Raw genomic sequence first — 85,842 nt, 5'->3', positions numbered from 1 at the left:
GAGATCAAGATCAAAAGCAGATCAAGAGCGACTCGCTTCGCATCGTGGTTACCGTGGGCCCTTACCCAGAATGTCCTCGCTGCGCTCAAACCCGCCGCGCAAACGTATCGCTATGACTGCCCGACACCTTGCGGCAATGCACCAGCGCATCGCGAATCATGAAGTTCACCAAGGTCGGAGACACCCCAAGCTCCTTGGCGATGTCTTTTTGCGGCACGCCATGCAAGCGGTACATCTCGAACGCGTAGCGGGTGCGCTGTGGCAACTCCGTCAGGGCGTCGGCGATGTTTTCCAGGGTGTTGAAATTGATGTGCGAGGTTTCCGGTGAAGCGCCGTGAATAACCACATTCAAGCCTTCCTCTTCGGTCCCGGAATATTTGAGCTCCAGAGCCTGCTTGCGGTAGTGATCGATCGCCAGGTTGCGCACGATCTGGAACAGATAACTCAGTTGAGCCTTGAACGATGAGGTGATGGTCGGTGCCGACTGCAGCCGAAAGTAGGCGTCTTGCACCACGTCTTCGGCGCGGGAGCGGCACCCGGTGATGCGAGCCGCGATCTTCACCAGGATCAGCCGATTGTCGACGAATGCCTGGAGAAGGGGTGAATCGCACCTGCCTGTGGATACTGGTTCCGTCATGGAAATCACCTTGTTGCTAATAGGTTAGGGGAGGGCATCCCTGCTGAGGCCTCCTACACATCGGGCAACAAATTATGCTGAATGATAATGATTGTCAAATGAGAAGACGAACTAATCTTATGCCTTGGGCAAAGGTGTGAACCACGTCTCGCTCGCCCCCGGCGACTAATTATTTGCTGGCTCCGTCCGTTCTCATGGGTGACAGGTTCGTTAGTACAACGGCCAAGGATCAGCACCCGCAGGAGGACCAGATGGGTTTTTATCGTGCATTCAGCGTGTTTCAGTTTGGAGTCCTCGCGCGATGAGTACGCCCCTGCGGCTGCGCCTGTTTTGCCTGCCCCATTCAGGCGCCAGCGCCTCGGTCTATGCGCGCTGGCGCCGGGTTCTGCCGGACTGGCTGCAGGTGTGCCCGCTGGAATTGCCGGGGCGCGGCATGCGCATGGACGAGCCGTTGCAGCGCGATATCAAGGCCTTGGCCGCGCAGCTTGCTGAAGAGATCAGCCGTGATCTCGATGGCCCCTATGCCTTGTTCGGCCACAGCCTTGGCGGGCTGTTGGCGTTTGAATTGGCCCACGCTTTAAACGCACGCAATCTGCCTGCGCCGCTGGCGTTGTTCGCGTCCGGCACGGCGGGCCCGGCGCGTCGTGATGTGAGCGAGTACGCCGTCGAAAAGACCGATGCCCAACTCATCGCCCGCCTTCGTGAGTTACAAGGCACCGCCGAGGAAGCCCTGGCCAACCCCGAGTTGATGCAACTGATGTTGCCGATCCTGCGCGCCGATTTCCTGCTGTGCGGCAGTTTCACCTATGGCGAGCGCCAGCCCCTGGCGCTGCCGATCCACGTGTTCGGTGGCAAGCAGGACAGCGTGCGTGCCGACCAGTTGCTCGACTGGCAACTCGACGCCGCCAGTGGGTTTTCCCTGGACATGTTTGACGGCCATCACTTCTTCCTCGTGCAGCAAGAAAGCGCCGTGCTGCGCTGTGTGCGTCGCTATGCCGACGAGCACCTGGCGCGCTGGCGCATTGGCGCGGCGCGGCAGCTCGCCGCCGGCTGAACCCCACCGATTTCCCGAATTTCCCGTAAGCCGATTTCAGGCAGGAACCCCATGATGGACGCCTTCGAACTCCCCCGCACCCTGGTCCAGTCCCTTCAACAGCGTGCTGCGCAGACGCCGGACCAAGTCGCCTTGCGCTTCCTCGCCGAGAGCGCCGAGCACAGTGTGGTGCTCAGTTATCGCGACCTCGACCAACGCGCCCGCACCATCGCCGCCGCCCTGCAAGCCAACGCTGGCCTGGGCGAGCGTGCGGTGTTGCTGTTCCCCAGTGGGCCGGACTATGTGGCGGCGTTCTTTGGTTGCCTGTACGCCGGGGTGATCGCGGTGCCGGCGTATCCGCCGGAATCCACGCGCCGTCATCACCAGGAGCGTCTGCTGTCGATCATCAGTGATGCCGAGCCGCGCCTGCTGTTGACCATTGCCAGCCTCAGCGAGGGCCTGGCGCAGATTGAAAATGCGCCCACGGTGTTGAGCGTCGACACCCTGGAGGCGCAGTTGGCCGACCAGTGGGTCGAGCCCGACCTCAAGGTCGACGACATCGCCTTCCTGCAATACACCTCCGGCTCCACCGCATTGCCCAAAGGCGTGCAAGTCAGCCACGGCAACCTGGTGGCCAACGAAGTGCTGATCCGCCGTGGTTTTGGCATCGACCTCAACCCCGACGACGTGATCGTCAGTTGGTTGCCGCTGTACCACGACATGGGCCTGATCGGCGGCCTGCTGCAACCGATTTTCAGCGGCGTGCCCTGCGTGTTGATGTCGCCGGCCTACTTCCTTGGCCGACCTTTGCGCTGGCTGGAGGCGATCAGCGAATACGGCGGCACCATCAGCGGTGGCCCGGATTTCGCCTACCGCCTGTGCAGCGAACGGGTCAGCGAGTCGGCCCTGGAGCGCCTGGATTTGAGCCGCTGGCGCGTGGCCTATTCGGGTTCCGAACCGATCCGCCTCGACACCCTGGAACGCTTCGCGGAAAAATTTGCGGCCTGTGGTTTCACCCCGAATAATTTCTTCGCCTCCTACGGCCTGGCCGAAGCCACCCTGTTTGTCGCGGGAGGCATCCGTGGCCGTGGCATTCCCGCGATGCGCATGGACGAGCAGGCGCTGGCCGCCAACCGCGCCGAACCGGGGCAGGGCCCTGCGATCATGAGTTGCGGCACCGGCCAGCCGGACCACGCCGTGCTGATCGCCGACCCGCACACCCTCACCGAGCTGCCCGACCAGTGCGTCGGCGAACTCTGGGCCACGGGCCCGAGCATCGCCCACGGCTACTGGCGCAACCCGCAAGCCAGTGCCAAGACCTTTGTCCAGCACGCCGGCCGCACCTGGTTGCGCACCGGCGACCTGGGCTTTATCCGCGACGGCGAGGTGTATATCACCGGGCGCCTGAAAGACCTGCTGATCGTGCGCGGTCATAACCTCTACCCCCAGGACATCGAACAGACCATCGAGCGCGAAGTGGAAGTGGTGCGCAAGGGCCGGGTCGCCGCATTTGCGGTCGATGACCAGGGCGTGGAAGGCATCGGCATTGCCGCAGAAATCAGCCGCAGCGTGCAGAAAATCCTGCCGCCCGAAGCGCTGATCAAGGCGATCCGCCAAGCCGTGGCCGAGGCCTGCCAGCAAGCCCCGAGCGTGGTGGTGCTGCTCAACCCCGGCGCCTTGCCGAAGACCTCCAGCGGCAAAGTGCAGCGTGCGGCCTGTGCGCTTCGGTATGCCGATGGCAGCCTCGACAGCTACGCGCAGTTCCCCGGGCAGCAGGGGCCGGCGAGCGAAGTGGCGCTGGAATCGGACCTGCAACAGCAGATCGCGGCGATCTGGTGCGAGCAACTGCAACTGGCTCATGTGGCGGGCGACGATCACTTTTTCTTGCTGGGCGGCAACTCCATCACCGCGACCCAAGTGGTCGCGCGCCTGCGCGAAAGCCTCGGGCTGGAGCTGAACCTACGCCTGCTGTTCGAAGCGCCGACACTCGCGGCCTTTGCTGCGGCTGTGGCTCACCTGCAACAGGACGGCGGCGTGGCCCAAGGCGCAATACACGCGCTGTCACGTCAAGAAGACCTGCCCCAATCCCTGGCACAGAACCGCCTGTGGATCACCTGGCAATTGGACCCTCACAGCAGCGCCTACACCATTCCCGGCGCCTTGCACCTGCGCGGCGAGCTGGATGAAGACGCGCTGCGTCACAGCTTCCAGCAACTGATCCAGCGTCACGAAGCCCTGCGCACGCGCTTCTACGAGCGCGACGGCCAGGCGTTTCAGCGTGTCGAGGCAACGGCGGATTTCGAACTGCCGATCATCGACCTCAGCGACCTGCCCAACACCGAACGCGAAGCCCGTGCGCAACGGGTCCGCGAAGACCAGGCACGCAGTCCGTTCGACCTGGAAAAAGGCCCGTTGCTGCGGGTTACCCTGGTACGCCTGGGCGATGAAGAGCACCAACTGCTGGTGACTTTGCACCACATCATTGCCGACGGTTGGTCGCTGAATATCCTGATCGATGAGTTCTCGCGCCTGTACGCCGCTGCCGCCCAAGGCCAGTCCCTGGAGCTGCCGCCGCTGGCCTTGCAATACGCCGACTACGGCAGCTGGCAGCGCCAATGGCTGGCCGAAGGCGAGGGCCAGCGACAGCTGACGTACTGGAAAGCGCAGTTGGGTGACGAGCATCCGGCCCTGAACCTGGCCACCGATCATCCGCGTGCCGCCCAGCATCGGCACAGCGCCGCGCGCCATAGCCAGCGCCTGGATGCGCGCCTCAGTGCGGCGATCCGCCAGACCGCCCAGGCCCATGACTCGACGCCGTTCATGCTGCTGCTGGCGACGTTCCAGACCTTGCTCTATCGCTACAGTGGCCAGCGCGATATCCGTATCGGCGTGCCCAATGCCAACCGCCCACGCCATGAAACCCAGGGCCTGATCGGCTTCTTTATCAACACCCTGGTGCTGCGCGCCGAGCTGGACGGGCGCCTGCCGTTCAACCAGCTGTTGGCCGCCACTCGCGAGACCACATTGGCCGCCCAGGCCCATCAGGACCTGCCCTTCGAACAACTGCTGGAAGCCTTCCCCCAGGCCCGCGAACAGGGCCTGTTCCAGGTCATGTTCAACCACCAGCAACGGGACCTCAGTGCCTTGCGCCGCCTGCCGGGCCTGCTGGCCGATGAATTGCCCTGGCACAGCCGCGAAGCCAAGTTCGACCTGCAACTGCACAGCGAAGAAGACCGCAATGGGCGCTTGAGCCTGTCGTTCGACTACGCCGATGAGCTGTTCGAACCTGCGACCATCCAGCGTCTGGCCGAGCAGTTCATCCATCTACTTAAAGCTGTGTGCGCGCAACCACAACACGCCATCGGCGACCTGCCATTGATGCAGGCCGACGAACAGCAACCCTGGAGCGAAGCCCCCTGCGCGCCGGCCCGGCACTGGCTGCCCGAGCTGCTCAGCCAACAGACGTCGGACGCCACCGCACTGGTCTGGCAGGACGGCAGCCTGACCTTCGCCCAACTGCACACCCAGGCCAACCGCCTGGCCCATTACCTGCGCGACAAAGGCGTCGGCCCGGACGTGTGCGTGGCCATCGCCGCCGAGCGTTCGCCGCAATTGCTGATCGGCCTGCTCGCCATCATCAAGGCCGGTGGCGCCTACGTGCCGCTGGACCCGGATTACCCCGCCGAACGCCTGGCCTACATGCTCAAGGACAGCGGCGTGCAACTGCTGCTCACCCAGACCGCCTTGCTCCCCCAACTGCCCAGCGCCGAAGGCGTGTGCGTGATTGCCATGGACAGCCTGCACCTCGACAGCTGGCCGACCCAGGCGCCCGGCTTGCACCTGCACGGCGATAACCTCGCTTACGTGATCTACACCTCCGGTTCCACCGGCCAACCCAAAGGCGTGGGCAACACCCACGGCGCCCTGGCCGAGCGTTTGCAGTGGATGCAGGCCACCTATCAACTGAACGAAACCGATGTGCTGATGCAAAAGGCGCCGATCAGTTTCGACGTGTCGGTGTGGGAATGCTTCTGGCCATTGATTACCGGCTGCCGCCTGGTATTGGCCGGGCCGGGCGAACATCGCGACCCGCACCGTATCGCGCAGCTGGTGCAGGAACATGGGGTGACCACGCTGCACTTCGTGCCGCCGCTTTTGCAGCTGTTTATCGACGAGCCGCTGGTGGCCGAATGCACCAGCCTGCGTCGGCTGTTTTCCGGCGGCGAAGCCTTGCCTGCCGAGTTGCGTAACCGCGTACTGGCGCGCTTGCCAGCGGTGCAATTACACAACCGCTATGGCCCGACCGAAACTGCAATCAACGTCACCCATTGGCAGTGCGCTGCCTCGGATGGCGAGCGCTCGCCGATTGGCCGGCCATTGGGCAATGTGATTTGCCGCGTACTGGACGAGCAGCTCAACCCGCTGCCGGCCGGTGTGCCGGGCGAACTGTGCATCGGCGGTATCGGCCTGGCGCGGGGTTACCTGGGCCGTGCCGGGCTGACGGCCGAACGTTTTGTCGCCGACCCGTTGGGCGCGGCGGGCACTCGGTTGTATCGCACCGGTGACCGTGCGCGCTGGAACGCCGATGGCGTCCTCGAATACCTCGGGCGCCTCGATCAGCAGGTCAAGCTGCGCGGTTTCCGAGTGGAGCCGGAAGAAATCGAAGCGCGCCTGCTGGCCCTCGCAGGCATCGCCCAAGCCGTGGTGCTGGTGCGTGATGCCCAGTTGATCGGCTACTACACCGCTGACACCGAACTGGATGAGCAAACGGTCAAAATCGCCCTGGCCGCCGAGTTGCCGGAGTACATGGTGCCCGCGCTGCTGATGCGCCTGGATGCCATGCCCCTGAGCCCCAGTGGCAAGCTCGACCGGCGCGCCTTGCCGGAGCCGGTATGGCAAACCCGCGAACACGTCGAACCGCACACAGTCTTGCAGCTGCAAATCGCCGCGATCTGGCGCGAGGTGCTGGGCCTGCCACGTATCGGCCTGCGCGATGACTTTTTCGCACTGGGCGGGCACTCGTTGCTGGCCACGCAAATCATCTCTCGCACCCGCCAGGTTTGTGACGTCGAGCTGCCGCTGCGCACCCTGTTCGAAGCCAGCGAGCTGGGCGATTTTGCCGAGCAGGTCGGGCGTATCCAGGCGGCGGGCCAGCGCAATCAACAGACTGCCATCGCCAAAGTCGATCGCAGCCAGCCAGTCCCCTTGTCCTATTCCCAGCAGCGCATGTGGTTCCTCTGGCAGATGGAACCGGACAGCCCGGCCTACAACGTCGGCGGCATGGCGCGCCTGCGCGGGGTACTGGATGTGGGGCGTTTCGAGGCAGCCTTGCAAGCCTTGATCATGCGTCATGAAACCCTGCGCACCACTTTCCCAAGCGTTGACGGTGTGGCCTGTCAGAAGGTCTCGGCGCAGACCACTGTGCGCATGGGCTGGCAGGACTTCTGCGCATTGGATGAGCTGCAGCGCCAGCAGCGTTTGCAGCAACTGGCCGATGTCGAGGCGCACACGCCGTTCAACCTGGAAACCGGGCCGCTGTTGCGCGCCTGCGTGGTCAAGGCTGGCGAGCAAGAGCATTACCTGGTGCTGACCCTGCACCATATCGTCACCGAAGGCTGGGCCATGGACATCTTTGCCCGTGAACTCAGCGCCCTGTATGAAGCCTTTATCGACGAGCGCGACTCGCCGCTGCCCGCGTTGCCGGTGCAGTACCTCGACTACAGCGTGTGGCAACGCCGGTGGATGGAAGCCGGTGAGCGCCAGCGCCAGCTGGACTACTGGACCGCGCAACTGGGCAACGAACACCCGTTGCTGGAACTGCCCGGCGACCGTCCACGCCCACCGGTGCAAAGCCACCGGGGCGAGCTGTACCGCTTTGATTTGAGCGATGAGCTGGCCGCCCGTGTGCGTGCCTTCAACGCGCAACAGGGCCTCACGCTGTTCATGACCATGACCGCGACCCTGGCGGTGTTGCTCTACCGCTACAGCGGCCAGACCGACCTGCGTATCGGCGCGCCCGTGGCCAACCGTATCCGCCCGGAAAGCGAAGGCTTGATTGGCGCGTTCCTCAATACCCAGGTGCTGCGTTGCCAGCTCACTGGGCAGATGCAGGTCAGCGAGTTGTTTGAGCAGGTGCGCCATACCGTGATCGAAGGCCAGTCCCATCAGGACCTGCCGTTCGACCACCTGGTGGAAGCTCTGCAACCACCGCGCAGCGCGGCGTACAACCCGTTGTTCCAGGTGATGTGCAACGTGCAGCGCTGGGAATTCCAGCAAAGCCGCCAACTGGCCGGCATGACCGTGGAGTACCTGGCCAACGATGCGCGGGCGACCAAGTTCGACCTCAACCTGGAAGTCACCGACCTCGACCATCGCCTGGGTTGCTGCCTGACCTACAGCACCGACCTGTTCGACGAGCCGCGCATTGCACGCATGGCCGCGCATTGGTGCAACCTGCTCGAAGCGTTGATCGCCGATCCCGGCCAGCGCCTCAGCGAATTGCCGTTGCTGAGCGCGGATGAGCAACGCGCCTTGCAAGACAGCCTGGGGGTGGAGAAGGGCGCGCATCGCCTCGACCAGTGCATCCATCAGCTGTTCAGCCAGCAGGCCAGCCAGCGGCCGGATGCCCCGGCGCTGACCTTTGCCGGTGTGACCCTCACGTATGCACAACTGGATGAGCGCGCCAACCGCCTGGCCTGGATGCTACGCGAGCGTGGGGTGGGCCCGCAGGTGCGCGTGGGCCTGGCGCTGCCGCGTTCGCTGGAAATGGTCATCGGTTTGCTGGCGATCCTCAAGGCCGGCGGCGCCTACGTGCCGCTGGACCCGGAATACCCGCTGGACCGCTTGCATTACATGATCGAAGACAGTGGCATCGGCCTGCTGCTCAGTGATGCGGCCCTGCTCGAAGCCCTGGGTGAATTGCCGGCGACGGTGGCGTGCTGGTGCCTGGAGGATGACTCGCCGGTGCTGGCCAATTACCCCGCCGAGGCGCTGCCGTTCGTGAGTCTGGCGCAACACCAGGCATACCTCATCTACACCTCGGGCTCTACGGGCAAGCCCAAGGGCGTGGTGGTGTCCCACGGTGAGATCGCCATGCACTGCCAAGCGGTGATCGAGCGCTTTGACATGCGCCCGGATGACTGCGAGCTGCACTTTTATTCGATCAACTTTGACGCTGCCACCGAGCGTTTGCTGGTGCCGCTGCTGTGCGGGGCGCGGGTGGTATTGCGCGCCCAGGGCCAGTGGGATGCCGAAGAAATCTGCGCGCTGATCCGTACCCATCGCATCAATGTGCTCGGTTTTACCCCTAGCTACGGCAGCCAGCTGGCGCAGTGGCTGGCGACCCAGCAACAGACGCTGCCGGTGCGCATGTGCATCACCGGTGGCGAAGCCTTGACCGGCGAACACTTGCACCGCATCCGTGCGGCATTCATGCCCCAGCTATTCTTCAACGCCTACGGCCCCACCGAAACCGTGGTGATGCCCCTGGCCAGCCTGGCGCCCGAGCAGTTGGAGGAGGGGGCCGGCAGTGTGCCGATCGGCAGCATCGTCGGCGAGCGCGTGGCCTACATTCTCGACGCCGACTTGGCGCTGGTGCCCCAAGGCGCCAGCGGTGAGCTGTACATCGGTGGCGCCGGCCTGGCTCAGGGTTATCACCAGCGTCCGGGGATGACGGCGGAGCGCTTTGTCGCGGATCCGTTTGCCATCGAGGGCGGGCGTTTATATCGTACCGGCGACCTGGTGCGCCAACGCGCCGATGGCCTGGTGGAGTACCTGGGGCGCATCGACCATCAGGTGAAGATTCGCGGTTTCCGCATCGAACTGGGCGAAATCGAAACACGCTTGCTCGAACATGAAGCTGTGCGCGAAGCAGTGGTGCTGGCCCTGGATGCGCCGAGCGGCAAACAGCTGGTGGCGTACCTGGTCAGCGATGCCGAGCACGCCGCCTTGCGCGACGCGTTGAAGGCGCACCTCAAGGCGCAACTGCCGGACTACATGGTGCCCGCGCATCTGATCGTACTTCAAAGCATGCCACTCACCGCCAACGGCAAGCTCGACCGCCGCGCCTTGCCGGAGCCGGACCCAGAGGCCAATCGCCAAGCCTACGTGGCCCCTCGCAGTGAGCTGGAACACAGCCTGGCCGCCATCTGGTGCGCGGTGCTGAACGTGGAGCAAGTCGGCCTCGACGATAATTTCTTTGAACTGGGCGGCGACTCGATCCTGTCAATCCAGGTGGTGAGCCGTGCGCGCCAGGCCGGGATTCATTTCAGTCCCCGTGACCTGTTCCAGCACCAGACTGTACAAAGCCTGGCGGCCGTGGCGACCCGCTCGGAGCGCGTCATCGCCGAGCAAGGGCTGCTGACCGGTCCTTCGGGCCTCACGCCGATCCAGCACTGGTTCTTCGACACCGACATCCCGGCTCGCCAGCACTGGAACCAGGCGTTGGTGCTCAAGCCACTGCAACTGCTCGATGCCCATCGCCTGGAGCAAGCGCTGCTGGCCGTGCTGGAACACCACGACGCGCTGCGCTTGAGCTTTACCCCGCGTGGCGCGCAATGGCATGCCGAGCACTTGGGCGTGCCGGAAGGTGGCGTGCTGCTGCAGGCGCAGGTGCGCGACATGCAGGCGTGCACGGCGTTGTTCACCGACACCCAGCGCAGCCTCGACCTGGCACAGGGGCCGCTGTTGCGCGCCTTGCTGGTGGACGGGCCGCAAGGCCAGCAGCGCTTGCTGATCGCCATCCATCACCTGGTGGTGGACGGCGTGTCGTGGCGCGTCCTGCTGGAAGACCTGCAAAACGTTTATCGCCAACTCAGTGAAGGCCAGTCCGTCAGCCTGCCGGCCAAGACCAGCGCGCTGCGCGATTGGGCTGCGCGCTTGCAAGCCTATGCCCACAGTGAGTCCTTGCGCGAAGAGTTGAGCCTGTGGCAAGCGCAATTGGCTGGCCCGGCCGTGGCCTTGCCGGTGCAGCGTCCCCAAGGCGCACGGCGCAATAGCGATGCTGAAACGGTCAGCGTGCGCCTGGATGCCGAGCGCACCCGGCAGTTGCTGCAACAGGCGCCGAGTGCCTATCGCACCCAGGTCAACGACCTGTTGCTGACCGCCCTGGCCCGCGTACTGTGCCGCTGGAGCGGGCAGGCCTCGGCACTGATCCAGCTGGAAGGCCATGGCCGCGAAACCTTGTTCGATGACATCGACCTGACCCGCAGCGTGGGCTGGTTCACCAGTGCCTATCCGTTGCGCCTGACGCCGCAGGCCGAGCAGGGCGACTCGATCAAGGCGATCAAGGAGCAACTGCGTGGTGTGCCCCACAAAGGCTTGGGTTATGGCGTGCTGCGTTACCTGGCCGATGACCTGTGCAAACAGAGCATGGCCGCCTTGCCGAGCGCGCAGATCACCTTCAACTACCTGGGCCAGTTCGACCAGAGTTTCGGCGCTGACGCGTTGTTCCATCCGCTGGAGGAATCCGCCGGTCTGGCCCATGACCCGGATGCGCCGTTGCCCAATGAACTGAGCATCGACAGCCAGGTCTACGGCGGCGAGCTGGTGCTGCGTTGGACGTTCAGCCGTGAGCGTCATGATCAACAGGTGATTCGCGATCTGGCCGAGGCTTACCTGGCCGAATTGCACAGCCTTATCGCCCATTGCCTGCAGGATGATGCCGGCGGCCTCACGCCGTCCGACTTCCCCCTGGCACACCTGACCCAGGTGCAACTGGACGCCTTGCCGGTACCCGCCAGCGCCATCGAAGACGTCTACCCGCTGACCCCGATGCAAGAGGGCCTGCTGCTGCACACCCTGCTGGAGCCGGGCACCGGCCTGTATTACATGCAGGACCGCTACCGCATCAACAGCGCCTTGGACCCGGAGCGTTTTGCCCAGGCCTGGCAAGCGGTGATCGCCCGCCACGAAGCCTTGCGTGCCTCGTTCTGCTGGAACGTCGGCGAAGACATGCTGCAAGTGATCCACAAGCCCGGCAGCACGCCGATTGAGTACCTGGACTGGAGCGCCGACCCGCAGGATGAGCAGGAGCCGCGTCTGCAAGCCTTGCTCAAGGCCGAGCGCGAAGCCGGTTTTGACTTGCTCAACCAGGCGCCTTTCCACTTGCGCCTGATTCGCGTGGGCGAGGCGCGCTACTGGTTCATGATGAGCAACCACCACATCCTGATCGATGCCTGGTGCCGTTCGCTGCTGATGAATGACTTCCTCGATATCTACACAGCCCTGGGCGAAGGCCGCGATGCGCAACTGGCAACGCCGCCGCGCTATCGCGACTACATTGCCTGGCTGCAACGCCAGGACCTCAACGAGGCGCGCCAGTGGTGGCAGCAAAACTTGCAAGGCTTCGAGCGCGCCACGCCGATCCCGAGTGACCGCCCGTTCCTGCGCGAACACGCCGGTGGCAGTGGCGGCATGGTGGTGGGCGACTGCTACACCCGCCTGGATGCCCGCGACGGTGCGCAACTGCGCGAACTGGCCCAGGCGCATCAGCTTACCGTCAACACTTTCGCCCAGGCGGCGTGGGCCCTGGTGCTGCGGCGTTTGAGTGGCGATCGCGACGTGCTGTTCGGTGTCACCGTGGCCGGGCGCCCGGTGGAAATGCCCGAGATGCAACGCACCGTCGGGCTGTTTATCAACAGTATCGCGCTGCGGGTGAAACTGCCCGAGGATGATCAGCCTTGCAGCGTGCGCCAGTGGTTGAGCGCTTTGCTCGACAGTAATATGCAGTTGCGCGAGTACGAGTACCTGCCGCTGGTGACGATCCAGGAACACAGCGAATTGCCCAAGGGCCAGCCGCTGTTCGACAGCCTGTTTGTGTTCGAGAACGCACCGGTGGAAGTCTCGGTGCTGGACCGTGCGCAAAGCCTGAACGCCACCTCGGATTCCGGGCGTACCCACACCAACTTCCCGCTGACTGCCGTGTGCTATCCGGGGGATGACCTCGGTTTGCACCTGTCCTACGACCAGCGTTATTTCGACGAAAGCACCGTGCAAGGCATGCTCGCTGAGTTCAAACGCCTGTTGCTGGCGCTGGTGCAGGGCTTCCATGGCGACATGGCCGAGCTGGCGCTGATCGGCGAGCAGGAGCGTGAGTTCCTGGTGGCGGGCTGTAATCAGAGTGAGCAGGCCTATCCGCTGGAGACGAGCTACATCGAGCTGTTCGAGGCCCAGGTGGCAGAGCATCCGCAGCGTATCGTCGCCAGTTGCCTCGACCAGCAATGGAGCTACGACGAGCTGAACCGCCGCAGTAACGGCCTGGGCCACGCGTTGCTTGTGGCCGGTGTGGGCCTGGACCAACCGGTGGCGTTGCTGGCTGAACGTGGGTTGGACTTGCTCGGCATGATCATCGGCAGCTTCAAGGCCGGTGCCGGTTACCTGCCGCTGGACCCAGGGCTGCCTGGCCCGCGCCTGAGCCGCATCATCGACCTGAGCCGCACACCGTTGCTGGTGTGCACCGAAGCGTGCCGGGAACAGGCCATCGAACTGCTTGAAGGCTTCGACTGCCAGTTGCTGGTGTGGGAGGAAATCCCCGCCCGTGGCGAAAACCCAGGTGTCTACAGCGGCCCGGACAACCTTGCCTACGTGATCTATACCTCGGGTTCCACTGGCTTGCCCAAGGGCGTGATGGTCGAACAGCGTGGCATGCTCAACAACCAGTTGAGCAAGGTGCCGTACCTGAACTTGAGCGATGCCGATGTGATCGCCCAGACCGCGTCGCAAAGCTTCGATATTTCTGTGTGGCAGTTCCTCGCCGCGCCGCTGTTTGGTGCGCGGGTGGACATCGTGCCGCCTGCCATTGCCCATGATCCGCAAGGGCTTCTGGCCCACGTTCAAGCACAGGGCATCACCGTGCTGGAGAGTGTGCCATCGCTGATTCAGGGCATGCTGGCCCAGGAGCGTATCAGCCTCGACGGCCTGCGCTGGATGTTGCCGACCGGGGAGGCCATGCCGCCGGAGTTGGCCCATCAGTGGCTGCTGCGTTACCCGCAGATCGGCTTGGTGAATGCCTACGGCCCGGCGGAATGCTCCGATGATGTGGCGTTCTTTCGCGTCGATCTGGCCTCCACCCGTGGTACTTACCTGCCGATTGGTACGCCGACCGACAACAACCGCTTGTACCTGCTCGATGGCGCCTTGGAGTTGGTGCCCCAAGGCGCGGTCGGTGAGTTGTGCGTCGCCGGCACCGGCGTCGGTCGCGGCTACGTCAGCGATCCGCTGCGCACCGCCCAGGTGTTTGTACCCAACCCCTTTGGCGCGCCTGGCGAGCGGCTCTACCGTACCGGCGACCTGGCACGGCGTCGCAGCGATGGGGTGCTGGAGTATGTCGGGCGTATCGACCACCAGGTGAAGATTCGCGGCTACCGCATCGAACTGGGTGAAATCGAAGCGCGCCTGCATGAACAACCGCAGGTGCGTGATGCGGCGGTGGGTGTGCAAGAGGGGGCTAATGGCAAGCATCTGGTCGGCTATCTGGTGGCCGCCGACGCCACGCTGGACCCGAGCGAACACCTGGAGCGCATCAAGCAACGCCTGCGTACCGAACTGCCCGAATACATGGTGCCGCTGCATTGGCTATGGCTTGAAAGCCTGCCCCTGAATGCCAACGGCAAACTCGACCGCAAGGCCTTGCCGACCCTGGAGATCGGCCAGTTGCACAATCAGGACTATGTGGCGCCGCGCACTGAACTGGAAACCACGTTGGCGGGTATCTGGGCCGAGGTGCTGAAGGTCGAACGGGTCGGGGTGCAGGACAATTTCTTCGAACTGGGCGGGCACTCGCTGCTGGCTACGCAGATCGCTTCGCGGGTGCAAAAAACGTTGCAGCGCGACGTGCCATTGCGGGCGATGTTCGAGTGCAGCACCGTGGCGGAGTTGGCCGCGTATATCGACGGGTTGGCGGGCAATGAGATCAGTGCCGAGAAGGTGGATCGGTTGAGTGATTTGATGGCGGAGTTGGAGGGGCTTTAAGGCTTGAGTGGGCGCTACCCGTTGGTCGGGTAGCGCCTTTTTTTTAGCCAGAACTGTCAATTCTGACAGTAGGCGGGAGAGGAAAAATAGGACTCACTTAAGGGAGTTCCTTGGCCGGGTTGGGCGGGTCGAGGATACCTACCTCTTTTGAACACGGAGTTCTGAAAATGGCCAAGCAAACCTCCACTCCTGAAACCCCCTCAAGTACCGACAATGCGCTAACGTCTTCAATTACGCCACAGCCGCAGGCGTTGGAAGTCGACGCGCCAATCATCTCCAGTGAGCTGTACGGGACGATTACAGCAGAAGCGATGGAGAAGGACTCATACCTGACTGTCGACTCGCGCATGGACAGGTTGGACATCACCGTAAAGTTCAGCATAAAGGAGGCGCCAGAGATCCGCTTGAATGATGTTGTTGACTCAAGCGGGCAGCCGGGTGCCAGGGAAATCCTGATTCCGCAGAAATACTTGACCATGTCCATGGGGTACACACTGATCGTATGGTACGAGGGCACAGTGAGCGGTAAACCAGCCGTTTCACTGACCAAGGAAGTGGGGGTGACTTTTTACTCTGCAGAACAAAGTAAAGCGCTTGCGCCTCGATTAAGAGATGAAAAGATATTCCAAAATACGCCCACCTATGACATGCACGATCACAAAGGCGATGAGAGAGTTGAAATACCTATTCCTCCACTTGCCCAAGTTGGAGATAAAATTTACTGCAGTGTCGTTATTGAGCAATTCAGTGGAAAACCCGTTTTCTATATCGTGGCTTATGGGTATGCATTAACGCTTGAAGATATAGCATCAGGCGAAAAACTTGAATTTCCGATTCCTCGTGGTTGGCTGGCACGTCAAAAGCCACGTTACGAGTCAATTACTTGTCAGGCTGCCTGGATCACCAGTGGCGAGGAGCCCCAACCGCCGGCTGAAGTTGAAAATCCTGATGAAGAGACCCGGCTTCCCAGGAACGCTCTTCAAATCCAACATCGTCGTACCGCTGCTTTCATTGGGGATCAAGGCCTGGAGAATTTGCCGCCGCCCCATTTGCGGCAATCTGCGTTTTTCGACGATAAGTGGTGCCTTAACCCGCAACTCACCAAAAACGGGGGCAATGTGGACGCGCCGGAGCTGGACACGTACGCAGGTGATCAGATCTGCTTCTACGTGAGCGGCCCCGGCTACGGATCGACGTCACTTGGCTGCGTAGAAATTCAAAACGATGGAGAGCAGGCATCGGTCAAGTTGCCACGCTGTGTGATTGCCTGTTTCTTTAACAAGCCGATGGCGCTGAGCTATACCGTTCGATTTCCTAACTTGATGGGGCCTGAACCGCAGTCGCCGGACCGAGTGGTCAATGTGCTGACGCCTAGACTTTCCCCGTCGGAGATTACAGAGGCGACTCACGGTAAGGTTAATCTCAATATTTTCTCTGAGGACGCGACGGCGTTTGTTCAGATAGGGGATTATGCCACCTGCGCCAATTATTGCTGGGCGTGGATCACAGGGAAGTATGAACACGGAAGTGACTACCGGTCCGATATTCTGATCAAGGAGCCTGTTATCGAGGACTGGATGAATAAAGGTATTGAAACAATTATCCCCAGAGATAAGCTGCAAAAAATGGACGATTGCAGTGACTTTGAACTGCATTTTGCCTTTAGCTTCTGCGAAGCCTGTGATCGATCAGACGCTATTGAAGCTCCGGCTGCGAAATTCCATATCATCCAGGAAGACCTGGTGCTGCTCCCACCCACCGTCGACAAGGCGCAAGACAATGAATTGGAGCCGTGGAACGCTCGGGATGGCCTGGAAGTGACTGTCAGTTACCTGCGTATGAATGAACAACATGAGATCGCTCTATGTTGGCAGAGACCCAACGGACTCTACTGGACACTGGAGCCTCAGCGCGGCAGTCGTGAAGGCGATGTCAAGTTTCGCCTGCCTGCTGAAGCAGTGATCGAGAGCATGGGTGAAACGGTGGAAATAACTTACACCGTGATCACCAAATGTAGGGAAGCACAGACTTCAGCGCCGTTGAGTTTGAAGATCAATCTGCCCACGCGTCTGGAAACGCCAAACGTGTTGGAAGCGACACCACCTGGGGTTGATCACGGCATTTTGGACATGCGGGCAATTACCGGCAATGCCAACTCCTTCGAAGATCCAATGTGGTTCTTACGAAAAGGGCAGAAGTGCTGGCTGCGGGCGACAGGGACAGATAGAAATGGTTTTTCTTACACGTTCGATGTCTATGCGAACAGAATCGTCACCGATGGAGAGGCGACTAACGGGGTGGCGGGTCCTATCCAGCATGCCTTGCTGGACAGACTAAAAAACAACAGCACCTTGACCCTTGCTTTCAGCGTGTCCACGCAGGGCAACTTGAAGGAAAACGTGGTGTGCCCATTGCGGGTGCTGACCGTCAAAGCTGTATTGAATGACTTTACTCCGTTTATAGGTGGCAATTGGAACAGCTGGAGGCTCGGTAGTGCAGCCAATGGTGAACTGGTTTACGGGTCACATGCGGGAAAATCTTGCTTAGTCAATTGGACACATCGTCCAGCTGTTTTGGGAGTGCTTCTATATAAAGACTTTACTGGACTTGAGGTTAATCGTAGATACGAATTCAGCATGATCGCGTGCTCGCTCAATGCCACACCGGCACTCCCCAAATTATCACTGCGGACGAATGCGGGAGCTGTTACAAACGTCACTACGTTCTCCAGTACGGCGTGGGCCCCACTCAAGGGCTCGTTCGTCGCCAGCGCAGAGTCAATGCGGTTGGAGATTTTGAATCATGAGGGGGCGGGATACGGCAATGATTATGCGTTTACGGATATCCGAGTGCATGGTTAGCAGCCGCTAAATTCGCTGTTGCTGAAAAAGGCGCCTATCTGGGATAGGCGCTTTTTTAAAGTTTATTTGGGGCCCAGTATCTTAATTAACTTCTCCGGCGACGGAGCCCCTTGCTGCTGCTGCAACCCACCCTTGTCATCCAGATAGAAAATCGCCGGCGTCGCCGACAACTCCAGTTCATCCATCAACTTCATATTCGCATCAAGCTTGGCCTCTACCTCGGCCGGGATCTTTTCCAGCGCCTTGAGCTTGCTGCCCTTGCCGGCCGCTTCGTGGTCTTGCAGGGCTTTTTGCGGGTCTTTGGCGGCGAGTAGGGCGGCGGATTTGCCGGGGCTGTCTTCGCGGATGATGCCGACCATGATGTGGCGCAACTGCACCTTGCCGGCCTTGACCCACGGGCGGGCCTGTTCCCAGAACATGTTGCAGTACGGGCAGTTGGGGTCGCTGAACAGGTAGATGGTGCGCGGGGCGTTTTTGTCGCCGTCCTGGATCCAGCTGCTGTTTTCCATCTTGGCCCAGACTTCCTTGGCCATCGGCGCGTACACCAGTTTTTCCAGGGGCGCGGTGCTCAGGTCATTGCCCTGGGCGTCGTACAGGTTGCCGGCGATGACGTTTTTGCCGTCGGCGGTCAAGTACAGGGCCATGCCACGGTTCTGGTACTGGGCTGCGTAGCCGGTGAGGCCGCTGGGGGCGTCGAATTTGCCGATGATCTTGGCACCTTTGGCTTCGATCTGTTTGATCGGGGCCGGCAGGTCTTCGGCCTGGGCCAGCGCAGCGGCTAGCGTCAACGGCAGCAGGGTCAGCAGGTGGCGGAGGCGAGGCATGTCGGTTTCCTTATCGTGGCGTTGTCGAAGGGTTCCATGGCGCGGGCCAGGCTGGCTTCGGAGAGTTCGCCCAGGTGGCTGTTGATCAGGCGCCCATCGGCTTGGTAGAACAGCGTAGTCGGCAGCGCCATGGAACCCACGGCCTGGCCGAGGCGGCCGCTGGCGTCGAACAGCACGTTGTCCAGGTTCAGACCCTGGGTGGCCAGGTAGGTGCTGACGCTTTGCATGCTTTCGGCCTGGTTGACGAACAGGAAGGTCACGTCGGGGCGCATGCGCTGGGCGTTTTCCAGCACCGGCATTTCGCGTCGGCACGGCGGGCACCAGGTGGCCCACAGGTTGATCACCAGCGGGCCGCCCTGATAATCGGCCAGTTGCACCACTTCGCCATTGGCGTTGCGCAGGGTGATGTCCGGCAGGCGCGTGCCTTTTTCATACAGGCTCAGGGACAGGCTGGTCATGCCCCAGAACAACAGGCCGGTGATTACCCCGGCGCTGAGCGGCTTGCGCAGGGCCGGGCGACGCCAGCCGTACGCCAGCGCGCCGAGGATCAGCGCGATGATCCCAGGCCAGGCGAGAAAGCCGCCGTCACGCAGGTCGACCATCTCCACCCAGTCGTTGCTGTAATAACTCCAGTACATCAGCACAAAGCTGACCCGGGCGGCGAGCAGGCCCAGCAGAAACAGGCTGAACAGCACCGACTCCGGGTTCTCGCCGCCGCGCTTGGCCACGCGCCAGCCCACCAGGGTGGCGAGAATCAGTGCGCTGATCAGCAGGATGTGATTCAGGGCGATGGCGAAGGTGCCGATGGTCAGGGTCAACATCAGCGCGCGTCTCGGGTTTGTGTCCAGCGTTGCAGGAAGGCGGCGGCGTCTACTTCGCCGGTGATGCGTTGGGCGCGGCGTTCTTCACCGTCCGGGCCGATCCACACGAAGCTCGGTGGCCCCGGCACTTTGTAGCGGCCCAGCAGCTCGCGGCTGGCGGCGTTGTCGGCGGTGACGTCCAGGCGTAACAGGCGCACGTCTTTGAGCGCGTCCATCACCTCGGGTTTGCCGAACACCTGTTTTTCCATGATCTTGCACGACACGCACCAGTCGGCGTAGTAGTCCAACAGCACCCACTGGCCCTGGGCCTTGGCGCTGTCGAGTTGGCTTTGCAATACTGCCGGATCGCTGACCGTGGTGAAGGCATCGTGAGCGCTGGGTGCATCGGCGACCCGAGAGCCGCTGTAGACCTTCAACGGTTGCCACAGCTCATCGCTGCCACCGGCCGCACCCACCACCAGCACCGCGCCCCACAGGCCCAGCACCAGGGAACCGGCGCCAAATACCTTGGCCGCCAGGCCGGACTCACGGGCCAGCGCCCAGCCACAGTACGCCATCACCAGCGCCAAGGCGCCCCACAGGCCGATCCACAGGCTGTCGCCGACCACCGGGCGAATCATCAGCACCGCAGTGCCCAGGAACAGGAAGCCGAAGATGCCCTTGAGCACGTTCATCCAGGTGCCCGGCTTGGGCAGGAAGCGATTGCCCACGGTCACCAGCAACAACAGGGGAATGCCGATACCGATGCCCATGGCAAACAGGATCAGGCCACCGTGCAGCGCATTGCCGCTCTGGGCGATGTACAGCAGGGCGCCAGCCAGGGGCGCGGTCATGCACGGCCCCACCAGCAGGCCGGACAACGCGCCGAGCACACCGGCACCCACCAGGCTGCCACCGCTTTGCTGGCGGCTGACGTTATCGAGGCGGTCGCGCAGGAAGGCGGGCAGTTGCAATTCAAAGAAGCCGAACATCGGCAGAGCGAGCAGCACGAACAACGCCGCAAAGCTGCCGAGGATCCACGGCGTTTGCAAAAGTGCGGCAAGGTTGGCGCCGAGCAACGCGGCCATTACCCCCAAGGCGGCATATACCAGCGCCATGCACACCACGTAGCTGCCGGCCAGGGCAAAGCCACGGCGCGGGCTGGCGCCACTGCCCACCACCAGGCCGGCGAGGATCGGCAGCATCGGCAACGAGCAAGGCGCAAACGCCAACAGCAGGCCCAGGCCGAAGAACACCAGCAGGCTCCACCCCAGGCTGCGCTGCTGCAGGCCGCTGGCTAGGCTTTGATCCTGGGCTTGCGCGGTGGCGGCGACGGCCGGGTTGCCGCCCAGGTCCACGGTGATCGACTGCGGTGGATAGCACAGGCCCGCATCGGCGCAGCCCTGCCAGCCGAGCTTGACCTGGCCGGTGGTGCCGGCGGGGATCTTCACTTCCAGGCCCTGGCGATACACTTGCTGCTCGCCAAAGAACTCGTCGCTATGGGCTTCACCCTCGGGCAGCACGGGCTTTTCGGCCAGGCCGTCGAACTTCATGCGCTGCTGGTACAGGTAGTAACCGTCGGCAATCTGCCAAAACAGCTGGGTTTCGCCGCTTTCAAGACGTTCGGAGGTAAAGGCGAAGGCTTTGCCCACCGGGAGGAAGTCGGGTTTGGTTTCGAAGGGGCTGCCCGGCGCTGCCTGGGCGAATCCCGCGAACAACACCAGCAGAAAGGTAAACAGATGCCGCATGGTCAAGCCTTAGTTCGATGCAAGTGAGGCACACAATGTGTGGCGTTGATTAACCGATGATTAACCACCGCTATTCTAGAGCGTAGGGATTATCCGGTGTTGCGAACTTTAGCGGCATAATGCGCGCTTAATCCGTGGCTTTTCTAATCGCGCCATCTTTCATGAAGGGTTAATCATGCACGTACTGGTCTGTGAAGACGACGAACTGATCGCCAGTGGCATCGTAGCCGGCCTGACCGCCCAGGGCTTTACCGTGGAGCGCGTGGCCACGGCCTCGGCTGCGCGGGCGATGCTCAAGGCCGCCGCCTTCGACATCATGGTGCTCGACCTTGGCTTGCCCGACGAAGACGGCCTCAAGCTGCTGCAACAACAGCGCAGCCAGGGGTTGGAGATTCCGGTGCTGATCCTCACCGCGCGCGACTCGGTGACCAACCGCGTCGACGGCCTGCAAGCCGGCGCCGACGATTACCTGCTAAAGCCCTTCGACCTGCGTGAACTCGCTGCTCGCCTGCAAACCCTGCTGCGCCGGGTGGCGGGGCGCAGCGTCAACCTGATCGAACATGGCCGCCTGGCCTATGACCCCAGCAGCCGCGAGACCTTCCTCGGCGGCCAGCCGGTAGATTTGTCCCGGCGTGAACAGGCGTTGTTGCAGGCGCTGTTGCACAACAAGGGGCGCGTACTGTCCAGCGAACAGCTCAAGGACAGCGTCTACGGCTTCAGCGACGAACTGGAAAGCAACGCCCTCAACGTGCATATCCACCACCTGCGGCGCAAGTTGGGCAACGGCATCGTCGAAACCGTTAGAGGGCTGGGCTATCGCCTGGGCACGGCTGACGGGGGAGACAACACGCCGTGATGAGCTTGCGTCTGCGCCTGACGTTCAAGCTGGGCGCCGCTTTTGTGCTGATCTGGGTGCTGGCGGCCGCCTGGATGCTCAACGATTTGCGCAACCAGATGATGTTTTCCCTGGACCAGCGCCTGGTGGCTTCGGCGCGCATGGTGGCCGGGCTCACCGAGCAGATGCCGGGCCTGGCCAGCGTCAGCGGTGGCGCGCATTTGCGCACCGAACAACTGAATGTGCCGGGCGGCATGGCCTGCCAGGTCAGTTCCTTGCGCGGCGAGATCCTGGCGCGTAGCCATACCACGCCGGAGGAAGGGCTGGAGTCGCGCCGCAGCGGTTTTCGCGACCAGATCATCGACGGTGTGGGCTGGCGCAGTTTTACCCTGTCCCGTGGCGACCTGCTGATCACCACCGCCGACCGCCAGGTGGAGCGCGAAGCCCTCAACCTGTCGATCCTGCTGGCGGCGTCGGTGCCGGTCGGCGTGGCGTTGCTGGGCTGCCTGTGCCTGCTGTGGCTGGGCATCGGCCAGAGCCTGGTGCCGCTCAACCGTATGCGTGACGCGCTGATGCGGCGCAGTGTCGACTCCCTCGAACCCTTGCAGATTCACCCGCTGCCCAGTGAACTCAAGCCGTTGCTCGACACCCAGAACCAACTGCTGCAGCGCATTGCCAAGACCATCGAGCGCGAACGTCGCCTGACCGGTGACGCCGCCCATGAACTGCGCAGCCCGTTGACCGCGATCAAGACCCACCTGCAAGTCGCGCGCATGACCGAGGGCGCGGCCCGCGACCAGTCCCTGGCGCACGCCGAGGAGGGCGCCGACCGCTTGCATCGCACCCTGGAGCAACTGTTGTTGCTGGCGCGGGTGGAAGGCAGCCTGTCGTTTGATGATGGCTTGCAATCGAGTGCCGAGGAAGTCGCCCGGTTGGCGATCCAGGATGCCAACGCCGGTGACAATTCCCGTATCGATCTGATCCTGGCGCCGGATCTCTCCCACGCTCCGGTAGAAATGCCCGTGGGCCTGGCCGTCGCGGCCTTGCGTAACCTGCTGGACAACGCCTTGCGCCATACCCCCGCCGAGACTCGCGTGGAACTGCAGGTATTTTCTACCCCGGATAACGTGGTGTTCCGCGTGCGTGACCATGGCCAGCAGATCTCCAGCGAAGACCTGCAATACCTCACCCAACGCTTCTGGCGCAATGGCAGCAGCGAAGGCTGTGGCCTGGGCCTGGCGATTGTCCAGGCGATTGTGCAACGTTGCTCCTGCTCGTTGCATTTTGACAGCCAGCCCGACGGTATGCGGGTCGACCTGGGCATGCCGTTGCGGCGCTGAACTGACTTTTCACGTGGCAAATAATTACCGCCCGCCTGAGGCTCAAGCCTTCAGGATGGCGGTAATTTTTTTGCGCTTGAACGGGCCGAATGAGTCGGCCTGAATTGAAAAGGACCGTTCTTATGTTGGTGATCGACACCAGTTTCCCCGCCAGGGATTTTAACGACCGCCGCGGCGAAACCGTGCAACAGGTGGTTTTGCACTACACCGCTTCGCCCTTTGCTTCCTCGCTACGCACCCTCACTCAAGATGGCGTCAGCGCTCACTATCTGCTGCCCGACCCTGATGAACCCAGCTACCGCGCCGCCGGTTATGAAGAACTGCGGGTGTTTCGCCTGGTGGACGAGGGCCAGCGCGCCTGGCATGCAGGCGTGAGCTATTGGGCAGGGAAGGCCGACCTCAACAGCCGCTCGATGGGCATTGAAATCGTCAACCTGGCGCGGGATGACGCGGGCGTCTTTACCTTTCCTGAATATGCACCAGCGCAGGTTGATGTATTGATTGAATTGCTTCGCGACCTGCTGGAACGTTATCCGCAGGTCGGCCCTACTGACTGGCTCGGGCATTCGGACGTGGCCTACTGGCGCAAGAGCGACCCAGGGCCTCGGCTGCCGTGGCGGGTGCTGCATGAAGCCGGCATCGGGGCCTGGTTTGATGAGTCGACCCGGGCGATGTACCAGCGCCGCTTTTGTCTCGGCTTGCCGCCGGAAGTGGAAGTGGAGCGGGCGTTTCAGCGGTATGGCTACAAGCCCGCGCAGAATCGCCAGGCCTTTGAGCAGCGTACCCGAGCGTTCCAGATGCACTTTCGGCCACTGGATTATTGTGGGTTCCTGGATGCAGAGACTTGCGCGATCTTGTATGCACTGAACGAAAAGTACCGTGGGATTTGATGCCGAGCACTGTTCAAATGTGGGTCCCCCATGTGGGAGGGGGCTTGCCCCCGTGACGGCCTGACAGCCGACGTCGATCTAACTAACGCGCCGCGATCCAACTGTGGGAGCTGGCTTGCCTGCGATGACGGCCTGCCAGCCGACACTGTTATACCGAGTACATATCCATTGCTGCGGTAACGGCCACTTAGGGTTCCGCTCTGACAGCGGGTCGGGTCACTTTTGGAAGGACCGGAATGCCGGCCCAGCCAAAAGTAACCAAAAGGTCCTCGCCCCAAATCACTGGCGGATTACGGCCAGCGTGGTTTAACGGGGCGCCTGAGATCAAAAGCAGATCAAGAGCGGCTCGCTTCGCATCGTGGTTAGCGGTGGCTGCGGCGAACTGCATAGTCGGTAAATATCCGACCAACCTCCTAAATCCCCGTGCACCTGAAGCGTCTCCACAACAGGAAATCCGTGCGCATGCCCTTGGGTCAGACGCCAACGGATCGGCAGTTTGGTCACCATCATCAGCGTATTGAGGGATCCAGAGATGTCAGTCGCTACCAGCCGTATCGAAGACGCCCCGGTGCAGGCCGCGGAAACGCTCTATCAGTTTGACGAAAGCCCGCTGCTGGCCCGTCAGCGCCAGCAGGAATCCAACGCCCGCAGCTACCCACGGCGCATTCCCCTGGCGCTCAAGCGCGCCAAGGGCATTTATGTGGAAGACGTGGAGGGGCGCCGGTTCATCGATTGCCTGGCCGGTGCCGGCACTCTGGCGCTGGGGCATAACCACCCGGTGGTGATCCAGGCCATCCAGCAAGTGTTGAGCGACGAACTGCCCCTGCACACCCTGGACCTGACTACGCCGGTCAAGGATCAATTCGTGCAGGACCTGTTCGGTTTGCTGCCCTCGGAACTGGCGCGGGAAGCCAAAATCCAGTTCTGCGGCCCCACCGGTACCGATGCGGTGGAAGCCGCGTTGAAGCTGGTGCGCACCGCCACCGGGCGCAGCACTGTGCTGTCGTTCCAGGGCGGCTATCACGGCATGAGCCAGGGCGCGCTGAGTCTGATGGGCAGCCTGGGGCCGAAGAAACCCTTGGGCGCATTGCTCGGCAATGGCGTGCAATTCCTGCCCTTCCCGTATGACTACCGTTGCCCGTTCGGCCTGGGTGGCGCTGAGGGTGTGCGGGTCAACCTGCATTACCTGGAAAACCTGCTCAACGATCCGGAAGCCGGCGTGTTGCTGCCAGCGGCGGTAATTGTCGAAGTGGTCCAGGGTGAGGGCGGTGTGATCCCGGCGGACCTCGACTGGCTGCGTGGTCTGCGCCGTATAACCGCGCAAGCGGGGGTGGCGTTGATCGTCGATGAAATCCAGAGTGGTTTTGGGCGTACCGGCAAAATGTTTGCCTTCGAACACGCCGGCATCATCCCGGACGTGGTGGTCATGTCCAAAGCCATTGGCGGCAGCCTGCCGCTGGCGGTGGTGGTGTATCGCGAGTGGCTCGACACCTGGCTGCCGGGTGCCCATGCCGGGACCTTTCGCGGCAATCAAATGGCGATGGCGGCGGGCTCGGCGGTGATGCGCTACCTCAAGGATCACGACCTGGCAGGCCATGCGGCGGCCATGGGCGAGCGCCTGGGCGAACACCTGCGCATCCTGCAGCGCGACTTCCCGCACCTGGGGGATATCCGCGGGCGTGGGCTGATGCTGGGGGTGGAGCTGGTAGACCCGACTGGCACGCCTGACAGTCAGGGCCACCCACCGGTGCATCGCCAGTTGGCACCGCTGGTGCAGCGCGAATGCCTCAAGCGCGGGCTGATCCTGGAACTGGGCGGGCGCCATGGCAGTGTGGTGCGTTTCCTGCCACCGCTGGTGATCACCGCTGGCGAAGTCGACCAGGTGGCCGAGATTTTCGGGCGCGCCTTGGCGGCGGCCGTGGCCAGCGTCTAATTTTCCAGGCCCTTGGTACGTTTCTACAGATATCAGTGCTGCGCGTGGTGCGCAGCCAGCCTTTGAGCGACGGAGAACAGCAATGACCTCAGTATTTGACCGCGACGACATCCTCTTTCAGGTAGTGGTCAACCATGAAGAACAGTATTCGATCTGGCCCGACTACAAGGCCGTGCCAGAAGGCTGGCGCACCGTGGGCAAGAGCGGCATGAAGAAAGAATGCCTGGCCTACATCGAGGAAGTCTGGACTGACATGCGCCCGCTGAGCCTGCGCCAGAAAATGGATGGCGCGGCCCTCGCCAACTGATTCACCCCAATACACTGTAGGAGCGAGCTTGCTCGCGAAGAACGCAAGAACGCCGCGTTTACCCTGAATAAACGCGGCGTTCTGAAGTTTTTCGCGAGCAAGCTCGCTCCTACAGGGGGGTGTGGGTGTAAAGGTAATCCGTCGCCAACGACGCCAGTGTCCTCACGCCCACCACCAATGCCGACTCATCCACAAAGAACCCTGGGTTGTGATTCGGCGCCGCCTTGCTCATGTCCTGGTCCCTTGGGGTCACCCCCAGGAACACAAACAGACCCGGCGCTTCCTTGGCATAGAACGAGAAGTCTTCGGCGCCACCTACCAATGGGCCTTGCACCACATCATCCTGAGCCGCCCAACGCAGGCTCGGCAGCATTTTCTCGGTCAGCGCCGGGTTGTTGATGGTGGGGTCGTACTTCTCGATGATTGTCACTTCGGCCTTGGCGCCACCGCTTTCGGCGATTTTCTCTACGGTTTGACGCACGTCTGCATGCAGCTTCTGACGAATGCCATAGTCGTAGGAGCGAAGGGTGCCGCTCATGTCCACCGACTCGGGGATGATGTTGTAGCGAGTGCCACCGTTGATGGTGCCGATGCTCACCACAGAGGGGAATGACGAAATATCGGTACGGCGGCTGACCACGGTCTGCAGGCCGACAATGGTTTGCGCGCCGACGGTGATCGGGTCGATACCGTCCCAGGGGCGGCCGGCGTGGGTCTGTTTGCCGAGGATTTTGATGCGCAGGTCATCGGAGCTGGCCAAAGTCGGGCCCGGGCGATAGGCGATTTGCCCGGCAGGCACACCGGCCCATACGTGCAGGCCAAACACCGCATCCGGCTTGGGCGCTTTCATTACGCCTTCCTGCACCATCATCTTCGCGCCCCAGGTGTTCTTGCCGTCGGGGATAAAGTCGCTGGGGCCTTCTTCGGCCGGTTGGAAATAAAACACCACGGTGCCGGGCAGGCGCTCGCGCATCCCCGTAAGAATCTTCGCAGTGCTCAGCAGGATAGCGGTATGTGCGTCGTGGCCGCAGGCGTGCATCACGTCGACTTCCTTGCCCAGGTAGGTGCCCTTGGCTTTGGAGGCGAAGGGCAGGTCGGCGACTTCCTTGACCGGCAGCGCATCCATGTCGGCGCGCAGGGCCACGGTCGGGCCGGGCAGCGCACCTTTCAAGATGGCGACGACGCCGGTGCGGGCCACCCCGGTCTTCACCTCAAGGCCGAGTTCGCGCAACTGTTTGGCGACCAACTCGGCGGTGCGGGTTTCGGTATTGCCCAGTTCGGGGTGGGCGTGGATATCGCGGCGGGTTTCCAACAGGCTGGGTTCGAGGATTTTTGCCTGGGCGGCAATTTCCTCCCGGGCACTGTCCTGGCCGCTGCTGGCGGCAACCACGGCATTGCTCGCAACCGCGCCGAGCAACCCCAAAACCCATTGGTGTGTAAGACCGTTCATTCGCATACCAACCTCTCCTTGCTTATTGTTGTGGATCTTTCTCCTGCACGCTGCCGGCGGTCAGCACCTGCACGCTCAAGCGCGGCGTTGCCAGGTCCAGCCCGGCTTCATCCAGGTGCCGTTTGAGCGACAGGTTGAACGCCCGCGACACTTCCCACTGCTTGATCGGCGCGGTCTTGAAACGTGCGCGCAGGATCGCGCTGCCGGACTCGAAACTTTCCACGCCCTGGATCTCCAGCGGCGACCAGATATTGCGGCGTTGCAACGGGTCGTTACGCATGGCGTGGCCGACCTCGCGCATCAGTTTGATCGCGTCGTCGATTTCCATGTTGTAGGGGATCGCCACGCGGAAGATCGCGTAGCCGAACTCCCGGGAGTAGTTCTTGATGCTCTTGATTTCGCTGAACGGGATGGTGTGCACGATGCCGTCGATATCGCGCAGGCGCACGGTACGGATGGTCAGGCCTTCCACCGTGCCGAGGTGGCCGCCCACATCCACGTAGTCGTCGATGGCCAGGGAGTCTTCGATGATGATGAACAGGCCGGTGATTAAATCCGCCACCAGCGATTGCGCACCAAAACCGATGGCGATACCGATCACACCCGCACCGGCCAGCAGGGGCGTGACGTTCATGCCCATGTTCGCCAGGGCGACGATGGCGGCGATGATGAAAATGGTCACGAACAGCACGTTGCGGATCAACGGCATCATGGTTTGCGCGCGGGCGTTGGCCAGTCCTTTGCGCGAGCGCGTCAGGGCGTGGTGGATCGCGGTGTCGCTGAGGATCCAGATCAGCCAGGCAAACAACAAGGTCCCACCGAGGCCGAACAGCTTTACGGCTATTTCATGGCCTTCACCTTCGGTAAAGCGAATCATCGACAGGCCCCAGACCCGCAGCCCCAGTTCGATAAATACCAGCCACACCACCAGGTGCACCAGGGTGTAGACAAAGCCTTTGAGGCGCTCGGAATACAGCGCATGGCGCTTGTGCCCGCGGTGCGGCTTGAGGGCGTGGCGGCGCACCAGGCCGTTGATCACCATGCACAACACCAGCAGCACCGTGCACAGCAACGACTGGCGCAGGGCGGTGCTGGTGTCGCCGGCCGACAGGAAGGTGGCGAACAGTGAGATGCCCACCAGCAGAAGAGCCGGGATGTACCAGAAGGTGCCGATGATCGACAGAGTATCGGTGAGGGCGCGGCGGGTCAGTCGGCGCGACAGCGGCTGGTTGCGGATCAGGTGCGCAATCGGACGGCGGAACCGCAGGATAAATACCCCGGTGGACAACGCCGCCATGACATTGGCCACGGTCGCGGCGGTGTGGGCCAGATGCTGGCCGAGCGCGGCAACCAGGCGCGGGTCGCTCAAGGCTTCACCGAAGGCGGCAAAGCTGCCGATCCACCACAGCGGGCGGAACGCCTGATGGCGCAGGATATACAGGGCACGGTGGCGGTGCGGGCCGTCGAGTACGGAGAAGGCAATCACGCAGATGGCCGAGAAGCAGGTGCCGACCACCAAGGCATAGGCCAGCACCATGGCCAACGATTTACCCAGGGATGAGGGCAGGGCGTAGCTCAGGTACACCGTGATCACCAGGGCGATCAGCCATGGGCCCAGCTTGCGCAGGGCGAAGCGCAGCATGTCCCAGGTGCGCGGGTGCTGGGGCAGCTCTTCGGGCAGGCCGAAACGCTCGCGCACCCGATGGCTGAGCCAGATCAGCGCAGCGGCCAGCAGGCTCCATACGGCCAGGATCACGGCAAAACCGAAGATGATCGGCAGCCATTCGCTGGCCGGCAGCATCAGGGCGCCCAGTTCATCCTTGGCCAGGTCGACTTCATTGGACCAGCGCCCCAGCGGGCTGTCGGCGCCGGAAAACTGCTGCTCAAAGCCCGACAGCGTACTGCCGATCAACCCGAGTACCCCGAGTTCGGCGGCGGGCTGGGCCTTTTGCGTGGCGGCGCGCAGTTTCTTCAGGTCGCTGAGCAACTGGGTGCGTTGCTGGTCGTTTTCCAGGGTTTTGATCACTTCGTCCAGCGACTGCCCCAGGGGCACTTCCGCCTGGGGTTGGGTCTTGCTGGAGCCGCCCAGCATCCCGGGCAAGCCCACGGCTTGGGCGGGCATCACTGGCAGCAGCGTGAGCAGGGCGATCAGCAGGTAGCAGGGCAGGGCAAACAGACGGGAGAACACGAGGCGGTCAACCTTGAAAACGACGAATTGACCGAGTGTACGAGGCCGCTATGCCCAATGCGAGCGCATTTGTCACTGCGCCAGTTTTGCGAGGATCTTGTAGAGCACGGTGCCAAGGATCAACAGCATGCCGATCCACATGCCAAACACGCCCAGAGGCTTGTCACGAAAGTTGAAGCCGACCGCGAGCATGATCATGCCGATCAGGATGGGGATCAGCATGGAGTGGAAGGAGGACATTGAGATCATGGCGGGGGCGGCCTTGTCGGACTGGAAGTTCTGACAAGTCTAGGCCGGATTGGCAGAAGTGCAGTTGATGTGAGTCAGATAGCCTTACATCTGTTTGGAAACCCATCGCGGGCAAGCCCGCTCCCACACTGAAATGCATTCACAGATCAAATGTGGGAGCGGGCTTGCCCGCGATGGGCGCGCCTCGGTCTCAGGGTAAATCGCGACTGGCGTAGAACGCCCCCAGCACCTTGACCAGGTGCGCCAAGTCATGGCTGCCGCACAGCTCGCGGATCGAGTGCATGGCAAAGGTCGGCAAGCCGATGTCCACCGTACGCACGCCCAGGTGGCTGGCGGTAATGGGGCCGATGGTCGAGCCACAGCCCATGTCGCTGCGTACCACGAAGCTTTGCACCGGCACTTCCTGGGCCATGCACAGGTGGCGGAAGAACCCGGCGGTTTCGCTGTTGGTGGCGTAGCGCTGGTTGCTGTTGACCTTGATCACCGGGCCGGCGTTGAGTTTCGGACCGTGGTTGGCGTCGTGTTTCTCGGCGTAGTTGGGGTGCACGCCGTGGGCGTTGTCTGCCGACACCAGCAGGGATTTCTGAATGGTGCGTACGAATTCTTCACCTTCGGGCAGCAGGCGACGCAGGGTCTGTTCCAGCATCGGGCCATCGGCACCGCAGGCTGAGCAGGAACCGACTTCTTCGTGGTCGTTGCACACCAGCACGCAGGTTTCATCGGTGTCGCTGGTGAGCAAGGCCTGCAAACCGGCGTAGCACGACAGCAGGTTGTCCAGGCGCGCACCAGCGATAAAGTCGCCATTGAGGCCGATCACGGCGGCACTTTGGGTGTCGTAGAAACTCAGCTCGTAGTCGAGCACCACATCGGCATTCAACCCATGCTCGCGGGCCAACTGCTCGGTGAGCACGGCGCGAAAGTCCACGCGCTCGTCACCGGCAAACTGCGCGAGGATCGGCGGCAGCTCGGTCTGGGCATTGATCGCCCAGCCTTGGTTGGCTTCACGGTTGAGGTGAATGGCCAGGTTGGGAATGATGGCGATCGGCAGCTTGAAGTCGATCAGTTGGCTCTCGACCTTGCCATCGCGGCGGAAGGTGACACGCCCGGCCAGGGACAGGTCGCGGTCGAACCAGGGTGCCAGCAGCGCGCCGCCGTAGACTTCCACACCCAGTTGCCAGAAGCCCTGGCGTTGCAGCTCCGGCTGGGGCTTGACCCGCAGGCACGGGCTGTCGGTGTGGGCGCCGACCATGCGGATACCATCTTGCAGCGGCGATTGGCGGCCGAGCTTGAAGGCGATGATCGAGGAATCGTTGCGGGTCACGTAGTAGCGACCGTTGGCCTCGGTGGCCCAGGTGTCGCGCTCGTCGAGACGCTGGTAGCCGGCGGCTTCCAGGCGCTGGGCCAGGGCGGCAGTGGCATGAAAAGGAGTAGGGGAGGCCTTGAGGAAGTCGATCAGGCCTTGATTCAACGCTTCGCGCATAAATAGCTCCAGACAGCAGTGGCGAGAGTTTACCGTATTGGCCAGATATTTGGAGTGAGCGTGCAGGGTCGAGAACCACACCAAACCCTGTGGGAGCTGGCTTGCCTGCGATAGCGGTCTTTCTGTGCAAGATGTATTGGCTTGCACGCCGCTATCGCAGGCAAGCCAGCTCCCACATTTGACCGCATCCGCCCTTCAAAAAGGCGCTGGGCACTCGAAGCGCAGGCGCTCGCCGCTTTGCGGATGGGTGAAGCTGAGCATGCTTGCATGCAGGCACAGGCGTGGCCAGGCGGCCAAGGCTTGTTCATGGGCGTACAAGCCATCACCCAGCAACGGATGCCCGATGGACAACATATGCACGCGCAGCTGATGCGAACGCCCGGTGATCGGTGTCAACTCCACGCGGCACCAGTCGCCGCAACGCTCCAGCACTTTCCAGAAGGTCAGCGCATGTTTGCCGAACTCATGGTCCACCACATGGCGGGGCTTGGTCGGCGGGTCGTAGCGCAGGGGCAGGTCGATACTGCCGCTGTCCAGTGCCGGTTGGCCCCAGGCCAGGGCGGTGTAGGCCTTTTCTGTTTCGCGGTCGTGAAACTGGCGGGACAGTTCGCGGTGGGTATCCGCGTCCCGGGCCAGCAGGATGATCCCCGAAGTTTCCCAGTCCAGGCGATGGACGATGCGGGCTTCGGGGTAGCCGTTTTCCTGCAGGCGGGTGATCAGGCAGTCCTTGTTGTCGTCGGCGCGGCCAGGCACCGAGAGCAGCAGGGTGGGCTTGTTCACCACCAGGACAGCGTCGTCCTGATGCAGGATATGGATATTGGACAGCGGCATTAAACAGCCTCGTAACAAACACCAACGGCGGCTCCACTGACCGCCCCCTCACCCTGTAGGAGCGAGCTTGCTCGCGAAGAACTTATCGGCACTGCGTTCATTGAGGTTAAACGCGGTGTTCTCAGGTTTTTCGCGAGCAAGCTCGCTCCTACAGCAGTACAGGGCCAGGTAGCAGAGCCGCCGTGGCGACCGCCCGTTCGATCAACGATCGGGCAGGGTGATATTGAGTTCCAGAATCGAGCAGCTGCCGTCATTTTCCAGGGCGACATGCACGTCATCGTTGCCGATATTGACGTACTTGCGGATCACCTCGACCAGTTCCTTCTGCAAGGCTGGCAGGTAGTCCGGGGTGCTGCGTTGGCCGCGTTCGTGCGCCACGATGATCTGTAGACGCTCTTTCGCGACCGATGCGGTACTGGGTTTTTTGTTGGCGCGAAAGAAGTCGAGAAATTTCATTGTTTAGTTGCCTCCAAAGATACGCTCGAAGAATCCCTTCTTCTTGACATCGAGGAAGCGGTGTTCCACGGTCTTGCCCAGCAAGCGATCCACGGCATCGCTGTACGCCTGGCCGGCGTCGCTCTGGTCGTCGAGAATCACCGGTACGCCCTGGTTGGATGCTTTCAGCACGGCCTGGGATTCCGGAATCACGCCCAGCAGGGTCACGGCGAGGATTTCCTTCACGTCTTCAACACCGAGCATTTCGCCGTTGTTGACGCGCTCCGGGTTGTAGCGGGTGAGCAGCAGGTGCTCCTTGATCGGGTCTTGGCCTTCTTCGGCGCGCTTGGACTTGCTGGCCAACAGGCCGAGCATGCGGTCCGAGTCACGTACCGAGGACACTTCCGGGTTGGTCACCACGATGGCTTCGTCGGCGAAGTACATCGCCAGGTGAGCACCGGTTTCGATACCGGCCGGCGAATCGCATACTACGTATTCGAAGGTTTCCTTGAGCTCGGCGAGGACTTTGCCCACGCCTTCTTTGGTCAGCGCGTCTTTGTCGCGGGTCTGGCTGGCGGCCAGCACGTACAGGTTCTCAAGGCGCTTGTCCTTGATCAGGGCCTGTTGCAGGTTGGCTTCGCCGTTCACCACGTTGACGAAGTCGTACACCACGCGACGCTCGCAGCCCATGATCAGGTCAAGGTTACGCAGGCCGACGTCGAAGTCGACGATGACTGTCTTGTGGCCGCGCAGAGCGAGGCCGGTACCGATAGCGGCGCTGGTGGTGGTCTTACCCACACCACCCTTGCCGGATGTAACCACGAGAATCTTGGCCAAGGTGTTTCACCCCTAAGGAAAAAGGACTTTCGGTCCCTGAAAAACATCTCTTGAAACTCGCCGCAGGCGGACAGCCTTTGCAGGAAAAAGCCGAGGTTTCCATGGGGAAACACCAACTTCCAAAAAGTCCTACACAAGTCTTGCCGGTTTCGCTTTGCTATCAGAGTCTAGAGATGCTTGGAAAATGCGGCAGTATCCGTTAAAGACGGATGATGTTCAACACATCGCCCGACAGGTTGACCTGTACCGAAGCGCCCCACAGTGGATCGCGGCGCAAATCTTCGGAAACCTTGTACTGACCCGCGATGGAAACCAGCTCAGCGGTCAACTGCTGGCAAAAAATACGCGCCTTGGTATCACCCTTGATGCCGGCCAGGGCGCGTCCGCGCATCGGGCCGTATACATGGATGTTACCATCGGCAAGAAGTTCCGCCCCCGGGCTGACCGAGGAGACCACCACAAGGTCGCCACCCTGGGCGTAAATCTGCTGCCCGCCGCGTACCGGCGAGGTGATGATCTTTGTAGGCCTGATCGCAGGCTCGGGTGGTTTTTCCGGTTTTTTCTTTTCTTCGCCGACCAATGGCTCCAGCGCACGCTCGCGGGCGCCGGACGGTGGCAGTACTGGCAGTTCAATGGCGATGGCGGCGGCGATGTCTTCGATGCGGCTGGCGCGGATCGCCAGTGTGCGCAGGCCGTGGGAACGGCATACGCGCATCAGGCCGGGCAAATCAATCACGCCCTGGCCAGCCGGCAGCTTGTCCAGCGCCAGCACCAGCGGGGCGTTGTTGAAGAAGTTCGGCGCCAGGGCGACCTTGGCGGCCAGTTGGCGGTCCAGGGCGTCGAGGTCATTGCGGGCCAGTTCCAGCACGGTAATGGCGAGCATGCTGCCTTTTAGCTGGAACACGGGATCTTGGTCTAGCGGTTCGGTTTGGCTCATGGTCGGCGAAAGCGGCTTGTCACGAAAAGTGTCGAGACTTATAACGAGAACACTCACCCGCCGCAAGCCGAGTCGAACCGTTGTAGAATGCGCGGCCCTTGTCTTTACCGGAATCTGTAATGGATCGCCCGCGTTTTCGAGCTGTATTTCTTCACCCGCGTTTTTGGCTGCTATGGCTGGGGCTCGGCCTGCTGTGGCTGGTCACTCAATTGCCGTATCGGGCGCTGTTGACCATTGGTCGCTTGCTGGGCGCGGGCATGTACCGCGTGGCGGGCGATCGTCGCCGTATTGCGGCGCGCAACCTTGAGCTGTGCTTCCCGGAAAAATCCGCCAAGGAACGTAAACGCCTGCTCAAGGAAAACTTCGCTTCCACCGGCATCGCCTTCTTTGAAATGGCCATGAGCTGGTGGTGGCCCAAGCCGCGCCTGGCGCGCCTGGCCCATGTCGAAGGGTTGGAGCACCTTACGCAGGCGCAGTTGGAAGGCAAGGGCGTGATTCTCATGGCGCTGCACTTCACCACCCTGGAAATCGGCGCGGCGCTGCTGGGGCAGAAGCACACCATTGACGGCATGTACCGCGAACACGGCAACCCGCTGTTCGACTTTATCCAGCGCCGTGGTCGTGAACGCCACAACCTCGATTCCCTGGCCGTGGAGCGTGACGACGTGCGCGGCATGCTCAAGCTGCTGCGCGCCGGCCGGGCCATCTGGTACGCGCCAGACCAGGACTACGGCGCCAAGCAAAGCATCTTCGTGCCGCTGTTCGGCATCCAGGCCGCCACCGTCACCGCCACCAGCAAGTTCGCCCGCCTGGGCAAGGCGCTGGTGGTGCCGTTTACCCAGGAGCGCCTGGCTGACGGCAGCGGTTACCGCCTGGTAATCCATGCGCCGCTGACCGACTTCCCGGGTGAAACCGACGAGGTCGACTGCCTGCGCATCAACCAGTGGGTCGAAGCCTCGGTGCGCGAATGCCCCGAGCAATACCTGTGGACGCACCGCCGGTTCAAGAGCCGGCCACCGGGTGAGCCCAAGTTGTACGAAAAGCGCCGTCGATAACCCCAACCCCTTCTCACATGGAGTGACGCAATGCGCCCAGCGGAACCGGTCACAGGTTTGATTCTTTCCGGCGGCGGGGCGCGCGCGGCGTATCAGGTGGGGGTGTTGGCGGCGATTGCCGAGTTGCTGCCTGCGGGGGCAGCGAATCCTTTTCCGGTGATCGTCGGCACCTCCGCTGGTGCGATCAATGCGGTGAGCCTGGCCAGTGGCGCCAGCGATTTTTCCGCGGCCATCCAACGGCTGACGTCCTTCTGGCAGGGCTTTCGCAGCCACCAGGTGCTGCGCAGTGACTGGCCGGGGGTGATGCGCCAGGCCAGTCGTTTCCTGATCCACAGCCTGCTGGGCCTGGGCGCCCAGGTGCCGGTGGCGTTGCTCAACAGCTCACCGCTGCGCGAGCTGTTGCAGGAGCGCTTGAACCTGGACGGCATCGACGAGGCGATCCGTCGCCAGCATTTGCAGGCGGTGGCGGTGACCGCGTTTGGTTATGAGTCCGGGCAAGCGGTGACCTTCTATCAGGGCGGCGGCACCATTGATGCCTGGCTGCGCCATCGGCGTATCGGTGTGCCCACCCAATTGACCGTAGAGCACCTGCTGGCCAGTTCGGCGATCCCGCTGCTGTTTGCCCCGGTCAAACTCGGCCAGGAGTACTTCGGCGATGGCGCGGTGCGCCAGTCCGCCCCCATCAGCCCGGCCTTGCACCTGGGCGCCAGTCGCGTGTTGGTGGTGGGGGTGAGTGGCAACCCTCGGGGCAATGAACCTTCGGTGCAACGCACTTACACCGGCCAGCAACCGACCCTGGCGCAAATTGGCGGGCACATGCTCAACAGTACGTTCATTGACAGCCTGGAAAGCGATATCGAGCTGCTGGAGCGCTTGAACCAGTTCAGCCGCGTCGTGCCTGTGGATGCGGTGGTCCAGGGCCTGGCGCCAGTGGAGGTGCTGGTGATTGCCCCCAGCCAGCCCATCGATGAAATCGCCGCGCGACATCGCCAGGAATTGCCGGCGGCACTGCGTGTGTTTTTGCGGGGGCCTGGGGCGACCAAGACCAGCGGCGCGGGGGTGTTGAGTTATCTGTTGTTCGAGGCGGGGTATTGCAGCGAGTTGATCGAACTGGGGCGCAAGGATGCCTTGGCCAAGCGCGAAGAAATCACCCGTTTCCTCGGCCTGACGCCGAACTGAATGTGGGAGCTGGCTTGCCTGAGATAGCGGTATGCCAGCCAACACTGCTGGCACAGACACACCGCGATCGCAGGCAAGCCAGCTCCCACAAGGAACCGCGATCAACCTTTAGAAGTGGTACTTGACCAGGAAGCTTGCCGTGTCCTGAGTCGTCTTGAAAGCGCCGCTGTCTTCAATCCCGTATTTGTTCTTCCAATAGTCGTATTCAAAACCCACATACAACTGCTTGTCGCCCCAATGCAAGGCTTTGCCCAAGTCGTATTTGACCTGTGGGTTGAAGTGCAGGTTGGCGTGGTAAGTGCCGCGGGCGTTCTTGTCGTTATCCACCACCCAGTCCATGAAACCGTCGATCAGCACGTCAGAATTACCCACGGGAATGGTGTACGACCACACCGGGGTGATCTGCCACACGCCGTCACCCGGGCGATTGCCTTCGGTCTGGCGCTGGTAGAAGTTCAGCTGGAAGTAGTCGAAACCGGGAATGTTCAAATCGAATGCCGGGCCCAGCAAGTAGGACTCGTTATCGCCCTCGCCGAACTCGTAGGTGAAGGCCAGCAGCACGTCCTTGATTGGGCCGAACGACAGGTCCTTGTCCAGGATCTTGCCGAACGACAAACGCGGGCTGAACTCGCCGTAGTAAGTATTCGGGCCGACATTGCCGTCTTCCTTGCCGTTGTAAAAGATACGGTCTAGGAAGAAGAAGTTATCGCCATACTTCCACGCGTCGGCATGTTCGAAGGTGACGGTTTGCTGGATCTGCGGGTTGACGGTAAAGCTCTTGCCCCACAGGTAAGTCAGGCTGTTGTTCTGCCACTGCAACAAGTCACCGGCTACGGCTTGGCCACCGGCCAACAGTGATCCTGCCAGCATCAGGCCTTTGAACATAGGTTTCATTCGGTTGCTCCCGAGTTAAAATTTTATGGTTTTTCTTCTACGCAGGCGCTCTGGTGTGGCGCCTTTTGGTTCGCTGCAAAAATCGTCTGTTCGGTCAGCTTTGATGCTTTTAGCAAGAGCTGCGCCAAGGTGTTCAAAAAGCCAAAAAATCCCCGTCGGCTGCAGCGGATGCAGTCGAATTCAGGGGACTTTTGTGCACTTTGGCAGCAAACATCAGGCCGGGATAAGTTGGCCTTGAGGTCAGCTTTTACATTCGCTGTTTTTTTTTGAGTCGATTCGAGCGGGCGCGGAGAATACTGGCTCCCAGGCCTGGGCTCAAGTGCGCTGTAACAGAGCGCGAGGGGCAAGAATGGGGCGCGGCGTGTGGCCGGCCCCATGTCAAGGTTGTGCATGTGGGTGTTCCCTGTTTGTTGTTATTTTTGTACTAACAAAGGAATCAATGCGTATGTGCGACTTCGGGGCGCTCAGCGCCGCCGAGAATGTTGAACAGGATGTTCAGCGACAGCGCACTGAGGGTGGCCATGGCGATGCCGCTGTGGGTAATCGGGCTCATCCACAACGGCAGCTGTGCGAAGAACTCCGGGCGTACCACGGGGATCAGGCCCATGCCGATACTCACTGCCACCAGCAACTGGTTACGGCGGTCGGCGATGTCGGCTTCCTGCAGAATCTTGATCCCGGTTGCCGCCACCATGCCGAACATCGCAATCGCCGCGCCGCCGAGTACCGCAGGTGGAATCGACGCCACCAGATAGGCCGCCTTGGGCAGCAGGCTGAGCACGATCAAGAACGCGCCGGCCATGAGCGTGACCGAGCGGCAGCGCACGCCGGTCATCTGCACCAGGCCGATATTCTGGGCGAAGGAGGAGTGGGTAAAGGTGTTGAAGAAGCCGGCAAAGAACGACGCGCCGGCATCACACAACAGGCCGCGTCGCAGCATCTTCGGCGTGACCTCCTGGCCGGTGATCTTGCCCAGGGCGAGGAACATGCCGGTGGACTCGACAAAAATGATCACCACCACCAGGCACATCGACAGGATTGGCGCCAACTCGAACTTGGGCATGCCAAAGTGCAACGGCGTTACCACCTGCACCCATGGCGCCTGGGCCAAGCCACTGAGGTCGACCATGCCGATCACGCCACACAGCGCGTAACCCAGGCCCATGCCGATCAGCACCGAGATGTTCACCCAGAAGCCGCGCATGAAGCGGTTGATCAGCAAGATTGTGCCCAGCACCAGGGCGGCAATCGCCAGGTAGACCGGCGAGCCAAACGTGGCGGCGGCGCTACCTCCGCCGGCCCAGTTCACCGCCACGGGAAACAGCGAAAGGCCGATGGCAGTGATCACCGTACCGGTCACCAGCGGTGGGAAAAAGCGCACCACCTTGGACATGAACGGCGCGATCAGCATGCCGAAGAACCCGGCGGCGATGGTCGCGCCAAAGATGCCCTGCAAACCGATACCGGGCATGCCGGCCATGGCGACCATGCTGCCCACGGCGGCAAAACTGGCGCCCATCATCACCGGCATGCGGATCCCCATCGGGCCGATGCCGAACGACTGCACCATGGTGGCAATACCGGCTACGAGTAGGTCGGCGTTGATCAGAAAGGCGATTTCTTCACGGCTCAAGCCGGCGGCTTGGCCAATGATCAGGGGCACGGCGACGGCACCGCCGTACATCAGCAAGACGTGTTGCAGGCCTACCAGAATCAATTGCAAGAGGGGCAGCCGCACCATGGCGGGCGCGGCAGGAGTCTGCGTTTCTAACTGGGACATGCAACACCTCGAATCTTTTTATTTTTGTGTTGTTTGGCATTCAATTGCCGGATGAAACTCAATCTTCAAGCCATCACTGATCTCCCTTGTGGGAGCTGGCTTGCCTGCGATGGCGGTGTGTCAGTCAACGAAAGCGTTGGTGATCTACCGCTATCGCAGGCAAGCCAGCTCCCACATGGGAACGGTGTGAAACAGTCAGTTGGTACGGGCCCCCTGGTTGATCCAGGTGCCAATCAAATCCCGCTCCTGCTGGGTCATCTGGGTAATGTTGCCCAGCGGCATGATCTGGCTGGCCACGGCCTGCGCTTGAATGCGCGCCGCCTGCTGCTGGATCTGTGCCGGTGTGTCGAACATCACCCCAGCCGGAGCGGTGCTGAACAGCGGGCTGGTGGGCTTGGCCGAATGGCACACGGTGCAGCGTTGCTCGATCACGTGGTGCACCTGACCGAAGTCCGTGGTGGCCTGGGCTGGTGCCGGTTCAGCGGCGGGTGCGGCAGGCGCGGCGGGTTTCAAGCCACCGCCCAAGGCGGTTTCCGGCAGCGGCTGATACTCAATCGCCGCCGGTGCCTTGGCAATCGGTTCAGCCGGCTTGGGCCCGGTCACGTAGGCCAGGCTGATCATTGCCAACGCGCCCACCGGCAAGGTCCACGCATACTTCTGGCTGTCATGCCGGGTGTTGAAGTAATGGCGCACCAACACCGCCGCCACCGCGATCCCGGCCAGGATCAGCCAGTTGTATTGGCTGCCATAGGTGCTCGGGAAGTGGTTGCTGATCATGATGAACAGCACTGGCAAGGTGAAGTAGTTGTTGTGGCGTGAGCGCAACAGGCCCTTGGCCGGCAGCGCCGGGTCGGGTGTGCGGTTCTCGGCGATGGCCGCCACCAGCGCGCGTTGGGCCGGCATGATGATGCGGAACACGTTCCCCACCATGATCGTGCCGATCACCGCACCCACGTGCAGGTAGGCACCCCGGCCGCTGAATACCTTGCTGAAGCCGTAAGCCGCCGCAATCAACAGCACGAACAGGATCAAGCCGAGCAGGGCAGGGCGTTTGCCCAGGGCCGAGTCGCACAGAAAGGAGTAGATGAACCAGCCGGCGAACAGTGAGCCGATGCCCAGCAACACGCCTTCGGTGCCGCTGAGGCTGCTGCCGGGGGCGAGCAGGTACAGCGTGGGGTTGAGGTAGAACACTACGCACAGCAGCGCGACGCCCGACATCCAGGTGAAATAGGCTTCCCATTTGAACCAGTGCAGGTTGTCCGGCATGGTCGGCGGGGCCAGTTTGTATTTTTCCAGGTGGTAGATACCGCCACCGTGGATCGCCCACAAGTCACCGGCCAGGCCGTTCTTGGGGTTGACGCGATTAAGGTTGTTTTCCAGCCAGACGAAGTAGAAAGAAGCGCCGATCCAGGCGACGCCAGTGATCATGTGAACCCAGCGCACGCTCAGGTTCAGCCATTCCAACAGATGTGCTTCCACAGTCTTTACCTCTCGCCTGTCACCCTTGTTGTCGGGTGATCAGACCTTCTCTTATTGGTGGGGGGCGAGGATCAACCGCTCATCCTCTTTGAAAAAATGCTCATCGCAGTTATTGCCTGTGCCACTGCGATCAACCACCAGGAAGTCATCCCGCTTTTCGATCGTCAGCACCGGGTGGTGCCAGACGCCGCGATGGTAATTAATGCCCTGCCTGCCGTTGGTGACGAAGGCGCGGACCAAGCCTGATACAGGTTCATCGCCAAGTGGCGCGACCACGATCAGAAAGGGGTTGCCGAGCAGCGGAATGAAAGCCTGGCTGCCCAGCGGGTGTCTCTCCAGCATGCACACAGTCAGCGGCATGTCCTGCGCGTCGGCGCGGAAGATGCTGATGATGGCGTGGTCTTCCGGCTTCGCGGTTTCGACCGTGGCCAGTTTGTGAAAGCGCATGGTCGACCCGTTGTTGATCATGAAGTGATCGCTGCCGTCGGTTTCGATAACGTCTCCGAAGGGGGCGAAGGCTTCTTTGGTCAAAGGTTCGATCATCAGTGTGCGCATGGCTGTCTTCTTGTCTTGTCTATAGATCGTTCCCACGCTCTGCGTGGGAACGCTGCCCTGGACGCTCTGCGTCCGCTGTGTGACGCGGAGCGTCACGGGGTGCATCCCCACGCAGAGCGTGGGGACGATCGGGTGTTATTTGGCGACTTTGCCCAGGACGCGCAGGCGACTCACCCCACCATCCGGGAACACGTTCAAGCGGATGTGGGTAATCGGCCCCAGCGCTTTGATCTGCTCGGCGAAGGTGTGTTCGGCGTGCATTTCCAGCTTCTGCGCCGGCAGCAATTCGCGCCAGAACAGCGATTGGGTTTCGATCTGGCTGTCGGTGCCGCCTTTCACGAAGGCGCCCTGGATCGAGCAAGTGTCCGGGTAGTTGCCCTTGAAGTGCAGGGTGTCGACCACGATTTTCTCGATCTCGCCCGGGTGGCCCAGGGCGACAATCACCCAGTCATTGCCTGGCGTACGACGACGCGCGGTTTCCCAACCGTCGCCCATGTTGATGCCACGGCCTGGGTTGAGGATGTTGCTCATGCGGCCGAAGTGTTCATCGGAGCAGGCCAGGGCACGGCCGCCATTGAGCGCGGCAGCCAGGTCGACCTGTTCGTTGTCGCCCACCGAGGACCAGTCGCGGAACGGCACACCGTACACACGCAGACGGGCTACGCCGCCATCCGGGTAGATGTTAAAGCGCAGGTGGCTGAACGCCTGGTCGTTGTTGATCTCGTGGTAGTGGTGGCTGTTGCCTTGCAGCTCGACGGCAGACAGTACTTCCACCCACTGGGTATTGGCATCCGGCTCGCCCGAGGCCAGGAAGCAGGCTTCCAGGGAGGCCGACGGCGGGAAGTTGCCGGTGAAGAATGAAGTGTCGATGTCTACGCCTTTGATCGAGCCCGGTACGCCCAGGCGGATCACTGCACTGTCGTAGCCTTCGAAGCGCTTGCGGCGTGACTCCCAGCCGTCCATCCACTTGCCGTTGTCATCGAAAACGCCCTCCTTCCACACGGCCGGGGTCGGCTGGAACAGGCGGTTGGCGTCAGCGAACCAGTCATCGGTCACCGAGATGATCTTGGTGCCCAGGCGGGCGTCGGCCAGGTTGACGAACTTCTCGAAAGGTACGGCGTAAGCTTTCATTCTTCTTGTCTGCCTTAGATAGAGTGGCTGGGGATGGACTGCTAGAGGGTCAGTAAGCGGAACAACGCGATCTTGTTGATCTCGTCCAGCGCGCACTTGAACTCAGCGTCTGCAGAGTTGTGGATGCGCGTTTCGAACGCGGCGAGGATCTGATGCCGGTTGCTGCCTTTTACCGCCATGATGAAGGGAAACTTGAACTTGGCTTTGTAGGCCTCATTCAGCTCGGTGAAGCGAGAAAACTCTTCGGCCGTGCATTGGTGAATACCCGCGCCTGCTTGTTCATCGGTGCTGGCTTGGGTCAGTTGGCCCTGGACGGCGGCTTTGCCTGCCAGGTCCGGGTGAGCATTGATCAGCGCCAGTTGCGAGGCGTGATCAGCACTCAACAGGGTATCGCTCATGCGCTGGTGCAGGGTTTCGATCTGGTCGATCGACGTATCCTGGCCCAGGTCGAAGGCCTTTTCGGCTACCCATGGCGAGTGTTCGTAGATATCGGCGAAGGCTTGGACGAATGCGTCGCGGCTCAAGGTCGAGGGTTTAAGGGTTTGGAACGCAGTCATTTCGCCGCTCCCGTGCAGGGGTGGGTTTGGTGCCAGTGACGGGCGATGTCCACGCGGCGGGTGAACCACACCTGGTCATGGCCTTTGACGTATTCAATGAAGCGCTTGAGCGAGGCCAGGCGTGCCGGGCGGCCGATCAGGCGGCAATGCAGGCCGATCGAAAGCATCTTCGGCGCCTCGGCACCTTCGGCATACAGCACGTCGAAGGCGTCCTTGAGGTACTCGAAAAAGTCATCGCCCTTGTTGAAACCCTGCACCTGGGTGAAGCGCATGTCGTTGGTGTCCAGGGTGTAGGGGATCACCAGGTGCGGCTTGCCGTTGGGGGTGTTGGGTTCCCAGTAGGGCAGGTCGTCGTCGTAGGTGTCGCAGTCGTACAGAAAGCCACCTTCCTCCATCACCAGGCGACGGGTGTTGGGGCCGGTGCGGCCGGTGTACCAGCCCAGTGGGCGTTCACCGGTGAGTTCGGTGAGGATGCGGATGGCTTCGAGCATGTGCTCGCGCTCCTGAGCCTCGTCCATGTACTGGTAGTCGATCCAGCGGTAGCCGTGGCTGCAAATCTCGTGGCCGGCGGCGACCATGGCGCGGATCACATCCGGGTGGCGCTGGGCGGCCATGGCCACGGCGAAGATGGTCAGCGGGATATCGAATTCTTTGAACAGCTTGAGGATGCGCCACACGCCGGCACGGCTGCCGTACTCGTACAGCGACTCCATGCTCATGTTGCGCTCGCCTTGCAGCGGCTGGGCCGAGACCATTTCCGAGAGGAAGGCTTCTGACTCTTTGTCACCGTGCAGAATGTTGCGCTCGCCGCCTTCTTCGTAGTTGAGTACGAACGACAGCGCAATGCGTGCCTTGCCCGGCCAGTGGGGGTGAGGAGGGTTACTGCCGTAACCGATCAGGTCGCGTGGGTAGTCAGCGCTCACTGCAGTCTTCCTTCTTGTTCGTGGTAGCAAATGTGTGGCGGCCGGGCAGTGGAATGACTGAGTGGCGTCACAGCGATGAGTGATTGTATACAACTTATCGCAAACTTTGTAAGCCTGCATTTCTGCATTTTTTCTGAACGGTCTGTCTGCAAGAAACTTGCCTAAGTGGTCAGGTTAAGATGAAAAAGCCCACTGTAGGAGCGAGCTTGCTCGCGAAAAACCTGAGGGCGCCACTTTTAATCCTGATAGTCCGCGTCATCGTTGACGTTTTTCGCGAGCAAGCTCGCTCCTACAGGGGGTTGGAAGGCTGTTGAATTTATTGTGTACAATTTTTTAGAAAAATGTCTTAATCAGCCATCGCCGGCTTTTTCACTGCCCTGAAAGAGTGCGGGTTTCTCTATGACTGACTTCGGGAGGCGCATAAAAGCCATGGGACGTTTGACCACACACGTTTTGGACGCCGCGCACGGCTGCCCCGGCAGTGCCATCAAGGTTGAGCTGTACCGCGTCGAAGGCGCGCAGCTGGAGCTGGTCGCTACCGCCACCACCAACAGCGATGGCCGTTGCGACGCACCGCTGCTGCAAGGCGAGGACTACCGCAGCGGCGTGTACCAACTGCAGTTCAGCGCCGGTGATTACTACCGGGCCCGTGGGGTGCAGTTGCCCGAGCCGGCTTTTCTGGACGTGGTGGTACTGCGCTTTGGCATCAGTGCCGAACAGGACCATTACCATGTGCCCCTGCTGATTTCGCCTTACAGCTACTCCACTTATCGCGGTAGCTGAGTCGTCACCTCGCTTCACACCCCCAAATGCTCTTCGTTGGTTTCGCCCGCGCACACTGCGGGCTTTTTTTTGCCTGGCGTTTGTTCAACTATCTAACGCCTGTTGCGTCAGTGGCGTGCCTAGGCTGGGTGTTTTCCTCAGGTTAAGAAAACATCATGGCCCCACCCATCGACACGACCGACCCCACTGCGCAAGCGTCCATACAGCAAATGCGCAGCCAACTGTCACGACGGATCAACAGCCACCCGCAGCCCAGCCGCCTGATCAACCAGCTCGGCCTTGCCGACCAACGATGCGCCAACACAACCAAAGCCCTGATGCATTTGACGGTACGCGCGCCCAAAGTCTTGAAGGTGATTCGCGCAGCACTGCGCAAAGCGTTCGACATCGACCCGGACAAACTACTGTTCACCCAAGCCATGCCGCCGCCAGCACTGCACAGGGTCGACACCCTGACGGAACGGACGCTGCTCTCGCTGGCGCTACCTGCCGTGCCAATCAACCTCAATCAGTTCACCACGCTGAGCGTCAAGGATGAACCGGCCCGTGTGTGGCCGTTGACGCCCTTGCAGGTGCTGCAGCAAGTACTCGCGATGAAGCTGTTCGAACGTCTGGCCCCCGCGTTCAGCCGCTACTGGGAAACACTGGTGGCCGGCTCCTGGCAGACGCGTCAGGAACACTGGTGCCAATTGCAGGCCGAGTTGTTCGCTGATCGGGCCTTTATCGCGGGGCAGTTGGGCGAGCTGTCGAGTGAGGCGTCAAGCCTGGTCCAGGCGCTGATCGATGCGCCGAGCCCCGAAGCTCGCCAGCGGGCCGGGGGCGACTGGGCCAGTGTGCGCGCCAGCCAATTGATGTGGCCCGGCTCACCCGCGGTAGCGATCCCCGGCGCCTTGCACATCTATCGTGCGGATGACCCCAGTGATGTGCCGCATGTGATCTACCTGCCGGGTGTAGCGCGCAATTTTTATGAGTATCCGAGCTTCTTCTTCCTGCAGTGCGGCCTGCTGAAACTGACCAGCCAGGCGTTGTTCGACGAGCTTTGGCAGTGCCTGCCGCTCAAGCGCCGCCATGAACTTTGCCGGCCCACGCACTACACCCCGGCGAGCAGTGTTGCCCGTGGTTCGGTACTGGACGGGGATGCGTTGGCGTTGAGCGCGCAAGCGCTGTTGGACGGCCAGTGGGAAAATGAATTGGCCTGTGCGTTGGCGATCAATCAGAGCCACCTATATTCCCAACGACGGCCGCCGCCTCAGCCGCTGACGGCTGCGCCTTTTCTGACGTTTATCGAACGTGCCAGAAAGCAATTGGTCGGTGAGGCGCGGCTGGGTGCATCAGGCAAGTCGTTGCTGGAATGGGATGCGCGGCGTCGGCGACGGGAAATCTGCTTTGCCAATCTTTTGTCCGGCCAACCCATGCTCGCGATGCATGCTCGGCTCAAACGCTACGAAAAGGGCTTGCTCGCGTTACTCGATGTGGCTGATCCCAGCGTCGATACCACGCAATTTCAGGAGGTTGTGGCCCTCGCGCGCGAGCTCCAGGAGCATGCGCAAACCATGGACTCACTGAGCAGCGGTGCGCAGAAACGGCTGTATGAGTATGGGTTCTGGATCGAACGTCCTACCCAGACCGAAAAGCGCGCCACCCTGTTTTTGCAGGCTCAAGGCGAGGCCTTGCGCTGCGAGGTCCAATTGCAGCACCGGCTCAAGCTGATACCCACGGCACATCGAGACCTGGTGATCAAGATAGTGGACCAGCACCAGGCCGCCAAGCGTGAATACGGTGACGCACGCGTCTTGTCGGTTTCGGTGGGCAGTGCGCCGGATGCGTTCTACCACGTGCATAACCTGATGGTGGTGACCACAGCGACGGCCGTTGAGAAGCCTGGCCGCTCGGTCCCGGTGGTGCTATGTGGGTTTGGACAATCGGGCGGGGTGCTGTCTTTTTCCAGTCTGCAAGCCCTGACTAAAAGCCTGTTGGCCAGTTTCAACAGCAGTGATGAGTCAGTGCTCTGGAGGTGCATCGAGCGAAAGGTACGGCAAGACCTACGCAAGCATGCCGCGCGAGGCACCTTGGCAGTGCGCTACGAGCTGATCGAAAAAGGGCCTCTGGAGTTTTCGTTCAAAAAACTGATGAAGCACTATGGGACTTTGCACACAAGCTCGGCGGACGCGACGCAGCTTTTCGGTGAGGTTAAGAGCCCTGCGTTCAGCCGTGATCTACTGCTGATAGAACTGGGCGAACATCTGAAAGTACCGGCCAATGATCTGCTTGAGCAGAGCCAGGCCCATCTTGATGTACTGCGCAAAGCCACCGCCGATGCGAAAAAGCTGCCGGCATGGCTGGCGGGCGCGTCGAGCGCCCAGCGCAAGACCTTCAAGAAACTGCAGGGCCGACACTTGGCCAGCGTCCTCGCGGTTGAAAACCGGCTTGAGCAGCGTCTGGAAGACCTGGAGACCTTCGCCCGCACTGCCTTGATCGCCCGTTTAACAGAGGACGGTTTCTATCCGGGGCTGGATATCGAGCAGCCCTTACTGACTATGCCGGACGACGTCGCCAGCAGTTTCTGCGGTTATGAAAGCCGCTGCACACCGGGCGATCGCAAGGAAATTCAGACCCCCAGCCTTGAGCGCAGCACTTTCAGCCTGCTGCAACTGGCGCTCCATAACCTCGACCCGCAAGCGCCCTGGACGCGCAAGCGCTTGAACCACGCCACCTACCTGCAGCCGGACTGGCGCAGACGGCTGGATGCGGACTACCTGATCAAGACAATCTCCGCGCTGGATATCGGCGGTCAATACGCAGCAAAGATCGAGCGCACGTTTGAGCCTGCGGCCCAAGGGCTGAGCGAAGGCCGTATTCCGGAACTGATGCAGCGCATGTTGCGCGACTGTGCCAAGGTACGGCTGTATTCGGCCATCCGCCAGGGGCTGAGTGCACCCGCGCAAAGCCTGTTCAATACAGCGATGGCCGCGCGAACGCCAGAGGACTTGCTGAAGAATGGCCATCGACTGAGCCTGTCAGTGGTGCATCTGGTGGGGCACACGCTGCAGCATGATCGCTACATCGCCGGCATTGTGGTCATGCAGGATCAGGCCAATGGGCGCTGCGTAGTGTATTGGCCGAACGCTGCCACTGCCTTGGCCGTTACCGAATACGCCAGCGTGCAAGAGGCGCACGTGGCGCTCAATCGCATCGCGACCCAGGCCGAGCACGCCAAACAGCTGGCGCGGCAGGTCGCACCGGGCTGGGCATTCGAGGCCGTCACCCATGATGCCGAGCCCGACGCTACGCTGGACGAACTGCTGCGGGCCACGTTCTTTTCCGGTGTGTGGCGGGGCGTGAAGTTCATTCGCTCCTTTGCGGTCAAGCATCTGGAGCCGACGCCGGTGCCGCAGGACATTGAAAAGCAGTTCCAGGAGCAGGTCGATACTGACCCGCTGAACGCGCTGGCGATCGTGCCCACTGCCCACAGCGATGCCAACGCGTTGCTGTACAAGGCCTGGGTGCTTGATTTGCAGCGCCGAACCCAGGCGGCGTGCAATTCCAGCAAGGCATTGGACCGCTATCGAACCAAACGCCTGGAGGAGCAAAGTGATACGCGCATGCGCGCCTTGGTGGGTTTTTTCGTGCCGCCTTACGGCATGGTCAACGACTTCTACGAGTTGCTGCTGGCGGCGCGGCGGTACCACCGTTTTGGCCGTTCCTCGGATGCGGTTGATGTTGGCTTCATGAGCATTTTTCTGACGGTTGAACTGTTATTGGGTTTTATACCCGGCGCCAAAACCAGGGCGGGCGCCGTGGGAGGAATAACGCGGCGTTCGCTGGCCACCGGGTTGAGTCGAATCCGCCACTTGCACATGACGGCGCCCAGAACACTGGCCGCTGGGATATCACGGCCAATTACCCAGCTCAAAGCCCTGGAGCATTTTCGGCTAAAGGGCGTGCCTCAAGACGCTGTCGCGCTGAAGGGCGTGGGTGAAAAGGGTGTGTACGTCAAAAATGGCGAGGCCTTCCTGGCGGATGACACGCATCGTTATCCGGTGTACCGGCGCCAGAACGAACACTCATTACGCCTGAAAAACAAACAGGCAGGCGAAGAAGATGAGTTGCTCGTGCATATCTATCAGCCCGAAGAATGGTTATTGGGCGCGGACGCGCCAACGCCGGGGCCGAGTTCGGGAACCCATCGGCCGTGGCAACCTCCGAGGCCTGACGTGTCGGACTGGCAACCGCCGGTGCGTGTAGCGAGCGAAGACAGGATTCGCCAGTTCTCCACCACAGCCACGCATTGGTTGGATTGGCAGACTCAGCTTCATCCAGGCCAGCTATCGAGCTCGCCCGCTCCAGGGATATTTCATGTCGCAGCGGACCCTCAAGGCTATCCTCACCATGTGCTGCGTGTTGCGCCTGAACGTTCCAGCCTGACCGATCCGAGCAGCCGTTTTTACCGGTTGCTGCCCCCAGGTGAGGATGCCGGGCTTCACGGTATCGTGTTCATCACCAGGAATGAGCCGCTGGTGTCATTGGCCAGCGTTGACATCCTGCGTTGGACCAGCAACGACCTGCTCGAACAGCCGTTACCTGCATCCCGCACGGCAACGGGCGCCTGGCATTTGCATGCGCCGATTTTCGACCGGCCGTTGGAGCAGTCCGTGGCCATCGCCTTTCCCACCCTTACCAACAGGACCCGAGATCATGTGGTGAGCCGCTTGATCGAATTGTCGGGTCCGGCGCGCCCGGCAACTGCCACGCATCTGCTCAGAGTGCGTGCAACCCTGGACGAATGGTTGCCGCCGGCCCCCGTGCGGCCTGGCCGCACCGATGACTTATTGCGGATGTTGCGGCCTACCGACAGGGCACCCAACACGACCTTCATAAGCTTCCAGGGCGCTGCGCCGGGCTTGACCCGTATTGACTTCCTGCCACCTGTGAGGCCGCCACGCACCCTGCGTCGCGGTGGCAAGGCAGTCGCGAGCGAAAGAAATACCGCCCAATATGCAGCGGTCAGTACGTTGCTTGAGGAACAGGGTTTCACCCTCAGGCATGTCAATGTGCGGCGTTACGGGACGATCCGGCGGGAGACGCTGGCCACCCACCCCAACTCACCATCTCGGCTTTATTACGTGTCATACCTGTGGGCAGAAAGGCCGTCTTTGCGCCTTTTTTCGACGTTAAGCGACAATTGGCTTGTGACCGGGCTCAGGACCTATACCAACGTGGCGTTAGCTGACGAAGTCAGCAGTGCCATGCGTCAACAGCGCCTGGTACGGATCCTGGCGGGTATTCAGTGGCCGACCGGGAGCGATGTCTCGCCCACGGTTTACTTCATCAAACTGAACCCCTGACCTTCATCAGCGAGGCCAGGCCGGCGCAACCGAACAGGGCCGCACTGACGCGGTTGAACCAGCTCTGGCCGGCGCCGCTGCGCAAATACCGCGCTGCGCCATGGGCGCCGAGGCCGTAAGCCAGCTTGCACAGCAGGTCGAGCACTGTCCAGGTGGCGATCATGATCAGCAGTTGCGGTAAAAAGGCTTGCTGGGCGCTGAGAAATTGCGGCAGGAAGGCGGCGAAAAACAGAATGTCCTTGGGGTTACTGGCGCCCAGTACAAAGGCACGGCCAAACAAGGCGCGAAAGCGCGGCAAGGCCGGGGTCTGCGGTACTTGTGCACCCTGGCTTGGCTGGCGCGACTGTTGCCAGCTTTGCCAGGCGAGGTAGAACAGGTACAGCGCGCCGACGATCTTCAATGCGCTGAACAATTGCTCAGAAGCCAGCAACAGCGCGCCAAGGCCCAGGGCCGAGGCGCTCAACAGGCAGATCGAGGCGAACACGCCGCCCAGAAACGCAGGGTAGGAGCGGCGCAGGCCGTAGTTGAGGCTGTTGCTGATCATCAACAGCGACAGCGGGCCAGGAATCAGGATCACCACCAGTGCAGCGCCACTGAACAGCAGCCAGGTTTCCAAGGTCATTTACAGTCCTCCCTTCATGCAAAAGCCCCACCCGAAGGTGAGGCGGTTTTTCAGCCGTTCCCGAACTACAGGAAGATGAACTTGGCGATAAAGATCGCGCACAGTACCCACAGGCTGATGGAAATCTCGCGGTATTTACCGGTGCCGGCCTTCAACGCCACATACGTGATAAAGCCCAGGGCGATGCCGTCGGCGACCGAAAACGTCAGCGGCATCATGATCGCGGTGACGATCGCCGGAATGCTGTCGGTGGCCTCATCCCAATTGATATGGGCCATGCTCGCCATCATCAGCATCGCTACATAAATCAGCGCGCCCGCCGTTGCGTAGGCGGGAATCATGCCGGCCAGCGGCGCAAAAAACATCGCCGCCACGAACAGCACGCCCACGGTCACTGCGGTCAAACCCGTACGGCCGCCAGCAGCCACACCGGCGGCGCTTTCTACATAGCTGGTCACCGGCGGTACACCGACCATGGCGCCAAACACGCTGGACGCACTGTCAGCCTTCAACGCGCGAGACAGGTTGTCGATCTTGCCATCGGCATTCACCAGGCCTGCGCGTTGCGCAACGCCCATCAGTGTACCGGCAGTGTCGAACATGTGTACAAAAAGAAAGGCAAATACCACGCTGATCATGCTCACATTGAACACACCCATCACGTCCATTGCCATCCAAGTCGGTGCCAGGCTCGGTGGGGTGGCGAGAATGCCGTTGTAGTGCACTAGGCCCAGGCCCCAGCCGGCCAGGGTTACGGCGATGATGCTGATCAGGATGGCGCCGAAGACGCGGTGATAACTGAGGATGGCAATCAGCAGGAAACACACGGCCGCCAGCAGCGGTGCCGGCTCGTGCAGGGAACCGAGCTTGATCAGCGTGGCCGGGCTGTCGACGATGATGCCGGCGGTTTTCAGGCCGATCACCCCTAGGAACAAGCCCACGCCGGCGCCCATGGCATGGCGCAGGCTGACCGGAATGCTGTTGAGCAGCCATTCGCGGATGCGCGACAGCGTGAGGATCATGAACAGCACGCCGGAAATAAACACCGCGCCGAGGGCGGTCTCCCAGGTGTAGCCCATGGTGCCGACCACGGTGTAGGTGAAGAATGCGTTCAAGCCCATGCCCGGCGCCAGGCCCACGGGCCAGTTGGCGTACAGGCCCATCAGCAGGCAACCCAGCGCGGCCGCTATGCAGGTGGCGACGAAGGCCGCGCCGTGATCGATACCGGCATCGGCCATGATATTGGGGTTGACGAAGATGATGTAGGCCATGGTGATAAAAGTGGTGAGGCCGGCGATCAGCTCGGTCTTCACTGTGGTGCCATGCAAGCGCAGTTTGAACAGGCGTTCCAGCCAACCGCCTCGGGGCGCGGCCAGGTCCAACGTAGGGGCTTCGGTTTTGCGGCTATCCACAGCGAGTACTCCTCAATCGTTTTATTGTTATTTCCAGCGCCGGTTACATGAGTGGGCAACGGCGCTTTGAGGTGTTGGCGGGTTTGTTGACCAAAAGGTCAGGAACTCGCACGAAGCGAATTATGCTTTTGTATACAAATAAAGCAAATAATGTTTTCGATTATCTGGGCGAAAAGGGATGAAAGGCCCACGCCAGGGGATTTATTCTGCGCGACGCCTTGAAACAAGCCCTCGATACCCGCACCTTGTGGGCGCAAGCATTCGGTCAGCGCGGCGAAAAGGGGAGCCCCATGTACAAGGTTTATGGCGATTACAAGTCGGGCAATTGCTACAAGGTCAAATTGATGCTCACTCTGTTGGGCATCCCGTATGAATGGATCGATATTGATATTCTCAAGGGCGATACCCAGACCCCTGAGTTCCTGGCCAAGAACCCCAATGGCAAGGTCCCGGTATTGGAGCTCGAAGACGGCACCTGCCTGTGGGAGTCCAACGCGATCCTCAACTTCCTCGCCGATGGCAGCGAATTCTTGCCCACCGAACCGCGCCTGCGTACCCAGGTATTGCAGTGGCAGTTTTTCGAGCAGTACAGCCATGAGCCTTACATTGCGGTGGCGCGGTTTATTCAGTTTTACCTGAACATGCCCGAGGATCGGCTGGAAGAATATAAAACCACCCATAAGGGCGGTTACAAGGCCTTGAAGGTGATGGAGCGTCAGCTTCAAGCCACGCCTTATTTAGTGGGCGAGCAGTTTTCAATTGCCGATATCGCATTGTATGCCTACACCCATGTGGCCCATGAAGGCGGCTTTGACCTGGCGCCGTATCCGGCGGTGCAGGCATGGTTGCAGCGGGTGGCCAGTCATCCTCGGTATGTGCCGATGCTCGACTGATTCACTCGGTCCAATGTGGGAGCTGGCTTGCCTGCGATAGCGTCACCCTGGTGCCCCGGCTAAATCGAGGTGTCTGCATCGCAGGCAAGCCAGCTCCCACATTCAGCGCGGCGGCGCGTCAGGCAGTGCTTTGTTGAGCAGTTCAAAGCAGCGCTGCGCCGCCGGGCTCAAGCCCATGCCGCTACGGCTGATCAAGCCGATCTCCCGATTCACCCCGGGATGATCGATATTGATCCGCTGCAAACCCTCCAGGCTATCCGCCGCCGACTCCGGCAGCACACTGACACCCAACCCCTGGCGCACCAATGCCAATACGGTCGACATGTAGTTGGCCTCCATGCCGGCGTTCAACGTCAGCCGTGTCTCATCGAACAGCGTATCCACTTGCTCACGCACACTGCTGTCGCGCCCGGTCAGGATAATTGGCTGGTCTGCCAGTTGCTCCAGGGTCAATTGGCGGTGATGGGCGAGCGCATGACCCGATGGCACAAACGCGCACAGCCGATCATTGAGCACCGGCACGAAGTCCAGGCCGTGGCTCAGGCGGGCGCGCACGCCGATGCCGAAATCCACTTCGCCGTTGCGAACCTTTGCATGAATGCGCTGGGCCACCAGGTCATGCAGGCGCACTTCGATGCCGGCGAAGCGTTCGCGAAACAGGCGCAAGGCCGGGGGCAGGGCGCCGGCGCAGACTGAGGGCAGGGCGGCAATGGTCACCACGCCGCGGCGCAAGGCGGCGAGGTCGCGGGAGCCGGTGACGATGTTGTCCAGGTCCAACAGCAGTTTTTCCATAGGCCCGCGCGCGTCCTGGCCTGCGGCGGTAATGCTCACGTGGCGCGGGCTGCGGTCGAGCAGGGCGACGCCGAGCCAGTCTTCCAGTTGTTGCACCTGCACGGTGAGGGCTGACGGCGACAGATGCAATTCGTTGGCCGCCTTGGTGAAGCTGCCTGTGCGGGCAACCGCAAGGAAGGCTTGAATGTGCTGGATGCTGTTTTTCATAAGCGCCGCTTCATTTTGTTTTTCCGAACGCTGATGGCTGAATATTGCAATTTACAAAGCCTAGCGCGATTCCAATACTCCAGGGAAAACAATAACCGGCCAACGAGGCCGCCCTGGAGTAACCCATGCTCGCAACCCTGGGTGTCATCACCATCCTGTGCCTGCTCGCTGCCGTCATGAGCAAGCGCCTCTCGCCGCTGGTAGCCTTGATCGCCTTGCCGATCATTGCCGCGCTGATCGGTGGATTCGGCCTGCAAACCAGCGCCTTCATCATTACCGGTATCAAGAACGTCGCCCCTGTGGTGGGCATGTTTGTGTTCGCGATCCTGTTTTTCGGGATCATGACCGATGCGGGCATGCTCGATCCCATTATTGATCGCATCCTGCGTACGGTCGGGACGCGTCCTACACGAATTGTGGTGGGTACTGCGACCCTGGCGTTGCTGGTGCACCTGGACGGCTCTGGCGCGGTGACCTTTCTGGTGACGGTGCCGGCGATGCTGCCGCTGTATACGCGCCTCGGCATCGATAAACGCATCCTAGCCTGCGTGTGTGCGATGGCCGCCGGCGTCAACTTCCTGCCCTGGACCGGCCCGGTGCTGCGTTCGTCGGCGGCCTTGCATGTGCCGGTGGCCGACCTGTTCCAACCATTGATCCCGGTTCAGATCGTCGGGCTGATCTTTGTCTTCGCCTGCGCCTGGTGGCTGGGCCATCGCGAAGAAAAGCGCCTGGGCCTGGGCGCCGGTTCCAGCGTGGAGGCGGTGCCGCAACGAGTGCTCAGCGATGACGACATCACGCTGCGTCGTCCACGGTTGTTCTGGGTCAACCTGATGCTGACCGTGCTGGTGATGGTGGTGATGATCGCCGGCTGGGTCGACCCGGTGGTGATGTTCATGCTCGGCACCGTGGTTGCGTTGTGCATCAACTATCCCAACGTGGACGCCCAGCGTGCGCGCATCGACGCCCATGCGAAAACCGCCCTGACCATGGCCAGTATCCTGCTCGCCGCCGGGGTATTTACCGGCATCATGCAAGGCACCGGCATGCTCAAGGCCATCGCCGAAGTGGCGGTGGCGCAGATTCCGGCGGGCCACGGCAAGTTGATCCCGGCCGTCGTGGGCTTTTTGTCCATGCCCCTGAGCATGTTGTTTGACCCCGATTCCTACTATTTCGGCGTGATGCCGGTGATCGCCGAAGTCGGCAAGGCCTTGGGCGTCGACCCGCTTCAGGTGGCCCAGGCTTCGCTGCTGGGCGTGCACACCACCGGCTTCCCGGTCAGCCCGCTGACGCCTGCGACCTTCCTGCTGGTGGGCCTGTGCAAGATCGAACTGGCCGATCACCAGCGCTTCACCATTCCTTTCCTGTTTGCCGCCTCGGTGTTGATGACCCTGACGGCGTTGCTCCTGGGAGTGATTTGAGATGAACACCTTGCGCATCGGCTCCGGCGCCGGCTACTCCGGCGACCGTATAGAACCTGCCGTGGAACTGGCCGAACACGGCGACCTGGATTACCTGGTCTTCGAATGCCTGGCCGAACGCACCATCGCCCTGGCGCAACAGGCGCGTATCAGCAACCCGCAGGGCGGTTATGACCCGCTGCTGGCTGAGCGCATGCGCCGTGTCTTGCCCTTTGTGGGGCAGCGGGCGGGGCGTCGACGCCTGCGGGTGATCACCAATATGGGCGCGGCCAACCCGCTGGCGGCGGCCAGGGAAGTACGGCGTATTGCGGGCGAGCTGGGCCTGGGCCTCAAGGTTTTGGCCGTGGTCGGCGATGACGTGCTGCACGCCTTGCCTGCCGAGCAGTTGCTGGATAACGGCAAGACCGTGGGGGCATTGGGTGAGCGGCTGATTTCCGCGAATGCCTACTTGGGTGTGGAGGGCATTATTGAAGCGTTGCGTGCCGACGCCGATGTGGTGATCACCGGGCGCGTGGCCGACCCTTCGCTATTCCTGGCGCCGCAGATGTTCGAGTTCGGCTGGGCCTTCGATGATTGGCCGCGACTGGGCCGAGGCACGTTGGTGGGGCATTTACTTGAGTGCGCGGGGCAGGTCAGTGGCGGTTACTTCGCCGATCCCGGCTTCAAGGATGTGGAGGATCTGGCACGCCTGGGCTTTCCCCTGGCCGAGGTCGACGCCGACGGCAATGCAGTGATCACCAAGGTGGCAGGCTCCGGTGGACGGGTCAGCCGCGCGACCTGCGCCGAACAACTGATTTATGAAGTTCACGACCCGGCAGCCTACTTGACCCCGGATGTGACGGCCGACTTTTCCCAGGTGGGGTTTGTCGAGGAGGGCGTGGACCGGGTGCGTGCCCAGGGAGCTAGTGGGCGTGCCCGGCCTGATCAACTGAAGGTCAGCGTCGGTTATCTGGACGGTTGGATCGGTGAGGGGCAGATGTCCTACGGCGGTCCAGGTGCTGTCGCACGGGCCGAGTTGGCGCGGGACGTGGTACTCAAGCGTCTCGCGTTGATCGGCGTAAAGATGCAGGACCTGCGCGCCGAGTTGATTGGCATGGATTCACTGCACGGCCCACGCAGCAGCGTCGAGCCTTGGGAAGTGCGCCTGCGGGTCGCCGCCCGGTGTGAGGAGCGTGGCGACGCGGTGCGGATCGGCAATGAAGTGGAGACCCTCTACACCAACGGCCCGGCCGGCGGCGGTGGGGCGAGCAAGGGCGTACGCCAGGTGGTGGCGGTCGCGTCGTTGCTGTTGCCCCGTGAAGCGGTCAAACCGAGGATTGAAGAATGAAACTGCATACGCTGGCCCATTCCCGCACCGGGGATAAGGGCGACACGTCAAACATCTCGATCATTGCCTACCGCGCGCAGGACTACCCGTTGCTGTGTGAACAGCTGACGGCGGAGCGCGTGGCAGCGTTCTTCGCGGATTTACTGGAACCCGGTGCTGAGCCGGTTCGGCGTTATGAATTGCCGAATGTGCAGGCGCTGAACTTCGTTTTGCCGGGCATCCTGCGTGGCGGCGTGACCCGCTCACTGGCGCTGGATGCCCACGGCAAGTGCCTGGCCTCGGCACTGCTGGATCTTGAACTGGCAATACAGACTTAAGAACACCGCAGAGCAAATGTGGGAGCTGGCTTGCCTGCGATTGCATCACCTCGGTACATCTGCTGCACCGCGGTGCCCGTATCGCAGGCAAGCCAGCTCCTACATTGACCGCAGCGGGCTTCAGATTGCGGCGAAGCGCTTGTCCAGGTACTCGATGATCACCTTGGAGTCATACATCCAGGTGGTCTGGCCGTTCTCTTCGATGCGCAGGCACGGCACTTTGATCTTGCCGCCTTGCTCCAGCAGGGTCTGGCGGTCCTGTTCGTTGTTCTTCGCGTCCTTCAAGGCCACCGGCACATTCAGGCGGTGCAGGGTGCGGCGGGTCTTCACGCAGAACGGGCAGGCGTGGAACTGATACAGGGTCAGGTCTTTGGCGGCAGCATTGACCTTGGCCTGTTGCTCGGCAGGGCGTTGTTTTTTGCGTGGGCGGGTAAGAAAGTCGCCCGCGATGATGACGTGGCCGAGGCCCACTCTAAGTGCTTTGACGAACATGGCTGAAACCTCTTGCCCATGACTGAGGGGGCGCAGCTTACCTGATTTCTACAGGCGAAAAAAAACCGGCGATGAACGCCGGTTTTTTCCTGCCTGGCCGGTTACTTGATCAGGCTGAGAAATTCGCTGCGGGTAGCCGCGTTCTCACGGAACTCGCCCAGCATCACCGAGGTGATCATCGACGAATTCTGTTTCTCGACACCGCGCATCATCATGCACATGTGCTTGGCCTCGATCACCACGGCCACGCCCAGGGCGCCTGTCACTTCCAACACGGCGTCGGCGATCTGGCGGCTGAGGTTTTCCTGGATCTGCAGGCGGCGCGCATACATATCGACAATGCGGGCGACCTTCGACAGGCCCAGCACTTTGCCGCTCGGGATATACGCCACATGGGCCTTGCCGATAAACGGCAACAGGTGGTGCTCGCACAACGAGTACAGCTCGATGTCCTTGACCAGCACCATTTCGCTATTGTCAGAGCTGAACAAGGCACCATTGGTGACTTCTTCGAGTGTCTGTTCATAACCGCGGCAGAGGTACTGCATTGCCTTGGCGGCACGCTTTGGCGTGTCGAGCAGGCCCTCGCGGGACACGTCCTCGCCGAGTTGGCCGAGAATCTCTGTGTAATTCTGTTCCAGGGACATGAAACTACCTGTGGGATTTTCGCAAAGCGCAAGGTTACGGTGGCGGACACATCGCTGCAAGCCTGACGAAGGCACTTGTTACTCGTCGCGCCCTTCCATCATGGTGCGCTTGAGCATCACATACACCGCGCCGGCACCGCCGTGGCGGGCCTGGCAGGAGGTAAAACCGAGCACCTGGGCATGCTGGCGCAGCCAGGTGTTGACGTGGCTCTTGATCATCGGCCGCTTGCCGTCCAGCCGCACAGCTTTGCCATGGGTGACGCGCACGCAGCGAATTTCGAATTTGGTCGCTTCAGCCAGGAAAGCCCAGAGGGTTTCCCGGGCTTTTTCCACGGTCATACCGTGCAGGTCGAGGCTGCCTTCGAACGGGATCTGGCCGGCCTTGAGCTTGCGCATCTGGCTTTCCTGCACGCCGTCGCGGGCCCACATCAGCTCATCTTCGGGGCCGACGTCGATCACGAACTGGTCCGACAGGCCATCCACGGTGGTGGCATCGGTGCGCACGGTCGCGGCCTGGCGCAGCTTGGCGATCTGCGCCCGGTCGGTCTTGGGTTTGCCGGTGTCGGCGCGGTCGTGCTTGATCGGCTTGACGCCGCGCAGCTCGTTTTTGAACAGGGAAAAATCGTCGTCTTGCATGTCAGCCTCCGCGAAGGGCGGGCAGTTTACCTAAATCGCGGCGGCCAGGGCGCAGGAAACGCTATCCGAGCGCCATCAGTCGTGCTTTTTCATCAGGTGAGAGGCGATATTCAACGACAACGGTTGGCGCATTTTCCGACGGCTGCGACGCCACAGCCACACACCCAACCACAGCACCAGCAAGCCGACACCCAGCAGGAGTGCCGAGCCACCCGGGCTGGCATTCAGTTCGCCGAGTGCCGGCGAATGCCCAAACAGGCCGGCGCCACCAGCGCCCGCCAACAACAAACCTACTATCGCCAGTAACGCGGCAATGCACGCTACCAGGCGCAGACGCCAATTGCTCGGGCCTTTGGGGCGCAAGCGACGAGCATCAAAACCATCGGATATCTTCATTCCGACCTTTCCTCCAGGGTATCGGCCCTTCGACCGGAAGATACACAGGTTGTTCCGGGGGGAGGGGTAAATGCGCCAAATGAAAGGGCTTTGCGGATGAGCGGAGCAATAAACACGCCGCTCACCGCCAGCAGGGTCAGATCAGATCTTTGGCCAGCGCCAGGGTGGCGAAGTTGTCGGCCATGATGGCCATTTCGGTTTGCTGCACGTGCTCGGCGCTCAGGATGCCACCCTTGTACGGCAGGTCGCGGGTGGCGCAGGCGTCTTCCACCAGGGTGCAGCGAAAGCCCAGGTTCTTGGCCGCGCGCACGGTGGTGCTGACGCTGGAGTGGCTCATGAAACCGCAGACGATCAGGTCCAGGGAGCCCAGGTCTTGCAGGTGTTTTTCCAGGCCGGTGCCATGGAAGGCGCTGGGCAGCAGTTTGCCGATGATGGTTTCGTCACCTTCAGGCTCAAGGCCCGGAATGAATTCGCCGCGCTCGCCCTGGGGGTCAAACAGGCCGCCCACCGTGCCCAGGTGGCGCACGTGCACAATCGGGCGCCCGGCACTGCGCGCTGCGGTCACCAGTTGCTTGATGTTCTGCACCGCCGCGTCCATGCCCGAGAGGGCGAGCGGGCCGCTGAGGTATTCTTTCTGGGCGTCGATGATCACCAGGGTCGCATGATTGAGGTTGGCTGCTGCGTAACCGCGACCGCTGAGTTGAAACATCGTCTTTGGAACGGACATTCTGGGGCTCCTGTGAGTGGGGCTTTTGCGACATTGTCCACTGGCTGAGCGCTTCTGTGAATCGCTACTATCGTAAGGTACGCCGTTGCTGGCGTGCAGCCATGTCAAGAGGCAGGCCTGTTTAACACAATGCGGGCAAATTGGATGAAATCCGACGTACGGTGCCAGGTGTTTCGTACATCGTCGGTACAGGTGAAGGCTGTTAGAATCGCCAGTCGTTTTTTCCAGGAGCTTGCCCCGTGATCACTTCCCGCCTGCGCACCTTGCGCGACCATATCCGTTGGGCTGTCAGCCGTTTCCATGGGGAAGACCTGTTTTTTGGCCATGGCACCGACAATGCCTGGGACGAAGCCCGGCAATTGGTGCTGGGCGCCTTGCACCTGCCGTGGGAAATCGCCGACAGCTATTTGGATTGCAACCTGGAAGAAGAGGAAATCTCCCACGTGCAGCGCTTGCTGCATCGGCGTATCCATGAGCGAGTGCCTACCGCGTACCTGTTGAACGAAGCCTGGTTTTGCGGCATGTCGTTTATCGTCGATGAGCGCGTACTGATCCCGCGTTCACCCATAGGCGAGCTGATTGAAGACCGCTTCGAACCCTGGCTGGCCCAGGCGCCGGCACGCATCCTCGACCTGTGCACCGGCTCCGGTTGCATCGGCATCGCCTGTGCCTATGAATTCCCCGAGGCCGAAGTGGTGCTGGGAGACTTGTCCTTCGAAGCCCTGGAAGTGGCGAACCAGAACATCGAGCGCCATGGCGTCGACGAGCGCGTCTACACCGTGCAGGGCGATGGTTTTGACGGTTTGCCCGGCCAGCGTTTCGACCTCATTGTGTCGAACCCGCCCTACGTGGATGCCGAAGATTTCGCCGACATGCCCGACGAATACCAACACGAACCGGAACTGGGCCTGGCCTGCGGTGACGACGGCCTGAACCTGGTACGCCGGATGCTGGCTGAAGCGGCGGACCACCTGACCGAGAAGGGCTTGCTGATTGTCGAAGTGGGCAACAGCCAGGTGCATGTCGAGGCGCTGTATCCGGAAGTGGACTTTGCCTGGCTGGACTTCAAGCGCGGTGGGCATGGGGTGTTTATGTTGACGGCTGAGCAGTGCCGCCAACACCAGGCCGTTTTCGCTGCCCGGATATAACTGCAGAAACTCGGTCAATGTGGGAGCTGGCTTGCCTGCGATAGCGGTGGGTCAGCTTGCACTTGTGCTACTGATACATCGCTATCGCAGGCAAGCCAGCTCCCACATTTTGATTGCATTTCAATCTATCAGCGGTGCGTGGCAATCCAGATCAACAACCCCGCCTGAAACACCGTAAACGCCACCAGGCAGGTGATGGTAAAGCGCAGCCCGCTGTCCTCACGTTTGAACTTGGTGACTTTCTCCTCTTCCTTGCGCAGTTTCACTTCCTGCTCCGCCAGGTTCTGGTCGGCCTGTTGCAGCATCTGCGCGGCTTCGAGGATCTCCACAAACTGCACTTTCTCGGTATTCCAGCTGTCCAGCACGTCGCCGACCTTGCCTGGTTGCACATTGCCTTTGAGGTGCTGCACATCGGCGTAGGCCACATCGAAACCCTGGATACGCAGGAAGTGATCGCGGCGCAGGCGCGTGGCTTCGTTGAGGGCGTCCTTGTTGGCCAGGTCCACGCCGTCGACGCGGTAGTGTGACCACTTCTTCTTCGCCCAGGCGGCGCCTTGGGCCACCAGGAAGCGCCCGATACCGCGGTTGGCCGGCTCGATTTCCAGGCTGTTGCCGGGGCCGAAGTGCACGCGGTGTTTATCGTGATCGACCCAGATATCCAGATGATTCTGCTCGCGCCGTACTCGCTGGCCCGGTAACTGGATGACCATGCGCAACAGGCTGTGGTGTTTGTCATGACGCTCGGCATAGCCGAACTGCACAAAGCGCAATGGCCGTGCGCCGGTGGCGCGGTCGGTGGCCAGTGGGGCCAGGCGCAGCATCTTGAAGTGTTCGGCGTGAACGTCGGCCCACGGCAGGGCTGCTGCCGCGGCAGCTTCGGTTGCGGCCGGGGTCTCGGCGGTAGATTCGGGTGTTGTTTCGGTGGTTGTCATGCGGCGCGATCCTGTCCAAGCCCTGCGAGCCGACAGTCTTTTTACTGTCGACTCTGGACTTATCGGCCGTTTTTTCCAGGACTGGAGGCCAATTGCCGCTTAACGGGGTTGAAGTCCTTCGATAAAGCTGACGATACGTTGGCCCAACTCCGCAGCCAGCGGTAGTTTCGGGTCGTTGTAGGAGGCCAGTTGCTGCTTCACGTTATTGGGCACGATGCGCATCACGTGGTTCATACCTTCGATTACCGTCAACTGCGCGTCGGGTTTGGCCTTCTTCAGTTGCTGGGCGTCGCCTACACCCACTTGGATATCGTTGGTGCCCTGGATAATCAGCGCCGGCATATCCAAGCGTGCAAAAGCGGCCGACGGATCGGCGCGGAACAGGCTGATCAGATACGGCTGCACGCTGGGCCGGAAAATACCCTCCAGCGGGCGCGGCACATCGGCGTCCACCTGGCCGGCCTTGAGGTGATCGAGGATTTCATTGCTGCGTAGCAACAGGGCAGGGGGCAAGTGATCGGCCAGTTGCTGACGGATAACTTGGTCCACCGGGCGGGCGCTGCCTGACAAGGAAATGACTCCGGCCGGTTCAAGTTGCGGCGCGGCGAGGGCGGCGACCAGCGCGCCCTCACTGTGGCCCAGCACAATCAGCGGGCCCATGCGCTTGTCGGCCTTGAGCAACTTGCCCCAGGCCACGGCGTCGGCCACATACGCCTCCAGGGTCAGGTTGCGCTCATCCGGCGTGGCCGCCAGGCTTGCAGCCACGCCGCGCTTGTCGTAGCGCACGCTGGCGATGTTATGCCGGGCCAGTACCCAGGCCAGGCGCTTGAGGCTGTCGTTGCGCGCGCCGTCGGCGCTGTTGCCGTTGCGGTCGGTGGGGCCGGAGCCGGCGATGATCAGCACCACCGGCACCGGTTTATCCGATTGCGGCAACAGCAGCGAGCCAAAGAGTTGGCCGCTGCCGGTGTCCAGGCTGATCGGGCGTTGCAAGACGACAGGGGAGGCGGCCTGGGCCACGGCGGTGAACAGGGTGAGGGTGAACAGCAGAACTCGCAGCATCATAGCGCCATCATTGGAGAGGTGCCGGTTGGACCAACGTCTACCGGTAAGGTTTCGAGGATGAACTAGTCGGTTAGCCTGCGTATACTGGCCGCCTTAAGTTATTACGGTTGACTTGATTCAACTGATTTCACGGAGCGCCCTGCATGTCCGGCAATACCTTCGGCAAGCTGTTCACTGTCACCACCGCGGGCGAAAGCCATGGGCCGGCGTTGGTCGCCATTGTCGACGGCTGCCCACCAGGCCTCGAGCTGAGCCTGGACGACCTGCAGCGCGACCTTGACCGCCGCAAGCCCGGCACCAGCCGCCATACCACTCAGCGCCAGGAACCGGACGAAGTCGAAATCCTCTCCGGAGTGTTCGAAGGCCGCACCACGGGCTGTGCCATTGGCCTGTTGATTCGCAACACCGACCAGAAGTCCAAGGACTACTCGGCGATCAAGGACCTGTTCCGCCCGGCCCATGCCGACTACACCTACCATCACAAATACGGCGAACGCGACTATCGTGGCGGTGGCCGCAGCTCGGCGCGTGAAACCGCCATGCGCGTGGCCGCCGGCGCCATCGCCAAGAAATACCTGGCCACCCAGGGCATCGTCATCCGTGGCTACATGAGCCAATTGGGCCCGATTGAAATCCCGTTCAAGACCTGGGACAGCGTCGAAGACAACGCCTTCTTCTGCCCCGACCCGGACAAGGTGCCGGAACTGGAAGCCTACATGGACCAGTTGCGCCGCGACCAGGACTCGGTCGGCGCGAAGATCACCGTCGTGGCCGAAGGGGTGAAGCCGGGCCTGGGCGAGCCGATCTTTGATCGCCTCGACGCCGAACTGGCCCATGCGCTGATGAGCATCAACGCAGTGAAAGGCGTGGAAATCGGCGCTGGTTTCGCCTGCGTCTCCCAGCGCGGTACCGAGCATCGCGATGAGATAACCCCTGAAGGTTTCCTCAGCAACAACGCGGGCGGCATCCTTGGCGGTATTTCTTCCGGCCAGCCGATCGTGGCGCACCTGGCGCTCAAGGCCACGTCGAGCATCACCACACCAGGCCGTTCGATCGATGTGCACGGCAACCCGGTGGACGTGATCACCAAGGGCCGCCACGACCCGTGCGTCGGCATCCGCGCCACACCGATTGCCGAAGCCATGATGGCCATCGTGCTGATGGACCACCTCTTGCGTAACCGTGGGCAAAATGCCGATGTGCGCGTGAGTACCCCGATACTGGGCCAGCTGTGATCGCCTGGGGCAATGAGCGCGCTTGCTGTGGCGAGCGAGCTTGCTCGCGCTGGGCTGCGAAGCAGCCCCAATAGCATGCCCCAACCACTGCCATACTGGCGCCTCTCCAGCTTCTACCTCTTTTACTTCGCCCTGCTGGGGGCGACCGCGCCGTTCCTGGCGCTGTACTTCGATCACCTGGGTTTTTCCAGCGCACGCATCGGTGAACTGGTGGCCATCCCCATGCTGATGCGCTGCGTGGCCCCCAACCTGTGGGGCTGGATCGGCGATTACACCGGCCGGCGCCTGGCCATCGTGCGGTTCGGCGCGATGTGCACCCTGGCCAGCTTCTGCCTGATTTTCGTCAGCAAGACCTACGCCTGGCTGGCGCTGGTGATGGCCCTGCACGCGTTCTTCTGGCACGCAGTGCTGCCGCAGTTCGAAGTCATCACCCTGGCCCACCTGCACACGCAAACCTCACGCTACAGCCAGATCCGTCTGTGGGGCTCCATTGGTTTTATCCTCACCGTGGTGGTCATGGGGCGGCTGTTCGATTGGCTGAGCCTGGATATTTACCCGGTGGCGGTCGTGGTGATCATGGCCGGCATCATCGGCGCCAGCCTTTGGGTACCGAACGCGCAGCCTGCCAGCCACGGCAACCGCTTGGCCGGTGAGGGTTTCCTCAAGCAATTGCGCAGCCCAGGCGTGCTGGCGTTTTATGCCTGCGTGGCGCTGATGCAAATGAGCCATGGCCCGTATTACACCTTCCTCTCCTTGCACCTGGAGCACTTGGGCTACAGCCGTGGCGTGATTGGCCTGCTGTGGGCGCTGGGGGTGGTGGCGGAAGTGCTGATGTTCCTGGCCATGAGCCGTATCCTTGCGCGCTTTTCGGTGCGCCGGGTGCTGCTCGCCAGTTTCCTGCTGGCCGCGCTGCGCTGGTGGCTGCTGGGTTCATTTGCCGAGGTTTTCTGGCTGCTGCTGGTGGCGCAACTGATGCACGCCGCCACGTTTGGCAGCTTCCATGCAGCGGCGATTGCCTTTGTGCAACGCAGCTTCGGCGACCGCCAGCAAGGCCAGGGCCAGGCCCTTTATGCCGCGCTGGCCGGCACCGGCGGCGCGCTCGGCGCCCTGTATTCCGGCTACAGCTGGAACCTGCTGGGGCCAACCTTCACGTTCAGTATCGCCAGCCTCGCGGCCCTGGCCGCCGCCATTATCATTGGCCTTCGATTGCAAGAGCCGAACCAAGGAACCGTGCAATGAGCTATGTAGCCGTCTACTCCATCGCCACCCCGGACACCCCAAACAAAGTGTTGACCCATGCCGAGGATATCCAGTCGACCCTGGCCGAGCACGGTGTGCGCTTTGAACGCTGGCAGCCCAGCCTGATAGAAAAGGGCGCCACTGATGCTGAAATGATTGCCGCCTACCAGGCTCAGATCGAAGCCCTCGGCTACGCCGCTGTGGAAGTGGTCAGCGTGACCCAAGACCATCCACAGAAAGACGAGTTACGTGCGCAGTTCCTGGATGAACGTACCTACAGTGAAGACGAGGTGCGTTTCTTCATCGCAGGCCAGGGGCTGTTTACGCTGCACATAGGCGACTATGTGTACAGCTTGCGCTGTGAGAAGAATGACTTGCTGATCATCCCTGCCGGTGTACCGCACTGGTTCGACATGGGCGAAAACCCGCACTGTGTGACACTGCGTTTGTTCAACACAGCCCAGGGCGCTGTGCCCTCGTTGACCTGTGATGCGATTGCCACACGCTTTCCAGGACTCGATGACTAAGCACAAATAACTGAATGTTCAACTCTGGCAAGTTGGAAGTTGCTGTGGGAAGAAGCTTAATTATTTGTAGGGCAAAGCTGTTTGTTCTGCACTGTGCGCTTTGATTCCACTCGTTATGTAACTCTCTCTTCAGCGCCAATGTTTATGCCATCTGTCAATAGGAGGAATCCGAAAGGTGGCAGCGCATCAGCAGACATAAAGGAGAGAACAATGAGTGGCCCCGAGGAGACGTATCGCCCGTTAGTTATTGTACCGACGGCTATCAGAAAACGCCTGAGCTTGTGCGGCAAGCCCCTGACTGCCACGGAGCTGGAAATCCTGCGATGGGCCTCCGAGGGCAAGACGGTCTGGGAAATCAGCCAGATTCGCGCCACCTCTGAAGCCACGGTGAAATTTCATCTGCGCAACATCTACGGCAAGTTGGATGTCACCAACCGCGTACAGGCAAAGAATGAGGCCGCCCGCCAGGGCTTATGTTAACGGCATGAAAAAGGGCCGCGACGCTGAGTAGCGTCGCGGCCCTTTTTCAGATTTCCAGCTTAGGCCGAGTGATAGGTCGGCAGTGCAAAGCGGTTCTGGCTTTGCAGCATCGAAATCTGCGGCAGTTCGCTGGCTTGTTCAGCCAAGTCACGACGAATGGCGCTGATGACCCAGGTCAGTTGGTCGGCAGTGTGCAGCTGCTGATAAGAGATCGAGCGCTTGACCTGCTTACCTTCGCTGTTGCGCAGGGTCAACAGGATGCCGCCGTCCGGACGTGGCTGGGTGGTGACGTCGTAGTTGGAGAATACCGAAGCGAATTTATCTTGGATCAGGCTCATGTCTATCAGCTCCATTGGCTCAAGTTGGCAAGCATGGAGTGATAGGTGCAGTGATTGTGCCAGTATTGGATTTTTTAGAAAATCGTTATAAATCAGCAACTTATAAATTTACAGGATTTTCATTTTCGTGCAATTTGCATGAAGGGCCATCGTGCATCCTGCATTTTGCGCTATCTGCTCGGTGATTTTTTCGGGAGGAGGGGGAGGGCTGTACTGATACTGACCGCCTTTTGCTCGGAAAAATCCCGCTCGGCTGGCAGGCTGTTATCGCAGCGATGCGGCGGCCCGACAAGCCAGCTCCCGCATTTGGAGGGTGGAGTGTCCGGGAGATAAGCATCGGCCGGCCGCCACGAGATACAAAACTTTTCAAATCCCGCGTGTACAGCCAAAGAACCGCTGACGTATTTTCCGCTACACCAGTCGATGTACCTGGACCAGACCAAGAATAAGAAAAGGGACGTCCCGCCATGACTCATCAGCAAGTCGACATGATCACCTGGCGCATGATGCTGCGAAAGGTGCCTGCCATCGTTCGGGCCCTCCCACGGGTGGTGCGCGGCATGCGCGCGGCCAACGTCACCGACCCGGGCCAACCCTGCGGCCTGGGCTGGCATTTCGAACAAGCCGCCTTGCGCAACCCTGACGGTGCTGCCCTGCTTTATGGGGACAGCGTGATCAGCTACCGCGACGCCAATCAGCGCGCCAACCGTCTTGCCCACCACCTGCAAGCCCAGGGCATCGGCAAGGGTGACGTGGTGGCGCTGTTTATCGAAAATCGCCCCGAGTTGCTGCTCAACGTGCTCGCCGTGGCCAAGCTGGGCGGCATCTGCGCCATGCTCAACACGGCGCAAACTCAAGGGGCGTTGGTACACAGCCTGACCCTGGTCAACCCGGTTGCCATTGTGGTCGGTGCCGAATTGCTGGGCGCTTACGCGGCGGTGCGCGAACACGTGCAGATCCCGGCCGAGCGCACCTGGTTCGTGGCCGATCAACCCGGCAGTGCAGTGCCCGATGGCTATATCGACCTGATGGCCGCCAGCGCCGAAAGCCCGGTGGACAACCCGGTGAGTTCCGCGCAGGTGTTCTTTAATGACCCCTGCTTCTATATCTACACCTCCGGCACCACCGGCTTGCCCAAGGCCGGCATCATGAAGCACGGGCGCTGGACCAAAACTGCCGTGAGCTTCGGCAGTATCGCCCTGGACATGGGCCCGCAGGACGTCCTCTATTGCACCTTGCCGCTGTACCACGCCACCGGGCTGTGCGTGTGCTGGGGAGCGGCGATTATCGGCGCGTCGGGCTTTGCCATCCGGCGCAAATTCAGTGCCAGCCAGTTCTGGGACGATGCACGCAAGTTCAAGGCGACCACCCTGGGTTATGTCGGTGAGCTGTGCCGCTATCTGCTCGACCAGCCTGCCAGTGCGCAGGACCGCGATAATCAGGTGACCAAGATGGTCGGCAACGGCTTGCGCCCTGGTGTGTGGGCGCAGTTCAAGCAGCGTTATGGTGTGGAGCATATCTGCGAGCTGTATGCCGCCAGCGACGGCAATATCGGCTTTACCAACATACTGAATTTTGACAACACCATCGGCTTTTGCCTGCAGCATTGGGCGCTGGTGGATTACGCCCATGACACTGGTGAACCGCTGCGCGGCAGCGATGGGTTCATGGTCAAGGTGCCCACCGGCGGGCAGGGCCTGTTATTGGCGCGCATTGATGATAAGTCGCCCTTCGACGGCTATACCGATCCGGAAAAAAACCGCAAGGTGGTACTGACCGACGTATTCGAAAAAGGCGATCGCTATTTCAACACCGGTGACCTGGTGCGCAGTATCGGTTTCGGCCATGCGCAATTTGTCGATCGCCTGGGGGATACCTATCGCTGGAAGGGCGAAAACGTCTCGACCACCGAGGTGGAAAACGTCCTGCTCAAACACCCGCAGATCGCTGAAGTGGTGGCCTATGGCGTCGAGATCGACAACACCAACGGCCGCGCCGGCATGGTCGCCATCACCCCCAGCGAATCCCTGGCCAGCCTGGACATGCGCGAACTGCTGCAATTTGCCCACGGCCAGCTGCCCCCTTATGCGGTGCCGTTGTTTTTGCGGATCAAGGTGAAGATGGAAACCACCGGCACGTTCAAGTACCAGAAAGTGAAGCTCAAGGAGCAAGGGTTCGACCCGGACAAGGCTGGCAATGACCCGGTCTACGCCTGGTTGCCGGGTTCGGACAGCTATGTGCCGGTGACCGGGCAATTGCTGGCGCAGATCCAGGGCGGCCAATTCCGTTATTGATTCTGGCTATGGCGGCTTTTGACAAAAAAGCCATGACACCGGGGAACTCCCTCGCGACACTGGGCGCCTTAAACAGTTATATCAGTCGCCTCAGCAAGGAGCCCCCATGTCAGAACAGCCTAAACAAATGACCGAAGACGAAGCCGCCGAATTTGCCGAGCAAGTCTTCGACGTGGCCCGTCGCGGCGATGCCGCGATGCTCGCCGCGCTGTTGGCCAAAGGCCTGCCGGCCAACTTTCGTAATCACAATGGCGACACCTTGTTGATGCTCGCGGCTTACCACGGCCATGCCGAGGCGGTTAAAGTGCTGCTGGAGTTCAAGGCTGACCCCCTGATCGCCAACGACAAGAACCAGTTGCCGATTGCCGGTGCGGCGTTCAAAGGCAACCTGCCGGTGGTCCAGGCGTTGATCGAAGGCGGCACGCCGATTGACGCGGCCTCCTCGGACGGGCGTACGGCGTTGATGATGGCGGCGATGTTCAACCGCGTTGACATGGTTGATTACCTGCTCGGTAAAGGCGCAAATCCCAAGGCCACCGATGCACAAGGCGCGACAGCGCTGGCGGCGGCGCAGACCATGGGCGCGGTGGATACGGCGGCGCAGTTGCAGAAACTGGTGTAGGCTACGCGCCCTTCAAAACTTGCCCGTTACAGGATCGCCCCATGAAAACCGCCCTCGTCGAACTCATCAGTAAAATCAGCGCCGGCGTCATGGGTGAGGACGAAGTAGCGCGTATCGCCGACGAAGCGGCCCAGGCCTACGCGGCCCCGGCGGCGTTCCTGGCGGCCAACCCGGATATCAACTACGACGACAGCTTCCCGATCCCGCTGGGGGAGTGGGTGGTAGTGGGTAGCCTACCGGACACGGTGTTGTTCCAGGCCGATACCTATGGCGACCTGTTTGCCCAGATCGTCGCGTCGTTCGGTCCGGGTGTGGCGTTCAACCTCAAGCCCAAGCAACTGGCCAAGACCGAAGACCTGACCGCGCTGAACCGCATCCAGATCCAGATTAGCGCCCTGAGCCCGGAAGACGGCGGTTATGTGCTGGTGAATTTCAGCCAGTTGCTGGACGACGAGATCCAGGCGGTGCTGGTGTTCGGCAACGACCTGCCGCGGGTGCTGGAACTGTGTGCCGAAGTCGGCATCAAGGCCGAGCCCTCGCTTGAAGCCTTGAAGATTGCCGTACACGTCTGAAATAAAACGGAACCCCCGCCAAGGCTGACTATCCTACAAGGGCATGCCCTCACTTAGGAGCGACACCATGGGTTCCACGTTTAATAGCCTGATTGGCCTGATTATCCTCGCGCTGGATATCTGGGCGATCATCAACGTGTTCAAAAGCGGCGCCAGCACCGGCGCCAAAGTGCTGTGGATCCTGTTGATCCTGCTGTTGCCCGTGCTGGGCCTGATCATCTGGGCTATCGCCGGGCCGCGCGGTAACGTGCGGATCTGACGACCTACTCGATTTGGAGTGGGCACAGTCAATGTGGGAGCTGGCTTGCCTGCGATTGCGGTGTGTCAATCAAAACGATGCAAGCTGACCCACCGCTATCGCAGGCAAGCCAGCTCCCACAGGGGGGCACTGTATTAACCATATTTGTGTGTCGAAACTATTCGCCGCACGAAATTTTCACATCCCATCCAAGACAATTCGCCGGCTTTAACCGGCTGCCAGGGCTCTATCTCCAGTGCCCTTAAAGGCAGGGCCGTGCCTTACGTTCAGTAATTAATAGCCTTGCCGGCCTTGATCGGGCACCATTTGTGCCACCGCGTTAACCGCCTACCCCAGCCAGCCTGGGCGAGGGACGGACGCCACTGCATTATTTCGCAACTTAAACTTCCAATGGGTCCTAAAACGACATGGCAAACCCGGACGCCCTGAATCAGCAGCGAGCTTCAAATCGCCTGCTGCAACCGACCGTCAAATCCCATCTGGCGTACACGCTGCTCTGCGCACTGGTCATGATGGTGATGTTCTCCCTGCTGCGCCTGGCGTTGCTGGTCTACAACCGCGAGATGATCCTGGATACGCCGGCTTCGACGTTCCTGGAAGCGTTCGTCAACGGCACCCGCTTCGACATTCGTTTTGTGACATACGCGCTGATCCCGCTGTTGCTGGCTGTGTTCAGCGTACGGGCCATGGCGGCACGAGGCTTCTTCCGTTTGTGGCTGACCGTTGTGTCCAGCATTGCGCTGTTCCTCGGTCTTATGGAGATGGATTTCTACCGCGAATTCCACCAGCGCCTCAACGGCCTGGTCTTTCAGTATGTGAAGGAAGACCCGAAAACCGTGATGAGCATGCTCTGGTACGGTTTCCCGGTGGTGCGCTACCTGCTGGCCTGGGCCGTGGGCACGCTGATCCTGAGCATGGCCTTCAAGGGCGCTGACCGCGCAACGCGCCCCCGTGGCCCGTTCAGCGGCGGCACGATCAGCACTCGCCAGGTGGCGCCGTGGTACGGCCGCACCGCGGTGTTCATGGTCTGCCTGCTGGTTGCCGTGGTCGCCATCCGTGGCACCCTGCGCCAGGGGCCACCGCTGCGTTGGGGTGATGTCTACACCACCGATTCGAACTTCGCCAACCAGTTGGGCCTCAATGGCACCTTGTCGCTGATCGCGGCGGCCAAGGCGCGCTTCGGTGAAGACCGCGCCAACATCTGGAAGGCCACTCTGGAACAACCGCTGGCCACCCAGACCGTGCGCGACATGCTGGTGCTGCCGCAAGAGAAGCTGGTAGACACCGACACCGCTGCGGTACGCCGTGACTTCACGCCACCGGCCGAGAAAACCCTGCCGATCAAGAACGTCGTGGTCATCCTGATGGAAAGCTTCGCCGGTCACTCGGTGGGCGCATTGGGACGTCCGGGCAATATCACCCCGTACTTCGACAAGCTGACCCAAGAGGGCCTGCTGTTCGACCGCTTCTTCTCCAACGGCACCCACACCCACCAGGGTATGTTCGCCACCATGGCCTGCTTCCCGAACCTGCCGGGTTTCGAATACCTGATGCAGACCCCGGAAGGCAGCCACAAGCTGTCGGGCCTGCCGCAGCTGCTCAGTGCGCGTGATTTCGACGATGTGTATGTCTACAACGGCGATTTCGCCTGGGACAACCAATCGGGCTTCTTCAGCAACCAGGGCATGACCAACTTCATCGGCCGCAATGACTTCGTCAACCCGGTGTTCTCCGACCCGACCTGGGGCGTGTCCGACCAGGACATGTTCAACCGTGGCCTGGAAGAACTGAAGGCACGCGAAGGCGGCAAGCCGTTCTACGCGCTGCTGCAAACCCTGTCCAACCACACGCCGTACGCGTTGCCGACCCCATTGCCGGTCGAGAAAGTCACCGACCGTGGCAGCCTCAACGAGCATTTGACGGCCATGCGCTACTCCGACTGGGCCCTGGGCCAGTTCTTTGAAAAGGCCCGCAAGGAGCCGTACTTCAAGGAAACCCTGTTCGTGATTGTCGGTGACCACGGTTTCGGTAACGAGCAGCAGATCACCGAGATGGACCTGGGCCGCTTCAACGTGCCGATGCTGATGATTGCACCGGGCATGCGCGAGAAGTTCGGTGAGCGTGACCACACTGTGGGCACCCAGATCGACATCGTGCCCACCATCATGGGCCGCCTGGGCGGCGATACCTTGCACCAGTGCTGGGGCCGTGACCTGCTGAACCTGCCGGAAGGTGATAAAGGTTTCGGCGTGATCAAGCCATCGGGCAGCGACCAGACCGTGGCCTTGCTCACCGGCGACCGCGTACTGGTATTGCCCAAGGAAATGCCACCCAAGTTGTGGGAATACACCCTGGGCGCCGAGCCGAATGGCAAGGTGATTCCAGAGTCGCCGGACGAAGCCGCACTCAAGCAGAAACTCGAGTCGTTCCTGCAAACCGCGACCAAGAGCCTGCTGGATAACACCGCAGGTGTGGTGGACGGTAAGCCGGACTAACTGACCGGCAATAAAAAAGAGGCCTTCTAGAAGGCCTCTTTTTTTGCTTCTCAATTGTAGGAGCGAGCTTGCTCGCGAAAAACATCAACGAAAACGCGTGCGTTCTGAATAAACGCGGCGCCTGTGAGTGTTTCGCGAGCAAGCTCGCTCCTACAAAAACGCGGCGTTTATATCTTGCCGAGCAACAACAGCACCAGCAGAACAACCAGTACCACACCCAGGATACCCGACGGTCCATAACCCCAGTTACGCGAGTGCGGGAACACCGGCAGGCCACCGACCAGCAGGAGGATCAGGATAATAATCAGAATGAGGCTCATGGTTTTATTCCTTATAGGTTCTTTGCAAAAACCGGCTGTTTAACCGTTGGTTCGTCCATGTACAGTGGGACGCCTTACCCATTCCGACTCTGCCACTTCGCAGAAAATTCATTGTTTTTATAAAACATTTTGATGGGTCGCTTATTTCTTTTAACGCGTGCGCAACTTGAACTAATCAGTTGAAAAAAATTGAACTTAGTCTATGCGCGCAGCTGCTACCGAGCCCGCGGTTTGCCTGGGGCATTCATCACCCTGATGGTGCGTGGGTGGAGCAAAAACCTTCGCTACACTGCCGGTCACTTCTTCGTGAACCACAAGGCTACCTCCTATGCAAAACCGCATGATGATCACTGGCGCCGGGTCTGGCCTGGGTCGCGAAATCGCTCTGCGCTGGGCTCGTGAAGGCTGGCAGTTGGGGTTGTCCGATGTCAGCGAGCCCGGTTTGCAGGAAACCCTCAAGCAGGTTCGCGAGGCGGGCGGTGATGGTTTTACCCAGCGTTGTGACGTGCGTGACTACAGCCAGCTAACGGCCTTTGCCCAGGCCTGTGAGGTGAAGCTCGGCGGCATCGATGTGATCGTCAACAACGCCGGTGTGGCCTCGGGCGGGTTCTTCGCTGAATTGTCCCTGGAGGATTGGGACTGGCAGATCGCAATCAACCTGATGGGCGTCGTCAAAGGCTGCAAGGCGTTCCTGCCGCTGCTGGAAAAGAGCAAGGGGCGCATCATCAACATCGCCTCAATGGCCGCGCTGATGCAAGGCCCGGCCATGAGCAACTACAACGTGGCCAAGGCGGGCGTGGTGGCGTTGTCCGAGAGCCTGCTGGTGGAGCTCAAGCAACAGGAAGTGGGCGTTCATGTGGTGTGCCCGTCGTTTTTCCAGACCAACCTGCTCGACTCCTTCCGTGGGCCAACCCCAGCCATGAAGGCCCAGGTGGGCAAACTGCTTGAGAGTTCGCCCATCTCGGCGGCGGATATCGCCGACTACATTTACCAGCGCGTGGCCGCAGGCGAGTTCATGATCCTGCCCCACGAGCAAGGCCGCATGGCTTGGGCGTTGAAACAGAAAAATCCGCAACTGCTGTATGACGAAATGACACTGATGGCCGACAAGATGCGCGCCAAGGCGCAGGCCGTGAAGGGCTGATTCGGCTGCGGTCTGTCAGACAAATTACCTGCCTGCGTAGGCAGTGCCTGATTTTCCCGCAAGCCATTGCCGGCCCAGCGCCAAGGGGGCATGGTCGGGGTCCTGCTACTGGAAAAGGACAACCGCCATGCTGGTCTTAAGCCGTGCCACAGGCGAAGCCATCGCCATTGGCGATGACATCACCGTGCATATCCTGGAAGTGAACGGTACTCATGTGAAATTCGGCATCGAGGCGCCGGTGGGCGTCAACGTGTACCGCGCCGAGGTGTACCGCAAGATACTCAAAGGCGAGGGCCAAGCTACCCATCCCGTGCCGGCGCCCAACCCTTAGGCGCCGCTGTTCAGTCGAACAGGTGCTTGGGCACATCGTGCTTGAGCATCAACTGGCATTGCTCGCTCTCGGGGTCGAAGACGATCAGCGCCTGGCCTTTGGTCAGCGCCTGGCGCACGCGCAGCACGCGGGTTTCCAAGGGCGTGTCGTCGCCATTGTCGGTACCGTCGCGGGTGACGAAGTCTTCGATGAGGCGGGTGAGGGTGTCGACTTCAAGTGCATCGTAGGGAATCAGCATACAAGCCTCAGGTATCAGGTCCCGGCGATGCTACTGCGCCGGGACCTTTGTTGCCAGTATCAACTCACACAGCGTCAGGACTTCTGGCCGACCAAGCTGTCCACCGACGGCACACGGGTGTCGCTCTCCATTTGCGTTTCATGCTCGATCTGATGACTGAACCGGTCCAGGGAACCCTGGGCCGGTTGCGCATCGCTGGCAAACACCGGCGGGCTGAGGATGTAGGCGCCCAGCAAGCGGCTCAGGGCGGCGAGGCTGTCGATGTGGGTACGCTCATAGCCATGGGTGGCATCGCAACCGAAGGCCAGCAGCGCGGTGCGAATATCATGGCCGGCGGTGACTGCCGAGTGCGCATCGCTGAAGTAATAGCGGAACAGATCGCGGCGCACCGGCAGCTCGTTGTCTGACGCCAGGCGCAGCAAGTGGCGGGACAGGTGATAGTCATAGGGCCCGCCAGAGTCCTGCATGGCCACGCTCACCGCATGTTCGCTGGACTGCTGGCCGGGGGCGACCGGGGCGATATCGATGCCGACAAACTCACTCACATCCCAGGGCAGGGCGGCCGCTGCACCGCTGCCGGTTTCTTCGGTGATGGTGAACAGCGGGTGGCAGTCGATCAGCAGGGGCTGGCCACTGTCGACGATGGCCTTGAGCGCAGCGAGCAGTGCGGCGACGCCGGCCTTGTCGTCCAAGTGGCGGGCGCTGATATGCCCGCTTTCGGTGAACTCGGGCAGCGGGTCGAACGCCACGTAGTCACCGACGCTGATTCCCAGGGAATCGCAGTCGGCGCGCGTGGCGCAGTAGGCGTCCAGGCGCAGTTCCACATGGTCCCAGCTCACCGGCATTTCATCCACGGCGGTGTTGAACGCGTGCCCGGAAGCCATCAGCGGCAACACGCTGCCGCGAATCACGCCGTTATCGGTGAACAGGCTGACACGGCTGCCTTCGGCAAAGCGGCTCGACCAGCAGCCCACCGGCGCCAGGGTCAGACGCCCGTTGTCCTTGATCGCACGCACGGCGGCGCCGATGGTGTCCAGGTGCGCGGAGACAGCACGGTCAGGGCTGTTTTTCTGGCCCTTGAGGGTGGCGCGAATCGTGCCGCGCCGGGTCATTTCAAACGGGATGCCGAGTTCTTCCAGGCGCTCGGCGACGTAGCGCACGATGGTGTCGGTAAAACCGGTGGGGCTGGGAATGGCGAGCATTTCCAGCAGCACTTTTTGCAGATACGCGAGATCGGGTTCGGGAATGGTTCGGGTCATGGAAACTCCTGATGAGTTGAGGGCGATCGACGCTCTGCGATCGTGCGATCGTTCCCACGCTCTGCGTGGGAATGCTCAGGGACGCTCTGCGTCCGCTGTGGTGACGCAGAGCGTCACAGGCTGCATTCCCACGCGGAGCGTGGGAACGATCGCGGAGCGTGGGAACGATCGGTAGTCAGGTAGCTGGCTGACTGTGTGGAAACAACAAATCCACAAACTTCTCAGCCGTAGGTTGCGGTTCATGGTTGGCCAAGCCGGCCCGTTCGTTGGCTTCGATAAAGACATACTCTGGCTGGTCGGCCGCAGGCACCATCAGGTCCAGGCCGACCATGGGAATATCCAGGGCACGGGCCGCGCGGACAGCCGCGTCCACCAGCGTCGGATGCAAGATCGCCGTGACATCTTCCAGGCAACCCCCGGTGTGCAGGTTGGCGGTGCGTCGCACGGCCAGTTGCACGCCACGGGGCAGGATGCTGTTGTAGTCGTAACCTGCGGCTTTGAGGGTGCGCTCGGTTTCTGCATCCAGCGGGATTTTGCTCTCGCCATCGGTGGCCGCCTGGCGACGACGGCTTTGTGCCTGGATCAACGCGCGAATCGAATGTTGACCGTCGCCGATCACTTCGGCAGGGCGGCGAATCGCAGCCGCGACCACTTCAAAACCGATCACCAGGATGCGCAGGTCCAGGCCTTCGTGGAAGCTTTCCAGCAACACGCGGCTGTCGAACTGGCGCGCCGCTTCAACCGCCTGCTGCACCTCCTCGATGCTCTGCAAATCCACGGCGACGCCATGGCCTTGCTCGCCGTCCAGCGGCTTGACCACGATGCGCTGGTGTTCGTCGAGAAACTCCAGGTTGTCGTCGGCACTGCCGGCCAACTGTTGCACCGGCACCTGCAGGCCTGCGGCCTTGAGCACCTTGTGGGTCAGGCTCTTGTCCTGGCACAGGGTCATGCTGATGGCGCTGGTCAGGTCGCTCAGGGATTCACGGCAACGCACCCGACGCCCGCCGTGGCTGAGGGTGAACAGGCCCGCATCGGCATCGTCGACCTGCACATCAATGCCGCGCCGGTGGGCTTCCTCGACGATGATGCGCGCGTAAGGGTTGAACTCCGCCTGCGGCCCCGGGCCCAGGAATAGCGGTTGATTGATGCCGTTCTTGCGCTTGATCGCAAAGGTGGTCAACGCCCGGAAGCCCAGCTTGGCGTAAAGGCTCTTGGCCTGGCGATTATCATGCAGCACCGACAAGTCCAAATAGCTCAAGCCTCGGCTCATGAAGTGCTCCACCAAGTGGCGCACCAACACTTCACCGACGCCAGGGCGCGTGCATTGAGGGTCGACGGCCAGGCACCAGAGGCTGCAACCATTCTCTGGGTCGTGGAAGGCCTTGTGATGGTTGAGGCCCATCACGCTGCCAATCACCGCGCCGCTGTCTTCATCTTCGGCCAGCCAGTACACCGGGCCGCCTTGATGGCGTGGGGTAAGGCGCTCCGGGTCGACGGGTAGCATCCCGCGCCCCTGGTACAAGTGGTTGACCGCTTGCCAGTCGGCCTCGCTCTGCACCCGGCGAATGCGAAAACCGCGAAACACCCGGGTGGCCGGGCGGTAGTCGGTGAACCACAGGCGCAGGGTGTCGGACGGGTCGAGGAACAGTTGCTGCGGGTCAATGCCCAGGATCTGCTGGGGTGCGGCCACGTACAGCGCGATATCGCGCTCGCCGGGCTGCTCGTTGAGCAGTTCCTGGGCCAGGCTTGCCGGGTCGGGAAAGGTGTGGCCGATCAACAACCGGCCCCAGCCGCAATGCACGGCAATCGGGTCGGCGGCCAGCGCGCTGCCATCTTCGGCCAGGCGCGCTTGCAGGCGCTCGTAGGTCGGCGCCTGGCCTTTGAGTAAGCGTTGGCTGTAAGCCGCGGCATTCGGTTTCATCGATCAGATTCCTTGTTCGCTCAGCCACAGGTTCAGCGCCGCCAACTGCCACAATTTGGAGCCGCGCAGTGGGGTCAGTTGGCCTTGCGGGTCGGTGAGCAAGCGGTCGAGCATGGCCGGGTTGAACAGCCCGCGATCCTGGCTCGGGTCCAGCAGCAACTCGCGCACCCAGTTCAAGGTATCGCCCTGCAGGTGCTTGAGGCCGGGTACGGGGAAGTAGCCTTTCTTGCGGTCGATGACTTCGCTGGGGATCACCCGACGCGCCGCTTCCTTGAGCACCTGTTTGCCGCCGTCGGGCAGCTTGAACTGGGCCGGCACACGGGCCGACAGTTCTACCAGGCGGTAGTCGAGGAACGGTGTGCGCGCTTCCAGGCCCCAGGCCATGGTCATGTTGTCGACGCGTTTGACCGGGTCGTCCACCAGCATCACCGTGCTGTCCAGACGCAGGGCCTTGTCCACCGCCGCGTCGGCGCCCGGCATCGCGAAATGCTCGCGCACGAAGTCGCCGGCAGCGTCGTTGGCGGTCAGCCATTGGGGCGCGACGGTCGCCGCGTAGTCGTCGTAGCTGCGGTCGAAAAACGCCTCGCGGTAGGCCGCGTACGGGTCGCTGGCACCGTCCACTTGTGGGTACCAGTGGTAACCGGCGAACAGTTCATCGGCGCCCTGGCCGCTCTGCACCACTTTGCAATGCTTGGCCACTTCCCGCGACAGCAGGTAGAAGGCGATGCAGTCATGGCTGACCATCGGCTCGCTCATGGCGCGGAAGGCGGCCGGCAGTTGCTTGATGATCTCGCTTTCGGCGATGCGCAGTTGGTGGTGATGGGTGCCGTAGTGTTTGGCGATCAGGTCTGAGTACTGGAACTCATCGCCACGTTCGCCACCGGCGTCTTCAAAACCGATGGAGAAGGTCGACAGATCCTCCACGCCCACTTCGCGCAGCAGGCCGACGAGCATGCTCGAGTCGACGCCGCCTGACAGCAATACACCCACATCCACCGCCGCACGTTGGCGAATGGCCACGGCTTCGCGGGTGCTGTCGAGTACGCGGTCGGTCCAGTCTTCCAGGGTCAGGTGTTTTTCATCTTCATGGGGGCCATAGGGCAGGGTCCACCAGGTTTTCTGTTCGGTTTTGCCGCTGGCGTCGATGCGCATCCAACTGGCAGGCGGCAGCTTTTCGATGCCGGCCAACAGCGTGCGCGGTGCGGGCACCACGGCGTGGAAATTCAGGTAGTGGTTGAGGGCGACCGGATCGAGGATCGGGTTGATGTCACCGCCCTTGAGCAACGCGGGTAACGCCGAGGCAAAGCGCAGGCGCTGGCCGGTGCGCGACAGGTACAGAGGTTTGACCCCCAGACGGTCGCGGGCGATGAACAGGCGCTGGGCATCACGCTCCCAAATGGCAAAGGCGAACATGCCGTTGAGCTTGGGCAGCAACGCTTCGCCCCAGGCGTGATAACCCTTGAGCAACACTTCGGTGTCGCCACCGGAATAGAAGGCGTAACCCAGGGCTTCCAGCTCTTGGCGCAGCTCCGGGAAATTATAGATAGCGCCATTGAAGGCCAGGGACAGCCCCAGGTGGGCGTCGACCATCGGCTGGGCGGAGCCGTCTGACAGGTCCATGATTTTCAGGCGGCGGTGGCCCAGGGCAATCGGCCCTTGGGCATGAAAACCCCAGGCGTCGGGGCCTCGGGGGGCGAGGTGATGGGTGATGCGTTCTACGGCTGCCAGGTCGGCAGGTTGATGATCAAAGCGTAACTCGCCAGCTAATCCACACATAAGTTCCTTACCGGTTTTTCCGTTGGGGAGGGGTCAACACTCAATACGCCCAAAAGGGCGCGTACCCAGAAACTGACCCAGTGCTATGCGTGGAGTTTTAGACCGATAAGTTATAAGGCCGCTAACCACTTTGCCATCAATCGGTCTCTTTGCGGGGCGCGGCTTGGCCTCGAACCAGAGCCCGCAGGGCAAAGCGGTTGGGATGGCAAGCCTCGGCTACGCTGGTTGGCACTGGCAGGGGCTCATCACTCAGCCAAGCAGCCAGCAGTTCGCCGCACAACGGCGCAGTGATCAGGCCGCGCGAGCCATGGCCGCTGTTCAGATAGAGCCCCGGCAACCACGGGCATGGCGTTTGCGGCACTTGCCGGGCGTCTTTGCCCAGTACCGCATAAGCCTGCTCAAACGCCGCATGGTCAGCCAGTGGCCCAACGATGGGCAGATAGTCAGGGCTGGTACAACGAAACGCGGCACGGCCCTCCAGCTGTTCGGGCGCCAAGCGATCAGCACCCAGGCGCTGCAGCAGGTCGGTAGAAATCTCACCCAGCATCTGCAGGTTGCCGTGGTGTTCGGCGGGCGTGGGCGTGAGGTCCTGATTGGTGAAGTCAAAACTGGCGCCCAGGGTGTGTTCGCCAAGCCGAGCCGGTGCGACGTAGCCCTCGGCACAGACGACAGTGGCCAGGGCCTTACTTGCCGGGGTTTGCGCCAGCCGCGTGATCTGCCCACGGATGCGCTTGAGCGGCATGTCGGCACTGAAGGGGAAACGCTTGATCTCCGCAGCCCCGGCGAGCACCACGACACTGGCGCTGGCCAGCACGCGGTCACCGGCGCGGGCTTGCCACTGGTCGTCGAGCCGGTGCAGTTCCAGTGCCTCGTGGTGGGTGAGCACTTCAATCAGGGGATGTTTCGCCTGCCACTGGCACAGCGCGGGTGGATGCACCCAACCGCCCTGTGGAAAAAACAACCCGCCGTGGGCCAGTTCGATTCCCGCCTTTTGCTGCGCCTGCTCGCGGTCCAGCAGGTGCAGCAGGTCTGGAGCGAAGGCGTGTGCCAATTGAGCCTGACGCTGGCTCTCTTTGGCATCAAACGCCAGTTGCAACACGCCACAGCCGTCCCAATCGACGCCTCGGTGCAAGTGTTCCAGCAGACGCCGGGTGTGGCCAAAACCGCTGAGTATCAGTTGGGACAAGGCCGTGCCATGGGCCGAAAGCTTGAGGTACAACACACCCTGTGGGTTGCCCGAAGCTTCCTGTGCCAGGCCGGCGTGGCGCTCCAGCAGGCTGACACGCCAGCCACGGGCGGCGAGGCTGGCGGCGGTCGCGCAACCGGCCAGGCCACCGCCGATGACCAGGGCGTGACGTTCACCCTCGATGGCGGGTGGCCGGGCGAACCAGGGTTTACGTGGGGGCGGCGCGGGTAAGTCGGCGGGCCAACCGACAAACTCCCCACGCAGGATCTCCCACTTATGGCCGATGCCTGGCGTGCGTTTCATCTTGAACCCGGCGGCATTGATCAACCGCCTTACCCAGCCGGTGCTGGTGAAGGTGCTGATGGTCGAGCCCGGTGCCGTCAGGCGCGCCAGTTGGGCGAACAGCTCAGCGGTCCACATGTCGGGGTTTTTCGCCGGGGCGAACCCGTCGAGAAACCACGCATCGACCTGGGCGTCCAGTTGCGGCAACTGTTCCAGCGCATCACCGATCAACAGGGTCAGGGTCACGCGGCCATTGTCCAGTACCAGGCGCTGGAAACCCTGGTGGATGGCAATGTATTGCGTCAGCAGTTGCTCGGCCAAGGGTTGCAGTTCGGGCCAGAGGGCGAGGGCGCGTTGCAGGTCGGCATGGCTGAGGGGGTATTTTTCCACGCTGACAAAGTGCAGCCGCGCACCGGCGACTGCGTGCTGTTCGAACAACTGCCAGGCGCAGAGGAAGTTCAAACCGGTGCCGAAGCCGGTCTCGCCAATCACCAGGCGCCCACCTGTTGGCAAGGCGGCGAAGCGTTCCTGCAAGCGGTTCTGCTCCAGGAACACGTAGCGGGTTTCTTCAAGGCCTGACTGGTCGGAAAAATACACGTCGTCGAATACCCGCGAATGCGGGCGGCCTTGATCATCCCAGTCGAGCTGGGCGTGGGTGATGGGGTTCATGGCGGCTCATAAAATGAAAGCGGGCAAAGACAAGGCGGCCATTCTAGCCGATCAACAGGTGTTGAATTGATCCATGGCAAGGCTGGGGTGTATTTCCTTGCGCGTGTCTTGGCCCAATCCGCTAGTCTTGAGCCATCTTGAAACGGAGCTGCCCATGTTCGAATCCGCCGAAATCGGTCACGCCATCGACAAAGACACCTACGACGCCGAAGTGCCGGCCCTGCGTGAAGCCTTGCTGGAAGTTCAATACGAGCTGCAACAGCAGAAGCGCTTCCCGGTGATCATCCTGATCAACGGCATCGAGGGCGCGGGCAAGGGTGAAACCGTCAAGCTGCTCAATGAATGGATGGACCCGCGCCTGATCGAAGTGCGCACCTTCGACCAGCAGACCGACGAAGAACTGGCGCGCCCACCGGCCTGGCGCTACTGGCGGCAACTGCCGGCCAAGGGCCGCATGGGCATTTTCTTCGGCAACTGGTACAGCCAGATGCTGCAAGGCCGCGTGCATGGGCAGATCAAGGATGCGCGCCTGGACCAGGCCATCGCCGGCGCCGAGCGTCTGGAAAAGATGCTCTGCGATGAAGGTGCGCTGATCTTCAAGTTCTGGTTCCACCTGTCCAAAAAACAGATGAAGGCGCGCCTCAAGGCCCTGGCCGACGACCCGCTGCACAGCTGGCGCATCAGCCCATTGGACTGGCAGCAGTCCAAGACCTACGACAAGTTCGTGCATTTCGGTGAGCGCGTGCTGCGCCGTACCAGCCGCGATTACGCGCCGTGGCATGTGATCGAAGGTGTCGACCCGCATTACCGTGGGCTGACCGTGGGCAAGATCCTGCTGGATGGGCTGCAAAGTGCCCTGAAGCAGGCCAAGGTCAAGGCCAGCGGCATGAACCCGGCGCCGTTGCTGGCCTCGGTGGACCAAAAGAGCCTGCTCGACAGCCTCGACATGACCCTGCGCCTGGACAAGGACGATTACGAAGAACAACTGATTACCGAACAGGCACGCTTCTCTGGCCTGATGCGCGACAAACGCATGCGCAAGCACGCCCTGGTGAGTGTGTTCGAGGGCAACGACGCGGCGGGCAAGGGCGGGGCGATCCGTCGGGTGGCGGCGGCACTGGACCCGCGTCAGTACCACATCGTGCCGATTGCCGCGCCCAGCGAAGACGAACGCGCCCAGCCGTATCTATGGCGGTTCTGGCAGAAGATCCCGGCGCGCGGCATGTTCACCGTGTTTGACCGCTCCTGGTACGGCCGCGTGCTGGTGGAGCGTATCGAAGGTTTCTGCACCCCGGCAGACTGGATGCGTGCCTATGGCGAGATCAATGACTTTGAAGAGCAGCTACGCGATGCGGGGGTGATCGTGGTCAAGTTCTGGCTGGCTATCGACAAGGAGACGCAGCTGGAGCGCTTCCAGGCCCGTGAAGAAATCCCCTTCAAACGCTTCAAGATCACCGAAGACGACTGGCGCAACCGCGACAAGTGGGACGACTATCGCGCGGCGGTGGGCGACATGGTTGACCGCACCAGCACCGAGGTGGCGCCCTGGACGCTGGTGGAAGCCAACGACAAGCGCTGGGCGCGGGTCAAGGTGCTGCGCACCATCAACCGTGCGCTGGAAGAGGCGTTTGATAAAACCGACAAGCACGACAAAAAGAAAAAGAAATAGCCTGTAGGAGCGAGCTTGCTCGCGAAAAACGTCAACGATAACGCGTGCTTCCTGAGTGAACGCGGCGCCTATTAGTTTTTCGCGAGCAAGCTCGCTCCTACAGAGAACCATAGAGACCCCATGCTTTTGCATCCACGCAGTGAATGATCATCGCAGTCGGCCCGGCCCGGCTCTATCCTCGACCCACAACCACAAGATCGAGGTAGCCCATGCGTGAAGTAGTGATCGTCGACAGCGTGCGAACCGGCCTGGCCAAATCCTTTCGCGGCAAGTTCAACCAGACCCGTCCCGATGACATGGCGGCCCATTGTGTCAATGCGCTGCTGGCCCGCAACGGTATCGACCCGGCGACGGTGGAAGATTGCATTGTCGGTGCCGGCTCCAACGAAGGCGCCCAGGGCTATAACATCGGGCGTAACGTGGCGGTGCTTTCGCAACTGGGTACCGGTACGGCGGGCATGACCCTCAACCGTTTCTGTTCCTCGGGCTTGCAGGCGATTGCCATTGCCGCCAACCAGATCGCTTCGGGTTGCAGCGACATCATTGTCGCCGGTGGCGTGGAGTCCATCAGCCTGACCATGAAGAGCGTCAACACCGATAACCTGATCAACCCGCTGCTTAAAGAACAGGTGCCGGGCATTTACTTCCCCATGGGCCAGACCGCCGAAATCGTTGCGCGGCGTTATCACGTCAGCCGCGAAGACCAGGACCTTTACGCGCTGCAAAGCCAGCAGCGCACTGCCCAGGCCCAGGCTGATGGCTTGTTCAATGATGAAATCGTGCCGATGGCGGTCAAGTACAAGGTCGAGGATAAGAACACTGGCGCGGTGCAGATCCTGGACGGCGTGGTCGACCGGGATGACTGCAACCGCCCGGACACCACCCTGGCGAGCCTCAGCGGCTTGAAGCCGGTATTTGCCGAGGATGGGTCGGTGACGGCAGGTAACTCCTCGCAGCTTTCCGACGGTGCGTCGATGACCCTGGTGATGAGCCTGGAAAAAGCCTTGGAACTGGGGCTCAAGCCTAAGGCCTTTTTCCGGGGTTTTACCGTGGCCGGTTGCGAGCCGGATGAAATGGGCATTGGCCCGGTGTTCTCGGTGCCCAAGTTGCTCAAGGCCAAGGGCTTGCAGGTGGCGGACATCGACCTGTGGGAACTCAATGAGGCCTTTGCTTCTCAGTGCCTCTACGCGCGTAATCGCCTGGAGATTGATAATGCCAAGTACAACGTCAACGGTGGCTCGATTTCCATTGGGCATCCGTTTGGCATGACCGGTTCGCGGCAGGTGGGGCACCTGGTGCGCGAGTTGCAACGGCGCAATTTGCGTTACGGGATTGTCACCATGTGCGTGGGGGGCGGGATGGGCGCTACCGGGCTTTTCGAAGCCGTGCGCTGACTCCGTTTGGAACAGCGCCAGTGTGGGAGGGCTAATGTGGGAGCTGGCTTGCCTGCGATGGCGGCCTGCCAACCGATACTTCTCTACCTGGCACCCCACGATCCAACTGTGGGAGCTGGCTTGCCTGCGATGACGGCCTACCAGCCGATACTTCTCTCCCTGACACCCCCCGATCCAATTGTGGGAGCTGGCTTGCCTGCGATGACGGCCTGCCAGCCGACACTTCTCTTCCTGACACCCCACCATCCAACTGTGGGAGCGGGCTTGCTCGCGAAGGCGGCCTGGCAGTCAACACAGTT

At 61.4% G+C, this 85,842-nt stretch carries 67 protein-coding genes; 30 read left to right on the top strand and 37 right to left on the bottom strand.

What is annotated here, in order from left to right; translation table 11 throughout:
- Positions 1-85: 85 nt before the first annotated feature.
- Entirely contained in the window at positions 86-637 is a 552-nt protein-coding gene (locus tag QK296_RS18280; protein WP_003192867.1) for an RNA polymerase factor sigma-70, read from the bottom strand.
- Positions 638-938: 301 nt separating this feature from the next.
- Here QK296_RS18280 and QK296_RS18275 point away from each other — a divergent pair, with 301 nt between their 5' ends.
- The 3 genes from QK296_RS18275 (at position 939) to QK296_RS18265 (ending at position 17,500) form a co-directional block, all read left to right on the top strand.
- On the top strand, positions 939-1,691 hold the full coding sequence (locus QK296_RS18275; protein ID WP_003192866.1) for an alpha/beta fold hydrolase: 753 nt from the start codon (positions 939-941) through the stop codon (positions 1,689-1,691).
- Positions 1,692-1,742: 51 nt separating this feature from the next.
- Positions 1,743-14,639, top strand: coding sequence for a non-ribosomal peptide synthetase (locus tag QK296_RS18270; protein WP_282391151.1), 12,897 nt, complete (start codon positions 1,743-1,745; stop codon positions 14,637-14,639).
- Between the two features lie 167 nt (positions 14,640-14,806).
- Entirely contained in the window at positions 14,807-17,500 is a 2,694-nt protein-coding gene (locus tag QK296_RS18265; RefSeq protein WP_169855997.1) for a hypothetical protein, read from the top strand.
- Positions 17,501-17,562: 62 nt separating this feature from the next.
- Here QK296_RS18265 and dsbG read toward each other — a convergent pair whose 3' ends face one another.
- Genes dsbG through dsbD form a run of 3 tightly spaced genes read right to left on the bottom strand, consistent with a single transcriptional unit; the run spans position 17,563 to position 20,872 of the window.
- A complete protein-coding gene (gene dsbG / locus QK296_RS18260; RefSeq protein ID WP_192001662.1) occupies positions 17,563-18,324 on the bottom strand; it encodes a thiol:disulfide interchange protein DsbG in 762 nt (253 codons plus the stop codon).
- Positions 18,300-19,145: a TlpA disulfide reductase family protein gene (locus tag QK296_RS18255; protein ID WP_034136092.1), complete on the bottom strand. Its 846-nt coding sequence runs from the start codon at positions 19,143-19,145 to the stop codon at positions 18,300-18,302. The genes dsbG and QK296_RS18255 overlap by 25 nt, the downstream gene beginning before the upstream one ends.
- Positions 19,145-20,872 carry a protein-disulfide reductase DsbD gene (gene dsbD / locus QK296_RS18250; RefSeq protein ID WP_137204237.1) on the bottom strand — a complete coding sequence of 576 codons (1,728 nt, stop codon included), beginning with the start codon at positions 20,870-20,872 and terminating at the stop codon, positions 19,145-19,147. The genes QK296_RS18255 and dsbD overlap by 1 nt, the downstream gene beginning before the upstream one ends.
- 175 nt (positions 20,873-21,047) lie before the next feature.
- Between dsbD and QK296_RS18245 the strand changes: the two genes are divergently transcribed.
- The 5 genes from QK296_RS18245 (at position 21,048) to QK296_RS18225 (ending at position 26,177) form a co-directional block, all read left to right on the top strand.
- Complete coding sequence (locus QK296_RS18245; protein ID WP_003192855.1) at positions 21,048-21,728, top strand: response regulator; 681 nt, start codon at positions 21,048-21,050, stop codon at positions 21,726-21,728.
- Complete coding sequence (locus QK296_RS18240; protein ID WP_003192853.1) at positions 21,728-23,047, top strand: ATP-binding protein; 1,320 nt, start codon at positions 21,728-21,730, stop codon at positions 23,045-23,047. Before QK296_RS18245 ends, QK296_RS18240 begins: the two co-directional genes overlap by 1 nt.
- A gap of 122 nt (positions 23,048-23,169) precedes the next feature.
- The gene (locus QK296_RS18235) at positions 23,170-23,937 is read left to right on the top strand and encodes an N-acetylmuramoyl-L-alanine amidase (protein WP_003192851.1); all 768 of its coding nucleotides are present in this window, start codon (positions 23,170-23,172) and stop codon (positions 23,935-23,937) included.
- Positions 23,938-24,469: 532 nt separating this feature from the next.
- Complete coding sequence (locus QK296_RS18230; RefSeq protein ID WP_057709802.1) at positions 24,470-25,870, top strand: aspartate aminotransferase family protein; 1,401 nt, start codon at positions 24,470-24,472, stop codon at positions 25,868-25,870.
- Positions 25,871-25,952: 82 nt separating this feature from the next.
- Positions 25,953-26,177: an MbtH family protein gene (locus tag QK296_RS18225; RefSeq protein ID WP_003192847.1), complete on the top strand. Its 225-nt coding sequence runs from the start codon at positions 25,953-25,955 to the stop codon at positions 26,175-26,177.
- Positions 26,178-26,286: 109 nt separating this feature from the next.
- On the opposite strand, the gene QK296_RS18220 is transcribed toward QK296_RS18225, so the two are convergent.
- The 8 genes from QK296_RS18220 to minC all read right to left on the bottom strand — a co-directional run bounded on the left by QK296_RS18220 (position 26,287) and on the right by minC (position 34,584).
- Positions 26,287-27,633, bottom strand: a complete 1,347-nt coding sequence (locus tag QK296_RS18220) for an amidohydrolase (RefSeq protein ID WP_282391150.1) — start codon at positions 27,631-27,633, stop codon at positions 26,287-26,289.
- Positions 27,634-27,649: 16 nt separating this feature from the next.
- Positions 27,650-29,815 (bottom strand): mechanosensitive ion channel family protein, encoded by a 2,166-nt coding sequence (locus tag QK296_RS18215; protein ID WP_282391149.1) that lies wholly within the window; start codon positions 29,813-29,815, stop codon positions 27,650-27,652.
- A gap of 72 nt (positions 29,816-29,887) precedes the next feature.
- The gene (locus QK296_RS18210; RefSeq protein ID WP_282391148.1) at positions 29,888-30,064 is read right to left on the bottom strand and encodes a hypothetical protein; all 177 of its coding nucleotides are present in this window, start codon (positions 30,062-30,064) and stop codon (positions 29,888-29,890) included.
- Between the two features lie 190 nt (positions 30,065-30,254).
- The gene (locus tag QK296_RS18205) at positions 30,255-31,544 is read right to left on the bottom strand and encodes a M18 family aminopeptidase (protein WP_003192841.1); all 1,290 of its coding nucleotides are present in this window, start codon (positions 31,542-31,544) and stop codon (positions 30,255-30,257) included.
- A 195-nt stretch (positions 31,545-31,739) separates the two neighbouring features.
- Positions 31,740-32,375, bottom strand: coding sequence for an RluA family pseudouridine synthase (locus QK296_RS18200; protein ID WP_003192838.1), 636 nt, complete (start codon positions 32,373-32,375; stop codon positions 31,740-31,742).
- 201 nt (positions 32,376-32,576) lie between these two features.
- Positions 32,577-32,831 carry a cell division topological specificity factor MinE gene (minE, locus tag QK296_RS18195; RefSeq protein ID WP_003175252.1) on the bottom strand — a complete coding sequence of 85 codons (255 nt, stop codon included), beginning with the start codon at positions 32,829-32,831 and terminating at the stop codon, positions 32,577-32,579.
- A 3-nt stretch (positions 32,832-32,834) separates the two neighbouring features.
- Positions 32,835-33,647 carry a septum site-determining protein MinD gene (gene minD / locus QK296_RS18190; RefSeq protein WP_003192835.1) on the bottom strand — a complete coding sequence of 271 codons (813 nt, stop codon included), beginning with the start codon at positions 33,645-33,647 and terminating at the stop codon, positions 32,835-32,837.
- A 199-nt stretch (positions 33,648-33,846) separates the two neighbouring features.
- On the bottom strand, positions 33,847-34,584 hold the full coding sequence (minC, locus tag QK296_RS18185) for a septum site-determining protein MinC (RefSeq protein WP_003192832.1): 738 nt from the start codon (positions 34,582-34,584) through the stop codon (positions 33,847-33,849).
- Between the two features lie 119 nt (positions 34,585-34,703).
- Here minC and QK296_RS18180 point away from each other — a divergent pair, with 119 nt between their 5' ends.
- Together QK296_RS18180 and QK296_RS18175 are read left to right on the top strand one after the other, a co-directional pair.
- The gene (locus tag QK296_RS18180; protein WP_003192830.1) at positions 34,704-35,639 is read left to right on the top strand and encodes a lipid A biosynthesis lauroyl acyltransferase; all 936 of its coding nucleotides are present in this window, start codon (positions 34,704-34,706) and stop codon (positions 35,637-35,639) included.
- A gap of 30 nt (positions 35,640-35,669) precedes the next feature.
- Positions 35,670-36,818 carry a patatin-like phospholipase family protein gene (locus tag QK296_RS18175; RefSeq protein ID WP_282391147.1) on the top strand — a complete coding sequence of 383 codons (1,149 nt, stop codon included), beginning with the start codon at positions 35,670-35,672 and terminating at the stop codon, positions 36,816-36,818.
- Between the two features lie 108 nt (positions 36,819-36,926).
- On the opposite strand, the gene QK296_RS18170 is transcribed toward QK296_RS18175, so the two are convergent.
- From QK296_RS18170 to puuE, 8 genes are all read right to left on the bottom strand, one after another.
- Entirely contained in the window at positions 36,927-37,712 is a 786-nt protein-coding gene (locus tag QK296_RS18170) for an outer membrane protein OmpK (protein WP_003192827.1), read from the bottom strand.
- 23 nt (positions 37,713-37,735) lie between these two features.
- Entirely contained in the window at positions 37,736-38,104 is a 369-nt protein-coding gene (locus tag QK296_RS18165; RefSeq protein ID WP_137204238.1) for a hypothetical protein, read from the bottom strand.
- A 44-nt stretch (positions 38,105-38,148) separates the two neighbouring features.
- The gene (locus tag QK296_RS18160) at positions 38,149-39,492 is read right to left on the bottom strand and encodes a nucleobase:cation symporter-2 family protein (protein ID WP_003192826.1); all 1,344 of its coding nucleotides are present in this window, start codon (positions 39,490-39,492) and stop codon (positions 38,149-38,151) included.
- Positions 39,493-39,687: 195 nt separating this feature from the next.
- The gene (locus tag QK296_RS18155; RefSeq protein WP_003192825.1) at positions 39,688-40,971 is read right to left on the bottom strand and encodes a urate hydroxylase PuuD; all 1,284 of its coding nucleotides are present in this window, start codon (positions 40,969-40,971) and stop codon (positions 39,688-39,690) included.
- 51 nt (positions 40,972-41,022) lie between these two features.
- Positions 41,023-41,526, bottom strand: coding sequence for an ureidoglycolate lyase (locus QK296_RS18150; RefSeq protein WP_003192823.1), 504 nt, complete (start codon positions 41,524-41,526; stop codon positions 41,023-41,025).
- Positions 41,527-41,661: 135 nt separating this feature from the next.
- Positions 41,662-42,657 carry an allantoicase gene (gene alc / locus QK296_RS18145; RefSeq protein WP_017137848.1) on the bottom strand — a complete coding sequence of 332 codons (996 nt, stop codon included), beginning with the start codon at positions 42,655-42,657 and terminating at the stop codon, positions 41,662-41,664.
- 41 nt (positions 42,658-42,698) lie between these two features.
- On the bottom strand, positions 42,699-43,214 hold the full coding sequence (uraD, locus tag QK296_RS18140) for a 2-oxo-4-hydroxy-4-carboxy-5-ureidoimidazoline decarboxylase (RefSeq protein WP_169856003.1): 516 nt from the start codon (positions 43,212-43,214) through the stop codon (positions 42,699-42,701).
- Positions 43,211-44,137, bottom strand: a complete 927-nt coding sequence (gene puuE, locus QK296_RS18135) for an allantoinase PuuE (protein ID WP_169856004.1) — start codon at positions 44,135-44,137, stop codon at positions 43,211-43,213. Before puuE ends, uraD begins: the two co-directional genes overlap by 4 nt.
- A 399-nt stretch (positions 44,138-44,536) precedes the next feature.
- On the opposite strand from puuE, the gene uraH reads away from it, so the two are divergent.
- Both uraH and QK296_RS18125 read left to right on the top strand, forming a co-directional pair.
- On the top strand, positions 44,537-44,920 hold the full coding sequence (uraH, locus tag QK296_RS18130; protein ID WP_169856005.1) for a hydroxyisourate hydrolase: 384 nt from the start codon (positions 44,537-44,539) through the stop codon (positions 44,918-44,920).
- Positions 44,921-45,075: 155 nt separating this feature from the next.
- Positions 45,076-50,265, top strand: coding sequence for a DUF6543 domain-containing protein (locus tag QK296_RS18125; RefSeq protein ID WP_282391146.1), 5,190 nt, complete (start codon positions 45,076-45,078; stop codon positions 50,263-50,265).
- On the opposite strand, the gene QK296_RS18120 is transcribed toward QK296_RS18125, so the two are convergent.
- Both QK296_RS18120 and QK296_RS18115 read right to left on the bottom strand, forming a co-directional pair.
- Positions 50,249-50,887 carry a LysE family translocator gene (locus QK296_RS18120; RefSeq protein WP_094773756.1) on the bottom strand — a complete coding sequence of 213 codons (639 nt, stop codon included), beginning with the start codon at positions 50,885-50,887 and terminating at the stop codon, positions 50,249-50,251. The genes QK296_RS18125 and QK296_RS18120 overlap by 17 nt on opposite strands.
- A 65-nt stretch (positions 50,888-50,952) precedes the next feature.
- Entirely contained in the window at positions 50,953-52,299 is a 1,347-nt protein-coding gene (locus QK296_RS18115) for an NCS2 family permease (protein ID WP_003192809.1), read from the bottom strand.
- Positions 52,300-52,589: 290 nt separating this feature from the next.
- Between QK296_RS18115 and QK296_RS18110 the strand changes: the two genes are divergently transcribed.
- The gene (locus QK296_RS18110; RefSeq protein WP_003192808.1) at positions 52,590-53,192 is read left to right on the top strand and encodes a glutathione S-transferase family protein; all 603 of its coding nucleotides are present in this window, start codon (positions 52,590-52,592) and stop codon (positions 53,190-53,192) included.
- A gap of 102 nt (positions 53,193-53,294) precedes the next feature.
- Here QK296_RS18110 and QK296_RS18105 read toward each other — a convergent pair whose 3' ends face one another.
- Positions 53,295-54,191, bottom strand: coding sequence for a LysR family transcriptional regulator (locus tag QK296_RS18105; RefSeq protein ID WP_034136083.1), 897 nt, complete (start codon positions 54,189-54,191; stop codon positions 53,295-53,297).
- A 125-nt stretch (positions 54,192-54,316) separates the two neighbouring features.
- Between QK296_RS18105 and QK296_RS18100 the strand changes: the two genes are divergently transcribed.
- Genes QK296_RS18100 through QK296_RS18090 form a run of 3 tightly spaced genes read left to right on the top strand, consistent with a single transcriptional unit; the run spans position 54,317 to position 57,253 of the window.
- Positions 54,317-55,609: a citrate:proton symporter gene (locus tag QK296_RS18100; protein WP_003192804.1), complete on the top strand. Its 1,293-nt coding sequence runs from the start codon at positions 54,317-54,319 to the stop codon at positions 55,607-55,609.
- Between the two features lies 1 nt (position 55,610).
- A complete protein-coding gene (locus QK296_RS18095; protein WP_057709806.1) occupies positions 55,611-56,936 on the top strand; it encodes an acyclic terpene utilization AtuA family protein in 1,326 nt (441 codons plus the stop codon).
- Entirely contained in the window at positions 56,933-57,253 is a 321-nt protein-coding gene (locus QK296_RS18090) for a hypothetical protein (protein WP_192001670.1), read from the top strand. Before QK296_RS18095 ends, QK296_RS18090 begins: the two co-directional genes overlap by 4 nt.
- Before the next feature lie 120 nt (positions 57,254-57,373).
- Here QK296_RS18090 and QK296_RS18085 read toward each other — a convergent pair whose 3' ends face one another.
- From QK296_RS18085 to QK296_RS18065, 5 genes are all read right to left on the bottom strand, one after another.
- Positions 57,374-57,745, bottom strand: a complete 372-nt coding sequence (locus QK296_RS18085) for a glutathione S-transferase N-terminal domain-containing protein (RefSeq protein WP_003192799.1) — start codon at positions 57,743-57,745, stop codon at positions 57,374-57,376.
- Between the two features lie 101 nt (positions 57,746-57,846).
- A complete protein-coding gene (gene folE / locus QK296_RS18080; protein ID WP_003192797.1) occupies positions 57,847-58,392 on the bottom strand; it encodes a GTP cyclohydrolase I FolE in 546 nt (181 codons plus the stop codon).
- A 78-nt stretch (positions 58,393-58,470) separates the two neighbouring features.
- The gene (locus QK296_RS18075; RefSeq protein WP_003192796.1) at positions 58,471-59,028 is read right to left on the bottom strand and encodes a Smr/MutS family protein; all 558 of its coding nucleotides are present in this window, start codon (positions 59,026-59,028) and stop codon (positions 58,471-58,473) included.
- 75 nt (positions 59,029-59,103) lie between these two features.
- Positions 59,104-59,424 (bottom strand): hypothetical protein, encoded by a 321-nt coding sequence (locus tag QK296_RS18070; RefSeq protein ID WP_003192794.1) that lies wholly within the window; start codon positions 59,422-59,424, stop codon positions 59,104-59,106.
- Between the two features lie 136 nt (positions 59,425-59,560).
- Complete coding sequence (locus QK296_RS18065) at positions 59,561-60,151, bottom strand: cysteine hydrolase family protein (RefSeq protein WP_003192792.1); 591 nt, start codon at positions 60,149-60,151, stop codon at positions 59,561-59,563.
- Positions 60,152-60,390: 239 nt separating this feature from the next.
- Between QK296_RS18065 and prmB the strand changes: the two genes are divergently transcribed.
- A complete protein-coding gene (prmB, locus tag QK296_RS18060; RefSeq protein WP_034136080.1) occupies positions 60,391-61,299 on the top strand; it encodes a 50S ribosomal protein L3 N(5)-glutamine methyltransferase in 909 nt (302 codons plus the stop codon).
- Between the two features lie 128 nt (positions 61,300-61,427).
- Here prmB and QK296_RS18055 read toward each other — a convergent pair whose 3' ends face one another.
- Positions 61,428-62,231 carry a hypothetical protein gene (locus QK296_RS18055; RefSeq protein ID WP_003192788.1) on the bottom strand — a complete coding sequence of 268 codons (804 nt, stop codon included), beginning with the start codon at positions 62,229-62,231 and terminating at the stop codon, positions 61,428-61,430.
- A gap of 99 nt (positions 62,232-62,330) precedes the next feature.
- Complete coding sequence (locus QK296_RS18050; protein ID WP_003192787.1) at positions 62,331-63,293, bottom strand: alpha/beta fold hydrolase; 963 nt, start codon at positions 63,291-63,293, stop codon at positions 62,331-62,333.
- Positions 63,294-63,436: 143 nt separating this feature from the next.
- Between QK296_RS18050 and aroC the strand changes: the two genes are divergently transcribed.
- The 4 genes from aroC to QK296_RS18030 all read left to right on the top strand — a co-directional run bounded on the left by aroC (position 63,437) and on the right by QK296_RS18030 (position 66,774).
- Positions 63,437-64,528, top strand: a complete 1,092-nt coding sequence (gene aroC, locus QK296_RS18045; protein ID WP_282391145.1) for a chorismate synthase — start codon at positions 63,437-63,439, stop codon at positions 64,526-64,528.
- A 75-nt stretch (positions 64,529-64,603) separates the two neighbouring features.
- Positions 64,604-65,767, top strand: coding sequence for an MFS transporter (locus tag QK296_RS18040; protein WP_282391144.1), 1,164 nt, complete (start codon positions 64,604-64,606; stop codon positions 65,765-65,767).
- Positions 65,764-66,294 carry an acireductone dioxygenase gene (locus QK296_RS18035; protein ID WP_169912598.1) on the top strand — a complete coding sequence of 177 codons (531 nt, stop codon included), beginning with the start codon at positions 65,764-65,766 and terminating at the stop codon, positions 66,292-66,294. The genes QK296_RS18040 and QK296_RS18035 overlap by 4 nt, the downstream gene beginning before the upstream one ends.
- A gap of 210 nt (positions 66,295-66,504) precedes the next feature.
- Positions 66,505-66,774 carry a helix-turn-helix transcriptional regulator gene (locus tag QK296_RS18030; RefSeq protein WP_003192780.1) on the top strand — a complete coding sequence of 90 codons (270 nt, stop codon included), beginning with the start codon at positions 66,505-66,507 and terminating at the stop codon, positions 66,772-66,774.
- Between the two features lie 59 nt (positions 66,775-66,833).
- Here QK296_RS18030 and QK296_RS18025 read toward each other — a convergent pair whose 3' ends face one another.
- Entirely contained in the window at positions 66,834-67,112 is a 279-nt protein-coding gene (locus QK296_RS18025; protein ID WP_003172952.1) for a DUF3509 domain-containing protein, read from the bottom strand.
- A 467-nt stretch (positions 67,113-67,579) separates the two neighbouring features.
- Between QK296_RS18025 and QK296_RS18020 the strand changes: the two genes are divergently transcribed.
- The 5 genes from QK296_RS18020 (at position 67,580) to QK296_RS18000 (ending at position 73,354) form a co-directional block, all read left to right on the top strand.
- Positions 67,580-69,406, top strand: coding sequence for a long-chain-acyl-CoA synthetase (locus QK296_RS18020; RefSeq protein ID WP_057709809.1), 1,827 nt, complete (start codon positions 67,580-67,582; stop codon positions 69,404-69,406).
- 106 nt (positions 69,407-69,512) lie between these two features.
- Positions 69,513-70,028: an ankyrin repeat domain-containing protein gene (locus tag QK296_RS18015; RefSeq protein WP_003192775.1), complete on the top strand. Its 516-nt coding sequence runs from the start codon at positions 69,513-69,515 to the stop codon at positions 70,026-70,028.
- Positions 70,029-70,069: 41 nt separating this feature from the next.
- Positions 70,070-70,600: a hypothetical protein gene (locus QK296_RS18010; protein WP_212614547.1), complete on the top strand. Its 531-nt coding sequence runs from the start codon at positions 70,070-70,072 to the stop codon at positions 70,598-70,600.
- 67 nt (positions 70,601-70,667) lie between these two features.
- The gene (locus tag QK296_RS18005; protein WP_003192770.1) at positions 70,668-70,859 is read left to right on the top strand and encodes a PLDc N-terminal domain-containing protein; all 192 of its coding nucleotides are present in this window, start codon (positions 70,668-70,670) and stop codon (positions 70,857-70,859) included.
- Between the two features lie 407 nt (positions 70,860-71,266).
- Positions 71,267-73,354, top strand: a complete 2,088-nt coding sequence (locus QK296_RS18000; protein ID WP_003192769.1) for an LTA synthase family protein — start codon at positions 71,267-71,269, stop codon at positions 73,352-73,354.
- Between the two features lie 167 nt (positions 73,355-73,521).
- Here QK296_RS18000 and QK296_RS17995 read toward each other — a convergent pair whose 3' ends face one another.
- A complete protein-coding gene (locus tag QK296_RS17995; RefSeq protein ID WP_003192767.1) occupies positions 73,522-73,674 on the bottom strand; it encodes a DUF3309 family protein in 153 nt (50 codons plus the stop codon).
- 328 nt (positions 73,675-74,002) lie between these two features.
- Here QK296_RS17995 and QK296_RS17990 point away from each other — a divergent pair, with 328 nt between their 5' ends.
- Both QK296_RS17990 and csrA read left to right on the top strand, forming a co-directional pair.
- A complete protein-coding gene (locus QK296_RS17990; RefSeq protein ID WP_003192765.1) occupies positions 74,003-74,818 on the top strand; it encodes an SDR family oxidoreductase in 816 nt (271 codons plus the stop codon).
- A 127-nt stretch (positions 74,819-74,945) separates the two neighbouring features.
- Positions 74,946-75,149, top strand: coding sequence for a carbon storage regulator CsrA (gene csrA, locus QK296_RS17985; RefSeq protein ID WP_003192762.1), 204 nt, complete (start codon positions 74,946-74,948; stop codon positions 75,147-75,149).
- Between the two features lie 10 nt (positions 75,150-75,159).
- Here csrA and QK296_RS17980 read toward each other — a convergent pair whose 3' ends face one another.
- The 5 genes from QK296_RS17980 to mnmC all read right to left on the bottom strand — a co-directional run bounded on the left by QK296_RS17980 (position 75,160) and on the right by mnmC (position 82,480).
- Positions 75,160-75,387, bottom strand: coding sequence for a YheU family protein (locus QK296_RS17980; protein WP_003192759.1), 228 nt, complete (start codon positions 75,385-75,387; stop codon positions 75,160-75,162).
- A gap of 74 nt (positions 75,388-75,461) precedes the next feature.
- Positions 75,462-76,646 (bottom strand): osmoprotectant NAGGN system M42 family peptidase, encoded by a 1,185-nt coding sequence (locus tag QK296_RS17975; protein ID WP_282391143.1) that lies wholly within the window; start codon positions 76,644-76,646, stop codon positions 75,462-75,464.
- A gap of 175 nt (positions 76,647-76,821) precedes the next feature.
- Entirely contained in the window at positions 76,822-78,567 is a 1,746-nt protein-coding gene (gene ngg / locus QK296_RS17970) for an N-acetylglutaminylglutamine synthetase (RefSeq protein ID WP_003192752.1), read from the bottom strand.
- 3 nt (positions 78,568-78,570) lie between these two features.
- Complete coding sequence (locus QK296_RS17965; protein WP_282391142.1) at positions 78,571-80,343, bottom strand: N-acetylglutaminylglutamine amidotransferase; 1,773 nt, start codon at positions 80,341-80,343, stop codon at positions 78,571-78,573.
- A 136-nt stretch (positions 80,344-80,479) separates the two neighbouring features.
- Positions 80,480-82,480 (bottom strand): bifunctional tRNA (5-methylaminomethyl-2-thiouridine)(34)-methyltransferase MnmD/FAD-dependent 5-carboxymethylaminomethyl-2-thiouridine(34) oxidoreductase MnmC, encoded by a 2,001-nt coding sequence (gene mnmC, locus QK296_RS17960; RefSeq protein WP_282391141.1) that lies wholly within the window; start codon positions 82,478-82,480, stop codon positions 80,480-80,482.
- A 154-nt stretch (positions 82,481-82,634) separates the two neighbouring features.
- Between mnmC and pap the strand changes: the two genes are divergently transcribed.
- Both pap and QK296_RS17950 read left to right on the top strand, forming a co-directional pair.
- Complete coding sequence (gene pap, locus QK296_RS17955; RefSeq protein ID WP_003192747.1) at positions 82,635-84,149, top strand: polyphosphate:AMP phosphotransferase; 1,515 nt, start codon at positions 82,635-82,637, stop codon at positions 84,147-84,149.
- A gap of 209 nt (positions 84,150-84,358) precedes the next feature.
- A complete protein-coding gene (locus QK296_RS17950; protein ID WP_003192745.1) occupies positions 84,359-85,543 on the top strand; it encodes a thiolase family protein in 1,185 nt (394 codons plus the stop codon).
- The last annotated feature ends 299 nt before the right edge of the window (positions 85,544-85,842 follow it).

The sequence above is a fragment of the Pseudomonas sp. AL10 genome (genome assembly GCF_029960685.1).
Classification (GTDB): domain Bacteria; phylum Pseudomonadota; class Gammaproteobacteria; order Pseudomonadales; family Pseudomonadaceae; genus Aquipseudomonas; species Aquipseudomonas lactis.
Note: the sequence above shows the minus strand (reverse complement) of the source record. Positions and strands in the feature narration are given on the sequence as shown.

Bases quoted from the DNA above. Each gene is read 5' to 3' on its own strand.
- mnmC (WP_282391141.1), bottom strand. From the start codon at position 82,480: ATGAACCCCATCACCCACGCCCAGCTCGACTGGGATGATCAAGGCCGC.
- QK296_RS18225 (WP_003192847.1), top strand. From the start codon at position 25,953: ATGACCTCAGTATTTGACCGCGACGACATCCTCTTTCAGGTAGTGGTC.
- QK296_RS18280 (WP_003192867.1), bottom strand. From the start codon at position 637: ATGACGGAACCAGTATCCACAGGCAGGTGCGATTCACCCCTTCTCCAG.
- QK296_RS18160 (WP_003192826.1), bottom strand. From the start codon at position 39,492: ATGTCCCAGTTAGAAACGCAGACTCCTGCCGCGCCCGCCATGGTGCGG.
- QK296_RS18165 (WP_137204238.1), bottom strand. From the start codon at position 38,104: ATGCACAACCTTGACATGGGGCCGGCCACACGCCGCGCCCCATTCTTG.
- QK296_RS18065 (WP_003192792.1), bottom strand. From the start codon at position 60,151: ATGTCCGTTCCAAAGACGATGTTTCAACTCAGCGGTCGCGGTTACGCA.
- QK296_RS18000 (WP_003192769.1), top strand. From the start codon at position 71,267: ATGGCAAACCCGGACGCCCTGAATCAGCAGCGAGCTTCAAATCGCCTG.
- QK296_RS18075 (WP_003192796.1), bottom strand. From the start codon at position 59,028: ATGCAAGACGACGATTTTTCCCTGTTCAAAAACGAGCTGCGCGGCGTC.
- QK296_RS18085 (WP_003192799.1), bottom strand. From the start codon at position 57,745: ATGTTCGTCAAAGCACTTAGAGTGGGCCTCGGCCACGTCATCATCGCG.
- QK296_RS18070 (WP_003192794.1), bottom strand. From the start codon at position 59,424: ATGAAGATATCCGATGGTTTTGATGCTCGTCGCTTGCGCCCCAAAGGC.
- csrA (WP_003192762.1), top strand. From the start codon at position 74,946: ATGCTGGTCTTAAGCCGTGCCACAGGCGAAGCCATCGCCATTGGCGAT.
- aroC (WP_282391145.1), top strand. From the start codon at position 63,437: ATGTCCGGCAATACCTTCGGCAAGCTGTTCACTGTCACCACCGCGGGC.
- QK296_RS18180 (WP_003192830.1), top strand. From the start codon at position 34,704: ATGGATCGCCCGCGTTTTCGAGCTGTATTTCTTCACCCGCGTTTTTGG.
- QK296_RS17965 (WP_282391142.1), bottom strand. From the start codon at position 80,343: ATGTGTGGATTAGCTGGCGAGTTACGCTTTGATCATCAACCTGCCGAC.
- minC (WP_003192832.1), bottom strand. From the start codon at position 34,584: ATGAGCCAAACCGAACCGCTAGACCAAGATCCCGTGTTCCAGCTAAAA.
- dsbD (WP_137204237.1), bottom strand. From the start codon at position 20,872: ATGCGGCATCTGTTTACCTTTCTGCTGGTGTTGTTCGCGGGATTCGCC.
- folE (WP_003192797.1), bottom strand. From the start codon at position 58,392: ATGTCCCTGGAACAGAATTACACAGAGATTCTCGGCCAACTCGGCGAG.
- QK296_RS18275 (WP_003192866.1), top strand. From the start codon at position 939: ATGAGTACGCCCCTGCGGCTGCGCCTGTTTTGCCTGCCCCATTCAGGC.
- QK296_RS17980 (WP_003192759.1), bottom strand. From the start codon at position 75,387: ATGCTGATTCCCTACGATGCACTTGAAGTCGACACCCTCACCCGCCTC.
- pap (WP_003192747.1), top strand. From the start codon at position 82,635: ATGTTCGAATCCGCCGAAATCGGTCACGCCATCGACAAAGACACCTAC.
- uraD (WP_169856003.1), bottom strand. From the start codon at position 43,214: ATGACTGCGTTCCAAACCCTTAAACCCTCGACCTTGAGCCGCGACGCA.
- QK296_RS18005 (WP_003192770.1), top strand. From the start codon at position 70,668: ATGGGTTCCACGTTTAATAGCCTGATTGGCCTGATTATCCTCGCGCTG.
- QK296_RS18230 (WP_057709802.1), top strand. From the start codon at position 24,470: ATGTCAGTCGCTACCAGCCGTATCGAAGACGCCCCGGTGCAGGCCGCG.
- QK296_RS18240 (WP_003192853.1), top strand. From the start codon at position 21,728: ATGAGCTTGCGTCTGCGCCTGACGTTCAAGCTGGGCGCCGCTTTTGTG.
- QK296_RS18200 (WP_003192838.1), bottom strand. From the start codon at position 32,375: ATGCCGCTGTCCAATATCCATATCCTGCATCAGGACGACGCTGTCCTG.
- QK296_RS18265 (WP_169855997.1), top strand. From the start codon at position 14,807: ATGGCCAAGCAAACCTCCACTCCTGAAACCCCCTCAAGTACCGACAAT.
- QK296_RS17975 (WP_282391143.1), bottom strand. From the start codon at position 76,646: ATGACCCGAACCATTCCCGAACCCGATCTCGCGTATCTGCAAAAAGTG.
- QK296_RS18235 (WP_003192851.1), top strand. From the start codon at position 23,170: ATGTTGGTGATCGACACCAGTTTCCCCGCCAGGGATTTTAACGACCGC.
- QK296_RS18015 (WP_003192775.1), top strand. From the start codon at position 69,513: ATGTCAGAACAGCCTAAACAAATGACCGAAGACGAAGCCGCCGAATTT.
- QK296_RS18120 (WP_094773756.1), bottom strand. From the start codon at position 50,887: ATGACCTTGGAAACCTGGCTGCTGTTCAGTGGCGCTGCACTGGTGGTG.
- QK296_RS18170 (WP_003192827.1), bottom strand. From the start codon at position 37,712: ATGAAACCTATGTTCAAAGGCCTGATGCTGGCAGGATCACTGTTGGCC.
- QK296_RS17995 (WP_003192767.1), bottom strand. From the start codon at position 73,674: ATGAGCCTCATTCTGATTATTATCCTGATCCTCCTGCTGGTCGGTGGC.
- minE (WP_003175252.1), bottom strand. From the start codon at position 32,831: ATGAAATTTCTCGACTTCTTTCGCGCCAACAAAAAACCCAGTACCGCA.
- QK296_RS18125 (WP_282391146.1), top strand. From the start codon at position 45,076: ATGGCCCCACCCATCGACACGACCGACCCCACTGCGCAAGCGTCCATA.
- QK296_RS18210 (WP_282391148.1), bottom strand. From the start codon at position 30,064: ATGATCTCAATGTCCTCCTTCCACTCCATGCTGATCCCCATCCTGATC.
- QK296_RS18025 (WP_003172952.1), bottom strand. From the start codon at position 67,112: ATGAGCCTGATCCAAGATAAATTCGCTTCGGTATTCTCCAACTACGAC.
- QK296_RS18030 (WP_003192780.1), top strand. From the start codon at position 66,505: ATGAGTGGCCCCGAGGAGACGTATCGCCCGTTAGTTATTGTACCGACG.
- uraH (WP_169856005.1), top strand. From the start codon at position 44,537: ATGACTGACTTCGGGAGGCGCATAAAAGCCATGGGACGTTTGACCACA.
- QK296_RS18205 (WP_003192841.1), bottom strand. From the start codon at position 31,544: ATGCGCGAAGCGTTGAATCAAGGCCTGATCGACTTCCTCAAGGCCTCC.
- QK296_RS18090 (WP_192001670.1), top strand. From the start codon at position 56,933: ATGAAACTGCATACGCTGGCCCATTCCCGCACCGGGGATAAGGGCGAC.
- QK296_RS18010 (WP_212614547.1), top strand. From the start codon at position 70,070: ATGAAAACCGCCCTCGTCGAACTCATCAGTAAAATCAGCGCCGGCGTC.
- QK296_RS18270 (WP_282391151.1), top strand. From the start codon at position 1,743: ATGATGGACGCCTTCGAACTCCCCCGCACCCTGGTCCAGTCCCTTCAA.
- QK296_RS18020 (WP_057709809.1), top strand. From the start codon at position 67,580: ATGACTCATCAGCAAGTCGACATGATCACCTGGCGCATGATGCTGCGA.
- QK296_RS18095 (WP_057709806.1), top strand. From the start codon at position 55,611: ATGAACACCTTGCGCATCGGCTCCGGCGCCGGCTACTCCGGCGACCGT.
- QK296_RS18175 (WP_282391147.1), top strand. From the start codon at position 35,670: ATGCGCCCAGCGGAACCGGTCACAGGTTTGATTCTTTCCGGCGGCGGG.
- QK296_RS18220 (WP_282391150.1), bottom strand. From the start codon at position 27,633: ATGCGAATGAACGGTCTTACACACCAATGGGTTTTGGGGTTGCTCGGC.
- QK296_RS18150 (WP_003192823.1), bottom strand. From the start codon at position 41,526: ATGCGCACACTGATGATCGAACCTTTGACCAAAGAAGCCTTCGCCCCC.
- QK296_RS17950 (WP_003192745.1), top strand. From the start codon at position 84,359: ATGCGTGAAGTAGTGATCGTCGACAGCGTGCGAACCGGCCTGGCCAAA.
- QK296_RS18100 (WP_003192804.1), top strand. From the start codon at position 54,317: ATGCTCGCAACCCTGGGTGTCATCACCATCCTGTGCCTGCTCGCTGCC.
- QK296_RS17990 (WP_003192765.1), top strand. From the start codon at position 74,003: ATGCAAAACCGCATGATGATCACTGGCGCCGGGTCTGGCCTGGGTCGC.
- QK296_RS18040 (WP_282391144.1), top strand. From the start codon at position 64,604: ATGCCCCAACCACTGCCATACTGGCGCCTCTCCAGCTTCTACCTCTTT.
- QK296_RS18255 (WP_034136092.1), bottom strand. From the start codon at position 19,145: ATGTTGACCCTGACCATCGGCACCTTCGCCATCGCCCTGAATCACATC.
- QK296_RS18055 (WP_003192788.1), bottom strand. From the start codon at position 62,231: ATGACAACCACCGAAACAACACCCGAATCTACCGCCGAGACCCCGGCC.
- QK296_RS18105 (WP_034136083.1), bottom strand. From the start codon at position 54,191: ATGAAAAACAGCATCCAGCACATTCAAGCCTTCCTTGCGGTTGCCCGC.
- alc (WP_017137848.1), bottom strand. From the start codon at position 42,657: ATGAAAGCTTACGCCGTACCTTTCGAGAAGTTCGTCAACCTGGCCGAC.
- QK296_RS18110 (WP_003192808.1), top strand. From the start codon at position 52,590: ATGTACAAGGTTTATGGCGATTACAAGTCGGGCAATTGCTACAAGGTC.
- QK296_RS18050 (WP_003192787.1), bottom strand. From the start codon at position 63,293: ATGATGCTGCGAGTTCTGCTGTTCACCCTCACCCTGTTCACCGCCGTG.
- dsbG (WP_192001662.1), bottom strand. From the start codon at position 18,324: ATGCCTCGCCTCCGCCACCTGCTGACCCTGCTGCCGTTGACGCTAGCC.
- QK296_RS18245 (WP_003192855.1), top strand. From the start codon at position 21,048: ATGCACGTACTGGTCTGTGAAGACGACGAACTGATCGCCAGTGGCATC.
- QK296_RS18035 (WP_169912598.1), top strand. From the start codon at position 65,764: ATGAGCTATGTAGCCGTCTACTCCATCGCCACCCCGGACACCCCAAAC.
- ngg (WP_003192752.1), bottom strand. From the start codon at position 78,567: ATGAAACCGAATGCCGCGGCTTACAGCCAACGCTTACTCAAAGGCCAG.